At 69.4% G+C, this 114,800-nt stretch carries 104 protein-coding genes, 1 tRNA gene, 1 pseudogene, 1 riboswitch and 1 other annotated feature (1 of these 108 running past the window's edge); of the genes and pseudogenes, 62 read left to right on the top strand and 44 right to left on the bottom strand.

Annotation, left to right across the window (positions count from 1 at the left end; translation table 11 throughout):
• Positions 1–674, bottom strand: the 5' portion of a protein-coding gene (locus BM355_RS08695) for a VIT1/CCC1 transporter family protein (RefSeq protein WP_091697337.1). The gene continues 460 nt to the left of window position 1, outside the view; 674 of the gene's 1,134 nt are visible here — the first part of the coding sequence; its start codon is at positions 672–674; the stop codon falls past the left edge of the window.
• 85 nt (positions 675–759) lie between these two features.
• Here BM355_RS08695 and BM355_RS08690 point away from each other — a divergent pair, with 85 nt between their 5' ends.
• Both BM355_RS08690 and BM355_RS08685 read left to right on the top strand, forming a co-directional pair.
• Positions 760–1,221, top strand: a complete 462-nt coding sequence (locus BM355_RS08690) for a YidH family protein (RefSeq protein WP_091697334.1) — start codon at positions 760–762, stop codon at positions 1,219–1,221.
• A 7-nt stretch (positions 1,222–1,228) separates the two neighbouring features.
• Positions 1,229–1,624, top strand: a complete 396-nt coding sequence (locus BM355_RS08685) for a DUF202 domain-containing protein (protein ID WP_425435617.1) — start codon at positions 1,229–1,231, stop codon at positions 1,622–1,624.
• Here the strand turns inward: BM355_RS08685 and BM355_RS08680 are convergent.
• A complete protein-coding gene (locus tag BM355_RS08680) occupies positions 1,602–3,164 on the bottom strand; it encodes a sodium:solute symporter family protein (RefSeq protein ID WP_091697332.1) in 1,563 nt (520 codons plus the stop codon). The genes BM355_RS08685 and BM355_RS08680 overlap by 23 nt on opposite strands.
• A gap of 156 nt (positions 3,165–3,320) precedes the next feature.
• On the opposite strand from BM355_RS08680, the gene BM355_RS08675 reads away from it, so the two are divergent.
• The 3 genes from BM355_RS08675 to BM355_RS08665 all read left to right on the top strand — a co-directional run bounded on the left by BM355_RS08675 (position 3,321) and on the right by BM355_RS08665 (position 6,767).
• The gene (locus BM355_RS08675) at positions 3,321–3,896 is read left to right on the top strand and encodes a helix-turn-helix domain-containing protein (RefSeq protein WP_091697329.1); all 576 of its coding nucleotides are present in this window, start codon (positions 3,321–3,323) and stop codon (positions 3,894–3,896) included.
• 88 nt (positions 3,897–3,984) lie between these two features.
• Positions 3,985–5,016, top strand: a complete 1,032-nt coding sequence (speB, locus tag BM355_RS08670) for an agmatinase (RefSeq protein WP_091697326.1) — start codon at positions 3,985–3,987, stop codon at positions 5,014–5,016.
• Entirely contained in the window at positions 5,013–6,767 is a 1,755-nt protein-coding gene (locus BM355_RS08665) for a thiamine pyrophosphate-binding protein (protein ID WP_091697324.1), read from the top strand. Before speB ends, BM355_RS08665 begins: the two co-directional genes overlap by 4 nt.
• Before the next feature lie 73 nt (positions 6,768–6,840).
• Here the strand turns inward: BM355_RS08665 and BM355_RS08660 are convergent, their stop codons facing one another.
• Together BM355_RS08660 and BM355_RS08655 are read right to left on the bottom strand one after the other, a co-directional pair.
• Positions 6,841–7,317: a pyridoxamine 5'-phosphate oxidase family protein gene (locus tag BM355_RS08660; protein WP_245760688.1), complete on the bottom strand. Its 477-nt coding sequence runs from the start codon at positions 7,315–7,317 to the stop codon at positions 6,841–6,843.
• A 177-nt stretch (positions 7,318–7,494) separates the two neighbouring features.
• Entirely contained in the window at positions 7,495–8,448 is a 954-nt protein-coding gene (locus BM355_RS08655) for an inositol monophosphatase family protein (protein WP_091697322.1), read from the bottom strand.
• Positions 8,449–8,594: 146 nt separating this feature from the next.
• Here BM355_RS08655 and BM355_RS08650 point away from each other — a divergent pair, with 146 nt between their 5' ends.
• The 6 genes from BM355_RS08650 to BM355_RS08625 all read left to right on the top strand — a co-directional run bounded on the left by BM355_RS08650 (position 8,595) and on the right by BM355_RS08625 (position 13,021).
• A complete protein-coding gene (locus BM355_RS08650; RefSeq protein WP_143109458.1) occupies positions 8,595–9,146 on the top strand; it encodes a MarR family winged helix-turn-helix transcriptional regulator in 552 nt (183 codons plus the stop codon).
• On the top strand, positions 9,143–10,672 hold the full coding sequence (locus BM355_RS08645; protein WP_091697318.1) for an MDR family MFS transporter: 1,530 nt from the start codon (positions 9,143–9,145) through the stop codon (positions 10,670–10,672). Before BM355_RS08650 ends, BM355_RS08645 begins: the two co-directional genes overlap by 4 nt.
• A 42-nt stretch (positions 10,673–10,714) precedes the next feature.
• On the top strand, positions 10,715–11,914 hold the full coding sequence (locus BM355_RS08640; RefSeq protein WP_091697315.1) for an App1 family protein phosphatidate phosphatase: 1,200 nt from the start codon (positions 10,715–10,717) through the stop codon (positions 11,912–11,914).
• Positions 11,907–12,434: an acyl-CoA thioesterase gene (locus BM355_RS08635; RefSeq protein ID WP_425435616.1), complete on the top strand. Its 528-nt coding sequence runs from the start codon at positions 11,907–11,909 to the stop codon at positions 12,432–12,434. The genes BM355_RS08640 and BM355_RS08635 overlap by 8 nt, the downstream gene beginning before the upstream one ends.
• A 66-nt stretch (positions 12,435–12,500) precedes the next feature.
• Entirely contained in the window at positions 12,501–12,734 is a 234-nt protein-coding gene (locus BM355_RS08630) for a type II toxin-antitoxin system ParD family antitoxin (RefSeq protein ID WP_091697312.1), read from the top strand.
• Positions 12,731–13,021 (top strand): type II toxin-antitoxin system RelE/ParE family toxin, encoded by a 291-nt coding sequence (locus BM355_RS08625; protein WP_091697310.1) that lies wholly within the window; start codon positions 12,731–12,733, stop codon positions 13,019–13,021. The genes BM355_RS08630 and BM355_RS08625 overlap by 4 nt, the downstream gene beginning before the upstream one ends.
• Positions 13,022–13,042: 21 nt before the next feature.
• Here the strand turns inward: BM355_RS08625 and gdhA are convergent, their stop codons facing one another.
• The 3 genes from gdhA to BM355_RS08610 form a co-directional block, all read right to left on the bottom strand.
• The gene (gdhA, locus tag BM355_RS08620; protein WP_091697307.1) at positions 13,043–14,383 is read right to left on the bottom strand and encodes an NADP-specific glutamate dehydrogenase; all 1,341 of its coding nucleotides are present in this window, start codon (positions 14,381–14,383) and stop codon (positions 13,043–13,045) included.
• A 114-nt stretch (positions 14,384–14,497) separates the two neighbouring features.
• Positions 14,498–15,535 carry an aldo/keto reductase gene (locus BM355_RS08615; protein WP_091697304.1) on the bottom strand — a complete coding sequence of 346 codons (1,038 nt, stop codon included), beginning with the start codon at positions 15,533–15,535 and terminating at the stop codon, positions 14,498–14,500.
• A 37-nt stretch (positions 15,536–15,572) separates the two neighbouring features.
• Entirely contained in the window at positions 15,573–16,769 is a 1,197-nt protein-coding gene (locus BM355_RS08610; RefSeq protein WP_091697301.1) for a glycosyltransferase family 4 protein, read from the bottom strand.
• 143 nt (positions 16,770–16,912) lie between these two features.
• On the opposite strand from BM355_RS08610, the gene BM355_RS08605 reads away from it, so the two are divergent.
• Positions 16,913–17,650: a sulfite exporter TauE/SafE family protein gene (locus BM355_RS08605; RefSeq protein WP_177227901.1), complete on the top strand. Its 738-nt coding sequence runs from the start codon at positions 16,913–16,915 to the stop codon at positions 17,648–17,650.
• 88 nt (positions 17,651–17,738) lie between these two features.
• The gene (locus tag BM355_RS08600) at positions 17,739–19,325 is read left to right on the top strand and encodes a cell division protein PerM (RefSeq protein WP_177227900.1); all 1,587 of its coding nucleotides are present in this window, start codon (positions 17,739–17,741) and stop codon (positions 19,323–19,325) included.
• On the opposite strand, the gene BM355_RS08595 is transcribed toward BM355_RS08600, so the two are convergent.
• The 5 genes from BM355_RS08595 to BM355_RS08575 are packed head-to-tail and all read right to left on the bottom strand — an operon-like array spanning position 19,235 to position 23,016.
• Entirely contained in the window at positions 19,235–19,750 is a 516-nt protein-coding gene (locus tag BM355_RS08595) for a hypothetical protein (RefSeq protein WP_091697296.1), read from the bottom strand. The genes BM355_RS08600 and BM355_RS08595 overlap by 91 nt on opposite strands.
• Before the next feature lie 22 nt (positions 19,751–19,772).
• Positions 19,773–20,738: an ABC transporter substrate-binding protein gene (locus tag BM355_RS08590; RefSeq protein ID WP_091697294.1), complete on the bottom strand. Its 966-nt coding sequence runs from the start codon at positions 20,736–20,738 to the stop codon at positions 19,773–19,775.
• 60 nt (positions 20,739–20,798) lie between these two features.
• A complete protein-coding gene (locus BM355_RS08585) occupies positions 20,799–21,482 on the bottom strand; it encodes an ABC transporter permease (protein ID WP_091697292.1) in 684 nt (227 codons plus the stop codon).
• Entirely contained in the window at positions 21,479–22,195 is a 717-nt protein-coding gene (locus BM355_RS08580) for an ABC transporter permease (protein ID WP_091697290.1), read from the bottom strand. Before BM355_RS08580 ends, BM355_RS08585 begins: the two co-directional genes overlap by 4 nt.
• Positions 22,192–23,016: an ABC transporter ATP-binding protein gene (locus BM355_RS08575; protein ID WP_091697287.1), complete on the bottom strand. Its 825-nt coding sequence runs from the start codon at positions 23,014–23,016 to the stop codon at positions 22,192–22,194. The genes BM355_RS08580 and BM355_RS08575 overlap by 4 nt, the downstream gene beginning before the upstream one ends.
• Before the next feature lie 574 nt (positions 23,017–23,590).
• On the opposite strand from BM355_RS08575, the gene purN reads away from it, so the two are divergent.
• Complete coding sequence (purN, locus tag BM355_RS08565; RefSeq protein ID WP_091697285.1) at positions 23,591–24,199, top strand: phosphoribosylglycinamide formyltransferase; 609 nt, start codon at positions 23,591–23,593, stop codon at positions 24,197–24,199.
• On the opposite strand, the gene BM355_RS08560 is transcribed toward purN, so the two are convergent.
• The 3 genes from BM355_RS08560 to BM355_RS08550 all read right to left on the bottom strand — a co-directional run bounded on the left by BM355_RS08560 (position 24,190) and on the right by BM355_RS08550 (position 28,430).
• Entirely contained in the window at positions 24,190–24,831 is a 642-nt protein-coding gene (locus BM355_RS08560; RefSeq protein WP_177227899.1) for a cysteine hydrolase family protein, read from the bottom strand. The two genes, purN and BM355_RS08560, sit on opposite strands and share 10 nt — an antisense overlap.
• A gap of 107 nt (positions 24,832–24,938) precedes the next feature.
• On the bottom strand, positions 24,939–26,795 hold the full coding sequence (locus BM355_RS08555; protein ID WP_091697519.1) for a calcineurin-like phosphoesterase C-terminal domain-containing protein: 1,857 nt from the start codon (positions 26,793–26,795) through the stop codon (positions 24,939–24,941).
• Positions 26,796–27,041: 246 nt separating this feature from the next.
• Complete coding sequence (locus BM355_RS08550; protein WP_091697517.1) at positions 27,042–28,430, bottom strand: MFS transporter; 1,389 nt, start codon at positions 28,428–28,430, stop codon at positions 27,042–27,044.
• A 172-nt stretch (positions 28,431–28,602) separates the two neighbouring features.
• Here BM355_RS08550 and BM355_RS08545 point away from each other — a divergent pair, with 172 nt between their 5' ends.
• The 4 genes from BM355_RS08545 (at position 28,603) to BM355_RS08530 (ending at position 34,163) form a co-directional block, all read left to right on the top strand.
• Positions 28,603–30,327, top strand: coding sequence for a CYTH and CHAD domain-containing protein (locus BM355_RS08545; protein ID WP_091697280.1), 1,725 nt, complete (start codon positions 28,603–28,605; stop codon positions 30,325–30,327).
• A 128-nt stretch (positions 30,328–30,455) separates the two neighbouring features.
• Entirely contained in the window at positions 30,456–32,213 is a 1,758-nt protein-coding gene (gene purH, locus BM355_RS08540) for a bifunctional phosphoribosylaminoimidazolecarboxamide formyltransferase/IMP cyclohydrolase (protein WP_091697278.1), read from the top strand.
• Positions 32,214–32,313: 100 nt separating this feature from the next.
• Positions 32,314–33,669, top strand: coding sequence for a magnesium transporter (gene mgtE, locus BM355_RS08535; protein WP_245760687.1), 1,356 nt, complete (start codon positions 32,314–32,316; stop codon positions 33,667–33,669).
• Between the two features lie 227 nt (positions 33,670–33,896).
• Positions 33,897–34,163, top strand: a complete 267-nt coding sequence (locus tag BM355_RS08530; protein ID WP_143109457.1) for a hypothetical protein — start codon at positions 33,897–33,899, stop codon at positions 34,161–34,163.
• On the opposite strand, the gene BM355_RS08525 is transcribed toward BM355_RS08530, so the two are convergent.
• Complete coding sequence (locus tag BM355_RS08525; RefSeq protein WP_218154327.1) at positions 34,117–34,938, bottom strand: response regulator transcription factor; 822 nt, start codon at positions 34,936–34,938, stop codon at positions 34,117–34,119. The genes BM355_RS08530 and BM355_RS08525 overlap by 47 nt on opposite strands.
• Before the next feature lie 157 nt (positions 34,939–35,095).
• Between BM355_RS08525 and BM355_RS08520 the strand changes: the two genes are divergently transcribed.
• Positions 35,096–35,608, top strand: a complete 513-nt coding sequence (locus BM355_RS08520; RefSeq protein WP_143109456.1) for a hypothetical protein — start codon at positions 35,096–35,098, stop codon at positions 35,606–35,608.
• A gap of 109 nt (positions 35,609–35,717) precedes the next feature.
• Positions 35,718–37,943 (top strand): NADP-dependent isocitrate dehydrogenase, encoded by a 2,226-nt coding sequence (locus BM355_RS08515; protein WP_091697268.1) that lies wholly within the window; start codon positions 35,718–35,720, stop codon positions 37,941–37,943.
• Positions 37,944–38,077: 134 nt separating this feature from the next.
• Here BM355_RS08515 and BM355_RS08510 read toward each other — a convergent pair whose 3' ends face one another.
• Positions 38,078–38,581: an Hsp20/alpha crystallin family protein gene (locus BM355_RS08510; protein ID WP_091697266.1), complete on the bottom strand. Its 504-nt coding sequence runs from the start codon at positions 38,579–38,581 to the stop codon at positions 38,078–38,080.
• Between the two features lie 310 nt (positions 38,582–38,891).
• Here BM355_RS08510 and BM355_RS08505 point away from each other — a divergent pair, with 310 nt between their 5' ends.
• Positions 38,892–40,820 carry a heavy metal translocating P-type ATPase gene (locus tag BM355_RS08505; RefSeq protein ID WP_091697513.1) on the top strand — a complete coding sequence of 643 codons (1,929 nt, stop codon included), beginning with the start codon at positions 38,892–38,894 and terminating at the stop codon, positions 40,818–40,820.
• 11 nt (positions 40,821–40,831) lie between these two features.
• Here the strand turns inward: BM355_RS08505 and BM355_RS08500 are convergent, their stop codons facing one another.
• From BM355_RS08500 to BM355_RS08495, 3 genes are all read right to left on the bottom strand, one after another.
• A complete protein-coding gene (locus BM355_RS08500; protein ID WP_091697264.1) occupies positions 40,832–41,011 on the bottom strand; it encodes a hypothetical protein in 180 nt (59 codons plus the stop codon).
• A gap of 39 nt (positions 41,012–41,050) precedes the next feature.
• A complete protein-coding gene (locus tag BM355_RS14135) occupies positions 41,051–41,287 on the bottom strand; it encodes a hypothetical protein (RefSeq protein ID WP_143109455.1) in 237 nt (78 codons plus the stop codon).
• 95 nt (positions 41,288–41,382) lie between these two features.
• Entirely contained in the window at positions 41,383–42,006 is a 624-nt protein-coding gene (locus tag BM355_RS08495; protein WP_091697262.1) for a methylated-DNA--[protein]-cysteine S-methyltransferase, read from the bottom strand.
• A 46-nt stretch (positions 42,007–42,052) separates the two neighbouring features.
• Here BM355_RS08495 and BM355_RS08490 point away from each other — a divergent pair, with 46 nt between their 5' ends.
• Together BM355_RS08490 and BM355_RS08485 are read left to right on the top strand one after the other, a co-directional pair.
• Entirely contained in the window at positions 42,053–42,829 is a 777-nt protein-coding gene (locus BM355_RS08490) for a fructosamine kinase family protein (protein WP_091697260.1), read from the top strand.
• Positions 42,830–42,950: 121 nt separating this feature from the next.
• On the top strand, positions 42,951–44,525 hold the full coding sequence (locus BM355_RS08485) for a TIGR01777 family oxidoreductase (RefSeq protein ID WP_091697257.1): 1,575 nt from the start codon (positions 42,951–42,953) through the stop codon (positions 44,523–44,525).
• 130 nt (positions 44,526–44,655) lie between these two features.
• Here the strand turns inward: BM355_RS08485 and BM355_RS08480 are convergent, their stop codons facing one another.
• The 5 genes from BM355_RS08480 to BM355_RS08460 all read right to left on the bottom strand — a co-directional run bounded on the left by BM355_RS08480 (position 44,656) and on the right by BM355_RS08460 (position 51,532).
• Positions 44,656–45,903 (bottom strand): acyl-CoA dehydrogenase family protein, encoded by a 1,248-nt coding sequence (locus tag BM355_RS08480; RefSeq protein ID WP_091697254.1) that lies wholly within the window; start codon positions 45,901–45,903, stop codon positions 44,656–44,658.
• Between the two features lie 49 nt (positions 45,904–45,952).
• Positions 45,953–47,140, bottom strand: coding sequence for a CaiB/BaiF CoA transferase family protein (locus BM355_RS08475; RefSeq protein ID WP_091697252.1), 1,188 nt, complete (start codon positions 47,138–47,140; stop codon positions 45,953–45,955).
• A 79-nt stretch (positions 47,141–47,219) separates the two neighbouring features.
• Positions 47,220–48,488: a PucR family transcriptional regulator gene (locus BM355_RS08470; protein ID WP_091697249.1), complete on the bottom strand. Its 1,269-nt coding sequence runs from the start codon at positions 48,486–48,488 to the stop codon at positions 47,220–47,222.
• A gap of 14 nt (positions 48,489–48,502) precedes the next feature.
• Positions 48,503–50,410, bottom strand: a complete 1,908-nt coding sequence (gene glsA / locus BM355_RS08465) for a glutaminase A (protein WP_091697246.1) — start codon at positions 50,408–50,410, stop codon at positions 48,503–48,505.
• An 84-nt stretch (positions 50,411–50,494) separates the two neighbouring features.
• Positions 50,495–51,532: a D-isomer specific 2-hydroxyacid dehydrogenase family protein gene (locus BM355_RS08460; protein WP_091697243.1), complete on the bottom strand. Its 1,038-nt coding sequence runs from the start codon at positions 51,530–51,532 to the stop codon at positions 50,495–50,497.
• 259 nt (positions 51,533–51,791) lie between these two features.
• Here BM355_RS08460 and BM355_RS08455 point away from each other — a divergent pair, with 259 nt between their 5' ends.
• Both BM355_RS08455 and hrpB read left to right on the top strand, forming a co-directional pair.
• Positions 51,792–52,709: an SDR family oxidoreductase gene (locus tag BM355_RS08455; RefSeq protein WP_091697241.1), complete on the top strand. Its 918-nt coding sequence runs from the start codon at positions 51,792–51,794 to the stop codon at positions 52,707–52,709.
• 31 nt (positions 52,710–52,740) lie between these two features.
• Positions 52,741–55,476 (top strand): ATP-dependent helicase HrpB, encoded by a 2,736-nt coding sequence (gene hrpB, locus BM355_RS08450; RefSeq protein ID WP_091697239.1) that lies wholly within the window; start codon positions 52,741–52,743, stop codon positions 55,474–55,476.
• Positions 55,477–55,495: 19 nt separating this feature from the next.
• On the opposite strand, the gene BM355_RS08445 is transcribed toward hrpB, so the two are convergent.
• Positions 55,496–57,049, bottom strand: coding sequence for a glutamate-cysteine ligase family protein (locus BM355_RS08445; RefSeq protein ID WP_091697238.1), 1,554 nt, complete (start codon positions 57,047–57,049; stop codon positions 55,496–55,498).
• A 147-nt stretch (positions 57,050–57,196) separates the two neighbouring features.
• On the opposite strand from BM355_RS08445, the gene BM355_RS08440 reads away from it, so the two are divergent.
• The 4 genes from BM355_RS08440 to BM355_RS08425 all read left to right on the top strand — a co-directional run bounded on the left by BM355_RS08440 (position 57,197) and on the right by BM355_RS08425 (position 61,714).
• Positions 57,197–58,513, top strand: coding sequence for an extracellular solute-binding protein (locus BM355_RS08440; RefSeq protein ID WP_091697237.1), 1,317 nt, complete (start codon positions 57,197–57,199; stop codon positions 58,511–58,513).
• Positions 58,510–59,463, top strand: a complete 954-nt coding sequence (locus BM355_RS08435) for a carbohydrate ABC transporter permease (RefSeq protein WP_091697235.1) — start codon at positions 58,510–58,512, stop codon at positions 59,461–59,463. The genes BM355_RS08440 and BM355_RS08435 overlap by 4 nt, the downstream gene beginning before the upstream one ends.
• 98 nt (positions 59,464–59,561) lie before the next feature.
• The gene (locus BM355_RS08430) at positions 59,562–60,413 is read left to right on the top strand and encodes a carbohydrate ABC transporter permease (protein WP_091697510.1); all 852 of its coding nucleotides are present in this window, start codon (positions 59,562–59,564) and stop codon (positions 60,411–60,413) included.
• A 20-nt stretch (positions 60,414–60,433) separates the two neighbouring features.
• Positions 60,434–61,714 carry an ABC transporter ATP-binding protein gene (locus BM355_RS08425; protein WP_091697232.1) on the top strand — a complete coding sequence of 427 codons (1,281 nt, stop codon included), beginning with the start codon at positions 60,434–60,436 and terminating at the stop codon, positions 61,712–61,714.
• A 79-nt stretch (positions 61,715–61,793) separates the two neighbouring features.
• Here the strand turns inward: BM355_RS08425 and BM355_RS08420 are convergent, their stop codons facing one another.
• Positions 61,794–62,315 (bottom strand): gamma carbonic anhydrase family protein, encoded by a 522-nt coding sequence (locus BM355_RS08420; RefSeq protein ID WP_091697229.1) that lies wholly within the window; start codon positions 62,313–62,315, stop codon positions 61,794–61,796.
• A 79-nt stretch (positions 62,316–62,394) separates the two neighbouring features.
• The gene (gene purU, locus BM355_RS08415) at positions 62,395–63,285 is read right to left on the bottom strand and encodes a formyltetrahydrofolate deformylase (protein ID WP_245760686.1); all 891 of its coding nucleotides are present in this window, start codon (positions 63,283–63,285) and stop codon (positions 62,395–62,397) included.
• Between the two features lie 184 nt (positions 63,286–63,469).
• Here purU and BM355_RS08410 point away from each other — a divergent pair, with 184 nt between their 5' ends.
• Both BM355_RS08410 and BM355_RS08405 read left to right on the top strand, forming a co-directional pair.
• Positions 63,470–64,192, top strand: coding sequence for a TetR/AcrR family transcriptional regulator (locus BM355_RS08410; RefSeq protein WP_091697226.1), 723 nt, complete (start codon positions 63,470–63,472; stop codon positions 64,190–64,192).
• Between the two features lie 122 nt (positions 64,193–64,314).
• Complete coding sequence (locus BM355_RS08405; RefSeq protein WP_091697224.1) at positions 64,315–65,019, top strand: hypothetical protein; 705 nt, start codon at positions 64,315–64,317, stop codon at positions 65,017–65,019.
• A 101-nt stretch (positions 65,020–65,120) separates the two neighbouring features.
• Here BM355_RS08405 and BM355_RS08400 read toward each other — a convergent pair whose 3' ends face one another.
• A complete protein-coding gene (locus BM355_RS08400; protein WP_091697221.1) occupies positions 65,121–66,626 on the bottom strand; it encodes a catalase in 1,506 nt (501 codons plus the stop codon).
• A gap of 54 nt (positions 66,627–66,680) precedes the next feature.
• Positions 66,681–67,190, bottom strand: coding sequence for a Fur family transcriptional regulator (locus BM355_RS08395; RefSeq protein ID WP_091697219.1), 510 nt, complete (start codon positions 67,188–67,190; stop codon positions 66,681–66,683).
• Between the two features lie 113 nt (positions 67,191–67,303).
• Positions 67,304–67,403, top strand: a riboswitch (ZMP/ZTP riboswitch).
• An 81-nt stretch (positions 67,404–67,484) separates the two neighbouring features.
• On the opposite strand from BM355_RS08395, the gene glyA reads away from it, so the two are divergent.
• The 4 genes from glyA to BM355_RS08375 all read left to right on the top strand — a co-directional run bounded on the left by glyA (position 67,485) and on the right by BM355_RS08375 (position 72,610).
• Entirely contained in the window at positions 67,485–68,744 is a 1,260-nt protein-coding gene (gene glyA, locus BM355_RS08390) for a serine hydroxymethyltransferase (RefSeq protein WP_091697505.1), read from the top strand.
• 5 nt (positions 68,745–68,749) lie between these two features.
• A complete protein-coding gene (locus tag BM355_RS08385) occupies positions 68,750–69,721 on the top strand; it encodes a bifunctional methylenetetrahydrofolate dehydrogenase/methenyltetrahydrofolate cyclohydrolase (RefSeq protein WP_091697502.1) in 972 nt (323 codons plus the stop codon).
• 113 nt (positions 69,722–69,834) lie between these two features.
• The gene (locus BM355_RS08380) at positions 69,835–70,836 is read left to right on the top strand and encodes an ABC transporter ATP-binding protein (protein ID WP_091697217.1); all 1,002 of its coding nucleotides are present in this window, start codon (positions 69,835–69,837) and stop codon (positions 70,834–70,836) included.
• Positions 70,829–72,610 carry an ABC transporter permease gene (locus tag BM355_RS08375; protein ID WP_245760685.1) on the top strand — a complete coding sequence of 594 codons (1,782 nt, stop codon included), beginning with the start codon at positions 70,829–70,831 and terminating at the stop codon, positions 72,608–72,610. Before BM355_RS08380 ends, BM355_RS08375 begins: the two co-directional genes overlap by 8 nt.
• A 110-nt stretch (positions 72,611–72,720) precedes the next feature.
• Here BM355_RS08375 and BM355_RS08370 read toward each other — a convergent pair whose 3' ends face one another.
• Positions 72,721–73,473 (bottom strand): MFS transporter, encoded by a 753-nt coding sequence (locus tag BM355_RS08370; protein ID WP_091697215.1) that lies wholly within the window; start codon positions 73,471–73,473, stop codon positions 72,721–72,723.
• Between BM355_RS08370 and BM355_RS08365 the strand changes: the two genes are divergently transcribed.
• A complete protein-coding gene (locus tag BM355_RS08365; protein ID WP_143109454.1) occupies positions 73,445–74,047 on the top strand; it encodes a LysR substrate-binding domain-containing protein in 603 nt (200 codons plus the stop codon). The two genes, BM355_RS08370 and BM355_RS08365, sit on opposite strands and share 29 nt — an antisense overlap.
• A 1-nt stretch (position 74,048) precedes the next feature.
• Here the strand turns inward: BM355_RS08365 and BM355_RS08360 are convergent, their stop codons facing one another.
• Positions 74,049–75,575 carry an MFS transporter gene (locus BM355_RS08360; RefSeq protein ID WP_091697211.1) on the bottom strand — a complete coding sequence of 509 codons (1,527 nt, stop codon included), beginning with the start codon at positions 75,573–75,575 and terminating at the stop codon, positions 74,049–74,051.
• The gene (locus BM355_RS08355; protein ID WP_091697209.1) at positions 75,575–76,828 is read right to left on the bottom strand and encodes an MFS transporter; all 1,254 of its coding nucleotides are present in this window, start codon (positions 76,826–76,828) and stop codon (positions 75,575–75,577) included. Before BM355_RS08355 ends, BM355_RS08360 begins: the two co-directional genes overlap by 1 nt.
• Positions 76,829–76,902: 74 nt before the next feature.
• Between BM355_RS08355 and BM355_RS08350 the strand changes: the two genes are divergently transcribed.
• The 6 genes from BM355_RS08350 (at position 76,903) to BM355_RS08325 (ending at position 82,542) form a co-directional block, all read left to right on the top strand.
• Positions 76,903–77,517 (top strand): hypothetical protein, encoded by a 615-nt coding sequence (locus BM355_RS08350; RefSeq protein WP_091697206.1) that lies wholly within the window; start codon positions 76,903–76,905, stop codon positions 77,515–77,517.
• An 82-nt stretch (positions 77,518–77,599) separates the two neighbouring features.
• Positions 77,600–78,445 (top strand): exodeoxyribonuclease III, encoded by an 846-nt coding sequence (locus tag BM355_RS08345; protein ID WP_091697496.1) that lies wholly within the window; start codon positions 77,600–77,602, stop codon positions 78,443–78,445.
• Between the two features lie 27 nt (positions 78,446–78,472).
• Positions 78,473–79,591 (top strand): tryptophan--tRNA ligase, encoded by a 1,119-nt coding sequence (trpS, locus tag BM355_RS08340; protein WP_091697204.1) that lies wholly within the window; start codon positions 78,473–78,475, stop codon positions 79,589–79,591.
• Positions 79,592–79,733: 142 nt separating this feature from the next.
• Positions 79,734–80,516, top strand: a complete 783-nt coding sequence (locus BM355_RS08335; RefSeq protein WP_091697202.1) for an ABC transporter ATP-binding protein — start codon at positions 79,734–79,736, stop codon at positions 80,514–80,516.
• Positions 80,513–81,796: an ABC transporter permease gene (locus BM355_RS08330; protein WP_091697200.1), complete on the top strand. Its 1,284-nt coding sequence runs from the start codon at positions 80,513–80,515 to the stop codon at positions 81,794–81,796. The genes BM355_RS08335 and BM355_RS08330 overlap by 4 nt, the downstream gene beginning before the upstream one ends.
• Positions 81,797–81,852: 56 nt before the next feature.
• A complete protein-coding gene (locus BM355_RS08325) occupies positions 81,853–82,542 on the top strand; it encodes a hypothetical protein (protein WP_245760684.1) in 690 nt (229 codons plus the stop codon).
• Between the two features lie 90 nt (positions 82,543–82,632).
• Here the strand turns inward: BM355_RS08325 and BM355_RS08320 are convergent, their stop codons facing one another.
• The 4 genes from BM355_RS08320 to sdhC all read right to left on the bottom strand — a co-directional run bounded on the left by BM355_RS08320 (position 82,633) and on the right by sdhC (position 86,169).
• On the bottom strand, positions 82,633–83,421 hold the full coding sequence (locus BM355_RS08320) for a succinate dehydrogenase iron-sulfur subunit (RefSeq protein ID WP_091697198.1): 789 nt from the start codon (positions 83,419–83,421) through the stop codon (positions 82,633–82,635).
• The gene (gene sdhA / locus BM355_RS08315) at positions 83,421–85,208 is read right to left on the bottom strand and encodes a succinate dehydrogenase flavoprotein subunit (protein WP_091697196.1); all 1,788 of its coding nucleotides are present in this window, start codon (positions 85,206–85,208) and stop codon (positions 83,421–83,423) included. Before sdhA ends, BM355_RS08320 begins: the two co-directional genes overlap by 1 nt.
• A gap of 64 nt (positions 85,209–85,272) precedes the next feature.
• Complete coding sequence (locus BM355_RS08310) at positions 85,273–85,758, bottom strand: succinate dehydrogenase hydrophobic membrane anchor subunit (RefSeq protein WP_091697193.1); 486 nt, start codon at positions 85,756–85,758, stop codon at positions 85,273–85,275.
• A 3-nt stretch (positions 85,759–85,761) separates the two neighbouring features.
• Positions 85,762–86,169, bottom strand: a complete 408-nt coding sequence (gene sdhC, locus BM355_RS08305; protein ID WP_281247572.1) for a succinate dehydrogenase, cytochrome b556 subunit — start codon at positions 86,167–86,169, stop codon at positions 85,762–85,764.
• A gap of 209 nt (positions 86,170–86,378) precedes the next feature.
• Here sdhC and BM355_RS08300 point away from each other — a divergent pair, with 209 nt between their 5' ends.
• The 17 genes from BM355_RS08300 (at position 86,379) to BM355_RS08220 (ending at position 106,528) form a co-directional block, all read left to right on the top strand.
• Positions 86,379–87,521 (top strand): mannose-1-phosphate guanylyltransferase, encoded by a 1,143-nt coding sequence (locus BM355_RS08300; RefSeq protein WP_425435615.1) that lies wholly within the window; start codon positions 86,379–86,381, stop codon positions 87,519–87,521.
• 48 nt (positions 87,522–87,569) lie between these two features.
• Positions 87,570–88,829, top strand: a complete 1,260-nt coding sequence (locus tag BM355_RS08295; RefSeq protein ID WP_091697184.1) for an amidohydrolase — start codon at positions 87,570–87,572, stop codon at positions 88,827–88,829.
• A 135-nt stretch (positions 88,830–88,964) separates the two neighbouring features.
• A complete protein-coding gene (locus tag BM355_RS08290; protein ID WP_091697180.1) occupies positions 88,965–90,086 on the top strand; it encodes a BMP family lipoprotein in 1,122 nt (373 codons plus the stop codon).
• A 174-nt stretch (positions 90,087–90,260) separates the two neighbouring features.
• The gene (locus BM355_RS08285; RefSeq protein WP_091697178.1) at positions 90,261–91,805 is read left to right on the top strand and encodes an ABC transporter ATP-binding protein; all 1,545 of its coding nucleotides are present in this window, start codon (positions 90,261–90,263) and stop codon (positions 91,803–91,805) included.
• Positions 91,802–93,310, top strand: coding sequence for an ABC transporter permease (locus tag BM355_RS08280; protein ID WP_091697176.1), 1,509 nt, complete (start codon positions 91,802–91,804; stop codon positions 93,308–93,310). The genes BM355_RS08285 and BM355_RS08280 overlap by 4 nt, the downstream gene beginning before the upstream one ends.
• Positions 93,307–94,620, top strand: a complete 1,314-nt coding sequence (locus BM355_RS08275; RefSeq protein WP_091697174.1) for an ABC transporter permease — start codon at positions 93,307–93,309, stop codon at positions 94,618–94,620. Before BM355_RS08280 ends, BM355_RS08275 begins: the two co-directional genes overlap by 4 nt.
• Positions 94,621–94,699: 79 nt before the next feature.
• On the top strand, positions 94,700–95,128 hold the full coding sequence (locus BM355_RS08270) for a cytidine deaminase (RefSeq protein ID WP_091697491.1): 429 nt from the start codon (positions 94,700–94,702) through the stop codon (positions 95,126–95,128).
• A 35-nt stretch (positions 95,129–95,163) separates the two neighbouring features.
• Positions 95,164–96,495 (top strand): thymidine phosphorylase, encoded by a 1,332-nt coding sequence (locus BM355_RS08265; RefSeq protein WP_091697172.1) that lies wholly within the window; start codon positions 95,164–95,166, stop codon positions 96,493–96,495.
• Between the two features lie 61 nt (positions 96,496–96,556).
• Positions 96,557–97,228 carry a DedA family protein gene (locus BM355_RS08260; protein WP_091697170.1) on the top strand — a complete coding sequence of 224 codons (672 nt, stop codon included), beginning with the start codon at positions 96,557–96,559 and terminating at the stop codon, positions 97,226–97,228.
• 61 nt (positions 97,229–97,289) lie between these two features.
• On the top strand, positions 97,290–98,501 hold the full coding sequence (locus BM355_RS08255) for an adenosine deaminase (RefSeq protein WP_091697489.1): 1,212 nt from the start codon (positions 97,290–97,292) through the stop codon (positions 98,499–98,501).
• Between the two features lie 32 nt (positions 98,502–98,533).
• Entirely contained in the window at positions 98,534–99,262 is a 729-nt protein-coding gene (locus tag BM355_RS08250; RefSeq protein WP_091697167.1) for a MazG nucleotide pyrophosphohydrolase domain-containing protein, read from the top strand.
• 63 nt (positions 99,263–99,325) lie between these two features.
• Positions 99,326–100,612 carry a phosphopyruvate hydratase gene (gene eno, locus BM355_RS08245; protein ID WP_091697164.1) on the top strand — a complete coding sequence of 429 codons (1,287 nt, stop codon included), beginning with the start codon at positions 99,326–99,328 and terminating at the stop codon, positions 100,610–100,612.
• Positions 100,613–101,022: 410 nt separating this feature from the next.
• A complete protein-coding gene (locus BM355_RS14625; RefSeq protein ID WP_245760683.1) occupies positions 101,023–101,904 on the top strand; it encodes an FtsB family cell division protein in 882 nt (293 codons plus the stop codon).
• A gap of 29 nt (positions 101,905–101,933) precedes the next feature.
• A complete protein-coding gene (locus BM355_RS14805) occupies positions 101,934–103,523 on the top strand; it encodes a DUF501 domain-containing protein (protein WP_091697162.1) in 1,590 nt (529 codons plus the stop codon).
• Positions 103,520–104,887, top strand: coding sequence for a S8 family serine peptidase (locus BM355_RS08230; protein WP_245760682.1), 1,368 nt, complete (start codon positions 103,520–103,522; stop codon positions 104,885–104,887). The genes BM355_RS14805 and BM355_RS08230 overlap by 4 nt, the downstream gene beginning before the upstream one ends.
• Before the next feature lie 68 nt (positions 104,888–104,955).
• A complete protein-coding gene (locus BM355_RS08225) occupies positions 104,956–106,362 on the top strand; it encodes an NAD(P)/FAD-dependent oxidoreductase (RefSeq protein ID WP_091697159.1) in 1,407 nt (468 codons plus the stop codon).
• A gap of 89 nt (positions 106,363–106,451) precedes the next feature.
• Positions 106,452–106,528 (top strand) — tRNA-Leu (locus BM355_RS08220).
• A 62-nt stretch (positions 106,529–106,590) separates the two neighbouring features.
• Here BM355_RS08220 and BM355_RS08215 read toward each other — a convergent pair.
• On the bottom strand, positions 106,591–107,577 hold the full coding sequence (locus BM355_RS08215) for a tyrosine-type recombinase/integrase (protein WP_245760681.1): 987 nt from the start codon (positions 107,575–107,577) through the stop codon (positions 106,591–106,593).
• 66 nt (positions 107,578–107,643) lie between these two features.
• Between BM355_RS08215 and BM355_RS14610 the strand changes: the two genes are divergently transcribed.
• Positions 107,644–108,561, top strand: a complete 918-nt coding sequence (locus tag BM355_RS14610) for an MFS transporter (protein ID WP_245760680.1) — start codon at positions 107,644–107,646, stop codon at positions 108,559–108,561.
• Here BM355_RS14610 and BM355_RS08205 read toward each other — a convergent pair.
• The 5 genes from BM355_RS08205 to BM355_RS08185 form a co-directional block, all read right to left on the bottom strand.
• Complete coding sequence (locus tag BM355_RS08205; RefSeq protein ID WP_091697479.1) at positions 108,490–108,879, bottom strand: sensor histidine kinase; 390 nt, start codon at positions 108,877–108,879, stop codon at positions 108,490–108,492. The genes BM355_RS14610 and BM355_RS08205 overlap by 72 nt on opposite strands.
• Before the next feature lie 45 nt (positions 108,880–108,924).
• Positions 108,925–109,830, bottom strand: a complete 906-nt coding sequence (locus tag BM355_RS08200; RefSeq protein ID WP_091697157.1) for an NADP-dependent oxidoreductase — start codon at positions 109,828–109,830, stop codon at positions 108,925–108,927.
• A gap of 156 nt (positions 109,831–109,986) precedes the next feature.
• Entirely contained in the window at positions 109,987–110,412 is a 426-nt protein-coding gene (locus BM355_RS08195) for a cupin domain-containing protein (protein WP_091697155.1), read from the bottom strand.
• A gap of 83 nt (positions 110,413–110,495) precedes the next feature.
• Complete coding sequence (locus BM355_RS08190; RefSeq protein ID WP_091697152.1) at positions 110,496–112,496, bottom strand: heavy metal translocating P-type ATPase; 2,001 nt, start codon at positions 112,494–112,496, stop codon at positions 110,496–110,498.
• Positions 112,497–112,609: 113 nt separating this feature from the next.
• Positions 112,610–112,843: a heavy-metal-associated domain-containing protein gene (locus tag BM355_RS08185; protein WP_091697476.1), complete on the bottom strand. Its 234-nt coding sequence runs from the start codon at positions 112,841–112,843 to the stop codon at positions 112,610–112,612.
• Between the two features lie 173 nt (positions 112,844–113,016).
• Here BM355_RS08185 and BM355_RS08180 point away from each other — a divergent pair, with 173 nt between their 5' ends.
• Both BM355_RS08180 and BM355_RS08175 read left to right on the top strand, forming a co-directional pair.
• Positions 113,017–113,340 carry a cyclic nucleotide-binding domain-containing protein gene (locus tag BM355_RS08180; protein ID WP_091697150.1) on the top strand — a complete coding sequence of 108 codons (324 nt, stop codon included), beginning with the start codon at positions 113,017–113,019 and terminating at the stop codon, positions 113,338–113,340.
• A gap of 17 nt (positions 113,341–113,357) precedes the next feature.
• Positions 113,358–113,582, top strand: a complete 225-nt coding sequence (locus BM355_RS08175) for a cyclic nucleotide-binding domain-containing protein (RefSeq protein WP_091697148.1) — start codon at positions 113,358–113,360, stop codon at positions 113,580–113,582.
• Here BM355_RS08175 and BM355_RS08170 read toward each other — a convergent pair.
• A pseudogene (locus BM355_RS08170) lies at positions 113,537–114,800 on the bottom strand (IS3 family transposase); the annotation flags it as partial. The gene BM355_RS08175 and the pseudogene BM355_RS08170 overlap by 46 nt on opposite strands.
• Positions 114,371–114,520, bottom strand: a sequence feature (AL1L pseudoknot). (Overlaps the previous pseudogene by 150 nt.)

The following is a 114,800-nucleotide window of genomic DNA, read 5'->3' as shown; positions in this document are numbered from 1 at the left end:
TCACGGGCGGCGTCCAGGGTGATCTGAGTGGGGGAGGAGGCGTCCAGCAGCTCGCGCTGGGACCGCACCGAGACGAACTCGCCGGCGCCCATGGACAGCGCGCCGGCCAGCAGGCCGGCGATCCCGGTGAACAGCACCACCTGGTTGGAGACACCGGTGGCGCCGATGCCCATCACCAGGGCGAGGTTGGAGACCAGGCCGTCATTGGCGCCGAACACGGCCGCACGGAAGTTCCCCGCCAGCTCCTCGCGGCCCCGAGCGGCCAGCCCGCGCACGACCTCCTCGTGGATGGCCTCATCAGCGGCCATGCCCGGAGCGGCGTCCTGGTCCTGGGCGTAGGGCGAATCGGACTCGGCCCGCTGGGCCAGGGCCAGCACGAACACGGAGCCGAAGATCCGGGCCAGCCAGCGCAGCAGGATCCGGTGCACGGAGGGGCGGACGGTCTTCTCTGCGTGCTCACCCAGCAGGGTCCGCCAGTGATTCTCGTGGCGCCGCTCGGCCTCGGCCAGTCCCAGCAGGATGTCCCGCTCGGCCCCGTCCTTGCGGGCGGCGATCTGACGGTAGATGTCACCTTCGGCGATCTCGTCGGCCAGGTACCGCCGCCACCGGCGGATCTGATCCGGAGAGGGATCGACGGCGGCTGCCGACGGTTCAGGGGCGGCGGACGAGGGCATGGAACGGCTCCGTGGACGGGGAGGGGACGGCTGGGATGCCAGCCGATCAGACAGTCTACGCCGGGCCCGCCGTAGCATGGAGGGCATGACCTCGCGCTCCCAGACCGCCTCGCCGGACACCGGCTCAGACCAGCCCGACGGCGGCTCCGGCGCTTCCGCGGGCGTCTCACCGTCCGCATCCCGCGGGAGGGTGGCCGGCTCCGTCCTGGGTGGCGGGAGGGAGCCTGATCCTCGCTTCACGTTGGCCAACGAGCGGACCTTCCTGGCGTGGATCCGCACCTCGCTGGCGCTGCTGGCCGGCGGGATCGCCGTGGAGGCCTTCACCGGGGCGGTGTTCGACGAGCTGACGCGCAAGGCGATGGGATCCACGCTGCTGGCGCTGGCCGCGCTGATCGCGGTGACCGCCGGCTTCCGGTGGGTGAGGGTCGAGCGGGCCATGCGGACCGGCCGTCCTCTGCCCCTGCCCCTGCTGGTGCCGGTGCTGGCCGTGGGAGGTGCCCTGGCCGCCGTCGTGCTGGTGGTCTTCGTCCTGGTCCGGCCCTCCTGAGGTGCCGGTGAGAACGGAAGCCGCGGTGGGGCGCGGTCAGCGCCGTGCCCGGATCCGGTACACGCTCAGACCACGCACGTCACCGCCGCCCCTGCACGAGGACCCGGGTCTGCAGCCGGAGCGGACCGTGATGAGCTGGGGCAGGACCCTGCTGGCCCTGTTCGTGGCCTCGATGATGTTCCTGCGCTGGTACCCCACCGAGGGGCCGATCACCCTGGTCCCGGCACTGCTGTGCGCGGTGGCCGGGATGGCCATCCACCTCACCCAGCGCCGGCGCTACGCCCTGCAGTCTCACGGGATCCGTCAGGAGCGGGTGCGCGCCGACGTCTGGGCGGTGCTGTGGATGCTCTCCCTGGTGGTGGTGCTCAGCGCCCTGGGGATCAGTGCGGTGTGGTGGCTGTGACCGAGGAACCGGGGATGAACTCCTCGCCGCCCTCCGCACGGCGGCGACGCCAGGCCTCCAGCACCGTGGGGTGCGTGGGGCGGGTCAGCAGGCTGACCACCACGTAGACCACGGCCGAGGCGATCAGACCGACGTAGATCGGCTCATTGGCGTACACGCCGGCGAAGGGCTCATCGCCCTGGACCTCGAGGGTGATCATCGTGGCCAGCGTGCCCACGGTGCCGGCCAGCATGGACCAGGCCGCCCCGGCGCCGGTGCCCCGGGACCAGACCAGGCCTCCGATGATGGCCACCATCAGACCGCCGACCAGGATGTCGTACGCGATGGTCAGGGCCGCGACCACATCCGGGACCATCACGGCCAGGACCAGCACGAAGACGCCCAGTCCCAGGACCCACCAGCGGTTGGAGTCCACGTCCTCCTCGAAGCGCTGCGCCTCGGAGATCTCCTGATCGGCCTCGCGGCGGGCGGCCTCGGCGTCCAGGGTGGCCGGACGTCGCCCGGCCAGGATGCCGCGGATCAAGGGCACCACATCGGCGCGGGCCACGGTGGCGGCGGCGATCAGGGCGCCGGATGCGGTGGACATCATGGCGGCCACGGCTGCGGCCAGGGCGAGCCCGCCCAGGCCGATGGGGAGCATCTGCAGGGCCACCGAGGCGAAGACATCGTCCTTGACCTCGATGCCGGGCAGAACCACCGCCGCAGCCATGCCGATCAGGGCACCGGCCACGCCGTAGAGGATCACGTAGATGCCGGCGGCGGTGCCACCCCAGCGGGCGACCTCGGGGGAGCGGGCGGTGAACACGCGCTGCCAGATGTCCTGGCCGATCAACAGGCCCAGGGTGTAGATCACGAAGTAGGTGATGATCGACTGCAGCCCCATGCCGCCGATGTCGAAGAACTCCGCGGACAGCCGCTCCTGCATGCTGCCCAGACCGCCGGCCTGGGACAGGGAGATCGGCAGCATGAGCACGAACATGCCCAGGGTCATGATCAGGAACTGGGCCATGTCCGCCAGGGTGATGGACCACATCCCGCCGATCACCGAATAGGCCAGGACGATGGCGCCGCCGACCACGATGGCCAGCCAGCGGTCCCAGCCGAAGAGCACCACGAAGATCGAGGCGTAGGCGCCGGTGGAGGTGGCGGCGAGCATCAGCGTGTAGGCCAGCATCACGATGGAGGAGACCTGGGTGGCCTCCGAGCCGTAGCGCAGGGTGAGCATCTGGGAGACGGTGTAGATCTTCAGGCGTTGCAGCACCGGGGCGAAGAGCAGGGAGAGGGCCAGGACGCCGACCCCGATGGCGGTCACCAGCCACATGCCGGAGATGCCGTGGACGTAGCCCAGGCCGACGCCGCCGACCGTGGAGGCTCCGCCGAGCACGACGGCGCTCATGGTGCCGGTGTAGAGCAGGGGGCCGAGGCGACGGCCGGCCAGCAGGTAGTCGGAGCTGCCCTGGGTGCGGCGCCGACCCCACCAGCCGAAGAGCAGCATGCTCAGGAGATAGACGGCGATGATGACGATGTTCAACGTCTGCATGGGGAACCTCAGAGGTGGGAGGGAGGAGGGGGAGGCGGGGCGGACGGATGCACAGCGGTGGACGGCTGTGTTGTCCACCACACCGTGACGGGTATACGGTAAACCCATGTTTACTTCTGGACAACCTGCTGTGGGCGAGCGCCGGGCTGAGTCCGCGTGAAGTCCCTGCCGATCCAGCCGACTGGCACTGGGCAGGCGCTCGGCCGGCGACTGCGTGAGCTGCGCCAGGACCGGCATCTGACCATGGACCAGGTGGCCGAGTTCGCCGGGCTGACCAAAGGGTTCCTCTCCCGGGTGGAACGGGACCTGACCAGTCCCTCGGTGACAAGCCTGATCTCGATCTGCCAGGTGCTGGGCGTGGCCCCCGGAGAGGTGCTCGACGCCCCTGAGCTCTCCGTGGTGCGTCTGGCCGATGCACCCCGGGTCAGCCTGGGCGGCGAGGGGATCACCGAACAGCTGGTCACGCCGCCCGGCCAGCGCGAGCTGCAGGTGATCCGCGCGGTGGTCGCCCCCGGTGGCCGCGGGGAGAGCGACCTGTACACCGTGGACTGCACGGTGGAGAGTCTGCACGTGATCGACGGCCCCTTCACCCTCATCACGCCCGACGGTGAGCTGACCCTGCAGAGCGGGGACACCGTGACGTTCCCTGGCACGGAACCGCACTCCTGGCAGAACCCGGGCGACGGAGCCGCCGTCGTGCTCTGGATCCTGGCCGGGAGGCGCTCCCGGTGACCGTGCCCCGCTCCTGAACCCCTTGAACCCCTTGAACCCCTGATTGCCCTCGACCCTGAGACAGAACCCCTGCTGAAAGGACCCGACCATGCTGGAGATCCCCCGCGTGACCGAGAACGGGAACATCGGACCCGTCAACTCCGCCCTGGTGCCGCGCTTCGGCGGCGCCCCCACCTACGCGCTGCTGCCCCGCCTCGACGAGGTGGCAGCCGCCGGACAGAGCGCGGACATCAAGGTGGTGGGCGTGCCCTTCGACGCCGGTGTCTCCTACCGCTCCGGCACCCGCTTCGGCTCCGGGCACATCCGCCAGTCCTCCCGGCTGCTGCGCCCGTACAACCCGGCCACGGATACCTCCCCGTTCGCCCAGGTCCAGGTGGCCGACGCCGGGGACATGGCCGTGAACCCGTTCAACATCCACGAGGCGATCGAGGCCGTGCAGCAGGACGCCCTGGACCTGACCGAGGACGGCGCTTCGCTGATGACCCTGGGCGGGGACCACACCATCGCCCTGCCGCTGCTGCGTGCCGCCTCCCAGCGCGCCGGTGAGCCGGTGGCCCTGCTGCACTTCGACGCGCACCTGGACACCTGGGACACCTACTTCGGCGCCGAGTACACCCACGGCACCCCGTTCCGGCGGGCGGTGGAGGAGGGCATCCTGGACACCGAGGCGATCAGCCACGTGGGCACGCGCGGTCCGCTGTACGGCAAGAAGGATCTGGAGGACGACCGCCGCTTTGGCTTCGGGATCGTCACCAGCTCGGACGTCTTCCGCCAGGGCGTGGACGAGGTGGTGGGCCGGCTGCGCGACCGGATCGGCAACCGCCCGCTGTACATCTCCGTGGACATCGACGTGCTGGACCCCGCTCACGCCCCCGGCACCGGCACTCCGGAGGCCGGTGGCATGACCAGCCGCGAGCTGCTGGAGATCATCCGTGGCCTGCGCGGGATGAACCTGGTGGGCGCCGACGTGGTGGAGGTCTCCCCGGCCTACGACCACGCCGAGCTCACCGGGATCGCCGCCTCCCACGTGGCCTACGACCTGATCAGCCTGATGGCCGACCTGAGGGCCGGCCGTGCCGAGGGTGCCGAGGGTACCCAGCAGACGGGGGAGACCGCATGAGCGAGCACAACCAGCCGAACCAGCCGAATCAGCCGAACCAGCCGGCTGAGCATCAGCGCAACGGCGGAGACCTGGTGGTGGAGACCCTGCAGGCCCTGGGCGCCCGCACGGTGTTCGGCATCCCCGGTCAGCATGCCCTGGGCCTGTTCGACGCCCTGTCCCGGTCTGACCTGCAGTTCGTCTCCAACCGGGTGGAGAACAACGCGGCCTTCGCCGCGGACGGCTACTCCCGCGCCACCGGTGAGGTGGGCGTGCTGTTCCTCTCCACCGGACCCGGCGCGCTGACCTCGTTGGCCGGGCTGCAGGAGGCCTACGCCACGGCGGTGCCCCTGGTGGTGGTGGCCTCACAGATCCCGCTGTCCGGACTCGGCGCTCGCCGCAAGGGCATGCTGCACCAGCTCGATGACCAGAAGGCCTCGGCCCGCAACGTCACCAAGTCCCAGATCACCGTGCACCACGCCTCCGGGATCCCCTCGGCCATTCAGGATGCCTGGGCGGACGCCATCACCGTTCCGCAGGGGCCGGTGTGGGTGGAGGTCCCCCAGGACGTGCTGCTGGGCGAGGTCATGGTCCCGCCCGTGCAGGATGCGCTGGCCGTGCCCTACGACCACCCTCCGCGCGAGGAGCTCGTGGCCGAGTCGGTGCGCTGGCTGGCCGCGTCCACCCGTACGGCGATCGTGGCCGGCGGGGGCGTGCGGCGCTCCGGTGATGAGGCCGAACGGGAGCTGCTGCGGGTGGCCGAGCTGCTGCAGGCCCCCGTGGTGTGCAGCCCCGGCGGCGTGGGCGCCTTCCCCTCAGACCACGAGCTCTCCATGGGCTCCTGGGTGGAGGACCGGCATGTCACCGAGGTGCTGGAGGACGCCGAGGTGCTGCTGGTCATCGGATCTTCCCTGGGCGAGGTGACCTCGAACTACTTCACCCTGGAGCCGCGCGGCAAGCTGATCCAGATCGACGCCGAGCCCCGCGTGCTGGAGACCAACTTCCCCACCCTGGGTGTGCGTGCCGACGCCGGCCAGGCCTTGGGTGCCCTGGCAGACGCGTTGGAGGCCGCGGCAGGGCAGGGCGCGGCAGGATCACCCGACGACGGCACCTGGGCTGGCGCGGAGTGGCGCGGGCGCAGTGCCCCGCAGGTGGTGGCCGAGGTCAACCGAAAGGTCCAGGAGCGCCTGGAGGGACAGGACCTGAACCGGGAGCAGCGCTTCATGGCCGACGTCCGTTCGGCAGTGCCCTCCGGCATGCAGACCTTCTGGGACATGACGATCGCCGCCTACTGGGCGTGGAACGTGTGGGACGCGCAGTCCGGGCAGTTCCACTCCGCCCAGGGGGCCGGCGGACTGGGCTACGGCTTCCCAGCGGCGTTCGGCGGAGCACTCGGCCTGGCCTCCCAGGGGCGCTCCGGTGCCGACGGGCGGGTGCTGGCCGTGGCCGGTGACGGTTCGGCCATGTACTCGATCGCGGAGCTGGCCGCAGCCCGGCAGCACGATGCCGCGGTGACCTGGCTGATCGTGGACGACGGCGGGTACGGGATCCTGCGCGAGTACATGGAGGACACCTTCGGCCAGGCCACTGCCACGGAGCTGGCCCGCCCGGACTTCGTCGCGCTCGCCGAGTCCTTCGGCGTCCCGGCGGAGGCCGTCCCCGTGGAGGAGGTCGGCCCGGCACTCACCCGCGCCTTTGCGGGGGAGGGGCCCAACGTCGTCGTGGTCCAGACCCGCCTGAAGATGTGGGCCCCCAGCCACCTGGAGGACTGATCCCAGACACCACTGACCCCCGGTCATCGCGTCAGCGGCCGGGGGTCAGCGGTTGCGGTGAAGCCGTCAGCGACTACTCAAAGCGCTCGGGCTGCTCACCGAAGATGAAATGGCGGCCGGTCACCCGGGACACGTCCACCTCCACGTAGAAGTCCTTGTAGGTGGGGATCCACGGCTGGATGCCCAGGCCCTCGGCGAACTCGATCTCGTCCTCGTTCTCCAGCACGCGGGCGGTGCCGCGGGCCAGCACGGACCAGCCCTGATCGGAGAGGATGCCGTCAGCCTGGACGATCACCTTGGGGTTGATGGTCAGCTCGGCCAGCTTGCTGCCCGGCGCGGTGCGGAAGTAGATCTTCTGATCGCGGGCCACGAAGTTCACCGGGAACAGATCCAGCTCGTCGTTGACCCGCAGCCCCAGGCGACCGTGCCGGGTGTGCTCCAGCAGCTTCCAGCACTGGGCGTCATCCAGCACCAGGACCGGCTCGCCGTCCTCGTGTTCGAACATGGACAGCACTCCGTGGGTGCGGGCGTTGGCGGTGGACTCGGTCATCGCGGCCTCCTGTGCTCGTGTCTCATGTTCGTGCTTCCCATTCTGCCCTGTCAGCGGTCCCCCGGCCAGGGGTGCCCGCACAGGGTCCCGGCTGCCTGACGATTCCGCACCGCCTCACCGGAATCTCCTCGTCCTGCGGGACGGTGACGTTCCGGTCCGGGGGTGTGAAACCGCGGGTCACCGACCCCGGTATCCGGCGGCACGGCGGGCGGTGACCGTCTCCTCCAGCACCCGCACTGCGGTGGGGGCCCGCCGCCCGGGCGCCACCGCCACATAGCAGGGGGCCAGATGGGCGGCCCGCCGTTCCGGTCCGTCTGTGTCATAGAACCGGGGCACGTAGGTCCCGCCGGCCCGGCGCACCAGCAGCTGTCCCACGGCCACATCCCAGGGGTTGGTGTCCACGCCCAGGGTCACGTCCGCCCAGCCGATCGCGGTGAACGCGCACTCCAGCGCCCCGGAGACCGTCCGGCGCACCGTGGCGTAGGTGTCCACCAGCCGCCCGAACCGCTCCAGCGCGGCAGTGCCGTCCAGCTCCAGCGCCTCGGCCGAGGGGTAGGAGGTGACCACGTTCAGTGAGGACTCATCCGCCGGCCCAGCGCCCTCGGGCTCGGCCACGGGCGCACCCGCTCCGAACCGCTCGCCGTTCAGGTACGCGCCGGCATCGTCCGCAGAGAACTCCAGCCCGCCCACCGGGTCCAGCACCACGCCGGCCACCACCTCGCCGTTCACTGCGGCGGCGATGGAGACGGAGAACATGGCGAAGCCGTGCGCGAAGTTCGAGGTCCCGTCGATGGGGTCGATGATCCACTCCACCTGCCCGCCCGCTGCTGCCGGCGAGCCGGTCGCCTCGGTGACGGGGCCGTCGTCGGGAAGCCCGTGACCTCCGCGGGAGCCGCCCTCCTCGCCGGTGAAGCGTGAACCGGGCACCGCCTGCTCCAGGAACGCCACCAGCGCGTCCTCGGTGGCGCGGTCATGCAGGGTGACGAGGTCGTGGGTGTTGCGCTTGGTCGCCACCTGCAGCTCGGCGGGTGTGGACCGGAAGGCCCGGGCCAGCTCCGGGGCACAGGTGGCGGCGGCGTCGCAGGCGATCCGGCGCAGGTCAGCAGGGGCGGGAGTGGGGGTGACGGCCATGAGGCCAGCCTAGGTGCGCGGTCCGCTCAGGGCTTCCCGACGACGGCCGGTCGAGTCCCCGCGCGACCTCGCGGATTTGATTGCCTGAGGCAACCAGTCGTACACTTGCTTGCCGAAGGCAACTAAAGGAGGGGTGTGCGGTGGGCATGAGCCATGAGACGGCGGAGGAGTTGTTCGGCATGCTGCAGATGCTCGACCGCGTGCTCCGATGGGGATTCCGAGCCCACCGTCAGCCCGATGACCCCGGCCCCGGTGCGCAGGCCACCCTGTTCTACCTGCTGCGCAACGAACCGGCGCGGGCGAAGGACATCGCCGAGTGGCTGGGGATCGGGGCGGCGCCGCAGTCACGTCAGCTTGCCGATCTGGAGCAGAACGGGCTGATCAGCAGGGAGCCGGACCCGGATGATGCCCGCGCGGCCCGGATCCGGCTGACCGAAGAGGGCAGGGCCACCGTGCTGGCCCTGCGCGAACGCCGGATCATGGTGATCCAGAAGTCCCTGGCGGAGATGGACGCCACCACCGCCGACTCGGCCGTGACGGCCCTGCGCGGAGTGGTTGAGGAGATGCGCGACGGACTCGCCGAGATGATCGGACAGTCACCCACACGCCCCACCGTTCCGCCACCGAGCACTCAGGCCCTGCCCTCCGTGGCCGCCCCGAGCCGAACAGACCTGACAGATTCGAAGGACACCGCATGAGCCGCACTCCCGGCACCCCTGAGGCCCAGGCGCCGGACGAACCGGAGCAGCACGAGCCCGAGGAGCGGGTGAAGGCCCCGTTGACCGGGACCATCCCCGTCCAGCCGGCCAGCACCCGGCAGATGAGCCACAAGGAGATCCTCGAGGCGCTCACCGGCATCCTGGCCGGATTCTTCGCCTCGATGCTCTCGATCAACATCGTGGTGACCGCTCTACCGGTGATCGTGAACAACCTGGGCGGCAACCAGATCCAGTACTCCTGGGTGCTGACCGGAACCCTGTTGGCCAACGCGGCCACCACCCCGATCTGGGGCAAGATGGCCGACCTGGTGGACAAGAAGAAGCTGATCCAGCTGACCCTGCTGATCTTCATCGCCGGCTCGATCATCGCCGGAGCGGCACCGAACATGGAGATGCTGATCGCCGGGCGCGTGGTGCAGGGCATCGGTGTGGGCGGCCTGGGCGCGCTGTCCATGGCGATCATGGGTGCGATCATCTCCCCGCGTGAACGTGGCCGCTACGCCGGCTACATGGGCGCCGTGATGGCCACGGCCACGGCGGCCGGTCCGCTGCTGGGAGGTCTGATCGTGGACACCATCGGCTGGCGCTGGACCTTCTGGGTGGGCGTGCCCCTGGCCGTGCTGGCCATGGTGGTGATCGCCAAGACGCTCAAGCTGGTCCACCACCGCCGCGAGGTGCACATCGACTGGTGGGGCGCCACGCTGCTGGCCCTGGCCACCTGCCTGCTGCTGATCTGGGTGTCCTTCGCCGGCAACCCGGACTACTTCCCCTGGGTCTCCTGGCAGTCCGCCGCCCTGGTCGGCGCCGTGCTCGTGCTGGTGGTGCTGTTCCTGATGGTGGAGTCCCGGTCCAAGGAGCCGGTGATGCGCCTGGGCATCTTCCGCAGCCGCACCACCCTGCTGGCCATCATCGCGGCCGTCAGCTCCGCCGTGCTGATGTTCTCCCTCCCGGCCTACCTGGGACTGTACTTCCAGAACGGCCGCGGACTGGAGCCCACCGCCTCGGGGCTGCTGACCCTGCCGCTGATCGCCGGCAACCTGATCGGCTCCATCGCCACCGGGCAGCTGATCACCCGGTACGGGCGCTGGAAGATCTACCTGGTGGTCGGCTCCACCGTGGCTGTGGCCGCCACCTTCTGGCTGGCCTCGGTGGATGAGGCCACCTTGTTCTGGGTGATCGGCGTGAAGATCTTCCTGGTCGGCCTCGGCCTGGGCATGGTGGTGCAGAACGTGATGCTGGCGGTGCAGAACACCGTCTCGGTGACGGAGATCGGGGCGGCCTCGGCGGCGGTGGCGTTCTTCCGCACCGTGGGCGGGGCCATCGGCAACTCGGTGCTGGGCTCGATCATGGCGATCCAGCTGATCGGGGCCGCCTCCGCCCAGCAGATGTCCTCCATCTACTCCAGCGGTTCAGGCACCCTGTTCCTGGCTGCGGCGTTCATCGCCCTGCCCACGGTGGTGGCCGTGCTGCTGATCAAAGAGGTCCCGCTGCGCCGCACGGTCTGACCCGGTGTGCCCTGGACCCCTCCGGTACGGAATACTGGAGGCATGTCTGACACCCCCTCTCAGTCCCCGGACCAGCGGTACACCACGGCGGAGATCGTCTCGCCTCTGCTGGAACGCCGCGACCCCTCGGCCCCGGAGCGCCTGGCCACCTCCGTCCAGCACCGCTTCGAGGAGATGCGCCGCAACTTCGCCATCCGCCGAGGCAACCAGCCCACCGTGCTCTCCTTCACCGGGTACGGCACCACCTCCTGGATCCGTGTGCTCTCCCGCGTGGTGATGGCCCCGGATGAGGCGTTCGAGAACGGGCGTCGTCTGGCCAAGGTGGTGGAGGACGGGGTGCGCGGCTGGCGCAACTTCGTCTCGCCTCCGGTCCCGTACGCCGAGGTCGAGGTGCACGTGGGCGAGCAGACCTTCACCGTGCGGGCCGACCGCGGCGGTGTGGTGGACGCCCGCGTCGAGGTCGCCATGGAGCCGGGCTGGCAGACCATCCAGCTGGCCGCTGCTGACGGGGAGGTCTCCACCTCGGACATCTTCATCGTCCGGGATGACGTCACCACCGGCCTGGTCTCGGACATCGATGACACCGTGGTGGTCACCGCGCTGCCCCGTCCGCTGCTGGCCGCCTGGAACTCCTTCGTGCTGGATGAGCATGCCCGCACGCCCACCCCGGGGATGGCCGTGCTGCTGCACCGGGTCCTGGAGTCCAGCCCGCGTTCGCCGGTCATCTATCTCTCCACGGGCGCCTGGAATGTGGCCCAGACACTCTCCCGGTTCCTCTCGCGCAACCTCTACCCGTTCGGTCCGCTGCTGTTGACCGCCTGGGGCCCCACCGAGGACCGCTGGTTCCGCTCCGGCATGGAGCACAAGGTCACCCAGCTGGAGCGTCTGGCCCAGGACTTCCCGCACATGAAGTGGCTGCTGGTCGGAGATGACGGCCAGCACGACCCGGAGATCTATGCCGACTTCGCCCGCCGGCACCCGGACAAGGTCCGCGCTATCGTGATCCGTCAGCTGACCCCGTCTGAGGCCCTGTTGGCCGGTGGTCGTGCCTCGGACACTCGGGACACCACGCCGGGCGTGCCGTGGTGCTACGGACCGGACGGCGCCGCCCTGGCCGGTCAGCTCGAGGAACTGGGCCTGGTGGACCCGGAGACCGCCAGCGAGACCCCGCTGACCTGGCCGCGCGGCGGCAAGGGGGACACCTCGGAAGGCTCTGTCCACGCTGAGCAGGCCCGTGGCTGACCCTGCCTCCTCGCTTCCGGACCCCGTGCTGAGTGGTCAGACAGGACAGGTCCTGTCTCATCCCGACGACGGCCACCCGGCTGTCCTGGTCCAGGTCGCCTTGCGTTGGGCAGACATGGATGCCTACGGGCATGTGAACAATGTCCAGGTCGCCCGGGTGCTGGAGGAGGCGCGCATCGGCGCGTTCGGCGTCCCCGGTGGGACCGGCGCCCCCGGGCTGGCCGCACCGGTGTCACTGCTGGGCGAGGGCATGCCGGAAGGCACCCAGGCGCTGATCGCCGAGCACACGGTGAAGTACCGCAAACCCCTGGAGTACCGCACGGTCCCGGTCCAGGTATGGGTCTGGGTCTCAGCGGTCAAGGGCGCCTCGGTGGAGATCGCCTACTCCGTGCGGGACGGGGTGGAGGGCACAGAGTGCGTCAGCGCCACCACCACCATGGTGTTCGCCACCCCGAGCACCGGCCGCCCGGTCCGCCTCACGGACCAGCAGCGCGCGGCCCTTGCGGCCCTGCAGGGCTGAGCGCTCAGACCACGCCCTGGGCGCTGACCTCACCGCCTGAATACCAATTCTTGGTACCGTTGGGCCATGGCTCAGAACACGTCGATCAGCTTGGACGACCATTTCGTCGACTTTCTCGGCCGAGAGGTGGCCTCCGGTCGTTATCGGTCGGCCAGCGAGGTCGTCCGCGCCGGACTTCGGCTGCTTGAAGACCAGGAGGCGCACCTTGCGGCCCTGCGAGCGGCGTTGGTGGCGGGTGAGAACTCCGGGGAACCGGAGGAGTTCGACTTCGACGCCTTCATCTCGGCCAAGCGGCCGTGAAGCCTTACCGACTCACTCCGGCGGCTCAGCGAGATCTCTCGCAGATCTGGGACTACACCGAGGAACAGTGGGATCTGCGCCAGGCCGAGACGTATATCGGCGACCTGTGGAGTGCTGTTGAACGTATCGCGGCTGATCCTTCCCTCGGGCGACAGTGCGACGACGTCCGCACGGGCTATCGGCGCTATGCCATCGGGAGCCATCTCGTGTTCTACGTGGAGACCGAGGCCACCGTCGACGTCATCCGCATTCTCCACCAGCGGATTGACCCTGGTAGGCACCTGTAGTCAGAACGTGAAGGCGGTCGCTCAGACCACGCCCTGAGCGAGCATGGCGTCGGCGACCTTGACGAACCCGGCGATGTTCGCCCCGGCCACATAGTTGCCGGGAGAGCCGTACTCCTCGGCGGTGGTCAGGCAGCGGTCGTGGATGTCGGTCATGATCTGCTCGAGCTTCTCGTGCGTGAAGTCGAAGCTCCAGGTGTCGCGCGTGGCGTTCTGCTGCATCTCCAGTGCGGAGGTGGCCACGCCGCCGGCGTTGGCGGCCTTGCCGGGTCCGAAGAGCACATCGCCAGCCAGGAACATCTCGGTGGCCTTCTGGGTCGAGGGCATGTTCGCGCCCTCTGCCACGGCAACGATCCCGTTCTCCAGCAGCGTCTTGGCCGAGCGGTCATCCAGCTCGTTCTGCGTGGCGGAGGGGATGGCCACCGTGCCCGGGACATCCCAGACGGTGCCGTCCTGCACGAACCGCGCCTTGCCGCCGCGGCGCTCGGCGTACTCGCCGATGCGGGCGCGCTCGGTCTCCTTGACCTGGCGCAGCAGCTCCAGGTCGATCCCGTCCTCATCCACCACGTAACCGGAGGAGTCAGAGGCGGTCAGCACGGTGGCGCCCAGGGACTGGGACTTGGCGATGGCGTTCAACGCCACGTTGCCGGAGCCGGACACCAGGACCTTCTGCCCGTCCATGGACTGTCCGCGGGTGCGGAGCATCTGGTCGGCGAACATGACGGCGCCGTATCCGGTGGCCTCGGGGCGCACCAGGGAGCCGCCCCAGGACATGCCCTTGCCGGTGAGCACGCCGGCCTCGAAGCGGTTGGTGATGCGCTTGTACTGGCCGAAGAGGTAGCCGATTTCTCGCCCGCCCACGCCGATGTCGCCGGCGGGAACGTCCGTGTACTCGCCGATGTGGCGGTAGAGCTCGGTCATGAAGGACTGGCAGAAGCGCATGATCTCGCCGTCGGAACGGCCGGAGGGGTTGAAGTCAGAACCGCCCTTACCGCCGCCGATCGGCATGCCGGTCAGCGCGTTCTTGAAGATCTGCTCGAAGCCCAGGAACTTGATGATGCCCAGGTACACCGAGGGGTGAAACCGCAGTCCGCCCTTGTAGGGGCCCAGGGCGGAGTTGAACTCGACGCGGAAGCCGCGGTTGATCTGGATGCCGCCCTCGTCGTCGACCCACGGCACCCGGAAGATGATCTGGCGTTCGGGCTCGCACATCCGGCGCAGGATGCCCGACTCCACGTACTCGGGGTGCCGCTTGACCACCGGGCCCAGTGCCTCGAAGACCTCGGTCACGGCCTGGTGGAACTCACTTTCGCCGGGGTTGCGGTGGAACACCTCTCGCCGCAGCGTCTCCAGGCCAGCTTCCATGGTCGTCCTCACTCTCGGGTGGGCCCGCGGCGAATCGCCGGGGCCGGTGCCGGGTCCACTGTACCCAGTGGGGCTGAGCACAGGCTGCAGTGTGGCCTGGATGACATGACCGGCTCAGCCGTGGGTGGGCGGCGTGTCTTCGGTGTCGGCCTGCTTCCGCGCCTCCGGGCCGTACCGGTGGCCGCGGACGGTCGAGTGGTTGACGATCGCGTCCACTCGCTCCACATCCACCGCGCTCAGCTGCACCTGCTCGGCGTCGAGGTCCTCGCGCAGATGCTCCAGGGAGACAGTCCCGGGGATCGCGACCACATCGGTGCCCTGGGCCAGCAGCCAGGCCAGGGCGAGCTGGGCCACAGTGCAGCCGATCCGCTCGGCCTCAGCGCGCAGCGGGTCGAGCAGGGCCAGGTTCAGAGGGAAGTTCTCCGCAGAGAACCGTGGCTGGGAACGGCGGATGTCCTCCTCCGGCAGGGCCTGAGGGTCGGTGACCGCGCCGGCCAGGAAGCCGCGGGCCACCGGTGAGAAGGCCACCAGAGTGGTCCCGGTGCGGCGGCAGGCCCGCAGCAGCCCCCACTCGGGGTTGCGGGTCCACAGGGAGTACTCGTTCTGCACGGCGGCCACCGGGTGCACGGCGTGAGCACGCTCCAGGGTGGGACCGGAGACCTCCGAGAGTCCGTAGGCGCGGATCTTCCCCTCGGCGATGAACTCGGCCATCGCCCCGGCGCTCTCCTCCACGGGGACCTGCGGGTCCAGGCGGTGCAGGTAGTAGAGGTCGAGCGTCTCCACCTTCAATCGGCGCAGGGAGTCCTCGAGCTGGCGACGCAGGTCCTGCGGGCTGCCGTCGAGCCTGCGTGGGTCACCGGCGGGCAGCAGCGAGCCCTTGGAGGCCAGGAACACCTGGTCGCGCCTGCCCTTCAAGGCCTGCCCGACGACCCCCTCGTTCCGCCCGCCGCCGTACAGGGCCGCCGTGTCCAGGTGGTCCACGCCGGCGTCGAGGGCCGACCGGACGAAGTCCACGCCCTCCTGCTCGGACAGGAACCGGGAGGAGAAGCCGTGGTTGATGTTCATGCAGCCCAGGCCCACTGGGCGGACCGTGCTGTGGCCGAGGCGACGCGGTGTGGACAGGTCAGAGGTCAGCGCTGCGGGTGTGCTCATGGCCCCAGCGTAGGGGCGTTCAGGCTCCCCGGGCTCATCAGCGAGGCAGCACCCCACCGTCCCAGCCGGAGCTCTGGCGCAGATAGGTGCGGGCTTGGACGCCTCTCTGGCGCTCGCGTACTCGAATGGCCCGCTCGTAGTGACCGATCAGCTGTTCGCAGAGCACCGGCCAGGTGCGTCCCTGCACCGTGGCGAAGGCGGCCTCGGAGAACGCGGCCCGCTTGCCGTCGTCGTACACCAGGTCAGTGACGCGGTCCCGCAGGCCCGCCAGATCACCGGGTGCATAGAGCCAACCGGTGCGGGAGGGGTCCACCAGGTCCAGGGGGCCGCCGCGGCCCACCGCCACCACCGGCACCGCCGAGGCCATGGCCTCCTGCAGGGTCTGGCCGAAGGTGTCCGACTCCCCAGGGTGGACGAACAGGTCCAGGCTGGCCATGTGCCGGGCCAGGTCCTCCCCGCCCTGGAACCCGGCGAAGTGGGCTCCGGGAAGCCGCCGCCGCAGGGACTCCTTCAGAGGGCCGGACCCGACGATGACGAGCCGGGTGCCGGGCAGATCTGCGAGGACGGCCAGGTCCTCGACCTGCTTCTCCGCGGCCAGCCGGCCCACGAAGCCGATCAGCCGCTCGCCGTTCGGGGCCAGCTCGGCGCGCAGGGCCTCGTCCCGCTTGCCGGGGTGGAAGCGCTGGGTGTCCACGCCGCGGCCCCACCGGTGCACCCGCTGGATGCCGCGCCGGTGCAGCTGATCGGTGCAGAAGCTGGAGGGGGAGAGGGTGATGGTGGCCTGATCGTGGATCCGCTCCACGTGCTGCCAGAGCACCTCCTCCAGCCAGGGTGCGCCGTACCGGGCGGCGTAGGCCGGGATCTCGGTCTGGTAGATGCACACGCTGGGCAGCTGCAGGGAGGACGCGGCCTGCACGGCTCGCCAGCCCAGGACGAACGGGGAGGCGATGTGCACGATGTCCGGGGTGAAGTCGGCCAGAATCCTCCGGACCCGGGCCACGGTGCCCGCGGCCACCCGGACGGAGGAGTAGCCCGAGAGCGGGACGGAGGGAAGCCGGTGGACCGGGAAGCCCTCCACCTCAGCGGGGGCCTCATCATCCAGCCAGGAGGAGGTGGGGGCGATGACCATGACCTCGTCGCCCCGGGCCTTGAGATGACGGATCACCTGCAGGATCGAGTGGGTGACCCCGTTCATGTGCGGGAGGAAGGACTCAGCGACCACAGCGACTCTCACACTCCGGAGACTACGGAGACACTCCTGCCGGTCGACCCCCAGGGGGTGGCCTCGCCGTGGCGGGTCGATGAACAGTCGGTGACGGACAGGAACAGGGAGAGTCCACCCGTGCTGGTAACGTCCGCCGGGTGGATGCAGGACTGGTGACCGTGATCGTGCTGGCGACCTTCGCCGGTGCCGTGTTCCAGCGGATCGCCGGGATCGGGTTCGCGATGATGCTGGCCCCCTTCATGGTGGTGCTGCTGGGCCCGCACGGGGGAGTGCTGTTCGTGAACCTGCTCGGCGCGGTGGCCCCGGCCATGATCATCCCCCGGGTGCGATCCCGGATCGACCCGGTCATCCTCCGCAGGTTGGTCATCCCGGCGGTGGTGGCCACCGTCCCCGGGGTCCTGCTGACCCTGGTGCTGCCCACCGCCCCGATGTCGATCGCCGTGGGTCTGCTGGTGATCGTCGGCTTGGGGGTGGCTGTGGGCATGCGAGCCTCCGGTCGGCCGCGAACCGGCATCGGCCTGCAGTACGCCACCGGTGCGGCCGCCGGACTGACCAGTGCGGTCGCCGGTGTCGGCGGTCCTGCCCTGACCGCCTACGCCCTGGTGTCCCGCTGGGACCTGCGCACCTTCGCGGCCACCATCCAGCCCTTCTTCGTGGTGATCGGGGTGGTGGGCTTCGGCATGAAGCTGCTGCTGGACCCGGCGCAGATGCCGGAGCTGCCGTGGTGGGGCTGGGTCGGGTCCATCGTGGCGATCGTCGCTGGCATCTGGGTGGGGGAGAAGCTGGAGCCGCACCTGCCGGACCGCATCGTGCGGATCCTGGTGATCGTGATCGGCTTCATCGGAGCCGCGCTGGCCCTGGTGCAGGGCGTCCTCGGGCTGCTTGCCTGAGCGTGACCGGCATCGCCTGGCCCACGGGACGTCAGCCGGTGCGCCCTGGCCGGGAGGAGCCTGCCGCGGTGGCACCATGGACGGTGACATGAACCCACGCACCCGCACCCTTCGCCTCTCTCTGCCCATGCCCCTCTGGCTCCAGGGAGGTGTGGAGGCACTGCTGGCGGCACTGGCCTCCGCCGTCCTGGTGGTCCTGGTGCTGGGCGGAGTCTGGCTCGGCGGCGGGTTCCGTGACACCTCGGTGGATTTCATCGCCCAGATGGCCGGCCAGGGCTGGCTGGCCCTGCACGGCGTCCCCCTGCACTTGACCATGGACCTGCCCACGGTCTCGTCCGAGCCGGTCACGGGCACGTTCTGGTTCCTGGCCTGGGGGCTGGCACTGATCCCCCTCTGGCTGGGGTGGCGGGCCGGACGGCGCCTGGGACGGGCCTCCTACACCGACCAGCTCTGGCAGGCTCTGCTGGGCGCGGCCGGTACCTACGCCGTCTTCGCTCTGATCACCTCCCTGCTGGTGGGCAACGGGATGGTGGCGATCAACCCGTTCTGGGGTGCCCTGATCCCCACCGCCCTGCACACCCTGGCCGTGATGGGCGGTGTCCGCCGGGAGGCGGGCACCTGGGGGCGGTTGATCGGCGTGGACCTGGCCGAGCGGATCTCGAAGCGCTCGCAGTACTCCCGCTGGGCCGGGTCCTACGTCTGGTCCGTGGTGCGCGCTGCGGGCGTGGGCCTGCTGGCCGCCTTCGGGCTGGCCTCGGCCCTGCTCGCCGTCCAGCTGGCCGTGCACTGGGGGGACCTGGCCCAGGTGTACCAGCAGCTGGAGGCCGGGGTCTGGGGCGGTGCCGCCCTGACGGGCGTCCAGCTGGGCATCATGCCGAACCTGGCCATGTGGTCCCTGGCCTGGACCTCCGGTGCCGGATTCGCTCTGGGTCAGGACACCCTGGTCTCGCCCCTGGTCACCGCGGTGGGCCCGCAGCCGGCCCTGCCGCTGCTGGTGGCCGTTCCCACGGAGATCGGCGGCTTCGGCTGGCTGTTCCTGCTGCTGCCGGTCCTGGCCGGTGCGCTCGCCGGGTGGTGGCTGCTGCGTGAGGCCGAGAACCACCTGGACGAGTGGCTCGAGCTGAAGTTCCAGGCCCGCTGGATCTCCCTCAGCCTCTCCACGCTGGCCATGGGACTGCTGGTGGCACTGGCCACCGCGCTCACCGTGATCCTGCCGCTGTGGCTCTCGCGGGGCTCGTTGGGGGTGGGACGGCTCACTGACCTCGGCCCGAATCCCTGGGTGGCCGCCCTGCTGCTCGGCGCGGAGATCGGCGTGGGCGCCATGATCGGCTACCTGGCGGCGCCGCTCTGGGAGAAGTACCGCTATGTGGTCCCGGACTCCTGGCTGGGCCAGGAACCTGCAGAGGACGGGCACGACGACGGCCCGGCCAGTACGCAGGACGGCGCGGCTTCCAGCGAGGGCGAGTCCGAGAAGGTCACTGCCGCCGACGATGCCTCGGACGAGGCCCCGGCGGACGATCAGCCCTCCGGCTCCAGCACCGTCAAGCACCGCCTCGCGGCGCGGATGCGCCGCCTGCGGCGAGGTCAGTCCTCCGGTGAGGTGGAGCCCTCAGGTGACGGGGCCGGCGTCGGGCCGGACTCTGCGGGTGAAGAGACGCCCAGCTCGGAGAAGTAGGCGTTCTCGCAGGCCACCCGGGCCCGGTCCGTGAGCGCGCCGGCCATGCAGGACTCGTGCTCGGCGGTGGCGCTCCAGAAGACCATCTGGGCGGTGACCACCAGGGCGAACATGGCGCAGCCGAGCATGGCGAAGACCGCGGCTGCACGGACCACCCACTTCGAGACGATCCGGCCGGACCGGGCGATCACCAGCACGCCCAGGCCGATGCCGATCGCCGCCAGCAGCAGGGTCAGGCCCTTCCACGGCAGGACCAGGCTGCTGGAGAGGTAGGTCAGCAGCAGCACGCCCATCAGCCACAGCAGGGGTGTGCGCACGCGGCGGTAGCGCTCCAGCTGCTCCTCGGGCGTGCCGGAGGAGGGATTGGGGCGCGGTGCCGGTGGCTGCGGGGGCGCGGACTGCTGGGGCGGGGCGGAATGGCTCACCGTCCAACCCTACTGGCCCGGATCAGCCCTCCAGCAGTCCCTGCTCCTCCAGCCAGGTCCGCGCCACGTCCTTGCTGGCGGCCTGGTCCTCCACGGAGGTGCGGTTCAGGCTGATCAGCTCCTCGGTGGTGAGCAGGGCGTTGACCTCCTCGATCGCCGCCGCCGCGCCCGGGTCCACCTTGTCCGAGACGATCGGGGTGATGTTCTGCGGCAGGATCAGGTTCTCCGGATCCTCCAGGGTGACGAAGCCGTTAGTCTCGATGGACGGGTCTGCGGAGTAGATGTCGGCCAGCTGGACGTCGCCGTCCGTCAGGGCCTTGACGGTCAGTGGTCCGCCGGAGTCCTCCACGGGGACCACGGTGACGTCCACACCGTAGGTCTCGGACAGCCCCTGGGGGCCGTAGGGGCGGGCCTCGAACTCGGAGTTGGCGGCGACCTTCAGGGCCGAGCCGACCGTGGAGAGGTCCGCCAGCGAGGACAGCCCGTGCTCGTCGGCGAACTCCTGGGTGACGTTGTAGGAGTCCTGGTCGGTGGCCTCGGCGGGCTCCAAGGCGCTCAACCCCTCCGGCAGGGCCTCGGTCAGCGCGGTGTTGACCTCCTCGGCGGAGGCGGCCTCGGTGTCCTTGTCGTAGTACTGCAGCAGGTTGCCGGAGTACTCGGGGAAGACGTCGATCGCGCCGGACTCGACCTCAGGCAGGTACACCTCGCGCTGGCCGATCTGGTACTGCCGGTCCACGGTGTAGCCCTCGTCCTCCAGGGCCTGGGCGTAGAGCTCGGCGATGATCTCGTTGGAGTAGTACTGCTGGGAACCGATCACCAGGGTCTGACCCTCGGCCGGGCCGGAGGCGGTGCCGGTGTCCCCGGCGGGCGAGCTGGATCCGCCGCCGAGAGGGTCGGAGCTGCCGCAGGCGGACAGGGCCAGCAGGGCGGCCAGGCCGACTCCGGCGAACAGGGGGCGGCTGATGACGGTGCGGGGTGTGGTGCTCATGGGGTGTCCTTCTCCGGGGCGGCGGGGTGTGATCCGTCTGCGGTCTGTGGTGGTACGACGCTACGCCGCGGCGCCACGGCGTGCCACCTTCACGCCCGTGGGGACGGAGAGCCAGGCGGCGGCGGAGAAGGCGAGCTCGAGCAGGATCGCCAGGGCCACCACGATCAGCGAGGAACCGAGCATCATGGCGTAGTCCTGGGTCTTCAGGCCCAGGAACAGATACCGGCCGAGCCCACCTGCCCCCACGTACGCCGCGAGGGTGGCGGTGGCGACCACCTGCAGGGCGGCCGAGCGCAGTCCGCCGATCAGCAGGGGCAGTCCCAGCGGTGCCTCGATACGCCAGAGGATCTGGGACTCGGTGAAGCCCTGCGCGCGGGCGGCGTTGACCACTCCTCGGTCGATCGCCTCGAATCCTGCATAGGCTCCGGCCAGCACGGAGGGGATCGCCAGCACCACGAACGCGGTCAGCGGGGCGATCAGTCCGATCCCCAGCAGCAGCCCCATCAGTGTGACCAAGCCGAGAGTCGGCAGGGCCCGGGCGGCGCCGGAGAGGGCCACGGTGAGGCCACGTCCACGCCCGGTATGGCCCACCCACCAGCCGATTGGCACCGCGATGGCCGCAGCGATCAGCAGGGTCAGCAGGGTGTAGCCCAGATGCTCGCCTGAGCGGGCCAGGATCCCGGACGGGCCGGTCCAATTCGAGGGCTCAGAGATCCAGGCGAAGGCCTCCAGCAGCTGGTTCATGCCCGCACCTCCGGCGCCTGGGAGATCCCCAGGCGTCCCGACGACGGCCGGCGGCGAGCGCGGGGACGCTCACCTGTGCCGATGGGGCGGGTCCACGGCAGCACGAGCCGCCCGGCCAGGACGAGGAGTCGATCGGCCAGCAGGGCCAGCACCACGGTCATCACGATCCCGGTCACCACCTGAGCCAGGATCCCGCGCTGGAATCCGTCGGTGAAGAGCAGTCCGAGCGAGGGGATGCCCAGCACCGCACCCACCGTGCAGAGCGAGAGCGTGGACACGGCCACCACGCGCAGACCCGCCAGGATCACCGGGCCGGCCAGGGGCAGGTCCACGGCGAAGAACCGGCGCAGCGGGGGATAGCCCAGGGCCAGGGCGGCGTTGCGGGCGTCGGCGGGGACACTGTCCAGTCCATCGGCCACACTGCGCACCAGCAGGGCGATCTCATAGAGCGTGAGGGCGATGACCACGTTGACCACATCCCGCACACCGGTGCCGATCAGGATGGGCAGCACGATGAACAGCGGCAGGGAGGGGATGGCGTACATCAGTCCGGCCGCGCCGAGCAGGGTGCCCTTGACGGGGCGGAACCGGTGGGCCACCCAGCCCAGGGGGATCGAGATCAGCAGGGCCAGGATGATCGCCGGGATGCTGGTGGCCAGGTGGGCCCAGGTGCGGTCGGCGATCAGGGGGATGTTCTCGATCACCCAGTTCACGGGGTCTGGCCTTTCAGCAGTCCGGCGGGCCGGCCGTGGGAGTCCACCAGCAGGACCGATCCGTTCGGGCCCGGGCGCGGGGTGAGGGTGCGCTGGCCGCGGTCCAGCCCCAAGAACTCCCGCACGAAGTCATCGGCGGGTTCGGTGAGGAACTCCTGGGGGGTGCCCTGCTGGGCGATCTGGGCTCCGGTGCGCAGCAGCACGATCCGATCGCCCAAGGTGAGGGCCTCGTCCATCTCATGGGTGATGAACACCACGGTCATATTCAGGCGCTCGTGCAGCTCGCGCATCTGCTGCTGCAGCTCGGCGCGGACCAGGGGGTCCACTGCGCCGAAGGGCTCGTCCATGAGCAGGATGTCAGGGTCGGCGGCCAGACCTCGTGCCACGCCCACGCGCTGCTGCTGTCCGCCGGAGAGCTGGGCCGGGTAGCGGTGCGCCATGGACGGATCCAGACCGACCAGGCGCATCATCTCGGTGGCCCGGTCCTCGGCGTCGCGCCGGTTCATGCCGTTCAGTCGCGGCACGGTGGCGATGTTCTGGGCCACGGTGCGGTGGGGGAGCAGTCCGGAGTTCTGCATGACGTAGCCGATGCGACGGCGCAGAGTCACGGGGTCATGCGTGGAGACGTCCTGGCCGTCCACGGTCACGGTGCCGGCGGTGGGGTCCACCATCCGGTTGACCATGCGCAGCAGGGTGGTCTTGCCGCAGCCCGAGGAGCCGGCGAAGACCGTGAAGGAGCCGTCGGGGATCTCCAGGGAGAAGTCGTCCACGGCCACGGTGCCGTCCGGGTAGCGCTTGGTGACGGACCTGTAGGAGATCATGGGTCAACACTAGGGGCATCGTGCCGTTGCACGGGTAGGGCAGTCTTGTGGCTGCTCACGTGGTCCGAAGTCGGCCGGCACTGCCTGAGGTGATCATCTCCAAGCCGATCCCGCGCGCTGCGGCTGGTCGACGAGCAGGGCACCTGACGCTGAGGTGTCGAGGTAGAGGGTGCTTACCGCGTTCACAGTCGATCCCCTCGCAGCTCGTCCAGCATCTGGGACGCCGTTCGATCCATCTGCTTCCGGTGGATACCCAGTGCCTTCCAACCCGCTCTCCGACGCGCAGGGCGGGAGATGTTGAGTCCGTCATCGACCGCTCCAAGCGGCGCTAAGCGTCCCACGGGAACCTCGCTTTTGGTCGGTACAAACGTGCACGCCCCACTGACAGTACGAAGTACGCGGTCGGATTCATTTCGCAGTTCACGGTGCGACATGCTGTCCCGCGAGCGATCAGGAAGACACATGCGCACAGCGTAGCGCGGGTGATGCACCGGGGTCCGGGGTTCATCGCCCTGGATCCTCGGGTCTCCCTGACGGGGAATGACCCAGCGTTGCGCCACCCTACGATGGAGGCATGCGCATCGTGGCTCTCGTCTCCGGATCCGGCACCAACCTCCAGGCGGTGATCGACGCCGTCGCGGCCGGTCAGCTGAACGTGGAGATCGCCGCGGTGGGAGCAGACCGCCCCGACGCCGGCGGGCTGGACCGAGCCGCTCGAGCAGGCATCGAGACCTTCGTGGTCGACTTCGCCGAGTTCTCGGACCGCAGCGCCTGGAACCAGGCGCTGACCGAGAGGTGCTCCAGCTACGCACCGGACTATGTGCTCTCCAGCGGGTTCATGCGGATCGTGGGAGAGGCCTTCCTGGCCGAGTTCGGCGGACGGTACCTCAACACCCACCCCGCGCTGCTGCCCGCCTTCCCGGGGGCCCATGGCGTGCGGGATGCTCTGCGGTACGGCGTGAAGATCGCCGGGTGCACCGTGCACATCGCCGATGCCGGCGTGGACACCGGGCCCATCCTCGCCCAGGCCGCCGTGCCGGTGGTGGACGGGGACACGGAGGAGACCCTGCACGAGCGGATCAAGGTCCAGGAGCGTCACCTGCTGCTGACCGTGCTGGGAGAGCTGGCCGGGGGCAAGAGGCCCGAGGACTACTTCAGCGGCACCGCCACGGCTCAGTCCTGACCTGTGCCGAGCAGCCGCTCCAGATCCGGGCGGTCCAGGACCGTCTGCCGGTAGGACTCACAGGACTCATCGACCACGCGCCAGCCGCGCTCTGAGTCGCTCGAGGCGATGGCCTCACGGGCGTAGACCACGTCGAAGTCATGGGAGAACGCATCCCGCCCGGTCGCTGAGACACAGGACTCCGCGGTCACACCGGCCAGCACCAGACGCTGCACGCCCATGGTCCGCAGGCGCTGGGCCAGCGAGGTCCCGTGGAAGGCACTGTCCCGGGTCTTCTCCACGTGGACGGCCGCGTCGAGCTCGAGTCCATCCAGCAGGGAAGCCTGTTCGGTCCCGGCGAAGTTGAACCCCTGGTCGTCCTCGAGCATCTTCAGGGTCCAGGTGGAGCGTCGGCGGTCATGCACTGTGCTGACTACCACGATCTCGTGCCCGCCGGCGCGAGCCATCGCCGCCAGCCGATTGGACTCCAGCACCATCAGCTCACGGTTGTCCTGCAGCGCCGGGTCCTCGAAGAACCCCTTCTGCAGGTCGATGAACACCACGGCGATGCCGGTGCCCTTGTCCGGGTGGGCACCGCTGCCGCTGACCGGCTGTTGGTGGTCGGTGGGGGTGGGCTGCTGCTGATCGGCCACGACATGACTCCTCGGGGTGAAGGGGTCACAGAATTCTAGGTCGGCAGAGACCAGGTGGGGGCCGCCGGCTCAGGACCGACGACCCCACCTGCGCTCGGTAGCGCTGACTACTCGGTGACCTCGAACTTCAGCGTCTCGGTGTAGCTGCGACCATGCACGTCCGTGGCGGTCACCTCGGCGGTGTGCATTCCCACGGACAGGTCCGCCGGCAGGTTCAGACGCCACAGGTGCATGCTGCGGTCGGCCACACTTCCACCGTGGACCAGCTGCTCCTGCACGGCGGCCGGGTCGGAGTACTCCACACCGACCAGCTGCTCCTCACCCTGCATCTGCTGGGTCCGGGTGGCCTCCACTGCATCGCGGCCGTCCACGGAGACCTGCACCGTGGACCCCGTGGATCCCATGAAGAAGTTGGTGGTCAGCCAGGTCTGGCCCAGATCTGCCTGCGGCACCCGTAGGGCGTTGCGGAAGATCGGCGCCGAGCCCTTCTTCTGGATGTTCTGGGCATACCAGTCGCGGTAGGCCGGGGTGTTCAGCCCCAGTGCCATCTGGTGTGCATCGTCCTGGCCGCGGACGGTGAACCGCTCGGTGACCTTGGTGTTCTTGATGTCCAGGGTCAGCACGCCGGGCTGGGCTCCGTCTCGCTGGACGGCGGCGGGGTAGCCGGCGGGCAGCAGTCGTCCGTTGTACCAGTCGCCGGAGATGGCCCCGGCGGTGATGTGGGCGAAGGGCAGCCCGTCCACGCCGAACAGCTCCTTCCACCCCTCCATGGAGTCACCCTTGCGCAGGTTCTCCAGGCTGTGGGTATGACCGCCCAGGGCCACCACCTCGCGGCCTTCGAGGATCTCGTAGATCTCGGCCACCTGGTCGATCTGGTGCTTCTTGCTGCCCTGGTCGGCGAAGTCCAGCAGCGGGATGTGCCCGGCGAGCACGATCACCTTGTTCTTGGGCACCTGGGCGATGTCATTGCGCAGCCACTCCATCTGCCGCTCGTCGATCGAGCCGTTGTAGCTGCTGTCACCCTCCAGGGGGTACTCGACCGTGCTCAGGGCGACCACGTGCGCCTTGCCGGAGTCGTAGGAGTAGTACTCGGGCCCGAACTCGTCACGGAAGGTGTCGAAGGCGTGCTCGCTGGAGGGGGCGTCGAAGTCCAGGTCATGGTTGCCGGGCAGGAAGCGGGCAGGACCGTTGAGAGTGCGGGAGAGCTCCCGGATGCCGGGGTAGAGGCTCAGGTCGTCGCCCACGATGTCCCCGATGAACAGGGCGCCGCACCCGGCGTAGTCGGTGCGCTCGGCCAGGTCGGCGAAGGCCCCGTTGCTGGCGTAGTCCGCCTCGACCAGCTTGTAGGTCTGGATGTCCCCGCCGATCAGGCAGTGTTGCTGCGGGGACTGGGTGAGCCTGCTCTTGGTCACCGGGAAGTTTACGGCCTTCGGCACCGGACCGGTGGGCGCGATGCCGCCGAACTTCAGCTCGGGGGAGCCGTCCGGCAGGTGGTGGTAGGAGAACTGGGCGATGTTGTCCTCGTCCACCGGCACCTGGTAGCCCCGCGGCTGGGTGACGAACACGGTCATGTTCTCGTAGACTGGCAGGCGGTACCGGCCGTTCCGATCGGTGGTGACCACGTCGCGTCCGTTGGAGACGGTCACGCCGTTGATGCCGCGCTCGCGGCGGTCCTGGACAGAATCGCGGTCACGGTCGTCGAAGACGACGCCGGTGATGGTCTTGGCCTTCGGGTTGGAGCCCTCGATGACCTGGACCTGGCCGCGGTAGGCGTTCTCGGCCCAGTCACCGGTGTCCTTCTTCGGCTTCTTCTCCGCAGTCAGGTTCCCGACGACGGCCGGCTGGGCTGAGAGGGCGGGTGCCGGTGCCAGCGTGGCGGCGACGGCAAGGGTGAGCACGGCGGTAGCGAGCCGAGCAGGGCGTCGGTTCGGGCGCTTCGGGGCAGGTCGAACTTCGGTGTTCATGGTGTCTCCTCCGGATGGGTCGAACCGGTCGATCCCAGTGACCGGTTCGTGCGCCTCACGGTAGGAGCGCACAGTGAACCCCGGAAGAAGATCCAGCGATCACTGCCCCACAGCCACCCGACGTCACCACCAACAGTAGGTGGCTCACCGATGTCCCCACCTGTCAGAGGCTGAACGATCCCGAGTTCGTGACGGTCCTTCGGGCGGGCTGCGTCGTGCTCAAACACAGCTCGGTCTTGCGAAGGCTCACGCCTCGGTGACCTCCAGCTCCTTGCCGGTGGTCTCCGGTGCCATGAACGCCATCAGCACCACGGCCACGACCACCATGCACCCGGTGACCACGAAGGACCAGGCCAGTCCGATCGCCGGGACCATCCAGGTCACGAAGATCAGCGGGCCCACACCCGCGGCGATGCGGGAGACCGCCGAGGCCCAGCCGAAGCCTGACCCGCGCAGCTCGGTGGGATACAGCTCCGAGACGTAGGTGTACAGCACGGGAATGGCCAGCTGGACCACGAAGCCGAACGCCAAGACCAGGGGCAGGACCGCCGTCGGGACATCCAGCATGGCGGCCAGCCAGGCCATCAGGAAGGAGGAGGCGATCGCCGTGACGCCCAGCAGCCACTTGCGGCCGGTGTGCTCCACCAGCCAGGCCGCCACGATCACGCCCAGCAGGCCCACGGCCGCCATGCCGCCGGTGGTGATGAACGCGCGGGACTGCTCGTAGCCGGCGTCGATCAGGAACTTGGGCAGCCACTGCAGGGCGATGTAGTAGACGAGCATGATGGTGAAGAACAGGCTCCACGCCACGAACGTGATCCGGGACGAGTAGCGCCACAGCATGGCCACCTGCTCACCCAGAGAGCCCAGGGTCAGGGGCTTGGGCGCCGGGACCGGAGGCAGCACGTACTCCTGCGGGGGCAGGCCCACGCGGTGGACCATGTCATCGATCACTGCCCGGGCCTCCTTCTCCCGCCCCTGCTGGATCAGGAACAGGGGGGACTCGGGCACGAACAGGCGCACGAAGAACACCAGCAGCGCCGGCAGCACCATGGCCAGCAGCGGCAGCTGCCAGTGACCCCAGGTGGCCACCAGCCAGGCGGAGAGGAACCCGCAGGCGGCGGCGCCGATCGGCCACCAGCCGTCCATGGCGGTCAGCACCCGTCCGCGGTGCTTGCGCGGCGTGAACTCACCCACCAGGGCATAGTCCACCGGGATGCAGCCGCCCAGGCCGAACCCGGCGATGAACCGGAACACGGCGAACCAGACGATGTCCCCGGTCAGCGCGCCGGCCAGGGTGAACAGGGAGAAGATCAGCAGGGTGGCGGTGAAGGCCTTGCGCCGGCCGATCCGGTCCGCGATGGTGCCCCACACGAACGCGCCCAGCGCCATGCCGATCAGATTCGCGGTGCCGATCCAGGCGGCCTGGCCGGGCTCCAGGTCCCACTCCTTGCTCAGCAGGGGGATCATCACGCCGTTGAGGGTGACGTCCCAGGCGTCGAACATGAAGCCGAGTCCGCCCACCAGGAACACCCGGCCCTGGGTGTTCCACCGCCAGGGCAGGTTCTGGACGACTTCTTCACCGGTGGGCAGGGTGGACGCGCCAGAGGGCGCCGAGCTGGGGGAGTGACTCATCATTTCTTCCTGAGCGGGGCGCCATACCAGCGGCGCCATGAGTGGTGCGAGCATTCAGATGCACGACGACGGTCGCACCGGCAGGTGCCCGGGCCCGTCGGCCGATGGGGAGACTATAGCGCGGCTCACATTCCCCTGACGCTGTGTGAGGCGCCGGGCGGATAATGGGTGCATGGGTACCGGTATGCAGGTGGAGATCGAGCGCAAGTACGACGTGGTGGGTCAGCTGGCCCTGCCGAAGCTGAGCGGGGTGGCCGGGGTGTCCCGGGTGCACTACCGCCCACCGGTGGCGCTGGAGGCCGTTTACTTCGACACGGCTGACCGTGCGCTGGCGGCGAACCGGGTGACCCTGCGGCGCCGCACCGGCGGGCCGGATGAGGGGTGGCACGTGAAGATCGCCTCCGGTGAGCACCGTCTGGAGCTGCACGAGCCGCTGGGCAAGGCCGACCGTGCCGGCGCCCGGCCGGATCAGGTGAAGGTCCCGTGGCGGATCCTGGACCTGGTGCAGGTGCATGTGCGGGGCCGCAGACTGCGCCCCGTGGCCCAGCTGAACACCCTGCGCGCGGTGGTGGACCTGGTCGATGCCAAGGGCCGTCCGATGGCCGAACTGGCCGATGACCAGGTGGCCGCCATGGCCGTGGGGCGCCGGGCCGAGTCTCGCATCCAGCACTGGCGGGAGTGGGAGCTGGAGATCGTGGACGCCGAGCTGCTGGACACGGCTCTGGCACCCCAGGAGGTCGCGGCCGGGGTGGAGACCACCGAGCAGATCAGCGGCCAGGGCGACGCTGAGGACGCCGACTGCCCGGACCGTGACCCGCAGGACGCGGTGACCGGAACAGTCAGGTTCCTGGACGCCGTCGGGGGAGTGCTGGAGGCCGCCGGCGCGAAACCCTCGCCTGCCGGGTCCAAAGTGGAGAAGGTGGTGGGCCGGCTGGAGGATCCGCTGGACCCGGCCGCGGTGGAGGACCCCACCACCCTGCAGGACGTGCTCACCCGCACCGTCCGCACCCAGGTGAAGATGCTCAAGGGCTGGGACCCGCTGGTGCGCCGGGACGTGGAGGACGCCATCCACCAGTTCCGCGTGGTCAGCCGCACCCTGCGCTCGATCCTGCAGACCTACGAGCCGCTGCTGGAGACCGAGGCCACGGCCCGGGTCAACGAGGGTCTGAAGCAGCTGGGCCGGCTGCTCTCCACCGCCCGGGACGCCGAAGTGGTGCGGGACCAGGTCCAGGAGAAGGTCGATGCCCTGCCGGGGGGACCCGAGGGGCCCGCGGCCGCCCTGGTCTCCGCCCGGACCGTCAAGCGGCTGCGCCGGGCCAAGCAGGAGGAGTTCCAGGCCGCCCATGACGAGCTGCTGGAGCAGATGCGCGGTGCCGAGTACTTCGCCGTGCTGGACGTGATCGACGAGTACGCCCGGCAGGTGCCGCTCGCCGCCGGGACGGACAGCTCCGGCGAGACAGGCGAGGCAGCCGAGGCACTGGCCGCCCTCGAGCCCCTGGCCGTCCAGCAGGTCGAGTCCGTGCTGGAACTGGCCCGCACCGCCGAACAGGAGCAGGACCCGGAGCAGCGGATCGAGCTGATGCATGAGGTCCGCAAGGAGGCCAAGCGGCTGCGCTACGCCGTGACCGCCGTGCGGGATGCCGCCGGGCTGGAGTGGGGCGCCGAGCTGGTGGACCGGATGAGGGCCGCCAAGAAGCTGCAGGAGGTCCTGGGCATCCACCGTGACTCGATCATGTTCCAGGAGCACGTGCTGGCCACGGCCCGCCAGGCGGAGAAGCGTGGTGAGGACACCTTCGGCTACGGGATCCTCTACGCCGCCGAGCTGCCCGTGCAGGCCAAGCAGGAGAAGAAGGCGGAGAAGCTGCTCGCTCGCCTGGCGGGGACATCTGCAGGCTGACCGGGCCCCAACGGACCTAGACTGGACTGCGCGCCCTGCGTGCCGTCGTCGGGAAGTGCCGTCAGGCCCTCCCGCCAGCGGAACCGCCGCGTCACCACTTCGGAATCCAGCCCCAGGAGCACACCGCCGTGACCATCCAGCTTGACCGCGTCCCGCTGAAGCGAGCCCTCATCTCCGTGTATGACAAGACCGGGCTGGAGGAGTTGGCCTCCGGGCTGCATCAGGCCGGCGTGCAGATCGTCTCCACCGGGTCCACCGCCCAGCGCATCTCCGCCGCGGGCGTGCCCGTCACCGAGGTCTCTGAGGTCACCGGGTTCCAGGAGTGCCTGGACGGCCGGGTCAAGACCCTGCACCCGCTGGTGCACGCCGGCATCCTGGCCGACCGCCGCCGCGAGGATCATGTGGCCCAGCTGGAGCAGATGCACGTGGAGCCCTTCGACCTGGTGGTGGTCAACCTCTACCCGTTCGTGGACACCGTGCGCTCCGGTGCCGGGCAGGACGCGGTGGTGGAGCAGATCGACATCGGCGGGCCCTCCATGGTCCGCGCCGCCGCGAAGAACCACCCCTCGGTGGCCGTGGTGGTGGACCCGGCGCGTTACGGGGATGTGGTCAGCGCAGCGCAGAGCGGCGGGTTCGACCTGATGGCTCGCCGCCGACTGGCCGCCCTGGCCTTCGCGCACACCGCCGCCTATGACAACGCGGTCGCCTCCTGGACCGCCGCCCAGTTCGAGGGGGAGGACGAGGAGGAGCTCGCCTCCCAGCAGACCGGGCAGGAGCTTCCCGACGGCGGCACCCACCAGGTCTCCCTCTTCCCGCCCTATGCGGGGGTCACCCTGCAGCGTGCGGAGACCCTGCGCTACGGCGAGAACCCGCATCAGAAGGCCGCCCTCTATGTGGAGGACGGGGCCGCTCCGGGGATCGCCCAGGCCGAGCTGCTGCACGGCAAGCCGATGAGCTACAACAACTACGCGGATGCGGACGCCGCCCTGCGTGCCGCCTTCGACTTCGACCAGCCCGCCGTGGCCGTGGTCAAACACGCCAACCCGTGCGGTGTGGCCGTGGCGGAGGAGAACGCTCACGGGGTGGAGGAGAACGCTCACGGGGTGGAGGATCCGATCGCCGAGGCGCACCGCAAGGCCCACGCCTGTGACCCGGTGTCCGCGTTCGGCGGGGTGATCGCCGCCAACCGCGAGGTGACCGCCGGGATGGCCCGTGCGGTCAAGGACATCTTCACCGAGGTGGTGGTGGCCCCGAAGTTCAGCGCTGAGGCGATCGAGATCCTCTCGGCCAAGAAGAACCTGCGCCTGCTGCAGCTGCCGGAGGGCTACGCCCGGGACACTGTGGAGTACAAGCAGGTCTCCGGCGGCATGCTGCTGCAGGCCCGTGATGCGATCGACGCCGCCGGGGACGACCCCGCGGCCTGGACCCTGGCCGCCGGTGCCGCCGCGGACGATCAGACCCTGGCCGATCTCGCCTTCGCCTGGCGTGCCGTGCGGGCCGCCAAGTCCAACGCCGTGCTGCTGGCCAGCGACGGTGCCACCGTGGGCGTGGGCATGGGTCAGGTCAACCGCCTGGACTCCTGCCGTCTGGCGGTGGAGCGGGCCAACACCCTGGGTGCGGCCCAGACCGGCGCGCAGGAGATCATCTCCGCCGGCGGTGCTGAGAACGTGACGGCCAGCGGTGCCCCGGAGCGGGCTCGCGGTGCGGTGGCCGCCTCGGACGCGTTCTTCCCGTTCGCCGACGGCCTGCAGATCCTGATCGACGCCGGTGTGAAGGCTGTGGTCCAGCCCGGCGGGTCCATCCGTGACGAGGAGGTCATCGCCGCAGCCGAGGCTGCTGGGGTGACCATGTACTTCACCGGGGCCCGGCACTTCTTCCACGGCTGATCCCCCGTCGAACAGCCCCACCTCATGATCACGTGCACGCTGGATGTCGTTCTCCTCGGCGAGTCGCGACCTCCAGCGTGCACGTGATGGGGAGGGGACCGTGGATCAGGAACTGGACCAGGAGGTGGCGCTGCGCTCTGCCCTGCGCCAGGAACGGCTGACTGACGCCGGGCGGCTGCTGCGCGAACTCAGTCCGGTCGAGGTCGAACGGTTCCTGGACCGCAGTGACCCGCACCAGGTGCCGATCGTGTTCCGGCTGCTGGACAAGGAGCTGGCGGTCCAGGTCTTCGCTGCCCTGGACCCGCGCCAGCAGTCCCAGCTGATCCGCGGTCTGCGGGATGAGAACCTGCAGCAGATGTTCGGCCAGCTGCACGCCTCGAGCCAGGCCCGGCTGCTGGACGAGGTCCCCGCCGAGGTGGCCCGTCGGCTGATGGCCGGACTGGGCTCGCAGCAGCGTGCCGACGCCGGGCGGGTGCTGGGCTACCCGTCCGGTTCGGTGGGACGGCGGATGAGCCCGGTGCTGGTCCAGCTCCAGGCCGGCACCACGGCCGAGCACGCGCTCCGCCAGATCCGTGAGGCCCGGATCGCCGACAGACATCGGGACCGACTGGTGGGTCTGCCCGTGGTCGACGCCGACCACAAGGTGCTGGGCACGGTGGGGTTGGCTGACCTGGTCTGCGCTGCCGGTGAGGACCTGGTGGAAGAGCTGGCCGCCAGTGCTGGCGCGTCGGTCCTGGCCACTGAGGATGACGAGACGGCGGCCCGGCTCAGCGCCGAGCACCACCTGCTGGCGCTGCCGGTGACCGATGAGACCGGACGGCTGGTGGGAGTGCTCACCCTGGACGACGCCGTGGGCATCCTGGAGGACGAGGAGTCTGAGGACTCTGCCCGCTCGGCCGGTGCCGAACCGCTGGCCCAGCCCTATCTGTCCACTCCGGTGACCCGGCTGGTGCGTTCCCGTGTGGTCTGGCTGCTCGTCCTGGCTGTCGGGGCCACGCTCACGGTCCAGGTGCTGGAGGTGTTCGAGCAGACCCTGGAGCAACTGGTGGTCCTCTCGATCTTCATCCCGCTGCTGATCGGCACCGGCGGCAACACCGGGAACCAGGCCGCCACCACGGTGACCCGCGCGCTGGCCCTGGGCGATGTGCGCGCCAGGGATGCCCTGCGCGTCCTGCGCCGCGAGTTCCTGGTGGGGCTGATGCTCGGCACGGCCCTGGGCACCGTGGGCCTGCTGATCGCCGGGCTCGTCTACTCCTGGGGGATCGGGCTGGTCATCGGGCTGACCCTGCTGGCCATCTGCACCGTCGCCGCCACGGTCGGATCGCTGATGCCGATCGTGGCCAAGCGCATCGGTGTGGACCCGGCCGTGTTCTCCAATCCGTTCATCACCACCGTGGTCGACGCCCTGGGTCTGGTCGTCTACTTCCTGATCGCCCGTGCGGTCCTGGGCATCTGATCCCCCACACTCCAACACGTGCACGCTGGAGGTCGCTCTCCTCGGCGAGTCGCGACCTCCAGCGTGCACGTGATCAGAGGTGTGAGGCCGTACGCACCACGGCGTATACCGGCCTGGCCGCCGTCGCTCTGCTGGCCAGCGCCACCGCCGCCTCCGCGCACCACTGCTACAAGGACGACTGGTCAGCCGCCGCGCACGCCCAGCACCACAAGGGCGGCACCCCGTGGATGCCGCTCAGTGACATGGGCGCCCAGTTCCTGAGCCCACCGGAGCACCAGCAGGCCTGCGCCTGGGTGGCCGATGAGGCCGTGGAGGACTTCAGGACCTCGCGCGGCATGCCCCAGGAGCCGCTGATCCACATCAAGACCACCGTCGGCAGCGGTGCCTACCAGAAGGGCCAGGAGCCCCAGCCGTTCAGCTATCTCACCGAAGCCGACTTCCAGGACCTCACCGTCTCACTGATGGGTCATCTGCAGGAGTGTGTGAGCGGGTGAGCAGCACCCCGTCTACGTCAGTCCCCACGGGCGCTGGGAGCAGTCCTGTCTCCTGCGCCCGGAGCACGGCCGAGAGACGGTCCACCGCGCCGAGTCTGCGGTAGAGGTGCTCCTGGTGCTTGTGGACCGTCCGGGGGGAGATGGTCAGGCGCACCGCGATGCCCTGGGCGGTGAGCCCGGTGGCCAGCAGCAGGAGCACGGCCCTCTCCCGCGGGGTCAGCCTGATCTGCATCTGACCGGTGGGCGGGCCGGGTGGCAGCACCTGCAGCAGCCGGATGTGCCGGTCCAGTCCACACAGCAGTCCCTGTGCCTCCCTGGCCACCAGCGGTGCGTCCGGCGCCAGACCGTCCGCACCCACCATGACCCAGCCCTGGTACCCCGTCTCGGGGCAGGGGTGCTCCACCGGTATGGAGAGCTGGTGGATGCTCAGCCCCAGCTGGTCGATGATCCGGCGGGTCCGCACCGGCACGGCGAACCCGGACCGGATCACCTCGGTCAGCAGCGCCGGAGCCCCTCCGCCCGGTCCCAGATGGAAGCGGTGCAGGGGGTGCTGTGCCAGCTCCTCGGGCGGGGGAAGCGAGGGCAGCTCCGCTGGCACGGATGTCCCGTTCAGGAACCAGGAGACTCGGCCGTCGGGCTGCACTTGGACCCGGGCCGCGCGGTCGGCCCCGGTCCGTTCCATCAGCCCGCGGCTGAGCTCGGTCAGGGCGGTCTCCGCAGTGCTCACCTGCAGGACGTGCTCGGCCACATCCATCAGCAGTCGGGACGAGTCCACCGGGCACCTCCGCAGCGCTCGGTCCACTCCTCCCGCGCGGCCCAAGCCGTGCTGACAGCATCCCACCGCGCGCTGGACCCGTCCACGCCTCGTCACCTCTAGGATGGGCGGCACGACGACGGCGCGAGAGGGAGCGGGACCGATGGACTTGGGCGGCATGTCAGGTATAGGGCCGGGGCTGATGAGCCCGTTCGCCGGGTTCGCTGGGCTGGGGATCGGCATGGCCCTGTCCATGGTGGCCATGACGGTGCTGCGCTCGGCCGGCGCCCGGAAGGGACGGGGAGAGGCCTGGACCACGTCGGGCGTGATCGGCGGTGTCATCCTGCTCGCGGGAGCGGGCGCGGCCCTGTCCGCGCTGGGCACCTTCTTCGGGATGATGGGCATCCTCTTCGCCGTGTTCTTCCTGGTCGGCGGGTTCACTGCCTTCAGCGGTGCCGCCCAGTCCGAGCAGCGGCGCCGTGAGGCCATGGATCTGGCCCGTGAGCTCAACCGGACCGCGTACCAGGGTCAACCGCCTGTGCCACCGGCGTCAGGAACGGCCGCTCCTCAAGGCACCACGCTCAACGGTGAGCCCCTGCCGGACAGCGGACAGGGCGCCGGTGGGCGCCGTGAACCGGACTGGTACCAGTCCGGCACCGAGGGTGCAGAAGGCGGCCGGCCGTCGTCGTGATTCTTCAAGCGGTGTCAGCCTCGCCGCGCCGGTAGAGTGGACGCCGATTGACCATCACGCGAAACCCGGGGGCGACAGACCTCGCTCCCCACTGAGGAGTGACGTCTGCATGTCCAAGATCATCTACACCTACACGGACGAGGCGCCCATGCTGGCCACCGCCTCGCTGCTGCCGATCGTCCAGGCCTTCGCCTCCACCGCGGGCGTGGAGCTGGAGACCCGGGACATCTCCCTGGCCGGCCGCATCGTCTCCGTGTTCAACGACCGTCTGCCGAAGAACCAGCAGACCAATGACGCTCTGGCCGAGCTGGGTGAGCTGGTCAAGGACGACGACGCCAACGTCGTCAAGCTGCCGAACATCTCCGCGTCCGTGCCGCAGCTCAAGGCCGCCATCAAGGAGCTGCAGGCCGACGGCTACGACCTGCCGGACTACCCGGACGAGCCCAAGACCGAGGATGAGAAGGACGCCCGTGCCCGTTACGACAAGGTCAAGGGCTCGGCCGTGAACCCGGTCCTGCGCGAGGGCAACTCCGACCGCCGTGCCCCCCAGTCGGTGAAGAACTTCGCCAAGAAGCACCCCCACTCCATGGGTGCCTGGACCGCCGACTCCAAGACCAACGTGGCCACCATGGACGCCGACGACTTCTTCCACAACGAGAAGTCCGTGGTCATCGCCGAGGACGACACCCTCACCATCCAGCTGGCCACCGCCGACGGCGAGAAGACCGTGCTCAAGGACGGACTGAAGGTCCTGGCCGGCGAGGTCGTGGACTCCACCTTCATGAGCGCCAAGGCCCTGGATCAGTTCCTGGCCGCCCAGGTGGAGCGGGCCCGCTCCGAGGGCGTGCTGTTCTCCACCCACCTGAAGGCCACCATGATGAAGGTCTCCGACCCGGTCATCTTCGGCCACGTGGTCAAGGCCTACTTCCCGGGCCTGTTCCAGAAGTACGGCCAGCAGCTGGCCGAGGCCGGCCTGAGCGCCAACAACGGCCTGGCCGCGATCCTCTCCGGCCTGGACGCCCTGGACCCGGAGGTCGCCGAGGGTGTGAAGGCCGAGATCGACGCCGCCTACCAGAACGGTCCGGACCTGGCCATGGTCAACTCGGACAAGGGCATCACCAACCTGCACGTGCCCTCGGACGTGATCGTGGACGCCTCCATGCCGGCCATGATCCGCTCCTCCGGCCACATGTGGAACAAGGACGGCAACGAGCAGGACACCCTGGCCGTGCTGCCGGACTCCTCCTACGCCGGGATCTACCAGGTGGTCCTGGACGACTGCCGTGCCCACGGCGCCTACGACCCCACCACCATGGGCACGGTGCCCAATGTGGGTCTGATGGCGCAGAAGGCCGAGGAGTACGGCTCGCACGACAAGACCTTCATCCTGGAGACCGCCGGCACCGTGCAGGTGCTGGACGGCAAGGGTGTGGTCCTGATGGAGCACGAGGTCGAGGCCGGCGACATCTGGCGCGCCTGCCAGACCAAGGACGTGCCGGTGCGCGACTGGGTCAAGCTGGCCGTCACCCGTGCCCGCGCCTCCCAGACCCCGGCCGTGTTCTGGCTGGACGAGAACCGTGCGCACGACGCCAACCTGATCGCCAAGGTCACCGAGTACCTGCAGGACCATGACACCGACGGCCTGCAGATCGAGATCATGGCACCGGAGAAGGCCATCGCCTTCACCTTGGAGCGCATCCGCCGCGGCGAGGACACCATCTCCGTCTCCGGCAACGTGCTGCGCGACTACCTGACCGACCTGTTCCCCATCCTGGAGCTGGGCACCTCGGCCAAGATGCTCTCGATCGTCCCGCTGATCAACGGCGGCGGCCTGTTCGAGACCGGTGCCGGCGGCTCGGCCCCCAAGCACGTGCAGCAGTTCGTGGAGGAGAACCACCTGCGGTGGGACTCCCTGGGCGAGTTCCTGGCCCTGGCTGTCTCCTTCGAGCATGAGGCCGTCTCCCAGGGCAACGCCCGCGCCCAGGTGCTGGCCGACACCCTGGACCGCGCCACCGGCACGTTCCTGGAGGAGGGCCGTTCCCCGTCCCGCAAGGTGGGTGAGCTGGACAACCGCGGTTCGCACTTCTACCTGGCTCTGTACTGGGCCCAGGAGCTGGCCAAGCAGACCGACGACGCCGAGCTGGCCCAGGCCTACGCGGAGATCGCCGAGCAGCTGGCCGCCAATGAGCAGAAGATCGTGGACGAGCTCAACGGCGCCCAGGGCTCCCCGGTGGACATCGAGGGCTACTACAGCCCGTCCAAGGAGAAGGTCTCGGAGGCCATGCGCCCCTCGGCCACCCTGAACCGGATCGTGGACGGCCTGGCCGCCCGCTGATCCCACCGCGTCTCCCGCGCTCAACGCAACTGGAGGTCAGTCATCCGCCGCATTCCCTCGGAAACGAGGGTTTGCCGCGGATAACTGACCTCCAGTTTCATGTCCGGGATCAGACCCGGATCAGATCAGTCAGATCAGTGGTTCGGGTCCACCTGGGGTGCGGTGTGGCCGCGGTCCTCGGAGGACAGGCCGGGGGAGCCGGCGCCGGTGGAGGACTGGGCCTGGATGGTTTCGGTGCCTCCGCCCACGTTGACCTTGATCTTGCGCGGCTGGGACTTGGGGGAGACCGGGATGGTCACCTTCAGCACGCCGGCGTTGTAGTCGGCGCTGATGCTCTCCAGGTCCACGTCCTGACCCAGGTTCAGCTGACGGACGTAGGAGCCGGTCTCGCGCTCGCGGGTGATCCACTGGGTGCCCTCACGCTCAGTGGAGGCCTTGCGCTCGGCGCGGATGGTCAGCAGCTGGCCGTCCACGTCGATGTCCACCGAGGACGGGTCGACGCCGGGCAGATCTGCCTCCACCACGTACTTCTCGCCGTCCTTGTACAGGTCCATCGGCATCTGGCGCAGCCCGCGGCCAGACAGCAGCTGGCTGGCCATGCGGTCGAGCTCGCGGAAGGGATCGATTCGGGTGGCCATGAGGTCCTCCTGAGGTGTTGATGAAGGGTGGTCGCGCCCCGGTGGTCCGAGCCGCTCATCTGGTTCAACCGTACAGAGTTGAGTCTTATTCACTCAACTTGGATTCTCCCAGCTGACTCCCAGGTTCGAGGAGTCAGCGGACGAGAGGGAGCCGACGGCCCCGGTCCAGCCTGTCCTGTTCCACCCCCTCACCACAAGGGCCCGACGACGGCCCCTCGCCGCTCAGGATTGCCTCACCTTCGTGGAGTTCCCCGGCATTCCGGGCCAGAATCAACGTGTCGACGATGACGTGGGAGACGAGGAGGTCGTCATGGCAGTCCAGCGAATCACCGGTGCCCTGCGCAGCTACCCGTGGGTGCTGGCCACCCTGGGAGCCCTGATCGTGGTGATCCTGCTGGAACTGTCCGGCCAGCAGCAGCTGGCCCAGCTCATTGCCTCGGTCTTCGCCCTGGGCACCGCCGCGTGGACCTCGGTGGGCATGGTCCGGGACCTGATGCGAGGGCACTGGGGCATCGACATCCTGGCCGTGACCGCGATCGTCTCCACCGTCGTCGTGGGCGAATACCTGGCCGCCCTGGTGGTCTGCCTGATGCTCACCGGCGGTGAAGCGCTGGAGGACTATGCCGCTCGGCGGGCGAAGAAAGATCTGTCCGCCCTGCTGGAGCGGGCCCCGCGGGTGGCCCATCTGCTGCAGGCCAACGGTTCGGTCCAGGATGTGCCGCTGGAGCAGGTCCAGCCCGGTGACCGTCTGCTGGTGCGCCCGGCCGAGGTGGTCCCCGTGGACGGCACCCTGGCGGCAGGTGCCGACGGCCTGGATGTGGCCGCGGACTTCGATGAGTCGTCCTTGACCGGGGAGTCCCTGCCGGTGACCCGGTCCAGCGGTGATGCGGTGCTCTCGGGCTCGCTGAACGGCCAGCAGGCGGTGACCGTGATCGCCACGGCCACGGCCGAACACTCGCAGTACGCGCGCATCCTGGCCCTGGTGAAGGACGCCGCAGAGTCTCAGGCACCCATGGTCCGGCTCGCTGACCGCTACGCTGTCCCGTTCACCCTGGTGGCCTACCTGATCGGCGGGCTGGCCTGGTGGTTCTCCGGTGACCCGGTCCGCTTCGCAGAGGTGCTCGTGGTGGCCACCCCGTGTCCGCTGCTGATCGCCGCACCGGTGGCGTTCATGGGCGGGATGTCCCGGGCTGCCAAGAACGGTGTGATCGTGAAGTCCGGCGGGATCATCGAGACGCTGGGCTCCGTGCAGACCGCCGCGTTCGACAAGACCGGCACCCTGACGTACGGCCGGCCGGAACTGCTCGCCGTCCGTCCCGATCCCGCCGCGGGGTTGGGCGAGGACGAGCTGCTGCGGCTGGCCGCCTCTGCGGAGCAGTATTCCGTGCACGTGTTGGCGGACTCCATCCGCACCGGCGCTGAGGCTCGAGGCCTGGTGCTGGCCACCTCGGACGACGCCCGTGAGGAGGCCACGAACGGCGTCATCGCCACGCTCGAAGGCCGCACGGTGATCGTGGGCAAACACGCCTATGTCCGCGCGCACACCACGGAGCTGACTCAGGCGGAGCTGCAGCCCGGAGAGTCTGCGGTGTACGTGGGCGTGGACGGGGTCTTCGCCGGCACGCTGATCCTCTCGGACCGGCTGCGGGGCAATGCCTCGGCCACGTTGCGGGAGCTGGACCGGCTCGGCGTGCACCGCACCCTGATGCTCACCGGCGATGCGCAGACCACTGCTCGGCACATCGCCGCCCAGGCCGGCATCACCCAGGTGGAGGCCGAGCTGTTGCCCCAGGACAAGGTGCGCCTGGTGGGCGAGGTCCAGCCCCGCCCGGTGATGATGGTGGGCGACGGCGTCAACGACGTCCCGGTCCTGGCCGTGGCGGATGTGGGCGTGGCCATGGGCGCCCGGGGCTCTACGGCCGCCTCCGAGTCTGCGGACGTGGTGATCCTGACGGACGACATCTCCCGTGCGGCGGTGGCGGTCTCGGTGGGTCAGCGCACCCTGGCCGTGGCCAAGCAGTCCATCTGGGTGGGCATCGCGCTGTCCCTGGTGCTGATGGGCGTGGCCGCCTTCGGAGTGATCCCCGCTATCGTCGGGGCCCTGTTCCAGGAGGTGGTGGACGTCGTCGCGATCCTCAACGCCCTGCGGGCCATGCGCGCCGGACGCGGCGAGCTGAAGGACTTCAGCTCCCTGGCCGATCCCGAGCTGGAGTCGATCCGGGAGGCGGCAGGTACGTGAGACGGGGCTGATCAGCTCCTGAGCTTCTGTTCCGCTTTGGCCATGATCCGCTCCGCGGTCTCCAAGACGCGTTTCTCGTTCAGGGTGCGGGCGTAGACGATCTTCCCGCCGTGTGACGGGAGGCGGACCTCGTACCGACCGGCTCCGGCGCGCTGTCCGGTTCCTGTGGCTCGGCTCTGCTGATCTGTCATGAGAGGCCTCCTTCGTCTGATCCATTGTCGCTGAGCGGTTCAGCCTCTGTCATCACGTCGTCCTCGGCGTTGGTCGTCGTCGTCCATTGCCGCGTCCATAGCCCACTGGACCCGATTCCACCACGCACTGCGATTGTCGGCAGTCGTCTTCTGACGAATGGTTCCTCGATACGAGGAATAGGCAACGACGACCGCCAGGAACATACCCAGTGGCGCCACTGAGGACAGGTTCTCCAGCGACACCCAGATCCAGTCACCCACGGCGTAGACATCCATCTGGTCACCGTATGCAGTGTTCGAACGTGTCGACGGACCTGTCATCGAAGGTGTGGATCCCCAAAGCTTTCAGGTCTCCTGTGGAGGAATGCTGATCAGCTCCCGGCGTGGGCGGCCTCGAACTCCAGCAGGGCGGTCTTGGTGCCGGCACCGTACAGGTAGTTCCCGGTGCGCTGGGCCGAGTTTGCTGATCCACCGGAGCGGACCACGCGGTGGCAGGGCACGACGACGGCGCACAGGTTCTCCGCGCACGCGGACCCCGCGGCCCGCACGGCCTGAGGACGTTCGGCCAGCTGGGCCAGCTCACCGTAGGTGACCGGGGCGCCGGGTGTGATCAGGCGCATGGCCTGCCAGACCTGCTGGCGGAACTCGGTGCCGGGCTGCTTCACCTTCAGCTCGGCCAGGGCGTCCACCTGCCCGTCCGCGTAGGCCTGCAGCGCCTGGGCCACGGTCCCGTGACCCACCGGCAGGGGGTTCATCTCCCGTGCGGCGGTCTGCGGGTCGGTGGCCTCCAGGCGCTCCATCACGTCCTGCAGCAGTCGCCCGATCGCCGCCACCTCCGGCTCCCCGTCCTGGGGCACGGCCACACCGCTGGCGCGCACGGTCTCATCCTCGGGGGAGTACACGATCACCACCGGCCCAGCAGGGGTGGGTGCGGTGGTCCAGCGCAACTCGGGCAGGAACTCGTCAACAGGGGCAGAGGCGGCGGTGTCAGTCACCCCTCCATGGTGTCACCGCCGGACGGCTGCCGGATACCCTCGGGGCGTGGACACCTTCGTCAAAGAGCGCGCGCACGCACCGGATCAGTTCTTCGAGGCTGAGGCGGCCGGGCTGCGGTGGCTGGCTGAGGCGGAGTCCTCCGGTGGCGCTCGCACGGTGCGCGTGGTGGACGTGGCTCCGGGCCGGATCGAGCTGGAGCGGATCCACGAGGCTCGGCCCGCGCGGGACCAGGCGCTGGCCTTCGGGCGTGCTCTGGCGATCACGCACGACGCCGGCTCCGTCACCTTCGGTGCCCCGCCCACCGGACACTCCGGTCCCCTCTACATCGGCAGTCGGGAGATGCCCGCAGGCACAGCCGCGACCTGGGGCGCGTTCTACGCGCCGAACCGGGTGCTGCCCTTCCTGGACCCGGCGCTGACGGCGGGGAACCTGCGCGAGGAGGAGGCCGTCGTCGTGCGTGAGGCCTGTGCCCTGCTGGAGGCCGGCGCGCTGGACGACGGCGAGCCGCCGGCGCGGATCCATGGGGACCTGTGGGCCGGGAACGTGATGTGGAGCGCGGACGGGGTGGTGCTGATCGACCCGGCGGCGCACGGCGGACACCGGGAGACGGACCTGGCCATGCTGGCGCTGTTCGGGGCACCGCATCTGGAGTCGATCCTGGAGGGGTATCAGCAGGTGCATCCGCTGCGGTCGGGATGGAGTGCGCGAATTCCGGCGCACCAGCTGCACCCGCTGGCCGTCCACGCCGCCGGGCATGGCCGCTCCTACGGCGTGGAGCTGACCGCCGCCGCACGCAGGACCCTCGCGCTGGCCGAGTGCTGACTCAGCCGCTGATCACGTGAACGACGCTGACAGGGACACGCCGAGCGGGACCGCATTCATCGTTCACATGATCTTTGGGAGGGGCCTGTTCGCCGGGGCGGCAGGGTGCAAGAGTGGGCAGATGCCCGTCTATGAGCGTCACACCCATCTGCCATACCCACGCCCCGAGGTCTTCGACTGGTTCACCCGGCCCGGTGCGCTGGTCCGGCTGAGCCCGCCGTTCAGCGGGTCCGTGCGGCAGGAGCCCACCGACGGGATCGAGCCCGGGTCCACCGCCGTGCTGGGGATCGGGGCGCCGGGTTCCCTGGGCTTGGGTCTCGGTTCCGCCACCGGGTTCCTGGCCGGACAGCTGCCGTTCCGCCGTCCGGACTGGGCCGCCCCGGAGCTGCCGTGGCGTGCCCGGCATACCGAGCTGGTGCCGGGGGAGATGTTTCAGGACGTGATGGAGTCCGGGCCGCTGGCCGCCTGGACCCACACGCACCTGTTCGAGGACGCCGGCGTCAGCGCGGGCACTCCGGGACACGTGCAGCCTGAGGCCACGGGCATGACGGACCGGATCGAGTACGAGCTGCCCGGCGGGGGACTGCTGGAGAAGGCCTCCGGTGCACTGCCCGGACCACTGGGGAAGCTGGGGCGTGTGCCGGAGAAGGTGTTCGAGGTCGAACTGGCGCGGATCTTCGCCTACCGCGAGCGGCAGCTGCTGGGGGACCTGGCGTTCCATGCGGAGCATGCCGGACCGCTCACCGGCGGGAGGACGCTGACCGTTGCCGTGGCGGGTGCGAGCGGACTGATCGGCACGCAGTTGTGCGCGCTGCTGGCCGGCGGAGGGCATACGGTGCTGCGTCTGGTCCGCGGCGAGCCGGGCGGAGCGGGTGCGGAGGACCGCGAAGACGTGATCGCCTGGGACCCGGCCACCGGATCGCTGGACGCGGACGCTTTGGCGAGGGCCGACGTCGTGGTCAATCTGGCCGGGGAGAGCATCGGCGGGAGGTACACGCCCGAGCGCAAGCGCGCGATCCTGGACTCCCGCGTGGACGGGACGGCCCTGCTGGCCCGGGCGCTCGCGGACCTGGCGGCGGACGGCCTGCAGCGGACCCTGGTGAACGGTTCGGCCGTGGGGTACTACGGGGCGCACGCCTCGGACGGCGACCAGTGGCTCGGGGAGGACGCCCCGGCCGGTGAGGACTTCCTGGCACAGGTGTGCCGGGACTGGGAGGACGCCACGGCTCTCGCTCAGACCGCTGGGGTGCGGACGGTGCTGGTGCGGACCGGGATCGTGCAGTCCCCGGCCGGCGGGATGCTGCAGCAGATGCTCCCGCTGTTCGTGGCCGGTGCGGGTGGGCCGCTGGGTGTGGCCGGCGGACGTGACCCGTGGATCAGCTGGATCGGTATCGACGATGTGGCCGGGATCTTCGCGCATGCGGTGCTGGACGGGGAGCTGGAGGGGCCGGTCAACGCGGTGGCACCGGAGCCGGTGCGGGCCTCGGAGTTCGCGCGGGTGCTCGGGCGGGTGCTGCACCGTCCCTCGGTGATCCCGGTGCCCGGGTTCGGCCCGCGTGCTCTGTTGGGCACAGAAGGTGCCGAACTGATGGTGGAGGCATCCCAGCGGGCCAGCGCCGCCCGGGTGGAGGGCTCGGGCTATCTGTTCCGCACGCCGGATCTGGAGTCGACCCTGCGCCACGTGCTGGGGCGGTGAAGGGGGATCTGCCGAGCCCCTGGTGCAGTCACCCACGGTCTGATCACGTGAACGATGCAGACAGGGACACGCCGAACCGGGCCGCATCCGTCGTACACGTGATGCGGCCCGGCCGGTTCGGTGTCAGCACTCAGGCGGTGGGGGTGAAGGCGCCGATGCCGGTGAGGGTGCGGCCGATGGTGAGCTGGTGGACTTCGTCGGTGCCTTCGTAGGTGCGCACGGACTCCAGGTTGTTGGCGTGGCGCAGTGGTGAGTGCTCCAGGGTGATCCCGTTGCCGCCGAGCATCTCGCGGGCCTCGCGGGAGATCTCGATGGCCACTCGGCAGTTGTCCAGCTTGCCGGTGGAGATCATCGCCGGGGTCACGGTCCCGGGCAGCACCCCGTCCTTGGTGCGCCCGATCTGGTGGGCCAGCAGGTAGCCCTTGTTGATGGCCACGGCCATGTCCGCCAGCTTGGCCTGGGTCAGCTGGAACCCGGCGAGCCGGTGGCCGAACTGGGTGCGGCCCAGGGTGTAGTCCAACACAGTGTTGAACGAGTCCCGGGCGGCGCCCATCACGCCCCAGATGATCCCGTACCGGGCCTCGTTCAGGCACTGGAACGGGCCCTTGAGCCCCACAGCCGAGTCGGCCGGGAGCATCGCAGACTCCGGCAGGCGGACATCCTCCAGGTGGATCTCGCACTGCACGGAGGCGCGCATGGAGAGCTTGGCGTTGATCACCTCGGCCCGGAACCCGGGGGTGTCGGTGGGCACCACGAACCCGCGGACCCCACGCCCGTTGCCGTGGTCTTCGGTCTGGGCCCAGATGATGGCCACATCAGCCAGGGAGGCCAGCCCGATCCACCGCTTGGACCCGTTGAGCACCCAATCCCCGCCCGGCTCCTGCCTGGCGGTGGTGAGCATGGAAGCCGGGTCGGAGCCGGCGGTGGGCTCGGTCAGCCCGAAGCAGCCGATCGCCTCACCGGCGGCCATGGCCGGCAGCCACTGGTTCTTCTGCTCCTCGGAGCCGTGCTTGTGGATGGCGGACATCGCCAACGAGCCCTGCACGGAGACGAAGGTGCGCAGACCGGAGTCTCCGGCCTCCAGCTCCTGGGCGGCCAGCCCGTACTCCACCGCCGAACGTCCGGCGCATCCGTACCCGTCCAGGTGCATGCCCAGCACGCCCAGTTTGCCCAGCTCCGGGATGATCTCGGTGGGGAAGACCGCCTCCTCGTACCAGCGGGCGATGTTCGGACGGATCAGCTCATCCACCAGCCCCCGCACCTTCAACGCCGTCTGCTTCTCCTCAGCAGAGAACAGCCCATCCAGGCCAGTCAGATCCACCGCCCCCAGGAACGAATCGGAGTCCTGAGAACGAGGAGTGGAGGTGGGGGAGGTCATGGTGGGTCCTTTCGGTCAGGGGCAGGGAGGTTCAGGGGAGGTATGGGGTTCAGTCGGTCAGCCAGCGCACCACGGCGTCGGTGTCTTCACCCAACGACGGCGGCGCCAACCGCGGGTGGGCCAGTGCCGGTTCCCATTGGGCTGGGTGGCGGAACTGGCGGCCCACGGTGGCGCCGGAACGGTCGGTGACCTCGACGGTCGGCTCCAGGCCGAGGTCTTCGGCCAGCTCCACACCGCCGTCGATCCCGGCGACCAGCCCGCACGGCAGCTGGGCGGCCAGCAGGGCATCACGCCACTGTTCAGCGGGCCGGGCGGACAGGGCCTGTTCCAGCAGTGGGATGAGCTCCTCGCGGTAGGCCACGCGCTGGGGGTTGGTGGAGAAGCGTTCGTCCTCGGCCAGTTCAGGGACGCCGAGCTCCTGGGCGAAGCGGTGGAACTGGCCGTCGTTGCCGATCGCCACGGCCAGCGGTCCGTCGGCGCACTCCAACAGCTGGTACGGGACGATCGAGGGGTGGTCGTTGCCCATGCGGGCAGGCAGCTTGCCGGCGCCGAGCCAGGCCTGGCCCTGGTTGGCCAGGGCGCCCTGCAGGGAGGAGAGCAGGTTGAGCTTCAGGTGAGTGCCACGGCCGGTGCTCTGGCGGTGACGCAGGGCGGCGAGGATGGAGATGGTGGTGTCCTTGGCGGTGAGCACGTCCACCAGGGCCACTCCGGCCTTGTACGGGGATTCCTCCGGGCCGGTGATGCTCATCAGGCCACCGGCGGCCTGGACGATGAAGTCGTACCCGGGCAGATCCGCTCCGCCGGCGTCTCCGAACCCGGAGATCGAGGCGTAGATGAGACCCGGGTTACGGGCGGAGAGCTCCTCGTAGCCCAGGCCCAGAGCAGCCAGCCCGCCAGGCTTGAAGTTCTCCACCAGGACGTCAGCGCGCTCGGCCAGCTTCAGGGCCAGCTCACGGTCCTGCGCATCGGTCAGGTTCAGGCAGACGGACTCCTTGTTGCGGTTCACCGACTCGAAGTAGGTGGCACCGGTGGGGGACTGCGGCGGCGACCAGGACCGAGTGTCATCTCCGGTCTCCGGGCGTTCGACCTTGATCACGCGGGCTCCGAGGTCGGCCAGGGTCATGGTCGCCAGCGGTCCTGCCAGCACGCGGGAGAAGTCGGCCACCACGATCCCGTCCAGCGGGAGAGGGTCCAGCGAGGCACGGCTGTCCGGGGTGCTCTGGGCATCAGGGGTCATGGAACCTCAGCCTAGAGGGGCCGGTGTCTGGGCAGAACGGGCGAAAGATCAGACCTGGGGGTTGGGCGTTGACGAATCGTCAATCGGAGGGACCGCGCAGTCGCAGCGCCTTGATCCCCAGGGAGAGCATGAGCAGGCCGTCCGGGGTCATCGGGTCATGACCGCTGATCTGCCCGATCCGCTCCAGCCGGTAGAAGACCGTGTTGGGCCGGACCTGCAGGTCCGTGGCGGCTCCGGCGGCGTGGAAGCGGTGGTCCAGGTAGGCCTTCAGCGTGCCCACCAGGTCCGTGCCGTGCTCGCGGTCGTAGTCCGCCAGCGGACCGATGGTGGACTCCACCAGCCCGGCGGCATCGGTGCCCTGGGAGATCACCAGATCCAGCAGCACGTCCCGGTGGGTCAGCAGTGGCCCGGCGTCCGGGGAGGACAGGGCGATCCCCGCGGCCGCATGGGCCTGCCGGTGGCTGACCGCCACGTGCTCCAGTCCGCTCCCGTGCGAGCCCAGCCCCGCCACGAAGCCCGGCAACTCAGCCAGGGCGGCGGTAATGGCCGGTCGCAGCTCCCCGCTGTCCGCGACGCACTCGACGATCCACACCACCTCGTCCTCGCGCAGGCCCACCAGGCCGCGCCGTCGTCGGGATGTTCCAGGAAGGTCAGTGAGCAGATGCTCCCGGGTGACATCCAGTGCCGCCCCGGGCCCAGCGGGCTCGGCCTGAGCCGGACGCCTGCGGAAGGTGACCACCGCATGCTGAGCCGAGCCGCCGACGTCGAGGTCCTGGTACTCCAGGGCGTCCAAGACCCGGTCCTTGGCCTGCCGGGACATCCGTCCGCTCAGCAGGGACTCGAGCACCTCGCGCGGCAGCACAGAGCGGCTGCGACGCAGACCGGACTGCTCCTCCAGGTACGCCTGGGTGACCGCCGAGGACATCAGGTCCATGTACTCCATCAGCGCCCCGGCCAGCTGCAGCAGAGCGGACAGGTGGGCGGGGTCCTCCCGATCGGCGCAGTCCTGCAGCTCGGACCAGACCGTGCGGCCGCGCAGACGGTAGGCCCGCAGGACAGCGGGGAGCGGAACCCCCTGGTGGAAGCGGCGCGCGGCGGCGTCGGCGTTGAGCTGCAGGTCCTCCTCGGTGGGAGGGACCCCGCGGGCCAGGGACTCGAGCATCTGACGCACCTTGTGCACCATCAGCGGGGCCACGTCCTGGTCCACGGCGGCTTCGGCCAATGACCGGTACTCCAGCACCTCGCCCTGGTAGACCTCCGCCAGGCGGTGTCCCACCTGTTCGGCGCGGGCGTCGAAACGGGAGAGGATCGTCGGCAGCGCGGACGGCGCCGTGGCGTCAGTGCTCACCGGTGGGCCGCCGGTCAGCTGTCCCGCGCGCCGGTCTCCCGGAACGCCTGCTCCACCATGGTGTATGCGTCACGGGCCAGCGCCGACCAGAGCTTGATGGCCAGCTGCGGGTCGGTCTCCTCCAGGGCGGAGATCAGCTGGGCGGTCAGCACCTGGGTGGTCACCTCACCCACGGCGCGCACGGTGGAGAGCTGCCGGCCGGCCTGGCCCAGGGCGATCTCCCCGAAGGTCATGCCGGGGGAGAGGAAGACCTGGCGGTAGCGGCGCTTGCCCGAACCCTGCCCGGTCAGCTCCACCTGACCGGAGGTGATGAAGTAGATCCCGCCGAAGGGCTGACCCGCACGGCGGATGACCTGGCCGGGCTTGTAGGTGCGCGGCTCCAGGAAGACGGAGAGCTGCTCGGCGTCGGCCGGGGACATCATCTGCATGACCGAGGAGGTCAGTGGCTGCTGCGCGTTCGCGGGGAGCAGGTCCGGGGCGTGACGGGCCAGGATGCGGTGCTCGGCCCACTCCACGGCCTGGGCACGCGTCAGGAAGAGCTGGAACTCGGCAGTGGTGGACTCGGCGTCACGCAGTGCGGCCCGGCGGTCCTCCTCCGGTGAGAGTGGGTCCGGCAGGGCGCCCTCACCGGAGCTCGCCGCCCGCTCCAGTACGCGCTGGGTCAGGGCGTCCTCCTCATCCACCAGGATCACGTCCGTGCCGGAGCTGAGCAGCTCGCGGATCAGGCGGGCGAAGATGGCCACGGCGGCACGGCCGAAGTCGTCCACCTTGCGCAGGTCCAGCATCACCATCTCGGTGGATGGATCGGTCTCGTCAGTCTCGACCACCACGCGGGCCAGCGTCTCGGTCTCGGCGAACCCCATGTCCCCGCCGAGCTCCAGGATCCGGCACATCTGCCCGTGAGTCTCCAGCGCCTGGGTGGCCTCCGGGGTGCGCGGGACGCCGGACGGGGTGTCGGCCAGGCGGTAGTCAGAGCGGATGGTGGACCGGCCCACCGGTGGGGCATCGCTGTAGTGCAGGCCCAGGTCGTCGGCCAGCTGGCGCACGGTCTGCGCGCCGCGCACCGAGGTGCCGTGCTCGTCCAGGGGCGGGGAGAAGACGCCGATGCCCAGCTGTCCGGGCACCACCACCAGCACTCCGCCGCCCACACCTGACTTGGCCGGGAGGCCGACCTCGATCGCCCAGGTGCCGGCGTCGTCGTACATGCCGCAGGTGGACATGACGGAGAGCATCCACCGCACGGTGTGCGGGGTGAACACGCGCTCACCGGAGGCCGGGTTCACCCCCTGGTTGGCCAGGGTGGCGGCCATCATGGACAGGTCCTCGGCGGTGACCATCACCGAGCACTGGCGGAAGTAGTCCTGGACGATCGGCTCCGGGTCGGACTCGATGATGTCGAAGGAGCGCAGCAGCCAGGCCATGGCCCTGTTGCGGTGTCCGGTGCGGTCCTCGGAGCGGAAGACCTGCTCGGAGACCTTCAGTTCGCGCCCGGCAGCGGCTGAGAAGGTCATCAGGATCCGGCCCATCCGGTCACGTCCGCCGCGGCCCTTGATCAGGGAGGTGGTGGCGATGGCGCCGGCATTGATCATGGGGTTGTCCGGCCGGCCGGTGCCTGACTGCAGGGAGATCTCATTGAACGGGTCGCCGGATGGCTCCACGTCGATCTTGGCCAGGACATCCTCGGTGCCCAGGTCATCCAGAGCCATGCCGTAGGTCAGGGCCTTGGAGATGGACTGCAGTGAGAAGAGGTGGTCGGAGTCCCCGGCGGCGTAGCTGTGGCCGTCCACCGTGGTCAGGGAGACGCCGTACAGGGCAGGGTCCATCTCGGCGGTGGCTGGGATCCCCTGATACGGGGTCCCACCCTCGACCTCTCGCATGTCACGGGCCAGTCGGTCGAGATAGATCTGCACAGGGAACTCCATGCATCCCAGCCTACGGTGATCTGCGGAATCTGGCGGTCGGACCCAGCACAATCGTCGGGGCAGCCGCTTACGGTCTCTGGCCCGTCAGTACCCGCCCTCTACATCCACCAGTCCCTCGAGCTCGCGTCCCTCGGCCCGGGCCTGCAGGTTCCGTTCGATGCGGGCGTTCAGCAGGGGAATGCACATCTCCGGGGTGTCGGCGGTGTGCGGGGTGATGATGCACCGGGGCTCGTCCCACAGCGGGTGGCCGTCCGGCAGCGGCTCGGGGTCGGTGACGTCGGTTCCGTAGCCCAGGATCTTCCCCTCGGCCAGGGCCCGCACCACGGCGTCGGTGTCCACCAGAGTCCCGCGGGCGATGTTCACCAGCACGGCATCCGCGTCCATCAGCTCCAGCTGTTCGGCGCCGATCAGTCCGCGGGTCTGGTTCGTGGCTGCCGCGGCGATCATCACCACCTGGGCACCGGGCAGCACCTCGTCCAGCTGTTCGGTGGTGACCGTCCGGTCCGCACCGGGCACGTCTTCCGCGCGCCGACGCACGGCGGTCACCGTGGTGTCCCAGGTCTTGAGCAGCCGGATGTACTCCTGCGCGATCCCGCCGCCGCCCACCACCACGGCGTGCGTCCCGTCCAGGCTGCGTCCGGCGGCCGTGCTCCAGGACGTGGCCCGGATCCGCTCGGGCAGGTGCCGCAGCAGCGCCAGGGTCAGCAGCAGCGCGTGCTCGGCCACCGGCGGGGCATAGGTCCCCTTGGCCGAGGTCCACACGATGTCCGGCCGGCTGCGCACCAGCGGGATGTAGTTCTCGATCCCGGCGAACGGGAACTGCACCCAGCTGATGTGCGGATTGGCCACCAGCGCCGCGCTCACCGCGTCCACAGGGATGGGCTTGACCAGCACCAGGGCGGTGGCGGTTCCGTCCCCGTTCGGCTCACCGGAGGAGTTGGTCACCACCTGGCCCCCGACGGCGGCCGCGGCCTCCTCCGGTCGGGTCCGGGCGCGCTCATACGGAGTTCCCGTCAGGTCCTGCTCCGCCGGGAGGATCAGCACCCGGTCCGGGGTGCCAGTGCCGGCAGTTCCGGGCTCGGTGGTGGTCTGTGCGGTCTGCTGGTCCGGGGTTGAGCTCATGCCCCACATGCTTCCACACCACCTCGTCTCATCGTGTGGCTGACAGTCACAGGTCACTCGTCGACTCGACCACGGAATCTCAGCCACACGTTGGCATGGGGCATCCCTCTGTTCGGCGGTCACGAATCCCTCGTCGCCAGCCCGCGCACCAGGAACTGCTGACCGCGGAACTTGCAGGACGCGTCCGCCGTCGCACCCGCTCAGCCCTGAGCGCACACCTCTTGCCGGACCCCCCGCTCGCCGTCCTACTGTTCTGCACATGACCCAGCATGAACAGAACACCCCTGACGGCCAGCTCTCCCCGGACAACCCGGCCACCCGCCATCCCAAGGTCTCCCCGCCGGAGCAGCACCAGTCCGAGCCTGGGCTGGACGTGAAGACCGACCCCGTTCCGGACATCGGCCTGGATTCCTACGTCGGCACCGGCCGACTCCAGGGGGCCAAGGCACTGGTGACCGGTGGGGACTCTGGCATCGGGGCCGCCGTCGCCGTGGCCTTTGCCCGTGAGGGTGCTGACGTGGCCATCGCCTACCTGCCTGCCGAGGAGGAGGACGCGCAGCGCGTGGTGAAGGCCATCGAAGAGGCCGGTCAGAAGGCCGTGGCCCTGCCCGGTGACCTGATGGACGCGGACTACCGCACCTCCGTAGTGGATGACGCCGCGCAGCAGCTGGGCGGCCTGACCATCCTGGTCAACAACGCCGGCAAACAGGTGGTCAGCGAGTCGCTGGAAGAGCTGACCGACGAGCAGGTCGCCGCCACCTTCCAGATCAACATCCTCTCGATGTTCACCCTCTCGCGCGCGGCCCTGCGCCACATGGGTCCGGGCAGCACCATCATCAACACCACCTCCATCCAGGCGTACAGCCCCTCGCCGACCCTGCTGGACTACGCCTCCACCAAGGCCGCCATCAACAACTTCACCAAGGGATTGGCCCAGCAGGTCGCCGAGAAGGGCATCCGGGTCAATGCGGTGGCCCCCGGTCCGGTGTGGACGGTGCTGCAGGTCTCCAGCGGCCAGCCCAAGGAGAAGCTGCCGAAGTTCGGGCACGACGCCCCCATCGGCCGTGCCGGCCAGCCCGTGGAGATGGCCCCGGCATACGTGTTCCTGGCCTCCCCGGAGTCCAGCTTCGTGATCGGCGAGACCCTGAACGCCAACGGCGGCGACCCCACGCCGTAAGGGCCCAGCCGCACTGGACCACAATGGAGGGATGACCTCCACCTCCGGCGCCGTACTCCCCGGTCACTTCGATCTGGGGAGCATCGGCGCCGGACTCGTGTTCGCCGACTCCCTCCCGCAGCTGCAGCGCAGCCTCGCCGAGCACCGCGCCGCCGTGGTCCAGGCACCGCCCGGCACCGGCAAGACCACCCTGGTTCCGCCGGCGGTGGCCAACCTGCTCCACCAGGTCGCAGACAGGCAGGGCCCGACGACGGCGCCCTCACCGTCTCGGGTCATCGTCACCCAGCCGCGCCGCGTTGCCGCCAGGGCCGCGGCCTCCCGGCTGGCCCACCTGCATGGTGGCGCCCTGGGAGATCAGGTGGGCTACTCGGTGCGCGGTGAGCGGCGCACCGGGAAGGGCACCCTGGTCGAGTTCCTCACGCCCGGGGTGCTGGTGAACCGGCTGCTGGCCGACCCGGAGCTAACCGGTGTGGGCGCGGTCATCCTGGACGAGGTCCATGAGCGGGATCTGGAGTCGGATCTGCTCTTCGGGATGCTCGGTGAGGTCCACCAGCTGCGCGAGGATCTGGTGCTGGTGGCCATGTCCGCCACCCTGGACGCCGCCCGGTTCGCCGAACGGCTGGGGGAGGGGATCGGCCACAGTGGACCGGTCGAGGTGGTGGACTGTCCCTCCGCCCTGCACCCGGTGGACGTGCAGTACCGCCCGCCGTCGGGTCCTCGGCTGGACGAACGGGGCGTGACCCATGACTACCTGGACCATCTGGCGCGGGAAGCGGCCTCCGCCCACCAGGATGCACTCGCAGCAGACCCGGGGATCGACGCGCTGGTGTTCGTCCCCACGGCCCGAGACGTGGACCAGACGGTGGGACGGCTGGAGCGGATCCACCCCTCCGCCGAGATCCTGCCCCTGCACGGCCAGCTGCCGGCAGCAGTGCAGGACCGTGCCGTGGGTGGCCGAGCCCCGGGGGAGCCGCCCCGGGTGATCGTCTCCACCGCGCTCGCGGAGTCCTCGCTGACCGTGCCCGGGGTGCGCCTGGTGGTGGACGCCGGGCTGTCCCGGGAACCGCGCCGGGACACCGTGCGGGGCATGACCGGACTGGTGACGGTCAGCTGCGCCCAGTCCTCCGCTGAGCAGCGCGCCGGGCGTGCAGGTCGACTCGGGCCGGGCACTGTGATCCGTTGCTACAGCCGCACCACCTTCGGGACCGCCCCCGCGCATCCCCGTCCCGCCGCTGCGGTGGCGGATCTGACCGGGGCCGCCCTGACCCTGGCCTGCTGGGGTGCCCCCGGTGGGGAAGGACTCGTGCTGCCGGACCCGCTGCCGGCCGAGGCGCTCGCCGACGCGCACCGCACCCTCACCGACCTCGGGGCGCTGGACGAGGAGCTGCGTCCCACCGCCCTCGGTCGTCGCCTGGCAGCCATCCCGGCCGAACCGCGACTGGCCCGCGCCCTGCTGGAGGGAGCGGCACTGGTGGACGGTCGCACCGCCGCCGAGGTGGTGGCCCTGGTCGCCTCGGACATCCGCCCGGACGGAGCCGACCTCGCGGCCACGCTGGAGTCGCTGCGCCGGGGCACCGACCCCACCGAATCCGGCCGCGGGGCCCTGAACCGTTGGCAGCACGAGGCGACCCGACTCCACCGCCTCACCCCCCAAGCGCAAAGTGACCAGACCCCCACCAAAGTGACCAGGTCTGGTCACTTTGTGCCTGAGATGGCCGGTGATGGGCGGGCTGGAGCCCAGCGGCGGGTGACGGAGCACGCCCAGGTGGGGGCCGTCGTCGGGCTGGCCTTTCCGGAACGGCTGGCCCGCCAGATCGACACCCGGGGCATCTACCTTCTGGCGTCCGGCACCCGGGCGGCGCTGCCGCCGAGCAGCGCGCTGGCGGGGGAGGAGTGGCTGGCCATCGCGGAGGTCCAACGCTCAGAGGGCAGGTCCGCGGCGGGCACTGGAGCGGTGATCCGCGCTGCGGCTCCGGTGGATCAGGACCTGGCTGTGCAGCTGGCCGGCCGCTCCGGGACCCTCCTGCAGGACCGAACCACAGCTCAGTGGCAGGACGGCCGGGTGATCGGCCGCCGGACCCGGACCCTGGGTGCGATCATCCTCGCAGAACAGCCGGTCAAGCCGAGTCCCGCGGCAGCAGAGGACGCTGTCCGGAACGCGATGCAGGAGCACGGACTGAGCGTGGTCGGCTGGCCCGGCTCCGGGGGAGAGGCCGCTCCCGCCGAGCAGCTGCGGCGCCGGCTGGACCTGCTGCACCGCCATCTCGGCGCACCCTGGCCGGACGTCTCACCCCAGACACTGGCATACCGTGCGGAGGAGTGGCTCACACCGGAGATCAGCGCCGTCGCCGCCGGGCGCTCAGCCCAGAAGCTGGACCTGGCCGGAGCCCTGCGCAGACTGCTGCCCTGGCCGGAGGCCGTGCGGCTGGACGAACTGGTGCCGGAGCGGCTGGCGGTGCCCAGTGGACGGGACGCGCGGATCGAGTATCAGGACGGCGAGCCCCCTGTGGTGGCGATCAAACTGCAGGAGTGCTTCGGCCTCGCAGACACACCCGCACTGGTGGACGGCCGTGAACCGGTGGTGTTCCATCTGCTCTCCCCGGCCGGACGGCCGCTGGCGGTCACCGCCGACCTGGCCTCGTTCTGGTCCGGTCCGTACACACAGGTCCGCGCCGAGATGCGTGGGCGCTACCCCAAGCACCCCTGGCCAGAGGACCCGTGGACTGCGCCGGCCACCGCCCGCACGAAGAACCGCTCGCCCCGCTGACCGGGGCCCGCACCCGGGCTCAGCCGCGCGGCAGCAGCGCCCCGCCGTGGTGCACGGACCCGGAGTTCACACCCTCCACCGGCCAGGTGTGCACCGGCTCGTGGGTGGCCACGTTGCGCCGGTAGCGCGCGACCAGCTCGGCCAACGCCTCGGCACGCGGCATCCCGCCCTCCTCCAGCGCCTTCAGGGTCCGGCTGATCCACACGGCACCGGTCTGGCCGTTGCGGGTGCGCCCGGTGAGCACGTCCATGTACCGGTCGATCACCGCCGGATCCACCTCCAGCATCTCCAGGCCACGCCGTGCGCTGGGCAGCAGGTGCCGGTCCAGCAGCTCGGTCACGGGGATCTGGCCGAAGCCGGGCCAGTAGACCTCCGCGCGCAGTCCGTCCTGGGCGCAGGCATAGAAGGACTCCTGGGCGGTGGAGAAGGCCATCCGCTCCCACGGGCGCTCGTCGCCGTCCACCAGGTGGCGCACCAGCCCGAAGTAGAACGCGGCGTTGGCGATCATGTCGGTGAAGGTCGGTCCGGCGGGCAGGATCCGGTTCTCCACGCGGATGTTGGCCGGCCGGGCGGCGGACTCACCAGAGGGCGTGGACTCGGCGTCCTTGCCGGGGTCGAAGATCGGACGGTTCCAGCGGTACACGGTGCCGTTGTGCAGCATCAGCTCGGGCAGAGTGGGTGCGCCCGCGGCGGTCTGACGGGGGACATCGAAGGCCTCGGGGAGCAGGGACGGGAAGAAGGCCACGTTCTCCTCGAAGAGGTCCTCGATCCCGTCCACCCAGCGCTCCCCGAACCACACCCGCGGACGCACGCCCTGACGGGCCAACTCGGGGGAGCGGGTGTCGATCGCCTGCTGGAACACGGCGATCCGGGACTCGTCCCACAGCAGCGAACCCAGGAACAGCGGTGAGTTCGCGGCCAGTGCCAGCTGCGGTCCGGCCATGGCCTGGGAGGCGTTCCACACGGGGCCGAACCGCTCCCGGGTGACCTCCAGGTGCAGCTGCATCGAGGTGCAGGCGGACTCGGCGGCGATGTCCTGTGCGTAATAGGCCAGATGCTCGGGCCCGTCGATGTCGATCAGGATCTCCTCGCCGCGGGACTCCAGCACGGCCGTATTCAGGGCGGCGTAGCGGTTGCCTTCGCTGATCCATCCCTCCCCGGAGAGGTCCTCACCGCGCAGGGTCGGCAGAATCCCCACCGGCAGGATGCTCGCCCCCGCGCGTACGGCCCGCTCCTCGGCGCGCTCCAGCTGGGCTCGCAGGGAGGCCTCGAGTTCGGTCAGGCCGGTGCCGCGGATGGTCAGAGCGGGGTGGTTGAGCTCGATGGTGAACCGGCCCAGCTCGGTCTGGAAGGCGGGGTCATCGATCGCGGCCAGCACCTGTTCGTTGACCGGTGCCGCCAGCTGGTCATCCCCCACCAGGTTCAGCTCCAGCTCCAGGCCGATCCGGCCGGTGTCGGAGAGCTCACCGTCGGCGAGGTACTCCTTGAGCTCGTCCAGGGACGACTCCAGGCGTTCGCGGTACCGCGTGCGCTCGGACCGGGTGTACGTGGCGGACTCGACCTCTGCTCCCATGCCGTTCAGCCTAGCCGCGCACCACGCCGTCTCCTTGGGAAAACCGTCATCACGGGCATAGGCTCACGGGTGAAGGCTGTGACGGAGGCCACTGCAGTCCGTCGTCACCGCCCACCCCGAACGCACTGGAGCAGAGGGACCGCATCGATGAGAGAACCGCATCACAGGAGAGGTCGCCGCAGGCACACTCGCCGCGTCGCGGGCGTCGTCCTGACCGTGGGAGCACTGGCCCTGGCCGGCTGCGCGCCCGCCGAGGACACCCCCGTGCTGACCTGGTACACCAACCCGGACGACGGCGGTCAGGCTGCCATCGCCGAGGCCTGCACACAGGAGGCGGGTGGGGCCTACCGGATCGAGACCTCGCTGCTGCCCAATGAGGCCAGCGCCCAGCGCGAGCAGCTCACCCGCCGCCTCGCCGCGGGCGACACCTCCATGGACATCATGTCCCTGGATCCGCCGTTCATTCCGGAGCTGGCCGAGCCAGGATTCCTGGCCCCGGTTCCCGACGACGTCCAGCAGCAGGCCTCGGAGGGCACCTTGGAGGGCGCGCTGGCTGGGGCGACGTGGAAGGACACTCTCGTCACCGTCCCGTTCTGGGCCAACACCCAGCTGCTCTGGTACCGCAAGTCGGTGGTGGAGGAGGCCGGTCTGAACATGGACGAGCCCGTGACCTGGGAGCAGATCATCGAGGTGGCCCGCACCCAGGACAAGGAGCTGGGCGTCCAGGGCGCCCGCGCCGAGTCCATCACCGTGTGGCTCAACGCCCTGATCGAGTCCGCGGGTGGCCAGATCCTGGAGAACCCGGAGGCCCCGGCGGACGAGGTCAAGCTCGGTCTGGACACGGATGCAGGCCGGGCCGCCGCCGAGGTGATCGGCACCATCGGCAAGGAGCGTCTGGGCGGACCGGGTCTGCCCACGCAGGCCGAGAACGAGGCCATGCTGCTCTTCCAGGGGGACAAGGGCTCGTTCATGGTGAACTGGCCCTTCGTCTGGCCGGCCACCAACGCCTCCGTCGAGGAGGGGGCCCTGCCGGAGTCGCTCATCGAGGACATCGGCTGGACCACGTACCCACGGATGAACGCCGACGATCCGGCTGCACCGCCGCTGGGCGGGATCAACCTGGGAGTGGGTGCCAGCTCCGAGCACCACGAGCTGGCGTTCGACGCCATCCAGTGCATCACCACCCCGGAGCACCAGGCCGAGTACTTCGTGACCAACGGCAACCCGCCGGCCCATGAGGAGGCCTACGCGGACCCGCAGGTGGAGGAGGACTTCCCCATGGCCCCGGTGATCCGGGAGTCCCTGGACCTGGCCAAGCCCCGGCCTCAGACCCCGTACTACAACGAGGTCTCCACGGCCATCCAGCAGCGGTTCACTCCGCCCAGCGGCGTGGACCCGAACACCACTCCGGCGCAGACCGGACAGTTCATCACTGAAGTCCTTCGAGGGGAGGCTCTGCTGTGAGCACCACCGCCCCCGCCACACGCAGTCGGCGTGCCGACCGTCCGGTGAAGTCCGAGCGGACCAAGGCCCAGGCCCGGCTGGGCTGGCTGCTGGCCGGCCCGGCGTTCTTCATCATGGTCGCGGTCATCTTCTACCCGGTGGTCCAGGCCGTCTGGGACTCGCTGTTCAGCTACCGCCTGACCGCCCCGTCCGAACGCGAGTTCATCGGCCTGGGCAACTACGGCACCATCCTGACGGACCAGGTGTTCTGGAGCGCCCTGGGCGTCACCGCGCTGGTCACGGTCGTCACCGTCGCCGTGGAGCTGGTCCTGGGCTTCATCCTGGCGCTGATCATGCACAAGGCGATCAAGTCCACGCGCGGCCTGGTCCGCACGGCCATCCTGGTGCCGTACGGCATCATCACGGTGGTCTCGGCCTACGCCTGGTACTACATGTTCAGCATCGACTCCGGCTACATCAACAACTGGTTCGCCTGGCTGCCGGGCATCGACTCGGACCTGAACTGGTTCGCCCAGAGCCCCACGGCACTGATCGTGATCATGCTCTCGGAGATCTGGAAGACCACCCCGTTCATCTCCCTGCTGCTGCTGGCCGGTCTGGCCCAGGTCCCGGATGACCTGTCCGAGGCCGCGTCCGTGGACGGTGCCACCTGGTGGCAGCGCCTGACCCGGGTGATCCTGCCGAACATGAAGGCCGCCATCATGGTGGCCACCCTGTTCCGAGCCCTGGACGCGTTCCGCATCTTCGACTCGGTGTTCATCATGACCAACGGTGCGTACGGCACCGAGGTGCTCTCGCTGCTGGCGTACCGCACCTCGATCGGCCGGCTGGAGATCGGGCTGGGCTCGGCGGTCTCGGTGATCCTGTTCCTGTGCGTGGGCCTGATCGCCTTCGCCGCGGTGAAGATCTTCAAGGTCGACCTGGCCCGTGGACAAGGAGGCGCGAAATGAGCTCGAGCGTTCAGCAGCGCACCACCGGAGGGCCCGACGACGGCCGCACCGGTGGGCGTGCAGGTGCAGATCAGCTGACGGAGCAGGAGCGCGCCGGCATGGCGGCCCAGGCCAAGGCGAAGCGGCGCACCACCATCGGATGGTGGGTCATCACCCTCGTCGTGCTGGTGTGGTGCCTGTTCCCGGTGGCCTCCATCCTGGCCACCAGCTTCAAGACCCCGGGGGATCTCTCCAACGGGCAGTTCCTGCCCAGCCAGTGGTCCACCATCAACTACGAGGAGATCCTGGTCGGGGACTCCCGGGAGCTGTTCCTGACGGCCCTGTGGAACTCGGTGGGCATCTCGGTGATCGCCACCGCCATCGCCGTGGTGCTGGCCACTCTGTGTGCCTACGCCATCGCCCGCCTGGACTTCCCGGGCAAGAAGCTGGTGCTGACCGTCTCGTTGATGGTCTCCATGTTCCCGGTGATCTCCCTGGTGACCCCGCTGTTCAACATGTGGCGCACCATCGGGCTGTATGACACCTGGCCCGGCCTGATCATCCCGTACCTGTCATTGACCCTGCCGATCTCCATCTGGACCCTGGCGGCGTTCTTCCAGCAGATCCCGTGGGAGCTGGAGCAGGCGGCCCAGGTGGACGGGGCCACCCCGCTGCAGGCGTTCCGCAAGGTGATCGTCCCGCTGGCGTTGCCCGGAGTGTTCACCACCGCGATCATCGCGTTCTTCATCGCCTGGAACGACTTCGTCTACGGCATCTCGCTGACCTCCACCGAGGCGGCCAGACCGGTGCCGGCGGCGCTGGCGTTCTTCACCGGTGCATCCCAGTTCGAGTCGCCCACGGGCGCCATCTCCGCAGCGGCCATCATCGTCACCATCCCGGTGGTGCTGCTGGTCATGCTGTTCCAGAAGCAGATCGTCGCCGGCCTGACCTCGGGCGCGGTCAAGGGCTGAGGCCCGGAAAGGACATACCGATGGCCTCCATCACCCTGAACAACATCGTCAAGAAGTACGACGACGGCTTCCCCGCCGTCAACGACGTCTCCCTCGACATCGCCGACGGCGAGTTCGTGATCCTGGTGGGACCCTCCGGCTGCGGCAAGTCCACGCTGCTGCGCATGATCGTGGGCCTGGAGGACATCACCTCCGGCGAGCTGCAGATCGACGGCCAGCGCATGAACGAGGCGGCTCCCAAGGACCGCAACCTGGCCATGGTGTTCCAGAACTATGCGCTCTACCCGCACCTGACCGTGTACGAGAACATCGCGTTCCCGCTGCGGCTGGCCAAGGGCAAGGGCTCGGATCAGGAGATCGACGCCAAGGTCCAGCAGGCGGCCAAGCTGCTGGAGCTGCAGGAGCACCTGGACCGCAAGCCGGCCAACCTCTCCGGTGGGCAGCGCCAGCGCGTGGCCATGGGACGGGCGATCGTGCGGGAGGCGGACGCCTTCCTGTTCGATGAGCCGCTGTCCAACCTGGACGCCAAGCTGCGCGGACAGATGCGCGCGGAGATCGCCCAGCTGCAGCGCCGACTCGGCGTGACCAGCGTGTACGTCACCCATGATCAGACCGAGGCGATGACCCTGGGCGACCGGGTGGCCGTGCTGAAGAAGGGCGAGCTGCAGCAGGTGGCCAGCCCGCGTGAGCTCTACGAGCAGCCGATCAACCTGTTCGTGGCCGGATTCATCGGCTCCCCGTCCATGAACTTCCTGCCGGCCACCCTGAAGGAGGGAGCGAACGGCGCGGTGCTGTCCTCCCCGATCGGGGACATCCCCGTCCCGCCGGAGAAGGCCGAGGTGGCGCAGGGCAAGGAGCTGGTCCTGCTGGGACTGCGTCCGGAGTACTTCGAGGACGCCACGCTGGTGGATGAGCACAAGCTCTCCCGGGGCTCGGTCTTCACCGCCGAGCTCTCCCACCTGGAGTGGCTGGGCCACGAGCAGTACGGGTACATCGAGTTCGAGCCGGACGAGAAGGTCCGGGACCTGCTGGCCGGACTGGCCGCAGACATGGACGCCGATGAGCTGCGGCCCCAGGTGGTCACCACCCTCTCGGCCGAGTCCCGGGTCCGCCCGGGCCAGCCCACCGAGCTGTGGGTGGACACCTCCCGGATCCACATCTTCGATCCGGAGTCCGGGGAGAACCTGACCCGTGACGCCGAGGCCGGTGCCGAGCTGACCCGTCTGGCCGCCGAGGAGCGGGAACGGGAGATCGGCCTGGCCCAGGAGAAGGACGATCAGAAGGATGCCCAGCGCGTCTGACAGCCCGTCGGAGAACCAGACAGCTCGATGCCCCCGGGGTCCACCCGGGGTCATCGTGGCGTCGGCGTGAGGTGCGCGGTCAGTCGGCCAGGGCGGAGCGGTGCTTCTCGGCCAGCCGGACATAGGTGGCCGCACTGGTCTTCAGTCCCTCCAGCTCCTGTTCGGTCAGTTCCCGTCGCACCTTGGCGGGCACACCGGCCACCAGGGAGCCGGGCGGGATCACGGTGCCCTCCAGGACCAGGGCCCCCGCGGCCACCATGGAGTTCGCCCCCACCACGGCCCCGTTCATCACGGTGGCGGACATGCCGATCAGGCAGCCGTCCTCCACGGTGGCTCCGTGCACCACGGCGGAGTGGCCCACGGTGACGTCATCGCCCAGGGTGCAGGGGAAGCCGGCATCGGCGTGCAGCACCACGTTGTCCTGCAGGTTCGTGCGGTCGCCCACGCGGATGGGAGCGCTGTCACCGCGCGCGGAGACGCCGTAGAACGCGGAGGACTGCTCGCCCAGGGCGACGTCTCCGGACAGGGTGGCCGTGGGGGCCAGGAAAGCGGACTCGGCAGCCACCGGGGTGGCGCCGTCGATCGTGATCAGGTGTGCCATAGCCCCACTGTAGGCGGGGCGGACGCGCGGGGTAAGTGCCGTCGTCGGGAACTGCCGGTGATGCGGTGTGCTCCTCAGGTCAGTTGAAGACCACGGTGCGGTGACCGTCCAGCAGGACCCGGTGCTGGGCGTGCCAGCGCACCGCCCGGCACAGCGTGGCCCCCTCCACCTCCCTGCCGCGATTGACCAGGTCCTGGGTGGTCTGGGCGTGGGTGACGCGCTGGACCTCCTGCTCGATGATCGGACCCTCGTCCAGGTCGGCGGTGACGTAGTGCGCGGTGGCCCCGATCAGCTTCACCCCGCGGTCGTGGGCCTGGTGGTACGGGCGGGCGCCCTTGAAGGAGGGCAGGAAGGAGTGGTGGATGTTGATGGCCCGGCCCTCGAGCGAGCGGCAGAGGTCATCGGAGAGGACCTGCATGTAGCGGGCCAGCACCACCAGCTCGATCTCGTACTGCCGCACCAGGTCAATCAGCCGTTGTTCCGCCTGCTCCTTGGAGTTGATGGTCGAGTCCTTCACCACCGGGATGTGCACGAACGGGACCCCGTAGAAGGAGGCCATGGACTGCAGCTCCAGATGGTTGGAGACGATCACCGGGATCTCGATCGGCAGGGTCCCGGCACGCTGCTGGAAGAGCAGGTCGTTCAGGGTGCGGCCGTCCTTGGAGCACATCACCAGGGTGCGGGTGCGCCGGGTGGCCTCCCAGAGGCCCAGCTCCATGCCGAATCTCTCACGCACGGGGTCCAGCACGCTCTGCACCTGGTCCCGCGTGGCCGGACCGTGGAACTCCACCCGCATGAAGAAGGTGCCGGTGTCCGGTGAGTCGAACTGCTGGGACTCGGTGATGTCCGCCTCCACCTCCAGCAGGGCGCCGGTGACCGCGTGGACGATCCCCTTCTGGTTGGGGCAGGACAGGGTCAGGACCATGCCCTGGTCCGTGGCGGCAGTGGTGGGAGAGGACGGGGAGGACATGGCGGCCTTCCAGAGGTCGGAGGACAGGGGTCTCCCTCCAGTGTGCACCCATGGGGGCTCGGGGTCCGCTGTGTTCCATCAGTGCTTGCCCAGGCAGGAGAGATACGATGTACGGGCGTCGAACCGGCTGTGATTCGGCGCACACACCCCACACTCCACCCCACAGCAAGAGGAACCAGCACCCATGGATCCACAGAACTCGTCGTCGCCCCTGCGCGACTCCGCCTCCCAGAGGTCGACCGGACGCACGGCCCAGAAGGCCGCCACCCGGGCCGCGATCTCGGCTGCCGTGATCGATCTGCTGGAGGAGCGCGGCTTCGGCAACTTCACCGCCGAGGACGCCGCCACCGCCGCAGGGGTCTCCCGGCGGACCTTCTTCAACCACTTCGGCTCGGTGGAGGAGGCGTGCTACAGCTACACCTCGGATCTGATGGAGCAGCTCCATGAGCGCATGGTGCCCCTGATCCATCAGGGCATGACGTACCTGCAGGCGCACGAGATCGCCTCCCGGGACCTGCGCAGCACCGAGACGTTCCGGAATGTGGCCCGCAGTGCCCTGTCCTGGGAGCGCATGCGCCAGACGTCCTCCAATCCCCGGTACGCGCAGCTGACCTGGGACCGGGCGGTGAAGTCGGTCCAGCACATGCTGGCCGAACTGGAGCGTCCAGGGCTGGACGGAGACGTGGAGGCAGACCCCCAGGGGCAGGAGGAGCAGCGGATCTTCCTGGCCTCGTCCCTGGTGGCGGCCTGGGGCACGGCCTACCTGCGGTGGGCGGCCACCTGCGAGGGGGACACCGGCCCGGAGAGCATGCAGCAGCTGGAACGACTGGTCACGTTGGCCACCCGGCTGCTGATGCAGGGCAACACCTGGCCGGTGCCGCAGCCGGAGCTCCAGGCCAGCAGCTGACCGTCGGGGATCCTGCTCGGCGGCTGAGCGGCACGAGACGTGGAGGGTGCCCTGTGGCACAGTGTTCTCATCATGACGTCTCCGGCGCCGCGTCGGAGGCCTGAGAGCAAAGGACACCCCTCATGACCCAGGAACAGATCCTCTGGCTGGTCATCGGCCTGGTGGTGCTGATCGTGGTGATCGCGATCATCGCCGCGGTGGTCTCCCGCCGACGTCGGCAGCAGCGTGAGGCCGACCGCGCCTCCGCCGACCATCTGCGCCGTGACGCCGCGCGCCAGCATGACCGCCTCGCCGCTGAGGCCGAACAGGCAGAATCCGCGCGACTCGAGGCTGAAGCCGCAGAGGCGGACGCCCGGCGCCTGCGCGAGGAGGCTGAGCAGCGGGAGCGCGCCGCCCGGGAGTCCGGGCGGTCCCTGGACGAGCAGCTGCGCACTGCCGACCGGCTGGACCCGGAGGTGGAGACGGACCGGGACGGCCGCCGCAAGGACGGCACGGACCCGAAGCAGACCCTGACCGGCGCTGCGGCAGGAGTCGGCACCCAGGAGGCCCAGGACCGGCCCGACGACGGCCATGCCCCCGCGCACGAGGGCGCCGGCACGGATTCGTTCCGCCCGGTTCCCGATGAGACCGCTGAGGAGCATGCGCTGGTGGAGCGCCGGATGGCGGCGGACCCCTCTGCTGAGCCGAGCGAGTCGGTGGCGGCCTCCGCGGATCGGCCTGTGGGCAGCCACCAGGATGAGCGGTACGACGGCGAGCAGGTGGTGGACCCGGAGCTGGATCCGGAGTGGGACCGGTACGGGGACGGCACCCGTCCGCCGCGGGGCTGAGACCCGCCTCTCTCACCCCTCTCCAACGCAGTGACCCCATCCCCTCGACGCGAGGGGATGGGGTCACTGTGTGTCAGGCACCGGGGGCGGTGCCTCTCAGGTCACTGGTCGCGGTCCACGCCCATGCCCGGGGTGGTCGCGCCGTCGGCGTTGGCCTTCACCGCATCCTCGATGCGCTGACCGATGGTGGCGTCCACGTTCTTCCAGTACTGGAAGGCGGTGGACAGCACCGGCTCCTGAACGCCGTCCAGGGCGCCCGCGACGGTCTCGACGAACTGGTCGCGCTGGGCGTCGGTGAAGACCTCGCGCACCAGGGTGCCGGGCTGAGTGAAGTCATCGTCCTCAGCACGCAGGGTGTAGGCCTCACGGGTCAGGGCGCCGTCGGCCTCCCAGCCGTTGTCGACCGGGCCGGTCTCGTCCGACCAGGAGTCACCGAAGGAGTTCGGGGCGTACACGGTGCGGGCACCAGAGTGCTCGTACCACATGTTGCCCTCGAAGTTGTAGGTGTGCACCTCGTTGATCGGCTTGTTGACCGGCAGCTGCTGGAAGTTGGTGCCAATGCGGTAGCGCTGGGCATCCGCGTAGGCGAAGTTGCGGCCCAGCAGCATCTTGTCCGGGGAGTTGCCGGTGCCCGGAACCATGTTGGCCGGGGAGAAGGCAGCCTGCTCGATCTGAGCGAAGAAGTTCTCCGGATTGCGGTTCAGGGTCATGGTGCCGACCTTGTGCCGCGGGTAGTCCTTCTTGGACCAGATCTTGGTCAGGTCGAAGGGGTTGAAGCGGTAGGTCTTGGCGTCCTCGTACGGCATGATCTGGAAGTACAGATCCCACTTCGGGAAGTCGCCACGCTCGATGGCGTCACGCAGGTCGCGGCGGTGGTACTCGGCATCAGCACCGGCCAGGCGCTCGGCCTCTTCGTTGGAGAGGTTCTCCACGCCCTGCTGGGAGATGAAGTGCCACTTGACCCAGAAGCGCTCGCCCTCGGCGTTGACCAGGGAGTAGGTGTGCGAGCCGTAGCCGTTCATGGTCCGCCAGGACTTGGGCAGGCCGCGCTCACCCATCAGGTAGGTGACCTGGTGGGCGGACTCAGGGTTCTGGGTCCAGAAGTCCCACTGCATGGTGCCGTCGCGCAGGCCGGAGTCCGGCAGGCGCTTCTGCGAGCGGATGAAGTGCGGGAACTTCATGGGGTCGCGCACGAAGAACACCGGGGTGTTGTTGCCGACCAGGTCGAAGTTGCCCTCTTCGGTATAGAACTTCAGGGCGAAGCCGCGCACGTCGCGCCAGGTGTCGGGGGAGCCCAGCTCGCCAGCCACGGTGGAGAAGCGCAGCAGCAGGTCGGTGGTCTTGCCCTTCTGCAGGAAGTCAGCCTTGGTCCACTGCGAGACGTCCTCGGTGACCTCCAGCGTGCCGAAGGCGCCGGCGCCCTTGGCGTGCGGACGACGCTCGGGGACGTTCATCCGGTTGAAGTGTGCCAGGGTCTCGACCAGGTGATGGTCGTGCAGCACGATGGGGCCATCGGCGCCCACGGTCAGCGAGTTGCGGTCGCTGACGGCCGGGATGCCGGCCTGCGTGGTCGAACCGGTGGCGTGAGGAGTCTTCTTCTCCGTCATCTCATTCTCCTTCGATGGGGAACTGCTCGGTGGTGGATGGGGTGTGGTGCCGGGTCAGCCGCGAACGGCCGTCCCGGAGTCGGTGGGGGTCTGGGCCGACGAGGTGCCGGAGGCACAGTCGGCGCAGATGCCCTGGTAGATGACATCGGCGACCTGGATGGTCATGCCGTGGTCGTCGGCGGGGGTCAGGCACGGGGTGTGCCCCACGGCGCAGGCCACGTCCTCGATCCGGCCGCACTCGGTGCAGACCGCGTGGTGGTGGTTGTCCGAGACGCCGCCGGGCTGGGTCTCATAGCGTGCCGGCTGGCCGGACAGGTCCAGGCGCCGCAGCAGCCCGGCCGAGGTCAGCGAGTTCAGCACGGTGTAGACCGACTGCACGGTGATCTCCGGCAGCTGACCACGGACCTGCGCGAGCACGTCCTCGGCCGTGGTGTGCGGTGCAGTGTGCAGGGCCTCCAGCACCGCCAGGCGCTGCTTGGTCACCCGCAGTCCGGCCGCGCGCAGCCGAGTGGCCCACACCAGGGGTGCAGGCGTCGAAGCGGGGTCGGATGTGATCGGTGTCATCGATCCTCACTATGCCACAGTTTTGAGTGACTCAAAACAAAGCAGCGTCGGTGCGCGGTGAACAGTCCGTGAACACCCCACAGCAGACCCGCGCAGGCCACGCGGCTAGGATGAGACCTGGTCGCGACTGGCGAGGGTGGGCCACCACCGGGGAGCGGCCGACCGTGGGTGGACCACGGTGGGGCGACTGGACCGACCGCCTGGGTCCGGACGCCGGCAGATGCACACGAGCCACGTCCTTCGACCCCGACCCAGGAGCACTTCGTGACCCAGCAGAACCCCACGTCCGCCCTCATGTCCCAGCCGCTCTCGGAGGTGGACCCGGAGATCGCCGCGGCCCTGTCCGACGAGCTCGGTCGCCAGCGCGACACCCTGGAGATGATCGCCTCGGAGAACTTCGTCCCGCGGGCCATCCTGCAGACCCAGGGCTCGGTGCTGACCAACAAGTATGCGGAGGGCTACCCGGGGCGCCGCTACTACGGCGGCTGCGAGTTCGTGGACGTGGCCGAGAACCTTGCCATCCAGCGCGCCAAGGACCTCTTCGGCGCCGAGCACGCCAATGTCCAGCCGCACGCCGGCGCCCAGGCCAACGTGGCCGTGATGCAGGCGCTGATGAACCACGGTGACACCCTGATGGGCCTGTCCCTGGCCCACGGCGGACACCTCACCCACGGCATGAAGCTGAACTTCTCCGGCAAGAACTACCGGATCGCCGCCTATGAGGTGGACCCGGACACCTACCGCGTGGACATGGACAAGGTCCGTGAGCAGGCCCTCGCCGAGAAGCCGGCCGTGATCGTGGCCGGCTGGTCCGCCTACCCGCGCCAGCTGGACTTCGCCGCCTTCCGCGAGATCGCCGACGAGGTCGGGGCCAAGCTGTGGGTGGACATGGCGCACTTCGCCGGGCTCGTCGCCGCTGGCCTGCACCCCAACCCGGTCCCGCATGCGGACGTGGTCTCCTCCACTGTGCACAAGACCCTCTCCGGTCCGCGCTCGGGCTTCATCCTCACCACCGAGGAGTACAGGAAAAAGATCGACTCCGCTGTCTTCCCGGGTCAGCAGGGTGGACCGCTGATGCACGCCATCGCCGGGAAGGCTGTGGCCTTCAAGATCGCCGCGGGCCAGGAGTTCGCCGAGCGTCAGCAGCGCACCATCCAGGGCGCCCAGCTGCTGGCCGAGCGCCTGACCGCCGCGGACGTCGCCGAACATGGCGTCTCCGTGCTGACCGGCGGCACCGATGTGCACCTGGTCCTGGTGGACCTGCGCGACTCCCAGCTGGACGGCCGCCAGGCCGAGGACCTGCTGCACGAGGTGGGCATCACCGTGAACCGCAACTCTGTGCCATGGGATCCCCGCCCGCCCATGACCACCTCCGGCCTGCGCATCGGCACCCCGGCCCTGGCCACGCGCGGCTTCGGCGAGACCGAGTTCCGCGAGGTCGCCGAGATCATCGCCTCCGCCCTGAAGCCCTCCCCGGACGTGGAAGCCCTGCAGGCACGGGTGAAGAAGCTCGCCGCGGACTTCCCGCTCTACGGCGGCCTGGAGCAGTGGTGACCCCCATGGCGGACCAGCACGGCACCAGCACAGCCAGCACGACGACGGCCGGCACCTCCCAGCAGGAGGCCGGCTCCGGTGCCCGCCGCCTGGATGGCAAAGCCACGGCCGCGGCCATCAAGAAGGATCTGGCCCAGCGCGTGAGCGTGCTGGCCGAGCAGGGGATCGTGCCCGGCCTGGGCACCGTCCTGGTGGGGGAGGACCCCGGCTCGAAGTCCTATGTGGCCGGCAAGCACCGGGACTGTGCGGAGGTGGGCATCGCCTCCATCCAGCGCGAGCTGCCGGACAGCGTCTCCGAACAGGAGCTGCTGGCCGTCCTGGACGAGCTGAACAACGATCCTGCCTGCACCGGGTACATCGTCCAGCTGCCGCTGCCGAAGCACATCGACACCCAGCGCGTGCTGGAGGCGATCGACCCGGCCAAGGACGCCGACGGACTGCATCCCATGAACCTGGGGCGCCTGGTCTCCTCGGTGTCCGGGGATCTGGACTCGCCGCTGCCGTGCACGCCCAAGGGCTGCGTGGAGCTGCTGCGCCACTACGGCATCGATCTCTCCGGCAAGCACGTGCTGGTGATCGGCCGCGGCGTGACCATCGGCCGTCCCGCCGGACTGGTGCTGACCCGCAAGGACGTCAACGCCACCGTCACCCTGGCCCACACCGGAACCGCCGACCTGAACGCGGAACTGGCCCGGGCCGACGTCGTGATCGCGGCTGCTGGTGTGGCACACATGGTGACCAAGGAGCACGTCAAGCCCGGCGTGATCGTGCTGGACGTGGGCGTCTCCCGGGTGACCGGCGAGGACGGGAAGTCCCGGATCGTGGGCGATGTGGACCCGGCCGTGGCCGAGGTGGCCTCCTGGATGGCCCCGAACCCCGGCGGCGTGGGCCCGATGACCCGCGTGATGCTGGTGGCCAACGTGGTGGAGGCCGCCGAGCGCCAGGCCGAGGACTGGGCCGCGCACGACCGCGTCTGAACCGCGCGTCTGACCCCACCGAACGGCGGCCGGTCCCGGACAGGGGGCCGGCCGCCGTCGTCAGCGGCCGCAGGCTGTCCTGTCCCGTCTGTGACGGCGGTTACGCTGTTCCGGTGCACACTCCTTCAGTCCACCTCTCATCCACAGCTCGGCCGGCTGGCCAGACCCCGGTCATCTCCGCGCGCGGACTGACCAAGCGCTACGGCGATTTCGAGGCGGTGCGCGGCATCGACTTCGAGGTCCCGCCCGGCGAAGCCTTCGGGCTGCTGGGACCCAACGGCGCCGGCAAGTCCACCACCATGCGAATGATCGGCGGGGTCTCCCAGCGCACCGCGGGGGAGCTGCGGATCATGGGGCTGGACCCGGAGACCCACGGGCCAGAGGTCCGGGCGCGCCTGGGTGTGGTGCCTCAGCAGGACAACCTGGACGAGGAGCTCACCGTCCGGGACAACCTGATGGTCTACGGCCGCTACTTCGGCCTGCCCCGGTCCTATCTGCGCCCCAAAGCCCAGCAGCTGCTGGAGTTCGCCCAGCTCACCGAGAAGGCCGACGCCCAGGTGGAGGGCCTCTCCGGGGGCATGAAGCGCCGACTGGTGATCGCTCGGTCCCTGGTCAACGAGCCCCAGGTGCTGCTGCTGGACGAGCCCACCACCGGCCTGGACCCGCAGGCCCGCCACATCCTCTGGGACCGGCTGTTCCGGCTCAAGGAACAGGGCACCACGCTGATCCTGACCACGCACTACATGGATGAGGCCGAGCAGCTCTGCGACCGGCTGATCGTGGTGGACCAGGGCCAGATCATGGCCGAGGGCTCCCCGGCGCAGCTGATCCGTGAGCACTCCTCCCGCGAGGTGGTCGAACTGCGCTTCGGCACCGAGCGCAACGCCCAGGTGGCCGCCGAACTCGAGGCGCTGCGCGGATCCGAGCGGCTGCCTGCCTCCCTGGTGGACCGCGTGGAGCCGCTGCCGGACCGTGTCCTGCTCTACACCCCGAGCGGCGAGGACGTGCTCACTGCGGTCTCCGCCCTGGGTCACCATCCCATCACCTCCCTGGTGCGCCGCTCCTCCCTGGAGGACGTCTTCCTCACGCTGACGGGCAGGTCCCTCATTGACTGAGCGCCTGCTGGTCCCCTTGACGCCCGACGCCTCGGCGGCCCGCGCCCGGACGTGGGGCTGGTGGTACTACGCCGAACACTTCCTGCTGCAGATGCGCCGGTACGGCTCGGTGATCGTGGTCTCGGCCATCGGCGAGCCGCTGATCTATCTGTTGGCCATGGGCCTGGGTCTGGCGGCGGTGATCGACGGCGGCCAGTCCACCGTGGACGGCGTCTCCTACATCGTGTTCCTGGCCCCCGCGCTGCTGGCCTCGTCCGCGCTGATGACCGCCGCCACCGAGTTCACCTACCCGGTGATGGGCGGCTTCAAGTGGCAGCGGGTCTACTTCGGACCGCAGGCCGGACCCATGCAGCCCTGGCAGATCGCCGCCGGCCAGGTGGCGGCCGTGGCCCTGCGGTTCCTGGCCCAGTCGGTGCTGTTCTACGTGGTCATGCTGTTCTTCGGGGTGGCACCGAGTCCCTGGGCGTGGCTGCAGATCATCTCGGCGGTGCTGGGCGGTCTGGCGGTCGGGCTGCCGCTGATGGCCTACGCCAGCTCCATCACCCAGGACAAGGGCCAGTTCGCCCTGGTCCAGCGGTTCATCATCATGCCGCTGTTCCTGTTCTCCGGCACGTTCTACCCGCTGACCAACCTGCCGGTGGCCCTGCAGTGGATCGGCTGGATCTCACCCCAGTGGCACGCCGCCCAATTGGGCCGCATCGCCAGCTATGGCATGCAGGAGCCCTGGACCCTGACCGTCCTGCGGGTGCTGTATCTGGTGGCACTGGCGGTGCTGGGTTGGTGGCTGGTCTGGCGCCAGTTCACGCTGCGCCTGGGCTGGATCCAGGGCACCCCGGACCGGGACGCTCGCGTGGTGACCCCCCGCGCAGGCTGGAAGCGCACCCGAGGCGCCGGCCGTCGTCGGGAAGGGACTGAGCCGGAACCCGCCACCCGGCCGCAGGGCCGGATCTCCGAGCCGATCCCGCCGATGCCGCAGATCACCGTGCGCACCGGTCCGTTCGCCGGGATGTACGCGGGCAACATCCGGGCCGTGCTGGAGCGCGGCTTCCTGGCGCTGAAGACCAACAACTGGGCGGTCTTCGCCTCCGGGTTCGTCGAACCGGTGCTCTACCTGCTCTCCATGGGGATCGGGCTGGGCGCGATGATCGGCGCCGTGGAAGGACCGGCCGGGCCGATGTCCTACCCGGCGTTCATCGCTCCGGCGCTGCTGGCGGTCTCGGCCATGAACGGTGCCATCTACGACTCCACCTGGAACGTGTTCTTCAAGATGCGCCACTCCAAGATCTACCGGATCATGCTCAACACCTCCATGGGTCCCATGGACGTGGCCCTGGGGGAGATCGGCATGGCCCTGTTCCGCGGCGCCGTGTACTCCACCGGGTTCCTGGCGATCATGGCGGTCATGGGGCACCTGACCAGCCCGTGGGCGCTGCTGATGCTGCCCGCCGCGGTCCTGATCGCGTTCGCCTTCGCCTCCGTGGGCATGGCGATCACCAGCTACATGACCAAGTTCCAGCAGATGGACTGGATCATGGTGGTGCTGATGCCCATGTTCCTGTTCTCGGCCACGTTCTTCCCGCTGAGCGTCTACCCGGAGCAGATCCAGTGGGTCATCCAGGCCCTGCCGCTCTGGCACGGTGTGGAGCTGCTGCGTCAGCTCTCGGTGGGCGTCTTCACCGCCGGGACCCTGGTGCACGTGCTGTACTTCGTGGTCATGGTGATCGGCGGCATGGCCTTCGCCTCGGCCCGGCTCAAGGCGCTCTTCCTGCGCTGAGCGCTCCCGGGTCCCGACGACGTCCGGTCCACACACGCAGAACGGGTCGCCTCCTGGTGGGGAGACGACCCGTTCTGCGGTGCCCGGCAGGGCTGTTGATCAGAGGAGCGTCAGCGCCGTCTGGCCGGGGTGGTGTCGTAGGCGGCCGGGACGTCGCGGTGGTCGAGGACCGTGGTCCCCACCTCCTGCTCGGCCTGGTTGTTGATGGACAGGTCCATGCCGCGGCGGTCCCGGAACAGGCTGACCGCGATGAACGCCACCACGGACATGCCCATCAGGTACAGCGAGATGGCCGTGGTCCCTCCGGTGGCCTGCAGCAGGGCCTGGGCGATCATCGGGGAGAACGCCCCGCCCAGGATGGCACCCAGGGCGTAGGCGATCGAGACGCCGGAGAAGCGCACATCGGCCGGGAAGACCTCGGAATACATGGCCGCCTGCGGGCCGTAGGTCAGTCCCAGGCCCACGGCGAAGATGGCCAGGGAGAGGTAGATCAGGCCCAGCGAGCCGGTGTTGATCATCCAGAACAGCGGCAGGCCCATGGCCAGCAGCCAGATGTAGCCGATCTGGTAGGTCCGGGGACGGCCGATCCGGTCCGAGAGGGCGCCGGCCACCACCGTGAAGATCATCCAGACCACGGCGGCCATGGACACAGCCAGCAGCACGTCGGTGCGGGGCATGTTCAGCTGGGTCGGGTCGGTGGTGTAGGACAGGACGAAGCCGCCGGTGATCATGTAGCCGTTGGCGTTGTTGCCCACGAACACCAGGGCGGCCAGGAGCACCAGCAGCCAGTGGCGGCGGAACAGGACCTTGGTGGGTGCGGACTGCTGCTCCTTCTTGGCCCCCACCCTCCTGGTGGAGATCATGGCGGCCTTCCACGAGGCCCACCCGCGGGTGGACCTGGACTTCGTGGCCGGCTCGCAGGACGAGATCTGCGCGCAGGTGCTCCAGGGCCGCCTGGACCTGGCCGTCACCTATGACCTCGCTCTGCCTCCGGGGCTGCAGGTGACCAGTCTGAATGCGGCACGCCCTCTGCTGGTCCTGCCGGCCGACCATCGGCTGGCCGACCAAGAACAGGTCCGGCTCGCCGAGGTGATCGAGGAGCCGATGATCGTCCTGGACATCTCGCCCAGCCGGGAGAACACCGCGCGGATCTTCCGCGACGCCGGGCTGCAGCCCCACGTGGCCTTCCGGACCTCGGACTTCGAGGTCACCCGGTCCCTGGTGGCCAAGGGACTGGGGTACGCCATCCTGGTCCAACGCCCCGCAGGGGACCTCTCCTACGGCGGGGAGCCGCTCGCGGTGAAGTCGTCGGGGGAGGACGTCGCACCCCTGGGGGTGATCATGGTCCGCAATCCGCAGCTGCGTCCGTCCACCGCCGCCACGGCGCTGGCAGCGGTGGTGGACCGGGTGGCCCGTCAGGACCTCTGGCCCGGCTGAGTCAGTGGGCCCCGGGCCCGGCGAGCGAGAGCGAACCGCCACGGCGTCGGCGCAGCAGGTCGATCACGGCCAGCACCGCCATCACGCCCCAGAACGCTCCCACCACCACCATCGCCACGCCGGCGGCCTGCCCGTGGGCCAGAGCGGTGTCCTCGGGGACGGGCGGGGTCATGCCGGGAACCGCCTCGGGGGAGAGGGCGGCGAAGTACGCACCGGTGACCGCGGCCAGCCCCACGGCGGTGAGCACGCGCTGGGCGGTCTGAGAGATCCCTCCCGCCGCTCCGGCTGACTGCGCCGGGACGTCATGCATGGTGATCACCTGGGTGCTGGTCAGCAGGAATGCCTGGACCACACCCAGCAGGCCGAGCGAGGCCGCCAGCGTCCAGTACGGCCATGCGCCGGCGGAGATCTGGTGGAAGCTCACCGCCGCCAGGACCAGCGAGACCAGGGAGAATCCGGCGCCGACCACCACGAACACCGGCCCGTGGCGGTGCACCTTGGACCCCACGATCGGCGAGAGCACGGCCACCAGCACGGCGGAGGGCAGCGTGGTCAGACCTGCGGCCAGGGGAGACAGGCCCAGTCCCTGTTGGGTGAAGATCGCCTGCACGGCCCACACGCCGGGCATGGTGGCCAGGAATGCCCCGGCCTCCAGGGTGCCGAAGGTGAAGGAGGGGATGCGGAACAGGCGAGGGTCCACCATCGGCTGGTGGGCGGGGTCTGCGCTGCCTGCCAGGCGGGACTCCCACCACCACCACAGGGCCAGGATCACGACGGCGGCCCCCATCAGATACCAGGTCCCCGGCACCATGAAGGGGAGCATCAGGCAGACGACGCCGGCAGCCAGCAGCAGGGCTCCCATCGGATCCAGCGCGGTCAGTGATCGCGGTGTCACCTCGGCGGACTGGTCGCGGACCGGTCTGCGCAGCCAGCGCCAGGCCATGAACGCGGCGAGCAGCCCGATCGGCACATTGATCAGGAACGTCCACCGCCAGCCCCACTCGGGGCCGAACGTCTGGATCACCACACCGCCCATCAGCGGTCCCACGGCCACGCCGAGGCCGATCACCGTGCCGAACATGCCGTAGGCCCGTCCGCGCGCCGGTCCGTGGAAGACGGTCTGGATGATCCCGATGATCTGGGGGTTGAGCAGCCCGGAGCCGATGCCGGTCAGCAGCCGGGCCAGATTCAGCATCAGGGGGGAGACCGCCAGGCCGGAGGCCAGAGCGCCCAGGGTGAAGACCAGGATGCCGGCGATGAAGAACGTCTTGCGTCCCCACAGGTCACCCGCTCGCCCCGCGGCCACCAGGACCACGCCGAAGGCCAGGGTGTAGCCGGCCAGCACCCACTGCAGGTCCGCTGAGCTGGCGCCCAGTCCCTCCTCGATGGCGGGCAGGGCCACATTGACGGTGCTCACACTCATCAGGGACAGGAACAGGGGGACCAGCAGAACGGTCATGATCCGCAGCCAGCCCTCCGGCATGGGCGGCCTGGTGGGCTGCCCGGTGGGGGTACGTGGCGGGGTCATCACTTCTCCGGATTCGTCTCAGGGGGCGCAGGGGTGTCGGGTCGGCGCAGCTGCCGCCCCTGCACCAGCCAGTACACGGGCAGCAACATGACCATGAATGCAGCCAGCAGCAGGTACATCGGGCCCACGCCCAACCACTGCGCGAGCACCCCCGCCAGGATAGGCCCCAGCCCCATGCCGACGTCGATCCCCAGGAAGTAGGTGGCCGCCCCCATCCCCGCGCGGGCCGGGGGCACCTGGATCACCGAGATGGTCTGTCCCGCTGACTGCAGCTGACCGTATCCCAGAGCCACCAGGACCGCCGAAGCCAGCAGCACCGGCCAGGACTGCGCCACGGAGAGCAGGGCCAGGGCCACGGCGAAGAGCACGAATCCCGGGACCATCACCACGTTCGGCCCGGTCCGGTCCATCAGTCGTCCGGTGAAGAGCCGCGTGATCAGCACGGCACCGGCGTAGACCAGGAAGAAGGCGCTCGCCGCCGCTCCGAACCCTCGTTCGGCGGCCAGCTGGGCCAGGAAGGTGACGATCGCGGCGTAGCCGATCGAGTAGAGCGTGCCCATCACGGCGCTGGGCAGGGCCCCGGGCTCCACGAACCGGGCCCAGCCTGGGCGGTGGACCTCCTGAGACGAGCAAGGTCCCACGGGCCCTCCCGACGACGGCTCGGTCGCCTGCCGCAGGCGGCTCACCGGAGGCAGGAGGACGGCCACGGCCAGTCCTGCCGCTGAGACGACGGACGCGGTCACGGCGATCGGACCGAAGCCGGCGTCGGACCCGGCCAGTGCCAGACCCACCACCGGCCCGGCGGCCACACCGATCAGCGTGGACGAGGAGTAGTGCGTGGTGCCCTCGGCCATGCGGGTGCGCGGAATCCGGGACACGGCGGCCCCGGCGATCACGGTGGAGCCCACGCCGAAGGTCAGTCCGTGCAGGGTGCGCACCACCAGCAGCATCCACACCGCACCCGAGGCCCAGTAGAGCAGCGGCGCCACCACGAAGGCCGCGAAGGCGATCAGCAGCAGCACGCGCGGACCGAATCGTTCGATCAGCGGGCCGGCGAGGAGTCTGGCGACCACGGTGCCGATGATGAACACCGCCGCAGCGGCGCCGCCCACGGCGTCTCCCACGGTGAAGCGCGCCACCACGTATCCGGCCACCGTGGACAGGAGCAGGTGGACGTTGAAGAACATCAGGACATTGGCCAGGCAGGCCAGCACATACCCGCGCGTCCACAGCGGCGCAGGTGATTCGGGCATGCAGACAGGATAGGCGCGGCAGGGGACCGCTCCCCGAATAGGTCAGTCCGTGCCGATGCGGGATAATCGGTGCCATGCAGTCAGTGGAAAGCGGATCCTCAGCACAGTCCTCCCCGTCCTCGTCTCGTCAGGGGCTGAACTGGACGATGAAGGGCGGTGGCATCACCTTCGGCGTCATGGTCCTGGTGCTGATCGTGGCCCTGCTCTTCGCCGCGAACCAGAACGACGTCATCGGCTGGCTGCTGGTGATCATCTCCGGCGGCTGGTTGCTGCTGGCCGTGGCCGTGGTGCTCGGCGTGCGCCGTGGCGCCCAGTCGGTGTCCAAGCAGGTCAAGAACATGACCGCCTCGATGGCCCCGCGCACCGAGGTCCAGGGCCAGTCCGCCCCGGCCGTGGACCCCATGCGGGACACCAAGCTGGACCACTCCTTCAAGATCGTCCAGGTCCAGACCCGCGTGATCCAGGAGGAGCTGGCCCAGGGTGCCGCCGCGGACCAGGACATGGTCGGCCGGGCACTGGAGACCATCGAGATCACCGCGGGCAACGCCCGGGACATGATCAAGGCCTCCCAGCACGGCTCGCAGCAGGACTCCACAGCACGTCCCGACGACGCCGCCTCCTCCCAGCGGCCCCGCGGCTCCCGCGCCGCTCAGGACGAGGGACCCATCCAGGGCGAGGTCATCAACTGACTGAACTACCCTGGAGAGCGTGACCTCGAAGCCCTCCACCCCAGTGACCGCCGCCCCCACCGATCAGGCCCCGGCCGCCGTCGTGCATGCCAACGCCCACGCCCCCAAGGAACCGGGCGCGCTGCGCGTGGCCACGGTGAACGTCAACGGGATCCGGGCCGCGCACCGCAAGGGCATGCCGGCCTGGTTCGCCGGACGCGGCGTGGACGTGCTGACCCTGCAGGAGGTCCGTGCCCCGAGCGACATCCTGGAGACCATGCTCGAGGACATCACCGGGCAGGACTGGCACGTGCATGACGCCGTGGCCGCCGCCAAGGGCCGCGCCGGCGTGGCGGTGGCCACCCTCGCCGAGCACGGGGAGCGGCGCAGCGGGATCGGGGACGAGTACTTCGACGATGCCGGCCGTTGGGTCGAGGTGGACCTGCCCACCCCGGACGGCAAGACCCTGACCGTGGTCTCGGCCTACGTGCACTCCGGCGAGGTGGACACCCCCAAGCAGGTGGACAAGTACCGGTTCCTGGACCAGATGGTCCTGCGGCTGCAGCAGCTGCGCCAGGAGAAGGACTACGCCCTGGTGACCGGTGACCTGAACGTGGGACACACCGAGCGGGACATCAAGAACTGGAAGGGCAACGTCAAGAAGGCCGGCTTCCTGCCGGAGGAGCGTGCGTACTTCGACCGCTTCTTCGGCGAGGAGATCGGCTGGAAGGACGTGGCCCGGGAACTGGCCGGAGACGTGGACGGGCCTTACACCTGGTGGTCCTGGCGCGGGCAGGCCTATGACAAGGACACCGGCTGGCGCATCGACTACCAGATGGCCACCCCCGAGCTGGCCGCCAAGGCCACCCAGGCCGTGGTGGACCGCGCTCCCAGCTGGGACACCCGCTTCTCCGACCACGCACCGCTGGTGGTCGACTACCAGTTCTGACACGACCTTTCGAAGGACCCCACCGAGATGACCGCTGAGCCCACCGCCACCACCGCCGCCGAGCAGAACGCCCGCCGGGTCAGCCCGGCCGACGTGCTGGCCACGGACACCGCGAAGACCGCCCACCTGCCCGGGGCGGGCACCCGCCACCGTGTCCTCTCCGGCATGCAGCCCTCGGCGGACTCCCTGCACCTGGGCAACTACCTGGGTGCGCTGGTCAACTGGGTCCAGGTCCAGGACGACTTCGACGCCTACTACTTCATCCCCGACCTGCACGCCATCACGGTGCCGCAGGACCCGGCCGCGATGATCCAGCGCACCCGGGTGGCCGCCGCCCAGTTCATCGCCGGCGGGATCGACCCGGAGCGCTCCACGCTGTTCGTGCAGTCCCAGGTTCCCGAGCACACCCAGCTGGCCTGGGTGCTGACCTGCATGACCGGGATGGGTGAGGCTCAGCGGATGACCCAGTTCAAGGACAAGGCCGCCAAGCAGGGTGCCGACTCCGCAGGCGTGGGTCTGCTGGCCTACCCCATGCTGATGGCCGCAGACATCCTGCTCTACCAGCCGCACGGCGTGCCCGTGGGAGATGACCAGCGCCAGCACGTGGAGCTCACCCGGGACCTGGCCCAGCGCTTCAACTCCAAATACGGGGAGACCTTCGTGGTGCCCACCGGCTTCTACCCGGAGAACGGCGCCCGGATCTATGACCTGCAGGACCCCACCGCCAAGATGTCCAAGTCCGCGGTCTCCCCGAACGGGCTGATCAACATCCTGGACGAGCCCAAGAAGACCGCCAAGCGGATCAAGTCCGCTGTGACGGACGACGGCACGGAGGTCCGCTTCGACCGGGAGACCAAGCCCGGGGTGTCCAACCTGCTCTCCATCTTCGCCGCCGTCACCGGCCGGTCGATCCCGGAGCTGGAGGAGGCCTACGTCGGGAAGATGTACGGGCACCTCAAGGTCGATCTGGCCGAGGCCGTGGTGGAGCGGCTGGAACCGATCCGCACCCGGGCCCTGGAGCTGCTGGACGATCCGGCCGAGCTGGACCGGCTGCTCGCTCACGGCGCCGTCAAGGCCCGCGAGGTGGCCGCTCCCGTGCTCTCCGAGGTGTACCGCAAGGTCGGTTTCCTCCCTCCGGTGGGCTAGACACGCCGGAATCTCCCCCGTGTGGCGGAGGCCCTGGTGGCGCCGGGCTGACAGACTGGAGTCAGTCCGGCCACCGGGGGGAGACCGCAGACGTCCCTCCCGGAGCGCCGGAGATCCAGCAGCGCTCCACGAAAGGGAACTGATGTCCTCCGTGCCCTCGGCACCGAACAGTCCACCGCCCGAGCCCTCGGGCGCTCACGGCCGGCACCGGGTCGAACCCGTCCTCGAGACCGAGAACCTGGTCAAGGTCTACGGCCGCGGCGAGTCCCGGTTCGACGCGCTCAAGGGGATCACCTTCCAGATCGAGCAGGGCGAGTCCCTGGCGATCATCGGCAAGTCCGGGTCCGGCAAGTCCACCCTGATGCACCTGCTGGCCCTGCTGGACCAGCCCACCGCCGGGGTGGTGGCCATGCACGGCCGTCCGGTCTCCCAGCTGAAGATCAAGGACGTCTCCGGGCTGCGCAACGCCACCTTCGGCTTCGTCTTCCAGCAGTTCTTCCTCAACCCCCACCAGACCGTGCTGGAGAACGTCACCCTGCCGCTGAAGATCGCCGGCGTGGGACGCTCCGAGCGCAACCAGCGCGGCATGGAGGTCCTGGAGCAGCTGGAGATGGCGGACAAGGCCAAGAACAAGGCCACCGACCTCTCCGGCGGCCAGAAGCAGCGCGTGTGCATCGCCCGCGCCCTGGTGAACCGGCCCGAGGTCATCTTCGCCGATGAGCCCACCGGCAACCTGGACACCGCCACCTCCGAGGTGGTGGAGGACATCCTCTTCGGCCTGCACCGTGACCACGGCATCACCCTGGTGGTCGTCACCCACGACGACGACCTGGCGGCCAAGTGCCAGCGTCGCCTGCATATGCAGGACGGGTTGATCGTCTCCGAGGACCGAGGCGTGCTCAGCGGAACGGGAGGTCAGTCATGAAGTCTCTGGACGTCGTCGGGACGGCCCTGACCAACACCCTGCGCTCCAAGATGCGCACCGCGCTCACCGTGATCGCGATCGTGATCGGCGCCTTCGCCCTGACCCTGACCTCCGGTCTGGGATCCGGCGTGAACAAGTACGTCTCCACCATCGTGGACGGCTATGGCGATGACAGTCAGATGTACGTCATGGCCGCCGCCGACCCCACCGCGCAGATGCCCACCGGTGACGGTCCCACCGAGTTCGACCCGGAGAAGGACGGCGCCACCGGTGAGTTCGGGCAGACCATGCTCACCGACCGGGACATCGAGACCATCCAGGGCCTGGACCATGTGACGGCCGTGGAGCCGATCGTGTTCACCAGTGTGGACTACCTCCAGGGCGAGGACGGACGTCAGTGGCAGGTGCCCTCCGTGGGCTTCCCCATCGACGCGCCCTCCCTGGAGCTGGACGCCGGACGGGCGCCGGAGCCCGAGGCCCTGGAGCTGACCGTGCCGAACTCCTGGCTGGAGTCGCTGGGTGCTGAGACTGCCGAGGACGCCGTGGGCCAGACCGTGACCCTGGCCGTGTCCGATGTGGTGGGGGAGCGGCACACCGTGGAGGCCGAGATCGTCGGCATCTCCGCGCCGCTGCCCTCCGGCGTGGGCAGCAGCATTCTGCCCTCCACCGCGTTGAACGCGGAGATCGCCGCCGCGCAGAACACCGGGCTGCCTGAGGACCGTCAGAACACCTACGTCCAGGCCGTGGCCACCGTGGAGGACATGGCCGCCCACGAGATGGACGTGAAGAACGCCCTGGTGGAGAACGACATGATGGGCCTGACCATGGAGGACCAGCTCGGGATGCTCCGCGGCATCATCGACACCGTCACCTGGGTGCTCAACGGCTTCGGACTGATCGCCCTGCTGGCGGCCAGCTTCGGCATCGTCAACACCCTGCTGATGTCCGTCCAGGAGCGCACCCGGGAGATCGGACTGATGAAGGCCCTGGGCATGTCCAACGGCAAGGTCTTCGGACTGTTCTCCATGGAGGCGGTGATGATCGGGCTGATGGGCTCGGTGATCGGCGTCGGCCTCGGTCTGGTCGCCGGACTGGTCGGCAACACGCTGCTGACCGAGGGGCCGCTGAGCGGAGTCGCCGGGCTGACCCTGTTCTCCGTGGACCCGCTGGCCCTGCTCTGGATCACCCTGCTGATCCTGGGTATCGCGTTCCTGGCCGGCACCCTGCCGGCAGCACGAGCCGCACGGAAGGACCCCATCGAGGCCCTGCGCCACGAGTGAGTCCGGCCCCGTGCTGACAGATCTGTACATCACCCCCTGACAGAGAGGACTCCCAGATGAGTCAGAACCTTCCTCCGAACCCACCCCCCGGGCAGGATCCGAACCAGCCGAACCCCGGCCAGCAGTACGGCCAGCCCGGTCAGATGCAGTACCCCGCACCCGGCCAGCCCGGACAGGCACCCGAGCAGGGCAGCCGCTACGGCACCACGCCCTACGCCCAGCAGGGCCAGTACGGTGCACCGGTGGAGCGGCCGGCCAAGATGGACCTGCTGCTCAAGCTCACCCTGGGATCGCTGGTCCTGTGGGTGCTCTCCTCCCTGGTGAGCCTGATCTTCCCGCCCAACGAGGACGCCGTGCGCGAGCAGGTCCGGAACCAGCTCGAGGCCGGCGGCCTGGCCATGTCCGAGGCCGAGCTGGACACCGCTTTGGCGGCATCGAGCGCCATGACGCTGGGGACCACCCTGGTCGTCCTGGTGCTGGGCATCGGCCTGTACCTGCTGGTCTACCTGCCGCTGCGCAAGGGCAAGAACTGGGCTCGCATCCTGGGCATCGTCCTGGCCATCCTGGGCATCGCCTTCTCCGCCTTCGGCTTCAGCGGACTCAGCGTCTACGAGGGACCGGGGCTGATCCTGGCGATCGTGCTGAGCGCGCTGTTCATTGTGGTGAACATCGTCTGGCTGATCACCGCCTTCAACAAGGACGTGGCCGCCTACACCCGTGCTCAGTCGGAGAAGCCCCGGTACTGACACCGAGGGCCTGAGCACCTGCGTCTGAGAACAGAGAAGCCCCGCACCGTTCGGTGCGGGGCTTCTGGTCTGTCTGGTCTCCGCGGGAGATCAGAAGGTGCGGTTCAGGACCGCCTGCTTGACCTCGGCGATGGCCTTGGTGACCTGGATGCCGCGGGGGCAGGCCTCGGAGCAGTTGAAGGTGGTGCGGCAGCGCCACACGCCCTCCTTGTCGTTGAGGACCTCCAGGCGCAGGTCTCCGGCGTCGTCACGCGAGTCGAAGATGAACCGGTGGGCGTTGACGATCGCTGCCGGTCCGAAGTACTGGCCGTCGGTCCAGAACACCGGGCAGGACGAGGTGCACGCGGCGCACAGGATGCACTTGGTGGTGTCGTCGTAGCGGGCCCGGTCCTCCTGGGACTGGAGGCGCTCCTTGGTGGGCTCGGGGCCCTTGTTGATCAGGAACGGCATGATCTCGCGGTAGGACTGGAAGAACGGGTCCATGTCCACGATCAGGTCCTTCTCCACCGGCAGGCCCTTGATGGGCTCCACCAGGATGGGCTTGGACAGGTCCAGGTCCTTCAGCAGGGTCTTGCAGGCCAGGCGGTTGCGGCCGTTGATGCGCATGGCATCGGAGCCGCAGATGCCGTGGGCGCAGGAGCGACGGAACGACAGGGTGCCGTCGATCTCCCACTTGACCTTGTGCAGTGCGTCCAGCACACGGTCGGTGCCGTACATGGTGACGGTCCACTCGTCCCAGTAGGACTCCTCAGAGGTCTCCGGCAGGTAGCGGCGGACCTTGAGGGTGACGTCGAAGCTCTGGATCTCTCCGGATCCGCCGCCCTGGGTGCCCAGGTCGACCTTGGATGCTGGCTCAGCGGCCTCGGTGACAGTGCTCATCAGTACTTACGCTCCATCGGCTGGTATCGGGTGACGACCACGGGCTTGGTCTCGAACCGGATGCCCTTCACGCCCTCCATCTCGGCGTTCTCGTCACGGTAGATCATGGTGTGGGCCATGAAGTTCTCGTCGTCGCGGTCCGGGTAGTCCTCGCGGTAGTGACCACCGCGGGACTCCTTGCGGCCCAGGGCGGCCAGGGTCATCGCCTCGGCGATGTCCAGCAGGTAGCCCAGCTCGAGTCCTTCCAGCAGGTCCAGGTTGAACCGCTGGCCCTTGTCCTGCACGGAGACCTGCTCGTAGCGGTGACGCAGGTCCTCGATCTCGGCCAGTGCGCGGCGGATCGAGTCCTCGTCACGGAACACCTGCATGTCGGCGTCCATGACCTCCTGCAGGCGCGAGCGCAGCTCGCCGACCTTCTCGGCGCCGGTGGCAGAGCGCAGGTTCTCGATGTGCTCGACCGTGGGCAGCTCCCCACCCTCGGGCAACTCCACGAAATCAGCGGTCTGCGCATACTCGGCGGCGTAGATGCCGGCGCGACGGCCGAAGACGTTGATGTCCAGCAGGGAGTTGGTGCCCAGACGGTTCGAGCCGTGCACGGACACGCAGGCCACCTCGCCGGCGGCGTACAGACCCGGCACCACGGTGTCGTTGTCCTGCAGGACCTCGGCCTTGATGTTGGTGGGGATGCCGCCCATGAAGTAGTGGCAGGTGGGGAAGACCGGCACCGGCTCGGTGTACGGCTCCACACCCAGGTAGGTGCGGGCGAACTCGGTGATGTCCGGCAGCTTCTCGTCGATGTGCGAGGGCTCCAGGTGGGTCAGGTCCAGCAGCACGTAGTCCTTGTTCGGACCGGCGCCACGGCCCTGACGGACCTCCTCGGCCATGGAGCGGGCCACGATGTCACGCGGGGCCAGGTCCTTGATCGTCGGGGCGTAGCGCTCCATGAAGCGCTCACCGTCCGCGTTGCGCAGGATGCCGCCCTCGCCGCGAGCGGCCTCGGAGAGCAGGATGCCCAGACCGGCCAGGCCGGTGGGGTGGAACTGGACGAACTCCATGTCCTCCAGGGGCAGGCCCGCACGGTAGGCGATGGCCATGCCGTCACCGGTGAGGGTGTGGGCGTTGGAGGTGGTCTTGTACACCTTGCCGGCGCCGCCGGTGGCGAAGACCACGGACTTGGCCTGGAAGATGTGCAGCTCGCCGGTGGCCAGCTCGTAGGACACGACGCCGGCCACGCGCTTCTGGGTGTAGGGGGTCCCGTCCTCGCGGGTCGCCTCCTCGTCCACCATCAGCAGGTCCAGCACGTAGAACTCGTTGTAGAACTCGACGTTGTGCTTGACGCAGTTCTGATAGAGGGTCTGCAGGATCATGTGACCGGTGCGGTCTGCGGCGTAGCAGGCGCGGCGGACCGGGGCCTTGCCGTGGTCACGGGTGTGGCCGCCGAAGCGACGCTGGTCGATCTTGCCCTCGGGGGTGCGGTTGAAGGGCAGACCCATCTTCTCCAGGTCCAGCACCGCGTCGATGGCCTCCTTGGCCATCACCTCGGCGGCGTCCTGGTCCACCAGGTAGTCACCGCCCTTGACGGTGTCGAAGGTGTGCCACTCCCAGTTGTCCTCCTCGACGTTGGCCAGAGCGGCGCACATGCCGCCCTGAGCCGCACCGGTGTGGGAGCGGGTGGGGTAGATCTTGGTGAGGACGGCGGTGCGCGCGCGCTGGCCGGACTCGATGGCGGCGCGCATCCCGGCGCCACCGGCGCCGACGATCACGACGTCGTACTTGTGTACCTGCATTCGTGGTGTTCCTTAGCTATGAGAACGTCTGAAGTCAGTCTGGAAGGCCGTGTGGGCCCGGGGCTCAGCGGGTCTCGCAGAAGGCGGGGGAGGCCTCGAGGAGGTTGCCGGCGCCGTCCACCAGGCAGGGCTCGAAGGTGAAGATCACCAGGGTGCCCAGGACGATGATCACGACGGTGGCCACGTAGAGGATCATCTTCAGCCAGAACCGGACACCGTCCCGTTCGGCGTAGTCGTTGATGATGGTGCGCACGCCGTTGGTGCCGTGCAGCATGGCCAGCCAGAGCAGGGCCAGGTCCCAGAACTGCCAGAACGGATCGGCCCACTTGCCGGCCACGAAGCCGAAGTCGATGCCGTTGATGCCGTCCCCGACCATCAGGTTGGAGAACAGGTGCACGAAGATCAGCACGACCAGCAGGACGCCGGACAGGCGCATGAACAGCCAGGTCAGCATCTCGAAGCTGCCGCTGGAGCCCTTCGAGCGGAGGTACTTGGGATCGATCCGGCCGGTGCGGGGGGCCGCGATGATGGGTTCAGTGGTGACACTCATGGATCAGTGACCTCCGAAGGCGAGGGACAGGTGACGGATGGAGAAGGCGGCGATGGTCACGACCCACAGGATCAGCACGGCCCACAGCATCTGCTTGTGGTACTTGGTGCCGCCCTTCCAGAAGTCCACCAGGATGATGCGCAGACCGTTGAAGGCGTGGAAGACGATGGCGGCGACGAGGCCGACCTCGCCCACGGCCATCACCGGGTTCTGATAGGTGCCGATCACGGCGTCGTAGGCCTCCGGCGAGACCCTCACCAGTGCTGTGTCCAACACGTGGACCAGCAGAAAGAAGAAGATCACCACACCGGTGATGCGGTGGCCCACCCAGGACCACATGCCCTCATTGCCGCGATAGAGGGTCCCTCGGCCGGACTTCGCCGGGGCCTGCGCTGTCGTCGCAATTGACACTGTTAAACCTCCCAAGGTTTGCAAGGGCGCTGTGACGCGGGGAGCGCGCACTGAGGAGAACGCCGGTGCGAGTGCATTCCTTCATGACAGAGTAGTCCCGATTCAGCCTCTGCGCCTCACTCGCGGCCAGTGTGTATTCGCTCACCCCCATGCCGTACGCCGGTCCTTCCTCCCTGGTCCGGGAGGGCGGCTGGCCTATGCTGACCCCTGTGACCGACCAGACCACTTCAACCACAGCCGTGTCCGGACCAGGACTGGAGCGCTTCGTGGCGGTGATTCCGGCCGGGGGAGTGGGGACTCGACTCTGGCCGCTCTCTCGCGCCGCCGCGCCCAAGTTCCTCCATGACCTGACCGGTTCCGGCCAGACGCTGATCCGTGCCACCTATGACCGTCTGGACGATCTCTCCTCGCGGCCGATCATGGTGGTGACCGGCCAGGCGCACCAGGAGGCTGTCTGCGGCCAGCTGCCGGACCTGGACACCTCAGACCTGGTGCTCGAGCCGGAGCCCAAGGACTCGGCCGCAGCGATCGGGCTGGCCGCGGCCATCCTCCATGAGCGCGACCCCGAAGCAATCATGGGATCCTTCGCGGCCGACCAGGTGATCGGCCCCGTGGACGTCTTCCAGCAGGCCGTGCGGGAGGCGGTGGCCACCGCGGCCTCCGGTCGGATCGTCACGATCGGCATCAAGCCCACCTACGCCTCCACCGGGTTCGGCTACATCCGTCAGGGCGAGCCCCTGGACGTGGACGGCGCCCCGAACGCGCGTGACGTGGCCGCCTTCGTGGAGAAGCCGGCCGAGAAGCTCGCCCAGGAGTACGTGGACTCCGGCGAGTACCTGTGGAACGCAGGGATGTTCGTGGCCCCGGTGGAGCTGATGCTGCGCCACCTCAAGGCCAGCGAGCCCGAGCTGCACGCCGGGCTGACCGAGATCGCCCAGGCGTGGGGCACTGACGCCCAGGATGAGGTCATGCAGCGGATCTGGCCCACCCTGAAGAAGACCGCCATCGACTACGCCGTGGCTGAGCCGGCGGCCGATGCTGGCGACGTCGCCGTCATCCCCGGGGTCTTCACCTGGGACGACGTCGGGGACTTCGCGGCCATCGCCCGCCTGAACCCGGCCAAGGACGCCTCCGGCATCACCGTCATCGGCGACACCCCCCGTGTCTATGCGGACAAGGCCACCGGTGTGGTGGTGACCGACACCCAACGGGTGATCGCGCTGATCGGCGTGGAGGACGTCGTCGTAGTGGACACCCCTGATGCCCTGCTGGTGACCACCACCGAGCACGCCCAGTCCGTCAAGCAGGCCGTGGAGGCCCTCAAGGCCCGCGGCCGCAACGACGTCCTCTGAGTCGTAGCACTGAGTGATCCGCACCTACGGAGCGGTAGCATCCAGACGATGACCGAGAGCCTGCCCCGCACCGCCGGACAGCCCGTGGCCGATGACCCCGGGCTGCCTCGAGTGACGCCCCTGGTGAAGTCACTGGAGTCGGATCTGGTGGCCTTCCGCCGGGATCTGCACCAGCATCCGGAGCTCTCCTATGAGGAGCACCGCACCACCCAGCGGATCCTCGAGCTGCTCACCGACCACGGACTGAGCCCGGTCAAGCTGCAGGACACCGGTGCCTACGTGGACATCGGCGAGGGACCGCTGGTGCTGGGTCTGCGGGCGGACATCGACGCCCTGCCCCTGCCCGAGCGCACCGGTCTGGACTACGCCTCCGCCACCGAGGGCGTGGCCCACGCCTGCGGACATGACGTGCACACCACGGTCATGGCCGGCACCGCCATCGCCATCCACCGTCTGGTGACCGGCCAAGCCGGTCAGATCGACAGCGCCTACGACGACGTCCCCCTCACCGGCCGCGTCCGGGTCATCTTCCAGCCCGCAGAGGAGCGCCTGCCCGGCGGATCCCTCTCCGTCATCCGCCAGGGTGTGCTGGAGGGTCTGCCCCGGATCCTGGCCGCGCACTGCGAACCGCGTTTCGACGTCGGCACCATCGGCACGCGCATCGGTGCCATCACCTCGGCCTCGGACACCGTGAAGATCACGCTGACCGGACGCGGCGGCCACACCTCCCGTCCGCACCTGACCGAGGACATGGTCTATGCCCTGTCCCAGATCGCCGTCAATGTCCCGGCGGTGCTGAACCGCCGGATCGACGTCCGCTCGGCGGTCTCCGTGGTGTGGGGCCAGATCACCGCCGGCGCGGCCCCGAACGCCATCCCGTCCACCGGCTACCTCGCGGGCACCCTGCGCTGCCTGGACGCCGAGGCCTGGCAGTCTGCAGGTGAGCTGCTGGACGAGGTGGTCCAGCAGGTGGCGGCACCGTATGGGGTCAAGGTCAGCCTGGAGCACGTGCGCGGGGTGCCTCCCGTGGTCAACACCGAGGCCGAGACCGACCTGATCGAGGACTCCGCCCGTGCCGAGCTGGGCTCCCGGGCCATCCAGCTCACGCCTCAGTCGATGGGCGGCGAGGACTTCGCCTGGATGACGCAGCAGGTCCCCGGCTCCATGCTCCGACTGGGCACCCGCACTCCGGGTGGCCCGGTCTATGACCTGCACATGGGCGACTTCGCCCCGGACGAGCGGGCGATCGGCGTGGGCATGCGCATCTTCACGGCCGCGGCACTGCGAGCGATGGCCGGGGTCCAGTAGCGGAGCACGGCCCATCCGGCCCGGAATCACGGGGCCAGGGGAGCGTCGGCGTGATCCGCACAACGTTGGGTAAACTCAGGGGTAACAGTCTGCAACACGCACTGCTGCCACATCCCTCGCACCAAAAGGATCATCATGCGCTCTGCATCCTCCTCCCGTCTCTCCCGTTCCGTCGGCGTCCCGGCGGCCCTGCTGGGCGTCTCCGGCCTGCTGCTCGCCGGCTGCGGTGCTGCTCCCGAGGAGTCCGGCAACGGCGCCGGCTCCGGTCCTGCTGAGGACAACAGCGACTACAAGGCCTGCATCGTCTCCGACCAGGGCGGCTTCGACGACCGTTCCTTCAACCAGTCCTCCTACGAGGGCGTCACCGCCGCCAAGGACGAGCTGGGCATCGAGATGGCCCAGGCCGAGTCCAACTCCCCCTCGGAGTTCACTCCCAACGTGAACCAGATGGTCCAGTCCGGCTGCGACTCGATCATCGGTGTGGGCTTCCTGCTGGGCAACACCATCAAGCCGATCGCCCAGGAGCAGACGGACATCCACTTCATCGGTGTGGACGTCACCGACACGGACTTCACCGAGAACGTCCAGCGCATCATCTATGACACGGCTGAGGCCGCCTTCCTGGCCGGCTACCTGGCCGCCGGCACCTCGGAGTCCGGCAAGGTCGCCACCTACGGCGGAGCCGAGATCCCCACCGTGACCATCTTCATGGACGGCTTCGCCGCGGGCGTGGAGCACTACAACCAGGAGAAGGGTGCGGACGTCCAGGTCCTGGGCTGGGACCGCGAGGCCAAGACCGGGTCCTTCACGGGTGACTTCGAGAACCAGGCCGCTGGCAAGACCAACACCACCAACTTCATCAACGAGGGCGCCGACATCATCATGCCGGTGGCCGGCCCCGTGGGCCTGGGCACTCTGGACGCCGTGGTGGAGGCCAACAACGGTGGCGCCTCGGCCAAGGTGATCTGGGTGGACTCCGACGGCTACGAGACCACCGAGCAGGGCGAGGTCATCCTGACCTCCGTGGTCAAGAAGATGGGCGACGCCGTCCAGGAGGTCATCGCCAACGACCTCGAGGGCGAGTTCTCCTCCGAGCCCTACGTGGGCACCCTGGAGAACGGCGGCGTGGACCTGGCTCCGTTCCACGACTTCGACGGCGAGGTGTCCGAGGAGATGAAGTCCGAGCTGGAGGCCATCAAGCAGGGCATCATCGACGGTTCCATCGAGGTCGGCTCGGAGTACTCCCCGGAGCACTGATAGGGTCCTGACGCCGGGGTCCCTCAGGCTCCGGCGTCCGACCTTGACCGAGGTGCCCGGCGGCATCTCCACCCGGCTCGAGGCGGCGGGACGGCACCAGCTGTCCCGCCGCCTCGACGCCGGACCACCCACGATCCCCGCAACGGTCCGGAAGACCAGAACGGCTGCCCCACGGTGAAACTCGAACTACGCGGCATCACCAAGAGATTCGGTGAGTTCACGGCGAACGACTCGATCGACCTGGTCGTCGAGTCCGGCGAGGTCCACTCGCTGCTCGGTGAGAACGGTGCCGGCAAGTCCACGCTGATGAACGTGTTGTTCGGCCTCTACGAGCCGACCGAGGGACAGATCCTGGTCGATGATCAGCCCGTGGCCTTCTCCGGACCGGGCGAGGCCATGGCGGCCGGCATCGGCATGGTGCACCAGCACTTCATGCTCATCCCGGTGTTCACCGTGGCAGAGAACGTCGCCCTGGGAGACGAGCACACCCGCGCCGCCGGCATCCTGGACCTGGAGAGCACCAGGCGCAAGATCCGGGAGATCTCCGATCGCTACGGCTTCCATGTGGACCCCGATGCGATCGTCGAGGACCTGCCCGTGGGCGTCCAGCAGCGCGTGGAGATCATCAAGGCGCTGGTGCGCGATGCCAAGGTGCTGATCCTGGACGAGCCCACCGCCGTGCTCACTCCTCAGGAGACCGACGAGCTGCTGGAGATCATCCGTCAGCTGCGGGACAACGGCACCGCCATCGTCTTCATCTCCCACAAGCTGCGTGAGGTCAAGGCCATCTCCACCCGCATCAGCGTGCTTCGACGCGGCAGACTGGTCGGCACCGCCGACCCCTCTGCGGAGCAGTCCGAGCTGGCCGCCCTGATGGTCGGCCGCGATGTGGTCCTGAATCGCCAGAAGTCCGCACCGAAGGTCGGCGAGGAGACCTTCGTGGTCCGTGACCTCACCGTGCTGAGCCCCACCGGCCAGCGGATCGTGGACCATGTCTCCTTCGGCATCCGCCAGGGCGAGATCCTGGCGGTGGCCGGTGTCCAGGGCAACGGCCAGACCGAGCTGACCGAGGCCATCATGGGGCTGCACAAGGCCTCCGGCTCCATCCGGCTGGACGGTCAGGAGCTGCTCGGCCGCACCACCCGCCAGATCATCCGCGCCGGGGTCGGCTACGTCCCCGAGGACCGGTCCACCGACGGTCTGGTCGGCTCGTTCTCCGTGGCCGAGAACATGGTGCTGAACCGCTTCGATCAGGCTCCGGCCGGCAACGCCGTCCAGCTGAGCCCCTCCGCGATCCGCGAGTTCGCCGCGCAGCGAGTGGAGACCTTCGACGTCCGCACCCAGGGCGTGGACGTTCCCGTGAGCACCCTCTCCGGCGGCAACCAGCAGAAGGTGGTCATGGCCCGAGAGCTGGTGGACGGCCTCAGCCTCTTCATCGCCTCTCAGCCGACCCGCGGCGTGGACGTGGGCTCCATCGAGTTCCTGCACGACCGGATCGTCCAGGAGCGTGACGCAGGCACCCCGGTGCTGATCGTCTCCACCGAGCTGGACGAGGTCCTGGAGCTCGCCGACCGGATCGCTGTGATGTACCACGGCAAGATCATGGGCATCGTCCCCGGTGACACCTCACGTGACGAGCTGGGCCTGATGATGGCCGGCATCCAGCATGAGGTCCAGCACGACCAGCACACCGTGACCCAGGAGGGAACCCGGGCATGAGCTCCACTGCCACCACCGAACGACCTGAGCGCGGTGCCAGCCGCTCATCGGCCCAGACCACCTCGGGAGCCGGGTCCTCCGGCTCTGTGATGCGCGAGATCATGTCCGGCAACGGCATGGTGACCGTGCTGGCCATCCTGCTCTCGCTGATCATCAGTGCCCTGCTGATCATCTTCACCAACCAGGACTTCCTGGACGCCGCGGCCTACTTCTTCAGTCGCCCCATGGACGCCTTGGCCGCCGCCTGGACTGCTGTGACCAGCGCCTATGCGGCACTGTTCCGTGGCTCCATCTTCAACTACGAGGCCTCGAGTGTCACCGGGATGTTCCACCCGCTCACCGAGACCCTGACGGTGGCCACCCCGCTGATCATCATCTCGCTGGGCATCGCCATCTCCTTCCGCGCGGGCCTGTTCAACATCGGTGGCCAGGGCCAGATGATCTTCGGGGCCATGTTCGCCACCTGGTTCGGCGTCCACCTGCAGCTGCCCGCCGGGATCCACCTGCTGCTGGTGCTGATCATGGGCATCCTCGGCGGTGCCCTGTGGGGTTCGGTGGTCGGAGCGCTCAAGGCCTGGACCGGTGCCCATGAGGTGATCCTGACGATCATGCTCAACTACGTGGCCATCAACCTGGTCACCTACCTGCTCTACACTCCGGTCCTGCAGGCCGAAGGCTCCACGAACCCGGTCTCGGACGCCCTCGAGCCGACAGCCCTGTTCCCGCCGCTGATCGGTGACAGCTTCCGGCTGAACTGGGGGTTCGTGGTGGCCATCCTGGCGACCGTCTTCGCCTGGTGGCTGTTGAGCCGGTCCACCATCGGCTTCCGGCTGCGCGCCGTGGGTGCCAATCCCACGGCCGCCCGCACCGCCGGCATCTCCGTGCGGTCCATGTACATCACCGCCATGGCGATCTCCGGTGGTCTGGCCGGCCTGGCCGGCATGGCCCAGGTTTCCGGCACCGAGAAGGTGCTCAACACCGATGTGGCCGGATCCTTCGGCTTCGATGCCATCACCGTGGCCCTGCTGGGCCGGTCCAACCCGATCGGTGTCTTCTTCGCCGGCCTGCTCTTCGGTGCGCTGCGTGCCGGTGGCGTGACCATGCAGGTCGAGACCGGTGTGCCGATCGACATCGTGCTCGTGGTCCAGTCCTTCATCGTGCTGTTCATCGCCGCACCTCCGCTGGTCCGCACCATCTTCCGTCTGCCCCAGCCCGGAGCCCTCAAGGCCCGCACCTCGGCCGACCCGGTGACCCAGCCGCTGGCCGCCGGTGTGGCCGCCTCCACCACCGCCACCGCTGACGGCACCACCCATGCACCTGCCGGTGCCACGGGTGACGGAGCCGGTCTGGCTGATGCGGAGGAGGAGGCCACCGCCGACGAGGCTGATGTGTCATCCACACCGCCGGACAGCGGACCGCCCCTGGGGTCACACCCCACGGCAGAGGAGGTCCACCAGGACGAGGACGCCCGTCGCCGGGCCGCCGGGGAAGGGGAGCAGCTGTGAGCCACACCGTCACCGCCACTGACTCCAGGTCAGAGACTCCGCGCCCCCAGGCGCAGACGCCCGAGCAGGACGTGGTCCGCCACTGGAACACGCCGATCGTCTTCGCGGTCTTCACTCTGGTCTCCCTGCTGCTGTTCACGCTCAACGCCTCCGGCAAGAGCGCGACCTTCCGCATCTCCACCCCCAACGACGCCGTCCACATCCCGGACCTGGTGGCCCCCACCGTCCCCGTGGGCTGGGTGATCACCCTGCTGATGGCCGCGCTGACCGTCTGGGCCTTCGTCTCGGTGTCGCGGGGACGCAACGTGGCCGGCTGGCAGGCCGCCCTGTTCGCTCTGCTGCTCGTGGCCGGGTTCCTGGTCTGGGTGGTCGGCTCCGCCCAGAACACCTCGGTGTTCCTGACCGGGCTGATCGCCGGGTCCTTCGTGCTGGCCGTGCCGCTGATCTTCGGCTCCATGGCCGGTGTGCTCTCCGAGCGCGCAGGCGTGGTCAACATCGCCATCGAAGGCCAGCTGCTGGCCGGTGCCTTCACCGCAGCCGTGGTCTCCTCCATCACCGACTCGCCGTGGGCAGGCCTGCTGGCGGCCGTCGTCGCCGGGGTGCTGGTCTCCGTGCTGCTGGCGGTGTTCTCCATCAAGTACCTGGTCAACCAGGTGATCGTCGGCGTGGTGCTCAACGTGCTGGTGGCCGGACTGACCAGCTTCCTGTTCTCCACCGTGCTGGCACCGAACAGCTCCACGCTGAACTCGCCCTCGCACTTCACCAGCATCCGCATCCCGGTGCTGGCGGACATCCCGATCATCGGCCCGATCCTGTTTGACCAGACCGTGCTGGGCTACGGCATGTACCTGATCGTCGCCGCGCTCTACATCGGCCTGTTCCACACCAAGTGGGGACTGCGTGTGCGCGCCGTGGGCGAGCACCCCAAGGCCGCAGACACCGTGGGCATCAAGGTGCTGCGCACCCGGTACATCAACGTGCTGCTGGCCGGTGCGATCGCCGGCATGGGCGGAGCGTTCTTCACCCTGGTCAGCTCCTCGTCCTTCTCCAAGGAGATGACTGCCGGTCAGGGCTTCATCGCGCTGGCGGCCGTGATCTTCGGACGCTGGAACCCGATCGGCGCGTTCTTCGCCGCCCTGCTCTTCGGCTTCGCCACCAACCTGCAGTACGTCCTGGCGATCCTGGGCACTCCGGTGCCCAGCCAGTTCATGGCGATGCTGCCCTACCTGGTGACCGTCTTCGCGGTGGCCGGACTGGTGGGCCGCTCCCGCGGGCCGGCCGCCGCCGGTACGCCGTACACCAAGGAGTGACGTGAGCTCAGACCCCGATTTCACCGACGACGTCTCCGACGGCTTCGAGGACGAGCTGTTCACCGCCTCCATCCCGCTGGTGCGCAGCGAGTCCAGCATCGACTGGGGCCGTCTGGAGTCCGCCGCTCGGGCCGCCATGACCCGCGCCTACGTCCCGTACTCCGGATTCCCGGTGGGGGCCGCAGCGCTGGTGGAGGACGGGCGGATCGTGGCCGGCTGCAACATCGAGAACGCCTCCCTGGGGCTGACCCTGTGCGCCGAGTGCTCGCTGGTCTCCGAACTGCACCGCACCGGAGGAGGGCGCCTGGTGGCGTTCTACTGCGTGGACGGACGCGGCGAGATCCTGATGCCCTGCGGCCGCTGCCGCCAGCTGCTCTACGAGTTCCATGCACCCGGCATGAAGCTGATGAGCACCCAGGGCGTGAAGACCATGGACGAGATCCTGCCTCAGGCCTTCGGACCTGAGGACATGGCCGCCGCTGAGCAGCGCGGCCGCACCCAGACCTGACCCTGACTGTCCCCGAGAAAGGACATCACCCCCACATGAGCGCTCCCACGCACGAGCCCTTCGACGCGATCGAGATCATCCGCACCAAGCGCGACCGCCAGCAGCTGAGTCCGGAGCAGATCGACTGGGTGGTGGACGCCTACACGCGCGGGGTGGTGGCCGATGAGCAGATGGCCGCGCTGAACATGGCCATCCTGCTCAACGGGATGGAGCGGACGGAGATCGCCCGTTGGACCCAGGCGATGATCGCCTCGGGTGAGCGCCTGGACTTCTCCGGGCTGCGCTCTCCCGACGGCGTCACTCGCCCCACAGCGGACAAGCACTCCACCGGCGGCGTGGGTGACAAGATCACCCTGCCGTTGGCTCCGCTGGTGGCGGTGTACGGCGTGGCCGTCCCGCAGCTGTCCGGCCGCGGACTGGGTCACACCGGCGGCACCCTGGACAAGCTCGAGGCCATCCCCGGCTGGCAGGCGAACCTGACCAACCAGCAGATGATGGACCAGCTCTCGGAGATCGGTGCGGTCATCTGTGCCGCTGGGTCCGGACTGGCCCCGGCGGACAAGAAGCTCTACGCACTGCGTGATGTCACCGGCACGGTGGAGGCCATCCCGCTGATCGCCTCCTCGATCATGTCCAAGAAGATCGCCGAGGGCACCGGGACCCTGGTGCTGGACGTCAAGTGCGGCTCCGGTGCGTTCATGAAGAACGAGCAGGACGCCCGCGAGCTGGCCCGCACCATGGTGGACCTGGGCCGGGACGCCGGAGTGAACACCACCGCGCTGCTGACCGACATGAGCACACCGCTGGGCCTGACCGCAGGCAACGCGATCGAGGTCGAGGAGTCCGTGGAGGTGCTGGCCGGCGGCGGTCCGGCCGACGTGGTGGAGCTGACCGTGGCCCTGGCCCGGGAGATGCTCGCCGGTGCCGGAGTGACCGACCAGGACCCCGCCGAGGCGCTCAAGGACGGCCGCGCCATGGATGTCTGGCGCAAGATGATCTCCGCGCAGAGCGGCGACCCGGACGCGGCCCTGCCCCAGGCGAGGGAATCGCAGGTGGTGACGGCGCGGTCGTCGGGAATCCTGTCTCGCCTGGATGCCATGTCCGTCGGACTGGCCGCCTGGCGGCTGGGCGCAGGGCGGGCCCGCAAGGAGGACCCGGTGCAGGCCGGAGCGGGTGTGCGGATGCACGCCAAGCCGGGCGACACTGTGCAGCAGGGGCAGCCGCTGATGACCCTGCTGACCGACACCCCGGAGGCCTTCGACCGTGCGCTGGCAGCCCTGGAGGGCGGCTACGACATCTCCGCCGAGGGCTCGGACGAGGCGCGTGCCGCGCTCGAGCGTCCCCTGGTGATGGACCGGATCAGCTGACCGGACCGGGGACGGGACGCTGAACGGCCGGGGCCGGTGACGGGGGAGTGATGCACAGCAGATGATGGACCAGATCAAGGACGCCATCCTGCACGCCGCCGGGCAGTGGTGGGTGCTGCCGCTGACGTTCGTGCTGTGCGTGGTGGACGGGTTCTTCCCCGTGGTGCCCTCGGAGTCGGTGATCGTGGCGCTGGCCTCCATCTCCGGCGGCGGCGAGGGCGTCTCCCTGTGGCTGCTGTGGCTGGTGGGCATGGCCGGGGCCGTCATCGGTGACCAGATCGCCTACTCGATGGGACGGCGGATCGGCACCGACCGGTTCCGCTGGATGCGCACCCGCACCGTCCAGCGTGCCGTCTCCTCCGCCCGGCACGCCCTGGAGTCCCACGGTGCGTTCGTGATCACCACCGCCCGGTTCATCCCCGGTGGGCGGGTGGCCGTGAACTACACTGCCGGGGCCACCCGCTTCCCCCGGAAGTGGTTCACCCTGCTGGACGTGATCGCCGCGATGATCTGGTCCGGCTACTCGATCGGGATCGGACGGGCCACCGCGGGCTGGTTGGACAACCCGATCCTGCAGATCCTGGTGGCCGTGGTGGCCGCCGGGGTGATCGGCTGGATCATCGACGCCGTGCTCAAGCGGATCTACGCGCGGGTGCTGCGCCGGGCCCAGGCCGCCAGCCCCGCACCGCCCCTGGTGGTGGACGGGGACGACGTAGACTCGCCCCGTGACTGAGACTTCGCCCCAGAACGCGCCCGAGAACCCGAACCACCTCACCGATGAGCTGAACGAGGAGCTGACCGAGAGCCCCTTCGGCTTCGACGCCCCCTCCCCCCTGGAGATCGACCTGGCCGCCCTGCCCAAGGTCAGCCTGCACGACCACCTGGACGGCGGACTGCGCCCGGCCACCGTGCTGGAGTTGGCCCAGCAGATCGGCCACGAGCTGCCCGCGGACAACGCCGATGACCTGGCCACCTGGTTCACCGAGTCCGCCAACGCCGGCTCGCTGGAGCGCTACCTGGAGACCTTCGACCACACCATCGCCGTGATGCAGACCGCCGAGGGCCTGCGCCGGGTGGCCCGCGAATTCGTGGAGGACCTGGTGGAGGACGGCGTGGTCTACGCCGAGATCCGCTGGGCCCCCGAGCAGCACCTGCGGCAGGGACTGACCCTGGACGAGGCCGTGGAGGCGGTCCAGGCCGGACTGCAGGAGGGGATGGACGCGGCGGAGGCCGCCGGGACCGCCATCCAGACCGGCCAGCTGATCACCGCCATGCGCCACCTGGACCGCGCCCAGGAGATCGCCGAGCTGGCCGTGCGTCACCGCCACGCCGGCGTGGTCGGCTTCGACATCGCCGGCCCCGAGGCCGGGTTCCCGCCCAGCCGCTTCACCGAGGCCTTCACCTGGCTGGCCGCCCAGCACCTGCCCGCCACCGTGCACGCCGGCGAGTCCGACGGCGTGGCCTCCATCCAGGACGCGCTGCTCAACGGCCGCGCCCAGCGTCTGGGCCACGGCGTGCGGATCGCCGAGGACATCACCGTGGAGTTCGGCGGGACCGACGAGGACGGCCGGCTCCTGGGCGAGGACGTCGCCCTGGTGGACCTGGGCGAGACCGCCGCCTGGGTGCGCGACCGCGAGATCGCCCTGGAGGTCTGCCCGTCCTCCAACCTGCAGACCGGCGCCGTGGCGGCCTTCGGCCCGGACATCACCACCCACCCGATCGACATGCTCCACCAGCTGGGCTTCCGCATCACCGTCAACACGGACAACCGCCTGATGAGCGGGGTCTCCCTGACCGACGAGCTGTACCTGCTGGCCGAGACCTTCGACTACGATCTCGAGGACCTGCTGGACTTCCAGCTCAACGCCGTGGAGGCCTCCTTCCTGCCGCTCGAGGAGCGCGAGGCCCTGGCCGAGCTGATCGTGGAGTCCTGGGGCGATGTGATCGCCGGAGAGGACTCCGAGTCGAGCGTTCCGCGTCTGGCAGCCCTGCCGGACGAGGACTGACTGGCCGTTGCCGGAGCGGACCGCGCATCAGCATGAGTGAACAGATGGACCGCCTGGTCTGGGTGGTGGCGCAGCTGCGGCAGCACTGCCCCTGGACCAGGCGGCTCACCCACCCGGTGCTCACCGAGTACCTGGTGGAGGAGTCCTACGAGGCGCTCGAGGTGATCGAGTCCCGCACCGCACCCTGGGATGCCTCCGCGGTGGCCGACGGGGACGACGAACGCCTCCGCCTGGAGATGGGCGACGTTCTGTTCCAGGTGGTGCTGCACTCGGCGATCGCCTCCGGCCACGGCGGCTTCACCCTGGACACGGTGGCCGAGGCCATCACCGCCAAGATGATCCGCCGCAACCCGCATGTCTTCCACGCGGACGGCACCCTGCGCTCCGAGGAGGAGCTCGCCGCCGCGAGCATCGCGGACATCGAGAAGGCGTGGGAGCGGATCAAGGCCGAAGAGCGGGCGCGGGAGCCCGCCGCACCTGACTCGCCGTTCGCCTCCCTGCCCGCGCACCTGCCCGCTCTGGCCTCCGCCGGGAAGGTGGTGGACCGTGCCGCCCGGCAGGCGGTGGACCCGCTGCCCGAACCTGAGGCGCCGTCGTCGGGAAGCGCCGCAGAAGCCGACCGGCTGGAGCAGGCGCTGGCGGACGAGGAGGCCCTGGGGGCGGAGCTGTTCCGGCTGGTGCAGCTGGCCCGCCGGGCGGACCTGGACCCGGAACGGGCGCTGCGCCGCCATCTTGCGGCCCTGCGTCAGGGTCGGAGGTAGGCTGGCCGTGTCCAGCCATCAGCGCTGTCAGCTGGATCCACCTGCCTTCAAAGGAGACTGCACATGGCCTTGATCGACGCCATCCACGCCCGCGAGATCCTCGATTCCCGCGGCAACCCCACCGTCGAGGTGGAGGTGCTGCTGACGGACGGAGCCATGGGCCGCGCGGCGGTTCCCTCGGGCGCCTCCACGGGCGAGTTCGAGGCCGTCGAGCGCCGTGACGGAGACAAGAAGCGCTACCTGGGCAAGGGTGTGCAGGACGCGGTGACCGCCGTGATCGAGCAGATCGCCCCGGAGCTGGAGGGTGAGGACGCCACCGACCAGCGCCTGATCGACACCCTGATGCTGGACCTGGACGGGTCCGAGAACAAGGGCAAGCTCGGCGCCAACGCCATCCTGGGCGTCTCCCTGGCCGTGGCGGACGCCGCCTCGGCCTCCGCTGACCTGTCCCTGTTCAAGTACCTGGGCGGCCCCAACGCGCACGTGCTGCCGGTGCCGATGATGAACATCCTCAACGGTGGCGCGCACGCGGACTCCAACGTGGACATCCAGGAGTTCATGATCGCCCCCATCGGTGCGCCGAGCTTCCGTGAGGCCCTGCGCTGGGGTGCCGAGGTCTACCACACGCTCAAGAAGGTCCTGCAGGAGAAGGGTCTGGGCACCGGCCTGGGCGACGAGGGCGGCTTCGCCCCCTCCCTTCCCTCCAACCGCGAGGCCCTGGACCTGATCACCGAGGCGATCAAGAAGGCCGGCTACAAGCCCGGCACCGAGATCGCCCTGGCCCTGGACGTGGCCTCCTCCGAGTTCTGCCAGAAGGGCACGTACACCTTCGAGGGTCAGAAGCGCTCTGCGCAGGACATGGTGGCCTACTACACCGAGCTGGTGGACTCCTACCCGCTGGTCTCGATCGAGGACCCGCTGGACGAGAACGACTGGGACGGCTGGAAGGCCCTGACCGAGGCCCTGGGCGACCGCGTGCAGCTGGTGGGCGACGACCTGTTCGTCACCAACCCCGAGCGTCTGCAGCGCGGCATCGACGAGGCCTCCGGCAACGCCCTGCTGGTCAAGGTCAACCAGATCGGCTCGCTGACCGAGACCTTCGACGCCATCTCCCTGGCCCAGCGCCACACCTTCAACTGCATGATCTCGCACCGCTCCGGCGAGACCGAGGACACCTTCATCGCCGATCTGGCCGTGGCCACCAACGCCGGCCAGATCAAGACCGGTGCCCCCGCCCGCTCGGACCGTGTGGCCAAGTACAACCAGCTGCTGCGCATCGAGGAGGAGCTGGGCGACTCGGCGGTCTACGCCGGCGCCTCCGCCTTCCCACGGTTCACGAAGAAGAAGTGATCCTGCCCAGCTGAGGACCCGGCTCCGCCGGATTCCCGACGACGGCCCCGTCACCTCCCAGCACCACGCTGGCCGGTGCGGGGCCGTCGCCGTTGCCGCGATCTGTGATGCACCGTTCGACGGATCGGCAGGATCTGTTGCAGAGAGTGGCGAGGATCGGGCCGCAGACCGACGAATCGTGCAACACGGTCGGGTTGAGCGGCGAACGGTGCAACTGAGATCTCTGCGCTGGGGTGCCGTGCCGCAGAGCTCTGCAGCGAGACATGACATGCCCTTGTTCGGCGTGGCAGGGCGCGCCCTCGGGGGGATCTGGGCGCCTCGGCACTACCGTGGTCAGTGACCCCACACCTGCTGCCCAGACGGAGGGATGCGCCATGGCCAGCCGCCGACCTCGAGTCCCTCGCTCTGCCATGAGCCGAGCCGCCGTCTCCGTGCCCTCCGGGCAGACGGAACTGGTCTCGGCTGCCGAGACCGCCGCTGAGGCCGCCGCTGATCCGCAGGTGGCTCGGTCGGTCAGCCACGCAGGCTCCCACCCGGTGACCCGCCACTCGGCCAAGGTCATCCCGCTGGACTCCGCGCCCCGTCAGCAGTCCCGTCCCCGTCCCACCCCGGAGCAGCGCCGCGCTGCCGAACGCCGGGCACTGCTGGAGCGCTCCGTCCGTCCGCATGTCCCGTCGGCCGGCACCTCCGCGCGTCCGGAAGGGCCCGCAGGCCGTCCAGCCGGCGCCGAGCGCAAGGCCCCGGGCGCTGGTGGCGGCCGTCCGTCGTCGGGAGCCTCCCGCTCCACCGGCCGCGCCGCCCGACCGGTGAAGCCCACCGGCATTCCGGCCACCCACGGCTCCACCGAGTCCGTGACCAAGGTGCTGCGTGCCCAGCAGCCTCGCACTCAGGCACCGGTCAAGCCGATCCCGGCCCGCAGCTTCTCCGGGCGCAGCATCGCACTGCTGGTGGTGGCCATGGTCGCGGCCATCCTGGTGGCGCCCACCCTGCGGGTGTTCCTGAACCAGCAGGCCGAGCTGACCGGCGTGCAGACCGAGATCGAGCAGCAGCGTGAGCTCCAGGGCGAGCTGACCGCGCAGATCAAGCGCTGGGAGGACCCCGCCTACGTCCAGCAGCAGGCCCGGGACCGCCTGAACCTGGTCATGCCGGGGGAGAAGAAGTACATGGTGATCGGCGGTGAGGCGGCCCTGCCGGAGACCGCCGAGGCGGCGTCCGATCCCGGCGCCGTGAACCCGGATATGCCCTGGGCCGACGGTCTGTGGGATTCTGTGGTGCGGGCCGCGACCGACTGACCGGCCCTTCAGAGACCCTCGGAGGACCCGTGACGCAGCACCCCCAGACGACCGACGCCACCCCCACGCAGCAGGACCTGGACACCATCAGCCTGCAGCTGGGCCGTCCCGTCCGGGACGTGGTGGAGATCGGTGCACGGTGCGTCTGCGGCAACCCGCTGGTGGCCACGACGGCCCCGCGCCTGTCCAACGGCATCCCGTTCCCCACCACCTTCTACCTCACCCACCCGGTGCTGACCGCCGCCGTGTCCCGGCTCGAGGCCGACGGTGTGATGGCCGAGATGTCCGAGCGGCTGGAGCAGGACGAGCAGCTGGCCTCCGCCTACCGGGGGGCGCATGAGGCGTATCTGCGTGAGAGGGATCGGATCGGCGAGGTCTCCGGAGTGGGCGAGGTGACCGAGATCCGCGGCATCTCCGCCGGCGGCATGCCCGAGCGCGTCAAGTGCCTGCACGTGCTGGTGGGTCACTCCCTGGCGGCAGGGCCCGGGGTGAACCCGCTGGGCGACGAGGCCCTGGAACGGATCTCCGAGTGGTGGACGAAGGACACCTGCCGCTGCGAGGGCGCCTGGGACCCGGAGGCACCGGTTCCGGCGCGCGATCTGAGCCGGCACGTCAAGCGGCTGGAGCGGCTGCGCGCCCAGACCGTGGCGGCCGTGGACTGCGGGACCAACTCGATCCGCCTGCTGGTGGCCCGTGCGGCGGAGGACGGGGATGCTGGGTCAGGAGGCCAGTTCGAGGAGCTGGCCCGGGAGATGCGCGTGGTGCGGCTGGGCGAGGGCGTGGATGCCACCGGGCAGTTCGCCCCCGCCGCTCTGGAACGCACCTTCGCCGCGGCGGAGGAGTACGCCGCCGAGATCCAGCGGCTCCACGCCGGACGAGTGCGCTTCGTGGCCACCTCGGCCAGCCGCGACGTGTCCAACCGCGAGGTGTTCGTGGAGGGCATCCGGGAGCGCCTCGGCGTGGAGCCGGAGGTCATCAGCGGCCAGGAGGAGGCGGCACTGTCCTTCGCGGGGGCGGTCTCTGTGCTGGACGCCACGGACTGGGGGCCGGAGGACCAGGTGCTGGTGGTGGACATCGGCGGCGGATCCACCGAGTTCGTGGTGGGCACCGTCACCGGTCCGGAGGGGCCGCAGGTGCGTGCCTCGATCAGCGTGGACATGGGCTGTGTGCGCTTCACCGAGCGCCACCTCACCGAGGATCCGCCCACAGCCGAGCAGATCGGTGCGGCCACAGCGGACATCGAGTCCATCCTGGACCGGGTGGAGCAGAGCGTCCCGCTGGACGGGGTGCGTGCGGTGGTGGGCGTGGCCGGTTCGGTGACCACGGTGACCGCCGCCGCACTGGAGCTGGAGGCCTACGAGCCGGACCGCATCCACGGGGCGCAGCTGGAGCTCGCCCGCGTGGACGAGACCGCACGGAGCCTGCTGGCCGCCACCCGAGCCGAGCGGGCCGAGCTGCCCTTCATGCACCCCGGACGCGTGGACGTGATCGGGGCCGGCGCCCTGATCTGGACCACCCTGCTGCAGCGCGTCCACCGGGCCACGGGTGCCGGCGTGACCACCGCTCTGACCTCTGAGCACGACATCCTGGACGGGATCGCGCTGTCGATCCTGCCGTGAGCAGTCACCTGGCGGGCCGGAGGCGGGGGAGGACCCTCATCGCCGCCCTGACCCTGAGCCTGCTCGCCGGACCCGGGCTCGGTGTGGGTGCCGTGGCCGCCCCGACCGAGTCGTCCACGCCGTCTCCGTCACTGTCCACGGACACCGTCACGGAGCCGGAGGATCTCTGGCGGGGCCAGCAGTTCTGGCTCGAGGAGTACGGGTTCACCACCGCCTGGGAGCGTTCCCGCGGGGAGGGCGTGACCGTGGCGGTGATCGACACCGGGATCGACGGCACCCATCCGGACCTGACCGGTCAGGTGGTCGGTGGGACGGACGTCTCCGGTGTGGGCTCATCCTCCGGGGACCAGCCGATCGGGGAGGGCAGCGAGCACGGCACCCTGGTGGCCTCGGTGCTGGCCGGCCACGGACACGACCCGGGCGGGGAGCCCGGGCCGGGTGACGCTGGGATCCTGGGGGTCGCCCCGGAGGCCCAGCTGCTGTCCATCTCCGTGCACCTCGGTGATGACCGCCCGGGGGTGCCTCCGGCGGAGGAGCAGATCCCCCAGGCCGTGCGCTGGGCCGTGGACCAGGGGGCGGACATCATCAACATGTCCCTGGTCTCCACCCGCACGGACTGGCCGGAGAGCTGGGACGAGGCCTTCCTGTATGCCGAGCAGAACGAGGTCCTGGTGGTGGCCGCGGCCGGCAACAGGGCCTCCGGCACCCACACGGCCGGAGCCCCGGCCACCATCCCGGGGGTGCTGACCGTGGCCGGGCTGGATGAACGAGGCCAGGCCAGCTGGGATGCATCCACCCAGGGGATCAGCATCGGGGTCGCCGCACCGGCGGATCCCCTGGTCGGGGCCCTGCCCGGCGGGGGCCACGGCATCTGGAGCGGGACCTCCGGCGCGGCACCGCTGGTGGCCGGGCTGGCCGCCCTGATCCGCTCGGCCGACCCGCAGATGCCGGCCCACCAGGTCATGCACCGGATCCGCGCCACCGCACGGGACGCCGGAGCACCGGGGGAGGACCCCGTCTACGGGCACGGGATCATCGACGCGGCCGCGGCCGTGACCGCCGAGATCCCCGCCGTCGAACGGGCCCCGCAGGACAGCCTGGCCGAATGGATCCGGGTCAACCGCCGTGCCTCGGTCGGCGAGCCCTCCCCGGGGACCACCCCTGCCGGCCCCGTGGCACCGGGTCGTCCCGTCGTCACTGCGGCACCCCAAGGCCAGCCCACCGCGCTCCCACCGGCCGCCGAGCCCGCAGATCCTGCGCCCGGTCTGGCGCCCGCCCTGCTGCTGGGCACCCTCCTGGCCGCCGCCGCCTCGGTGACGGCCGGCGTCGTGGTCTACCGGCGCAGCCGCCGCGACACCGCCTGACCTGCCCCGCACTTTGTGACTTTGTGAAAGATTTCACGTCATCTGTCCCGCCGACTACCCTGGACGGTATGGCACTTACCCCGCAACTGTCCCCGAAGCCCCGCGTCCTGATCGTCGGCGGCGGCTACGCCGGCCTCTACGTCGCCAAGAACCTCGAGAAGCAGGTCAAGGCGCGCGGCGGTGTGGTCACCATCGTCGACCCGCTGCCGTACATGACCTACCAGCCCTTCCTGCCAGAGGTCGTGGGCGGTCACATCGAGCCCCGCCACGCCGTGGTGGACCGCCGCACGCACCTGAAGGCCTCCGAGCACGTGATCGGCAAGGTCGTGAAGGTCGAGCACGCGCGCAAGACCGCCACGGTGCAGACCGAGGACGGCTCTGAGTTCGAGATCCCGTACCAGGACATCGTGATGACCGCCGGTGCCACCACGCGCACCTTCCCCATCCCGGGTCTGGCTGAGGCCGGCATCGGCCTGAAGGCCATTGAGGAGGCCGAGGCCCTGCGCAACCAGATCCTGGAGCGCATCGAGGCCGCGTCCACCATGACCGACGTCGAGGAGAAGCGCCGTGCCCTGACCTTCGTGGTCGTGGGCGGAGGCTTCGCCGGCATCGAGACCATCGCGGAGATGGAGGACATCATCCGCGCCACCATCGCCAAGAACCCGCGCCTGGCCCAGTCCGATGCCCGCATCGTGCTGGTCGAGGCCATGGGCCGGATCATGCCGGAGGTCTCCGAGGACCAGGCACTGGGCGTGGTGGACCACCTGAAGACCCGCGGCATCGAGGTCCTGCTGAACACCTCGCTCTCCAGCGCCGAGGACAACCTCATGAAGCTGATCAACATGCAGGACAAGTCCGACGCCGGCGAGTTCTACGCTGACACCCTGGTCTGGACCGCCGGTGTGGCCGCCAACGGCGTGGCCAAGAAGACCGACTTCCCGGTGGAGGAGCGCGGCCGCATCGAGGTCACCCCCACCCTGCAGGTCTCCGACGGTGACGGTGGAGTGCTTGAGGGCGCCTGGGGCTGCGGCGACGTCTGCGCCGTCCCGGACCTGACCGGCGCTGGACCCGGCGGCTTCTGCGTCCCCAACGCCCAGCACGCGGGCCGTCAGGCCAAGCGCCTGGCCGCCAACCTGCTGGCCGTCCGCTTCGGCGCGGGCCCGGTGGAGGAGTACGTCCACAAGTCCCTGGGTGCCGTGGCCGGCTTCGGCGTGGGCAAGGGCGTGGGCAACCCGCTCGGTGTGAAGATCTCCGGTCTGCCGGCCTGGCTGGCGCACCGCGGCTACCACGTGATGGCCATGCCGATGTTCGAGCGCAAGGCCCGCATCTTCACCGGCTGGCTCAACGAGCTGGTCTGGGGCCGGGACACCACCGCCGTGGAGAACCTGGACCGCCCGCACAACGCCTTCCTGGAGGCCGCCGGCGGCACCCCGCAGGTCGGCCGCTTCGAGAGCAAGAAGGCTCTGGCGAAGTGATCTGACACCAGACGCCCGACGACGGCCCGGTACCCTGAGGGGTGCCGGGCCGTTGCGCTGTGGTCACTTAGGGTGACGCACTGGTCCAGGCCCCCGTAGCCCAATTGGCAGAGGCAGGCGACTTAAAATCGCTGTGTTGTGGGTTCGAGTCCCACCGGGGGCACCACGTCAAAAGGCCGCAACTTCCGCGTAGTTACAGGGAAGTTGCGGCCTTCGTCGGCTCTCAGATCAGGCGTTTGCCCACGTTTTGCCCACAATCTGCTCCGAGACCACCTCATCCAGCCGGTCAGCGACGGCATTCAGGTCGTCATCGAAGAGGTCGGCGTAGATGTCCAAGGTCATGGCAGCAGAGCTGTGGCCGAGCATGCGCTGTACTGCCTTGACGTTGGCCCCGGCTGAGACCGCGAACGATGCTGCCGTGTGCCGCAGGTCGTGCGGGGTGACCCGTGGCGCCCCGGCATCCTGGAGTGCGGCTGCAAACCACGAGTCGCGGGCCCGTGTCTCCGCGTCCGCCGCGCCGCGGACTCGCGGCTGTCTCAGGAACTGGCCGTGGTGCCCCGGGAACACCAGATCGTCAGGCCCCTTGCTCTTGCACAGCTTCGCCAAATGCTCCGCCAGGAATCGAGGGAACGGCACTGACCGATGCTTGTGGCCCTTCGGCGTGCCGACCTCGAACACCCCGCCGACCTCGACGGCGTTCCGCTCTACCAGGATCCGGCGACGCAGCATGTCCAGGTGCTTCACCTGGAGGCCGACAGCCTCGCCCCACCGCAGACCGCAGTAGGCCAGCATCAGAACCAGCACGGGGTGCTTGGAGGCCTCCGCGATGTCGTGCACTTGACGGTGGGACAGGTACACGTGCGGCTTCTTTCCCTTGCGAGGCAGCTTCACCCCGCGCGCGGGGTTCGACAGCAACCGGCGATCGTCCACTGCGTCATCCAGGATTGCGGCCAGTACGCCGTACGCCCGGATCACCGTCGTGGCCCCGCGATCACCGCCCAGATCTGCGACCCACTGCTGGACCGCCGTCTTTCGCACATCCGCAACCGCCACCCGGCTCCAGCGCGGTTCGACGTGGACTCGCCATGCGCTCTCCACAGGTCGCAGCGCCGAAGGCTTCAGGTGCGATTGCCGGCCGAGCCATGCCGGACCCAATTCGCCCACCGTGGTCCTCGACGCGGCCGCGTCGATGAACTCGCCGCGCAGCTTGGACACCTCAACCGTGGCCGCGAAAGCCTCCGCATCCCGCTTCGTTCTGAACCCACGTTTGTCTGTACTGCGATGCTCACCGGCGGGATCAGCAGCCGCCTGCCCTCGATCGCCGGGCCCTCCCAGCGCAACCAGCGCCGCGCGCAGAGCTGGGACGTGGCCAGCTACGGCATCAGCGGCACACTCGGACCCGCCGCGGTGGCCGGGATCGCCGCGACGGCCGGCCCGCTGGCCGCGGCACTCGTCCTCGCCACGGCAGCCATCGTCGGCGCCGGAGCCGTGCTCGCCCGGCCCCGCCAGGCCCCGCCCGTCGATACGGCAGCGGTGCCTTCACCGGCCCGGACGCTGCAGGGTATCTGGCGATCCGGTCCGCTACGCCGCACACTCGGCCTGACCATCATGGTCGCGTTCTCGGTCGCCGCCCTCCCGATCTACGCCGTGGCCATCGCCCCCGGCCTCGGCGGCGCGGCGGTCGCGGGAACACTCGTCGCCGGATACGGAGTCGGGAACCTCCTCGGCTCAGCGCTGCTGATGATACGGCCCCTGCGCGGGGACGCCGACCGGCTCACCATCGTGCTGGCGGTCGTGGTGGGCCTGGCCCTCACGGCAGTCATCCCGATGCCGTCGCTGGTTCCAGCCCTGATCGCGTTCACCGCCACCGGGATCGCCAACGCGCTGTTCTTCGCGGCCACCCTCACCGCCCGCAGTGAGTACGCGCCCCCCGCAATCACGCGGACAGGTCTTCATCTGGGTCGGCGCACTGAAGATCGCCGCAGGATCAGCCGGAACCGCAACCGCCGGAGCGCTCATCGTCGGCACCGCCTGGATACCCGTGGCAGCCGTCGCCGGGGCCTGCATCATCATCGCGCTCCTCAGCGCCCTCGACCGAGCACGACCTACCTCGCGTCGAGAACACCCTTAGCCATGAACGCTGAACCTCGCCCGCTCAAGGATCCCTCGCTGGGACGGTCCTGGCGAAAGGCTTCTTAGTTCCTCGCGGGACCGGTGGAGGTTAAGGCGTGGGGCAGGGACAAGGTGAACGTCGTGGGCGTGGGCCAAGGCTTGGGAGACCGCCAGACCCAGTCCGGAGCCGGGGCCGGCCTCGCGGCCGGTGTGGGTCCGGTAGAAGCGGTTGAACACGTGCGGCAGGTGCTCGGTGGCGATCCCGTCCCCGGTGTCGGTGACGGTGATCGTCACCGCGTCGGGGGTGTTGTTGGTGTGCACGGTGATGGTGCCCCCGGCCGGGGTGTGGCGCAGGGCGTTGGCCAGCAGATTGGTCAACACCTGACCGATCCGTGCGCGGTCCATCGGCACCGGCCCCGGCTCCGGACCGGAGGTGGTGGTGGTCGTGGCTCATGGCTCGATGACCACCTTGCCGGCGGTGTGGCCGCCCTCGACGGCGGCCATCGCCTCCTGGGCGTCGGCCAGGCTGAAGCGCTGGCCCACGTTCGGATCGACGAGACCGTATTGGATGACCCCGGTGATCTTCTCCAAGGCTTCCTGGGTGCGTTTCACGCCGGCTCCGCCGAGCTCTTCCGCGGTGGCCGGGTCGGCGGTGGTGATGACGTTCTTGGTATCCTTCGCCACGGGCGCGATGTCCCGCAGCGCCTGTCCGCCGACCAGGTCGACCACCAGGTCCACGCCCTCCGGGGCGACCTCGCGCACCCGGTCGGCCGCGCCGTCGCCCGACTCGACGAAGGTGGCCCCGGTGGACTCCACGAGCTCTCTCTTCGAGGCACTGGCCACCCCGATCACCCTGTACTGGTGCACTGTGCCGATCTGGGCTGCCATCAGCCCGACGCCGCCGTCGGCCCCGAGGATGAGCAGGGACTGGCCGGGCTCGAGCTCGACCTGGTGGGTGACGTCATAGGCGGCCGTCCCGGCCACGGGGATGGCCGCGGCGTCCACGAAGGAGATCTCCTCCGGCTTCGCCACGGTCGTGGCCGCGTTCAGCACCGCGTGCTCGGCGAAGGTGCCCTGGCCCTTGGCCGGACTGCCGAGGACCTCGTTGCCCACGGCGAAGGCCTCCACGCCCTCGCCCACCGCGGTGACGATCCCGGAGGCCTCCAGGCCCATCGGCGAAGGCAGCGTGCGCTTCGTGCCGAACAGTCCCTGGCGCATCTTCGCGTCGGCCGGGTTCACGCCGGCCGCCATCACCTGGATCACGATCTCGCCGGGGCCCGGCTCGGGCACCTCGCGCTCGATGAGCTCCTGGTGCTCCGGACCGCCATAGTCCGTGAAGACCAACACCTTCGACATCTGCTTCTCCTCTTGCGTACTGCTGGTGGGGACCCGGCTGAGCCGGTTCGTCCTACCCTGGGGGGGTGGTTCCCCTGTTCTGACGTGGTTTTCTGCCTGGACCACACAGGGCGCCCGCCGGTTCGACGGGCGCCCCGTGCCGCCGGGTGCTGAGGATCAGCCCTGCGGCGGGGTGTCCTCACCGGAGGCCTCAGCGGCGTCGGCCTCCTCCTTGGTGGCGTACTGGGCATCCGCGGCGTGCTCTGGCGGCGAGTAGATCGTGTAGAGCACCAGGGGCTCATCTCCGGTGTTGCGGAAGTTGTGCCGGGCGCCGGCGGGCACCGCGCATTGGTCACCGGCCTCGATCGGGTGGGTCTCGCCGTTCAGATCGGCCTCGCCGGTGCCGGAGATGAAGGTCAGGATCTGGTCGGTGGTCTCGTGGACCTCGTCGCCGATCTCTCCGCCGACGGGAACGGTCATGAGGACGATCTGGGAGTGCTTGCCGGTCCAGATGGTCTTGCGGAAGTCCTGGTTCTCCTGCGCGATGTCCGCGATGGTGAAGTGCTCGACGTTGCCCTCGATGGTGAAGTGCTTCTCAGTCATGGTCCTTACCTTTCCCGTTTCCTATCTTGTTCTCCAGTGGTGTTGGCCCGAGGGCTCCGGTGACGTGCCCCGAGATGAATCCGTCAGGCGTCCACCGCCTCGCGGTCCTTGGCCGGGGTCCGCAGTTCCCTGGCCATGGCGGTGGAGTTGTGGTCGTTGCGCATCAGGCGCATGGCGTTGAGGATGACCACCAGCACGGAGGCCTCGTGGACGAGCATGCCCACGGACATGGTCACCCCGCCGGTGAAGACTCCGGCCAGCAGGACCACGACGGTGGCCAGCGCGATCGCGATGTTCTGCTTCATCACGTTCACGGTCCGCTTGGCCAGGCTGATGGACTCGGGCAGCTTCAGGAGGTGGTCGCCCATCAGGGCGATGTCCGCGGTCTCCACGGCCACGGCCGAGCCGGCCGCGCCCATGGCCACGCCGATGTCGGCCGTGGCCAGGGCCGGGGCGTCGTTGACGCCGTCGCCGACCATGGCCACGGTGTGGCCCTGACGCTGCAACTGCGCCACCGCCTCCAGCTTGTCCTCCGGCAACAGGGCGGCGTGGATCTCATCGATCCCGGTCTTCTGACCGATGGACTCGGCCACCAGGCGGGTGTCACCGGTGAGCATGACGACCTTCTGCACGCCGGCTTCGTGCAGCCGGTCGACCATCGCCGGGGCGTCCTCGCGGATCTGGTCGGCCACGGCGATCACGCCGATCACCGTCTCATCGACGGCGACGATCATGGGGGTCTTTCCCGCGGCGGCGAGCTCCCGAGCGGCCGGCCCGGCGCCGGCGTCGTCGGTGATGCCGTACTGGGCCAGCAGCGGCGGGTTGCCGACCAGCACGCGCCGACCGCCGACGTCGGCCACGATGCCCTTGCCGGGCACCGGGGTGACCTGCCCGGGGATGCCCTCCGGGCCCACGCCGGCCTCGCGGGCGGTGTCCAGTATGGGCCGGGCCAGGGGGTGCTCGGAGCCGGCCTCGGCGGCCGCGGTCCAGCGCAGCACCTCGGTGCGGTCCATGTCCTCGGCCAGGACGACGATGTCCGTGAGCTTCGGCGTGCCCTCGGTGAGGGTGCCGGTCTTGTCCACGGCCACGGCCGAGATCTTCGCGGAGGTCTCCAGGTACTCGCCGCCCTTGATGAGGATGCCGTTGCGGGCGGCGCGGCCGATGCCGGCGACGATGGCGACCGGGATGGAGATCACCAGGGCGCCGGGGCAGCCGATGACCAGCAGTGTCAGGGCCAGCACCACGTCGCCGGTGAGCAGCCAGGTGGCCACCGCCAGCACGATCACGGCCGGGGTGTACCAGGTGGAGAAGCGGTCGATGAAGGCCTGGGTCTTGGCCTTGGCGTCCTGGGCCTGTTCCACGCGGTGGATGATCCGGGCCAGGGTGGTGTCCGCGCCGATGCCGGTGGCCAGCACCTGCAGGAAACCGCCGCGGGAGACGGTGCCGGCGAACACCTGGTCCGACTTCGCCTTCTCCACCGGGATGGACTCACCGGTGATGGAGGCCTCGTCGATGGCGCCGGTGCCGGAGACGACCTGGCCGTCCACGGGGACCTTCGCCCCGTTCTTCACCAGCACGATCTCACCCATCCGCACCTGGTGGGCCGGGATCTCGGCCTGCTCGCCGTCCCGCATCACGATCGCGGTGTCCGGGGCGACGGCGACCAGCTCGGTGAGAGCCGAGCGCGTCTTGGTCAGGGTGGCCGCCTCGAGGGCGTGGCCGATGGCGAACAGGAAGGTGACGGCGGCGGCCTCCCAGAAGTTGCCGATGAGGGTGGCGCCGATGGCCGCGATGGACACCAGCAGGTCGATGCCGATCACCTTGACCATCAGCGCGCGGACCGCCTTGACCACGATCCCGTAGCCGGCCACGACCGCCGCGGCCAGCATGAAGGCGTTGGCGAGGGTGAAGACGTGGCCGGAACCGTGCGCGTGCGCGCCGGCGTCGATCCACCACTGCGGGCCGATCACCGCGTTCCAGGCACCGCCGCCGAGGCGCTCGATGCCGAAGGACAGGAGGATGAGCAGGCCCGAGACCACGGGGACGGACCAACTGCTGCGGACCCACTTCTGGAGCCTGTTCACTGCGAGTGCGACCTTTCTGGAGAATGCGTGTGTGGATGAGGGCTGATCCGCGCGGTGGCGGTCCGGGCCCCCGCACGCCCGTGACCGATGGTGATCACGGGCGGACAGGAGGGTCAGAAGGCCGAGGGTGTGGCCTTGTAGCCGGCCTTGGCGATGGCGGCGACGATCTCGTCCACGGAGGTCTTGGACTCGTCGTGGTCGACCTCGATGCGGGCGGTCGCGAAGTGGACCTTCACGGTCGAGACGCCCTGGAGCCGGCCGACCTGCTTTTCGATCTTGGCCACGCAGGACGGGCAGGAGAAGCCCTCGGCGCGGAAGACGGTGTGGGTGGTGGTGGCGGTGGTCATGATGTCCGCTCCCTTCCGGTGTCGGTGTTTCTGATGGACGCTTTCACCGTAGTCAGCAGGCAGATCCGGGGCCTTGACGGACGTCAAGTCCCCGCACGGCGGTGCACCCTGCACCTGTTGCCGAGTCCTGTCCCTGCTTGACGAGCACCGGCCACCGGGCAGAATCAAGGAGTATGCGTACCTTGCCGCTGCGGGAGATCCACCGGGACGAGATCAGCTGCGTGCGCCGGGTGCCGCTGTTCTCCGGACTCTCTGAGGACCAGCAGGACCTGGTCGGGGCACTGGCCCGGCCTCTGGTGCTCTCGGCCGGGGAACTGGTGCACGGAGCCGGGGAACGATCACGCCGGCTGTCCGTGGTGCACACCGGGGAGGTCAAGCTCAGCCGCACCCTGCCCAGCGGACACCGGCGCCTGCTGCGCACCGTGGGGCCGGGCAGACCCTGGGCGAGCATGGCTTCCTCACCGGGGGACCCACGCTCGATGAGGCCGAAGCGCTGACCGAGGCTCGCTTGTGCGTGTTCTCCCACGACGACCTCGCCGCTCTCGTGGCCGAGCACCCCAGCATCGCGCTGCAGATGCTGGGCACCCTCGGCCAGCGGCTGGCCGACGCCGATCGCCGGCTGGCACTGAGCACCCTCGAGGTCGACGTCCGGGTCGCCGACTTGAATCGCCCTGGGTTTGATGGAGACTCTGTCTATTGGATTCCGACCAGGGCCTGGTCGGTCCGCTTCGTAGCGTAGAGCGTTTCCTCGAACTCTGCTGGCGGCACGTCGTTCAGTTAGCCGTGCAGGCGGGTGTTGTTGTGCCAGTGGACCCAGCTGAGAGTGGCGAGCTCGACGTCCTCGACGGTCTTCCACGGCCGGCCTTCACGGGCCGGGCCGCGGATCAGCTCGGCCTTGTAGTAGCCGTTCACCGTCTCGGCCAGGGCATTGTCGAAGCTGTCGCCCACGGTGCCGATTGAGGGCACCGCACCGATCTCGGCCAGCCGCTCCCCATAGCGAATCGATGTGAATTGCGAGCCGGCGTCGCTATGGCAGCGCAAGCCGGCCAGTGTGGTGCCACGGGACCAGCGGGCCATCTCTATCGCATCCAGCACCATCGAGGTCCGCATGTGCGAGGCGACCCGCCAGCCCACGATTATGCGCGAGCAGGCGTCGATGATGAAGCATACATAGGCGACGCCGGCCCAAGTAGGCACGTAGGTCAGGTCGGTGACCCACAACTGGTTCGGCGCCTCGGCAGTGAACTGTCGGCCCACCAGGTCAGGGTGACGGGACACCCCAGGAACCGGGCGGGTGGTCCGTACCCTCTTGGTTCGCCGCACCCCTTCGATCCCCTCGGCCCGCATGAGGCGGGCGACCTGGTCCCGTCCGATGTCGTGGCCGGCGCGCTGGGCGGCCTTCCAGATCTTCCTGGCCCCATAGACCCGGTAGTTCTCCTCCCACAGCCGCCGCAGCACCGGAGCCATCACCGCGTCCCGTTTCGATCGCACGGAGGGTGCACGGGACTTCGCGGCGTAGTAGGTGCTCGGGGCCACTTGCACTCCTGCCTGACGCAGGACAGTGCAGATGGGCTCGACCCCGATCTGACGGCCATCGAAGAACTCGTGCCGGTTGGCGTCGATGAACGCGACTATCTCTTGTGCTGGCGGTCGAGCTCCGCCCCGAAGAAAGAAGCAGCCCTCTTGAGAATCTCGTTGGCCCGGCGCAACTCGCGATTCTCCTGCTCCAAAGCCAGCACCCTCGCGGCCTCGTCGGTGGTGACGCCCGGGGTATGGCCCTCATCGATGTCAGCCTGCTTGACCCAGGTCCGCACCGATTCAGTGCCATATCCCAGTTGCTCGGCGACTCGTTTCACGGTGCCCTGGGTGGTACCTAGCTCGGCGCGCAGCGTGCGCACCATCCGCACCGCTGCGGCTTTCTCCTCCGCGCTGTACCGACGCGTGGTCGGCTGATCCT

Origin of the sequence: Micrococcus terreus (genome assembly GCF_900116905.1) — a bacterium.
Lineage (GTDB): Bacteria > Actinomycetota > Actinomycetes > Actinomycetales > Micrococcaceae > Citricoccus > Citricoccus terreus.
The sequence above is the reverse complement of the archived record's forward strand: the minus strand, read 5'-3'. Positions and strand labels throughout refer to the sequence as shown.

Coding starts and splice junctions, on each gene's coding strand:
- BM355_RS08280 (WP_091697176.1), top strand. CDS start 91,802: ATGAGCTCCACTGCCACCACCGAACGACCTGAGCGCGGTGCCAGCCGC.
- sdhA (WP_091697196.1), bottom strand. CDS start 85,208: ATGCAGGTACACAAGTACGACGTCGTGATCGTCGGCGCCGGTGGCGCC.
- BM355_RS08545 (WP_091697280.1), top strand. CDS start 28,603: ATGGGTACCGGTATGCAGGTGGAGATCGAGCGCAAGTACGACGTGGTG.
- BM355_RS08630 (WP_091697312.1), top strand. CDS start 12,501: ATGGCTCAGAACACGTCGATCAGCTTGGACGACCATTTCGTCGACTTT.
- BM355_RS08325 (WP_245760684.1), top strand. CDS start 81,853: ATGAGTCAGAACCTTCCTCCGAACCCACCCCCCGGGCAGGATCCGAAC.
- eno (WP_091697164.1), top strand. CDS start 99,326: ATGGCCTTGATCGACGCCATCCACGCCCGCGAGATCCTCGATTCCCGC.
- BM355_RS08200 (WP_091697157.1), bottom strand. CDS start 109,830: ATGTCGAAGGTGTTGGTCTTCACGGACTATGGCGGTCCGGAGCACCAG.
- BM355_RS08585 (WP_091697292.1), bottom strand. CDS start 21,482: ATGAACCAGCTGCTGGAGGCCTTCGCCTGGATCTCTGAGCCCTCGAAT.
- BM355_RS08660 (WP_245760688.1), bottom strand. CDS start 7,317: ATGACCGAGTCCACCGCCAACGCCCGCACCCACGGAGTGCTGTCCATG.
- BM355_RS08455 (WP_091697241.1), top strand. CDS start 51,792: ATGACCCAGCATGAACAGAACACCCCTGACGGCCAGCTCTCCCCGGAC.
- BM355_RS08330 (WP_091697200.1), top strand. CDS start 80,513: ATGAAGTCTCTGGACGTCGTCGGGACGGCCCTGACCAACACCCTGCGC.
- BM355_RS08590 (WP_091697294.1), bottom strand. CDS start 20,738: ATGAGCACCACACCCCGCACCGTCATCAGCCGCCCCCTGTTCGCCGGA.
- BM355_RS08420 (WP_091697229.1), bottom strand. CDS start 62,315: ATGGCACACCTGATCACGATCGACGGCGCCACCCCGGTGGCTGCCGAG.
- glyA (WP_091697505.1), top strand. CDS start 67,485: ATGTCCCAGCCGCTCTCGGAGGTGGACCCGGAGATCGCCGCGGCCCTG.
- BM355_RS08250 (WP_091697167.1), top strand. CDS start 98,534: ATGAGTGAACAGATGGACCGCCTGGTCTGGGTGGTGGCGCAGCTGCGG.
- BM355_RS08205 (WP_091697479.1), bottom strand. CDS start 108,879: ATGGACCGCGCACGGATCGGTCAGGTGTTGACCAATCTGCTGGCCAAC.
- trpS (WP_091697204.1), top strand. CDS start 78,473: ATGACCGCTGAGCCCACCGCCACCACCGCCGCCGAGCAGAACGCCCGC.
- BM355_RS08505 (WP_091697513.1), top strand. CDS start 38,892: ATGGCAGTCCAGCGAATCACCGGTGCCCTGCGCAGCTACCCGTGGGTG.
- BM355_RS08265 (WP_091697172.1), top strand. CDS start 95,164: ATGAGCGCTCCCACGCACGAGCCCTTCGACGCGATCGAGATCATCCGC.
- BM355_RS08185 (WP_091697476.1), bottom strand. CDS start 112,843: ATGACCACCGCCACCACCACCCACACCGTCTTCCGCGCCGAGGGCTTC.
- BM355_RS08615 (WP_091697304.1), bottom strand. CDS start 15,535: ATGAGCACACCCGCAGCGCTGACCTCTGACCTGTCCACACCGCGTCGC.
- BM355_RS08655 (WP_091697322.1), bottom strand. CDS start 8,448: ATGGCCGTCACCCCCACTCCCGCCCCTGCTGACCTGCGCCGGATCGCC.
- BM355_RS08355 (WP_091697209.1), bottom strand. CDS start 76,828: ATGCCCGAATCACCTGCGCCGCTGTGGACGCGCGGGTATGTGCTGGCC.
- BM355_RS08555 (WP_091697519.1), bottom strand. CDS start 26,795: ATGAACACCGAAGTTCGACCTGCCCCGAAGCGCCCGAACCGACGCCCT.
- BM355_RS08425 (WP_091697232.1), top strand. CDS start 60,434: ATGGCCTCCATCACCCTGAACAACATCGTCAAGAAGTACGACGACGGC.
- BM355_RS08530 (WP_143109457.1), top strand. CDS start 33,897: ATGCCGCTCAGTGACATGGGCGCCCAGTTCCTGAGCCCACCGGAGCAC.
- BM355_RS08460 (WP_091697243.1), bottom strand. CDS start 51,532: ATGAGCTCAACCCCGGACCAGCAGACCGCACAGACCACCACCGAGCCC.
- BM355_RS08395 (WP_091697219.1), bottom strand. CDS start 67,190: ATGACACCGATCACATCCGACCCCGCTTCGACGCCTGCACCCCTGGTG.
- BM355_RS08225 (WP_091697159.1), top strand. CDS start 104,956: ATGGCACTTACCCCGCAACTGTCCCCGAAGCCCCGCGTCCTGATCGTC.
- BM355_RS08600 (WP_177227900.1), top strand. CDS start 17,739: ATGAACCCACGCACCCGCACCCTTCGCCTCTCTCTGCCCATGCCCCTC.
- BM355_RS08500 (WP_091697264.1), bottom strand. CDS start 41,011: ATGACAGATCAGCAGAGCCGAGCCACAGGAACCGGACAGCGCGCCGGA.
- BM355_RS08650 (WP_143109458.1), top strand. CDS start 8,595: ATGAGCCATGAGACGGCGGAGGAGTTGTTCGGCATGCTGCAGATGCTC.
- BM355_RS08665 (WP_091697324.1), top strand. CDS start 5,013: ATGAGCGAGCACAACCAGCCGAACCAGCCGAATCAGCCGAACCAGCCG.
- gdhA (WP_091697307.1), bottom strand. CDS start 14,383: ATGGAAGCTGGCCTGGAGACGCTGCGGCGAGAGGTGTTCCACCGCAAC.
- BM355_RS08515 (WP_091697268.1), top strand. CDS start 35,718: ATGTCCAAGATCATCTACACCTACACGGACGAGGCGCCCATGCTGGCC.
- BM355_RS08320 (WP_091697198.1), bottom strand. CDS start 83,421: ATGAGCACTGTCACCGAGGCCGCTGAGCCAGCATCCAAGGTCGACCTG.
- BM355_RS08680 (WP_091697332.1), bottom strand. CDS start 3,164: ATGCAGACGTTGAACATCGTCATCATCGCCGTCTATCTCCTGAGCATG.
- BM355_RS08350 (WP_091697206.1), top strand. CDS start 76,903: ATGCAGTCAGTGGAAAGCGGATCCTCAGCACAGTCCTCCCCGTCCTCG.
- BM355_RS08360 (WP_091697211.1), bottom strand. CDS start 75,575: ATGACCCCGCCACGTACCCCCACCGGGCAGCCCACCAGGCCGCCCATG.
- BM355_RS08180 (WP_091697150.1), top strand. CDS start 113,017: ATGCGTACCTTGCCGCTGCGGGAGATCCACCGGGACGAGATCAGCTGC.
- BM355_RS08385 (WP_091697502.1), top strand. CDS start 68,750: ATGGCGGACCAGCACGGCACCAGCACAGCCAGCACGACGACGGCCGGC.
- BM355_RS14625 (WP_245760683.1), top strand. CDS start 101,023: ATGAGCCGAGCCGCCGTCTCCGTGCCCTCCGGGCAGACGGAACTGGTC.
- BM355_RS14610 (WP_245760680.1), top strand. CDS start 107,644: ATGCTCACCGGCGGGATCAGCAGCCGCCTGCCCTCGATCGCCGGGCCC.
- BM355_RS08440 (WP_091697237.1), top strand. CDS start 57,197: ATGAGAGAACCGCATCACAGGAGAGGTCGCCGCAGGCACACTCGCCGC.
- BM355_RS08335 (WP_091697202.1), top strand. CDS start 79,734: ATGTCCTCCGTGCCCTCGGCACCGAACAGTCCACCGCCCGAGCCCTCG.
- BM355_RS08510 (WP_091697266.1), bottom strand. CDS start 38,581: ATGGCCACCCGAATCGATCCCTTCCGCGAGCTCGACCGCATGGCCAGC.
- purN (WP_091697285.1), top strand. CDS start 23,591: ATGCGCATCGTGGCTCTCGTCTCCGGATCCGGCACCAACCTCCAGGCG.
- speB (WP_091697326.1), top strand. CDS start 3,985: ATGCTGGAGATCCCCCGCGTGACCGAGAACGGGAACATCGGACCCGTC.
- BM355_RS08520 (WP_143109456.1), top strand. CDS start 35,096: ATGTCAGGTATAGGGCCGGGGCTGATGAGCCCGTTCGCCGGGTTCGCT.
- BM355_RS08575 (WP_091697287.1), bottom strand. CDS start 23,016: ATGATCTCCTACAGGTCCGTCACCAAGCGCTACCCGGACGGCACCGTG.
- BM355_RS08405 (WP_091697224.1), top strand. CDS start 64,315: ATGACCCAGGAACAGATCCTCTGGCTGGTCATCGGCCTGGTGGTGCTG.
- BM355_RS08475 (WP_091697252.1), bottom strand. CDS start 47,140: ATGACCCCTGATGCCCAGAGCACCCCGGACAGCCGTGCCTCGCTGGAC.
- purU (WP_245760686.1), bottom strand. CDS start 63,285: ATGTCCTCCCCGTCCTCTCCCACCACTGCCGCCACGGACCAGGGCATG.
- BM355_RS08550 (WP_091697517.1), bottom strand. CDS start 28,430: ATGAGTCACTCCCCCAGCTCGGCGCCCTCTGGCGCGTCCACCCTGCCC.
- BM355_RS08290 (WP_091697180.1), top strand. CDS start 88,965: ATGCGCTCTGCATCCTCCTCCCGTCTCTCCCGTTCCGTCGGCGTCCCG.
- BM355_RS08310 (WP_091697193.1), bottom strand. CDS start 85,758: ATGAGTGTCACCACTGAACCCATCATCGCGGCCCCCCGCACCGGCCGG.
- BM355_RS08260 (WP_091697170.1), top strand. CDS start 96,557: ATGATGGACCAGATCAAGGACGCCATCCTGCACGCCGCCGGGCAGTGG.
- BM355_RS08485 (WP_091697257.1), top strand. CDS start 42,951: ATGCCCGTCTATGAGCGTCACACCCATCTGCCATACCCACGCCCCGAG.
- BM355_RS08370 (WP_091697215.1), bottom strand. CDS start 73,473: ATGATCTCCACCAGGAGGGTGGGGGCCAAGAAGGAGCAGCAGTCCGCA.
- glsA (WP_091697246.1), bottom strand. CDS start 50,410: ATGGAGTTCCCTGTGCAGATCTATCTCGACCGACTGGCCCGTGACATG.
- hrpB (WP_091697239.1), top strand. CDS start 52,741: ATGACCTCCACCTCCGGCGCCGTACTCCCCGGTCACTTCGATCTGGGG.
- BM355_RS08445 (WP_091697238.1), bottom strand. CDS start 57,049: ATGGGAGCAGAGGTCGAGTCCGCCACGTACACCCGGTCCGAGCGCACG.
- BM355_RS08195 (WP_091697155.1), bottom strand. CDS start 110,412: ATGACTGAGAAGCACTTCACCATCGAGGGCAACGTCGAGCACTTCACC.
- BM355_RS08400 (WP_091697221.1), bottom strand. CDS start 66,626: ATGACGGAGAAGAAGACTCCTCACGCCACCGGTTCGACCACGCAGGCC.
- BM355_RS08645 (WP_091697318.1), top strand. CDS start 9,143: ATGAGCCGCACTCCCGGCACCCCTGAGGCCCAGGCGCCGGACGAACCG.
- BM355_RS08690 (WP_091697334.1), top strand. CDS start 760: ATGACCTCGCGCTCCCAGACCGCCTCGCCGGACACCGGCTCAGACCAG.
- BM355_RS14135 (WP_143109455.1), bottom strand. CDS start 41,287: ATGGATGTCTACGCCGTGGGTGACTGGATCTGGGTGTCGCTGGAGAAC.
- BM355_RS08410 (WP_091697226.1), top strand. CDS start 63,470: ATGGATCCACAGAACTCGTCGTCGCCCCTGCGCGACTCCGCCTCCCAG.
- BM355_RS08430 (WP_091697510.1), top strand. CDS start 59,562: ATGGCGGCCCAGGCCAAGGCGAAGCGGCGCACCACCATCGGATGGTGG.
- BM355_RS08295 (WP_091697184.1), top strand. CDS start 87,570: ATGACCGAGAGCCTGCCCCGCACCGCCGGACAGCCCGTGGCCGATGAC.
- BM355_RS08640 (WP_091697315.1), top strand. CDS start 10,715: ATGTCTGACACCCCCTCTCAGTCCCCGGACCAGCGGTACACCACGGCG.
- BM355_RS08480 (WP_091697254.1), bottom strand. CDS start 45,903: ATGACCTCCCCCACCTCCACTCCTCGTTCTCAGGACTCCGATTCGTTC.